Genomic DNA, 115343 nt, shown 5'->3' with positions numbered 1-115343 from the left:
TCCTCTTCCAGTGATTTTAGTGCATAATTGAGGATATCAATCAATTTTTCGTTCTTTTTTGCCACAGCAAGCTGCATTCCTTGCCCTAATAACTGTGGTGCCATATATACTCCTCCAACAAAATGGCAGCAATCAACAGATTTTTGACTTTTGACCCATAACGATAAAGCAAATCCATCATCAAAAATAAGGTCAATTTTATGCTCCTGTAAGGCTTTATAGAGCTCTTCTCTCTCTTTAAATCCTTTCCATTGGGCTTTAGGAAAATAATCATGAAAAAGCTGTTCGTGAACACTTTTAGACAAAACACCACTGGTTAAATGGACTAATTGATTGCTTATCGGTTCATCGAGATTTAACTTTCGAGAAGCAAAAAATCGCGCTGGAAAGCGCAAATATGGCTTTGTAAAGACAAGATCTCGCTGGGTTTGACTTGTTTCCTTTAAACCCGCAATAATGACTTCTGCACCACCATTTTTGACATGCTCCACAAGCTCTTTCCAAGGAACCACCTCTACTTCACAAAATTTTTCTAATTTTAATTTTGAACAAATAGCGCGCAATAAATCAATATGATAACCTGCAATATGCCCCGTTTGATCAAGAAAATTAAAGGGGGGAAAATCAAAAGTTGTTACAAAACGCAAACGAATAATATCCGTTGTATCAGGTTGGACCCAATGTTCATGCGAATCAAAAAAAGAAGGCAACCTTTCAGCTATTTCAGCTTCTGCGTAAGAGAAAAATAGAAATCCCCCTGCTATAAATAAAATACGAATAAAAATAGTGTATAAGTTATGGAGTAAAAGATACCGTAAACACCATTGAAGATATTTTACATGTATAAGTTTTCCTATTTTCAAAATCTCTCCCCCATTTTTCAAAGCTAAGACAAAACTCTACTTAGCTATTATCTAACGCACTTCACAAAAATATCTTCCGCTTAATCAATAAAATTCTTGCACTTTTCTAAACTGTTAAAAATTTTAACAATTTTCATATATTTTTTTAAAATACATTGAAAATGCTTCAACTTTTTATCTCAAATGACCTCAATTTTTCTCAAACAAGTATATAAAAAGCAATTTGAGCGAAATGAACCTTATAGCATTCACAAGGTATTTGATGTTATACTCTTCAAATATCGTCGTAACATAAATCTGGAAACATTGAGAGATGCTTCTTAAAAGAAGTGTGTGAATAAGCAACACAATGGCGTTTTATTTTGAATGAGAGATGTAATCGCCATGATGGGAATCACACAAACAAATACACACAATATTCTCACCTCAATTTAACATACAAAAAGTTGAGAAACTTAGAGAACACGTAGTATTAACTTCATTAGAAGTGAAAATTGATTTATCGGTAAGAATGTAAAATCCTCATTAGCGTAGCATAAAGATGCACAACTCATCTTGAAATATTAAGCATATGCAAAAATAAACAACAATATTACTCTTCACATAGATTTTAAAATTTACGTAAAGCTTAATTGATTTTTTCCCCAAATCTTAAAGGAAAAGGATTCATATCAACGTTGGATTATAAACAGTCGGTTTGTCTCGATAAATTACGCTTTTAATTTCTTTTGTCTTCCCATTTATGTGATTCACTTAACTAAAAGCTATATGGATATAAGCACTGCTTTAAATATTCACCACGCATTGTAAAAATACTTTAAATATATCAAAGAGGTACTTACTTGTCTTATATTATCGCCCTAAATGACGGTGTTTTACTGTATAATAGTGTCATATCATTTCATCATTCTCTCCATTATATAGTGACAGATATTGAATCTAGAGCTGATATACGGTAAATGTTTAATGTGGTTATTCCATAAATAACTGATCAGAACATTGAGCTTTAAAAAAGCAGATAGAATATTGTAAATTGAATACAGGAATGGACCAACTTATGAGTGATGAAATAACCTCACCTACACAAAGTACCTCACCGACAAAAGGCGATGACTATGGCGCCGCTTCTATTAAAGTTCTCAAAGGTCTTGATGCTGTACGCAAGCGTCCTGGTATGTATATCGGTGATACGGATGATGGATCAGGGTTACATCATATGGTCTATGAAGTTGTAGACAATGCTATCGATGAAGCTCTAGCTGGTCATGCAACTCTTGTAAACGTCACACTCCATGCTGATGGTTCTTGTTCCGTTCGTGATAATGGACGTGGAATTCCAACAGATATCCACCCAACAGAAGGTATTTCTGCCGCTGAAGTTATCATGACGCAGCTTCATGCCGGTGGAAAATTTGATCAAAACTCTTATAAAGTTTCGGGTGGATTGCACGGTGTTGGTGTCTCTGTTGTGAATGCACTTTCTGTTTGGCTTAAATTACAAATCAGACGAAATGGTAAAATTCATGAAATATCATTTACCCATGGGGTGGCTGATGCTCCATTAAAAGTTGTTGGCGATTGTAATCAAGAAAGTGGAACAGAAATTAGATTTTTACCAAGCTCTGAAACTTTTACTATGGTTGAGTTTGATTTTGAAACTTTAGAGCGCCGTTTACGGGAATTGGCCTTTTTAAATTCTGGGGTTCATATTCTTCTTGTTGACGAGCGTCATGCTGACATTAAAACCGTTGAGTTGCATTATGAAGGCGGATTGATAGAATTTGTCAAATATATTGATCAATCAAAAAAAGCGCTCTTAGATACGCCTATTTACATTGCAAGTGAAAAAGATGGTATGAGCGTTGATGTTGCTCTATGGTGGAATGATTCTTACCATGAAAAAGTGTTATGTTTTACCAATAATATTCCTCAGCGTGATGGTGGAACGCATTTAATCGGTTTTAGAAGTGCTCTTACACGCCAAATTAATGGTTATGCCGAATCTTCAGGGATTGCCAAAAAAGAAAAAGTAAATTTAACCGGTGATGATTGCCGCGAAGGATTAACAGCTATTCTTTCTGTCAAAGTTCCTGATCCTAAATTTTCTTCACAAACAAAAGATAAATTGGTTTCTTCTGAAGTGCGCCCTATTGTTGAAAATTTAGTCAATGAAGGGCTTTCGACATGGCTGGAAGAACATCCTAATGAAGCAAAGCTTCTCATTAGTAAAGTGGTGGAAGCTGCAACAGCACGTGAAGCCGCACGCAAAGCACGTGAACTCACAAGGCGCAAAGGAGCGCTTGATATCACTTCTCTGCCAGGAAAACTTGCCGATTGCCAAGAGCGTGATCCTGCAAAATCAGAAATTTTTATTGTTGAGGGAGATTCGGCAGGTGGTTCAGCAAAAAGTGGGCGCTCACGTCAAAATCAAGCAATTTTACCGCTTCGCGGTAAAATCCTCAATGTTGAACGAGCACGCTTCGACCGTATGCTCTCATCTGATATGATCGGAACACTGATTACAGCTCTTGGAACGTCTATTGGTAAAGATGAATTTTCACCCGATAAATTACGATATCATAAGATTATTATCATGACAGATGCGGATGTTGATGGAGCCCATATCCGCACTCTGCTGCTCACTTTCTTTTTTAGACAAATGCCCGAATTGATTGAACGTGGACATCTTTATATTGCGCAACCACCACTTTATAAAGTATCGCGTGGAAAATCTTCTCAATATATTAAAAATGAAGCAGCCTTTGAAGAATTCTTAATCGATACGGGGCTAGAAGAAACAACCCTCGAGCTTTCAACGGGAGAAGTTCGTGCAGGAGCTGATTTATATCAACTCGCTAAAGATGCTCGTGTATTCCGTCAACTTTTAAATGGTCTTCATACCCGTTATGACCGTAATGTTGTTGAGCAAGCAGCCATTGTTGGCGCTTTTAACCCTGAAGCCTTTGCAACTCAAGAAAAAGCGCAAAAAATAGCAGAGGCTGTCGCACACCGCCTTAATCTGATTGCTGATGATATGGAACAGGGTTGGAGTGGACAATATATAGAAGATGGTAGTTTATGTTTTGAGCGTATTTTGCGTGGTGTTAAAGATGTTATCACACTTGATGCAGGACTTATAAACTCAGCAGACGCACGTCAGATTGATCGCATTTCCCAAAATTTTAGCGACCTGTATCATCCTCCTCTTCTTTTACGCCGTAAAGATAAAACAGAGCGTATTTTTGGACCTATGAGCCTCTTAGAGAGCATTTTTACAAACGGTAAAAAGGGTATTACTCTTCAACGTTATAAAGGTCTTGGAGAAATGAATGCTGAACAACTTTGGGAAACAACACTTGATCCCAATGCGCGTTCTCTTTTACAAGTAAAAATTAATGATGCAACTGATGCAGATTCACTCTTTTCTCGTCTTATGGGTGATGAAGTTGAACCTAGACGTATTTTTATTCAAGACAATGCTTTAAGCGTTGCCAATCTTGATATCTAAAGGTACTCTTCTGTTTTTGGCTGTATAAACGTCGCAGTTTTATGCGTTGTTTTTTCGTATTTGAACATTACCTCTCTATTTCATTTACGATAAGAGAAAATAAGGAAGAAGGTCATATACATGGCAACTGAAACAGAACGTGTAGGAGCCAAAGGGGGTATGGAGCACTCCTTTGGTTTTACAAGAGTTGATGAAACACAAAAACAATCCATGGTGGATGGTGTATTTCATTCTGTTGCTGAAAATTATGACAAGATGAATGATATCTTATCCTTAGGGCTACACCGTGTGTGGAAAAATTCTATGGTTGCATGGCTTTCTCCACCAGCGCTTTCTCATTGGAAAGTTCTTGATGTTGCCGGTGGTACCGGTGATATTGCTTTTCGCATCCTTAAAGCTTCACGTCAAAAAGCCCATGCTACGGTGCTTGATATTAATGGCTCTATGCTCAGCGTTGGCAAACAACGCGCACAAAAAAATGGTCTTGCCCCTCTGGTTGATTTTGTTGAAGCCAATGCAGAACATTTGCCCTTTGAAGACCAAAGCTTTGATGCTTACACCATTGCTTTTGGAATTCGCAATGTTCCTCATATTGATCAAGCCCTTAGAGAAGCTTTTCGTGTTTTAAAGCCTGGTGGGCGTTTCTTATGTTTAGAATTTTCAAATGTCGAGATGCCTTGGCTCGATAAAATTTATGATCTTTGGTCTTTCCATGCTATCCCTAAGCTGGGTCAATTTATTGCAAATGATGGCGATGCTTATCGTTATTTGGTTGAATCTATTCGCAAATTTCCTAAACAAGATGATTTTGCCCATATGATCAAGCAAGCAGGATTTTCACGCGTATCATACCGCAATCTCACCGGTGCGATTGCAGCACTGCATTCAGGTTGGAAAATTTAAAAATGGTGCAAATTTCTCCTTACTTTCAATTGATGCGTGCAGGATGGATTTTAACACGTGAAGGTGTTTTAAGTGCTCTGCCTCACGATGATCTTCAAGGATTTCCAGCATTATGTTATCGTATAGCGCGTGCATTAGCACGACGCAAAACGAAAAAGAAACAGCGATCTGAAAATATTTCGTATGCCATCAATAAGCTTGGACCCTCTTACATAAAACTTGGTCAATTTCTTGCCACAAGACCTGATATTGTCGGACGGAATGTTGCAGACGATTTGTCACAACTACAAGATCGTGTCCAAACATTTTCTTGCACCGCCGCTATTGCTCAAATTGAAAATTCTCTTGGTCGCTCTATTGATGATTTATTCGTTAACTTTTATCCCCCCATTGCCGCTGCTTCTATTGCTCAGGTTCATCCTGCTGAATATATTGATGAAACTGGTCATAAGAAAAAATGTGCCGTAAAAGTCATTCGCCCTAATATCAGGGCACGTTTTTCTAAAGATCTTAGAGGTTTCTATCTCATTGCGCGTTTACAAGAACGTTATATCCCTGCCTCTCGAAGGCTACGTCCTGTTCGTGTGGTCGATACTTTAGCACAAACAACACGCCTTGAAATGGATTTACGCTTAGAAGCAGCAGCTATATCTGAAATGGCTGAAAATATTCAACAGGATACAGGTTTTCGGGTTCCTCGTATTGATTGGGAACGGACAGGGCGGAATGTGCTCACCATGGAATGGATTGATGGTATAAGAATATCTGAAGTTTCCAAACTTAAAGAAGCTGGTTTTGATCTACAGGCACTTGCTATCACGCTTATTCAATCTTTTCTACGCCACACATTGCGTGACGGTTTTTTTCATGCCGATATGCATCCTGGTAATTTATTTGTAGACTCAAATGGATGTATTGTTGCTGTTGATCTAGGCATTACAGGAAGGCTTGGCAAAAAAGAAAAGCATTTCCTGGCTGAAATTCTTTATGGCTTTATTACGCGCGATTACCATCGGGTAGCCCGTGCCCACTTTGAAGCAGGCTATGTCCCTTCACACCATAATATTGAAAGCTTTGCACAAGCTAATCGTGCGATTGGAGAACCCATTCACGGACAATCAGCACAAAGCATTTCTATGGCTAAGTTGCTCACATTATTGTTTGAAGTCACTGAATTGTTTGACATGCAAACGCGACCCGAACTTCTCTTACTGCAAAAAACAATGGTTGTCGTAGAAGGTGTTGCTCGCACATTAGACCCTGGTTTTAACATGTGGAAAGCTTCTGAACCCGTTGTCAGAGAATGGATTAGTAAAAATTTAGGACCCGTAGGCGTTGCAAAAGATTTTAGTGAAGGAGCGCAAGCTCTCCTTTCGCTGGCACGCAAAACACCACAATTGCTACAAAATTTCCAACGTATAGAAGAAGATTTCAATCAAATAAGGACAACAGGTTTTAATCTTTCTCCTGCTACCCTAAAACAACTTGCCACTGAACAAAGTCGTAAAAACCGTTATGGTCGTTATAGCCTGTTTATCATTGCACTTTGTTGCGTTTTTTTCACTTTTTACTTTTTTCATCTTTTCTAATCTCCTTAATATGCTAAAAATACCAATAATGAAATCATTGCAATCATTTTGTTTGTTGGAGGTATTTTATGGCCAGTATTACTATTCGTAATCTCTCTCCTGAAATTAAAGAAGCCTTGCGCGTACGTGCCGCGCAAAATAGCATTTCTATGGAAGAAGAAGTGCGCCGTCTTTTAAGTAATCCCACCACTTTCACCACACACCCCTCTCATGTAAGCGCCGTTGAAGTGCAATCATTGAAATCAAAATCACTCCTTCTTATTATTGGTGGAAGTATTGCGGCCTATAAAGCGCTTGATCTCATTCGTCGTTTAAAAGAACGTGGAGCACACTTAAACATCATTATGACAAAAGCAGCGCAAAAATTTATTACGCCTTTAGCCGCTGAAGCTCTCAACGGTCGTACTGTATATACTGATTTATTTTCACGCGAAGAAGAACATGATATCGGACATATCCGACTAGCACGGGAAGCTGACCTCATTATTTTAGCCCCTGCTACAGCCAATCGCATAGCAAAAATAGCCCATGGCATAGGAGATGATCTAGCCGATTGCGTCCTTTTAGCAGCACGCTGTCCACTTTTAATTGCGCCTGCTATGAATCCAGCTATGTGGGCGCATCCCGCCACTGTTCGTAATGTTGCACAATTGCGCGCAGATGGCGTTCATATTATCGGGCCAGAAATCGGAAATATGGCTGAACGTGACGAAACAGGCTATGGGCGCATGAGTGAACCCTTAACCATTGTCGCTGCCATAGAAGCTCTTTTGGATGTGCGTGAAAAACCTCTCTCTGGCCGCCATTTCATCGTTACCTCTGGCCCTACCCATGAACCAATTGATCCGGTGCGTTATCTTGCTAATCGGTCTTCAGGTAAACAAGGCCACGCCATTGCAACTGCTCTTGCGCATTTGGGAGCAAAAGTAACACTTATTTGTGGACCTGTTAATCTTGCAGACCCACAAGAAGTAAAAACTATTCATGTTGAAACAGCACAACAGATGTTACAAGCCGTTCAAGAATCATTGCCTGCTGATGGTGCCATCTTTGTTGCCGCAGTTTGTGACTGGCGCAGTCAAACGCAATCTTTACACAAAATTAAAAAGAATGCTCACAAAACACCACCATCCCTCCATATGGTCGAAAATCCTGACATTTTAGCAACAATTGGACATGCTTCAAACCGCCCCTCCTTGGTCATTGGTTTTGCTGCTGAAACTTGTGATATCATTGCCAATGCGCAAAAAAAATGCATCGAAAAAGGGGCTGATTTCATTCTTGCTAATGATGTTTCTTTTCACTCTGATGGCACAAGTGTCATGGGAGCTGATACAAATCAAGTTTATCTTGTGAGTAAAGAAAAAGTTGAACAATGGCCCCCTATGCGTAAACAACACGTAGCGCAAAAATTAGCAAACATCATCGTATCATTTTTTACCCCCCAAACACCTAAGCCTCATAAGGAAAAAACACACCATTTCAAAGAATAACTCTTCAAATACCTTATTAAAACATCTCATAAAATAAGAACTGAACTTTTGAATCCATGAAGATGTCTATCTATCTCGACTAGATTATATAACATACTAATTTATAATGATAATTTAGCGTTATTAAACTTGAATGAGAAACCCGAATATCGTAAGATTTTCTCATTTCAAATCCATGTATATTGAATCAATCACAGCCTTTTTTGCACGTTAGCAAAGATAGCCGCACGAATATAAAGTGTTTAAGAAAGGACTAAAAAACCTATAATGAACTGTTTCAAAAGCCAAGACTTGTCGCAATATTGAGGGTAAGTTGTATGATAGTGCTAGCATGCTCTTTTGTTAAGTATAAAGAGAGTGGTTCCCTCATAAGTTTTATAGTCTTCTTGGGAGCCTTATCCTTATATAATTCACAGGCGCTGTTGCGAAATGGGTGTGACGAGGGTTGAGAGATATTTCTTTAAAAAATCCTTTCTTACCCTAGCCTTCATAAAGAATAGAATCTTTGCACCACTGTTTTTCAAGCCTATAAAAAAACAAGCTGAAACCATTATTTGCCACTCTTCAATTTTACAAAAGCTCTTGCATTGGGGAAAATTTATCAAAAAACATTTTCTTTCTTAAATGTTGTTATCCCTACATTAGTCCTATTCATGATGTGCAAATAAATGATTTTTTTGATGAAGACTTGAGAAAATATCTCTATGTTTGGGCTTCTCATTCAAATTGAAGATGATAAATTCTCTTCATAAATGAATGGTATTATTATCTAAAAATTATTTTCTCCAGTAGCACCATTTGTATGAAAAATGCTTCAATGAACACTTACTTTATTGCGCTTATAGCTCTTAAAATTCAAAATATCATCATTTTTAATCATGTGTGACATCTCCCTTTCTTTGTTTTTTCTCAAAAAACTGCCTATTATGAAATATGTAGTGTTAATCGTTTAAAGTTCCTTTCTTTTCCTATTGCGATATCACATGAGTCACGCTGTTGCCTAAAATCAGAATATTTCTATAACTAATACATAAATTTTGCCCTTATTCTATTAACCTCGATATTGTTTTGACTAGAAGCGTAAGTCGAGGAGTACCAAGCCAAGTGATCGAAAAGTAATATTAGGGATCGTACAAAACAAATAAGGCTATAAATTAAATTAGGCTGCTATATTGGATGAATGGAAGTAAAAAACTCCTCCTCAATATCTCTTACCACCTTAATTTTTTTAGATATATCATGTAAACGCAATCAGCTAAACTTTGTACAAAAATATTTAAAAGTTCTTCTAAAACAGCTGCTTCTTAAATTCTTCTCGTTTTTTTTAAAAGCAAAATTTCTATTGATTCAAATTTTATTTTAAACAAAGAAGCCTTCGTTATTTTTTATCTTATCCATTCTATAAGAAGAATTTATCCTGATTTGAATAATATATAAAGGTGAAAAATCCTCTTTTTACAAAACAATATTGATGTATTTCCTTAGTGTTATTGAAAATAGATCTTGTAATTCAAGAAATAAAAAATTACACAATATCTTCAATATATTTCTTGTTTTTTTTGCTTCTTTCCTTAATTTATTAGTCTATGATTTTTACTGCTGCCTATCGTGCTTTACAACGTCTTCTGACCTCACAATATAGCATTATGATACTAAAAGCATTGGGAGTTACTTTTTGTGTGCTCGTCATTTTATGGTTATGTGTGCACCAACTTTTTGTGTCTTACTTTTGGCCTTGGGCTTCTCAGTTTCTTCCTGGTCTCCCGAGTTGGGCAGGGTGGTTGGGATTTAGCATGCTTATCATCTTCAATCTTGGTTTGGCTCTTTTGTTGGCTTTTTTTATTGCTCCCATCACAGCTATGATAGGTGGTTTTTTCATTGACTCTGCTGCTGAAATCATTGAAAAGGAAGATTATCCAAATGAGCCTATTGGACAAGCTATGCCATTTGGACGTTCTCTTATCCTCTCCTTTAAATTTGTTATTTTAAGCCTTATTGGTAATGGAATTGCTTTTATTTTATTCTTCATACCAGGTGTTAATTTGATTGCTTTTTATGTTATTAATGGTTATTTGCTCGGTCATGAATATTTCTTGTTTGCGGCTTACCGTTTTCGAACAGAGAAAGATGCGCGCGCTTTTTTACATACTCATTATACAACAGTTTTTGGCGCTGGATTATTGATTGCGGTTTTTGTTTCAATTCCCATTCTTAATTTAGCTACACCACTTTTTGCGGCCGCTTTTATGACACATTTACACAAAATGCTTTCCCAAAAAACCATGGCACGCATCACACAAAAATAATATTCCTTGAACTTTAAACTTAACAAAACTTGCGAGCCAAAGAAAGCATACTATAAAATTTTATGCTTTACCTTTTTTTAATCAGTATATTGATTTATAATGATAATTTATCATTTTATGACATGAGTAAAAAAACCTCAATATCATAAACGGGGGCGGTATCATAAACGGGGGCGGTCGTGTGGATAAAAGAACTTTTAATGCCTCTCATGCCCCCTTTCAATGCAAGAATTATTGTTACATTGGAACTAGCAAAGGGTATGATGATATTACCTTCTATTTCAGTAAAATAAGGGAACATATGAATTTTATGCTTTTCATGGAAGAAATATACTCTTCATCGGCACTATCATGAGATGAATTTTTGGAATATGTGAGACTGTTAAATATAGCAACGCATGAATACACAATAAAAAAATGATATTTTTTGAGCGCTTTATTTTATGTGAAACGCGCGTGCTTTAAAAAGACTCTTGGAAAAAAATCTTGCTCTGCCGCTAGCGTTTCGCTAACATAACACTATCATATCCATTCTCTTTAATGGATGCGTATCGCCTTGTAGGTTTTATATTATAAGGTTTCTTTGCTTTAAAACTGTTGATATTAATGAGTAATTGGAGATTCATTTTTATTAAAAGAAAATAAGCCGTTTATTAACCAGCGCAAGAGATGAGTTTTAATACCAAAATCGAAGAATAAAAATATGTAAGTTCTTAAAACTTCTGAGAAATTTGTTATAGGGAATACTCTTTGTGCATATGATTGTTATGACATTGGAAATATTAAAAATAAAAAAACAATGGAGTTAGAGCTATACGTGCGCGGATAAAAACATTAACTAGACTTGTTTGTTCAGCTGGAAAAGCAAATGTAACCGTTTAAGTTCTATATTCTTTCAAATCATGCAAAAGATGTGTAATATTTAAAGGAAGGTTATAAAGATGAACTGGATTACAAATTATGTTCGTCCTAAAATTAACTCTATATTGGGACGCCGTGAAATTCCAGAAAATCTATGGATTAAAGATCCTACCAGTGGTGAAATGATCTTCCATAAAGATCTGGAAGCCAATCAATTTGTGGCTCCCAATTCTGGCTATCATATGCGTATCAGTGCCAAGAATCGTCTCATGCATTTTTTTGATGATGGTGTCTATACAGCTCTTGAAAATCCAAAAGTTGTAACAGATCCTTTAAAGTTTCGCGATGAAAAACGTTATATTGACCGGTTAAAAGATTATCGTTCTAAACTTGGTGTTGATGACAATATTTTAAGTGCACGCGGTACGATTGAAGGCTTACCGATCATTGCAACGGTTCAAGATTTCGCCTTTATGGGTGGATCTCTCGGTATGGCTTCAGGAGAAGCTATTATCACAGCTTTTGAGACGGCTATTACTGAAAGGCGTCCGTTGGTTCTTTTTGCTGCTTCTGGTGGTGCACGCATGCAAGAAGGAACACTCTCATTAATGCAAATGCCCCGTACAACGGTAGCAATTGAAATGCTGAAAGAAGCAAAACTTCCCTATATTGTTGTTCTGACCAATCCAACCACTGGTGGTGTTACGGCTTCTTACGCCATGCTTGGTGATATTCACATTGCTGAACCCGGCGCTATGATTGGTTTTGCTGGCCCACGTGTGATTCAACAAACTATACGCGAAACTCTACCAGAAGGTTTTCAAAGTAGTGAATATCTGCTCGAACATGGTATGATCGATATGGTTGTATCGCGTTTAGAAATGAAAACAACCATTGCACGTCTTTTACGCTTAATGATGAAACATCCTGCTGTTGTTAACCCTTCCAACCCATCCCCTACAAATCCTGACATGTCGCTTTCTACAACAAAAGCAGCTTAAATTTATGCAAAAAAGTCAAGTACAAAGGGTGGTGGATGATTTACTCCAGAATTATCCGAAAAAATTTGATCTTTCTTTAGGGCGTATTGTTCGCCTTTTAGAGCAGCTTGGTAATCCACATTTAAAACTTGGCCCTGTTATTCACATTGCTGGAACAAATGGCAAAGGATCTGCCTCAGCAATTTGCCGTGCTCTTTTAGAAAGTGCAGGCTACTGCGTTCATATGTACAGCTCACCTCATCTCGTCAACTGGAATGAACGCTGCCGATTAGGACAAAAAGGAGGTGGTCAATTTGTTACAGAGACCCTATTGGCTGAAACAATCCGTGAAATTATAAAAGTCAATCGTCAAGAACCAATCACTATTTTTGAAATTTTTACAGCCGCCGCCTTTATGCTGTTTCGTATACATCCAGCTGATGTTGTCATTTTAGAAGTTGGGTTGGGAGGACGTTTTGATGCTACCAATGTCATTAACAAACCAGCCGTATCGCTTATTATGCCCATTGATTATGATCATGAGAACTTTCTTGGAAACACAATTGCTCAAATCGCTTTCCAAAAAGGGGGGATTATCAAACCAAATGTTCCTGTAGTAATCGGTAAGCAAAATTATGAAGAAACTCTCGCTACTTTAATATCCCTTGCCGATAAAAATAAAGCACCTTATTATCTATTTGATCAAGATTATCAAAGCTATAAAGAACATGGACGTATGGTTTTTCAAAACAATCAGGGTCTCATGGATCTTCCCCTTCCAAACCTTGTTGGAGACTATCAAGTTGCCAATGCTGGTGCTTCTCTTGAAGCAGTCTGTCAAGCAGGTTTTCAACTTTCAGAACAATCCATAAATGACGCTTTGAAAAATATTTATTGGCCCGCACGGATGCAACATCTCACCCAGGGACATTTGGTTGATCAACTATCTCCTAAGTTTGATTTATGGTTAGACGGTGGTCACAATCCTGCTGCTGGAAAAGTTATTGCGGCTGAACTTACACAATGGAGAAAAAAAACAGATCGTCCCATTATTATGATTGCTGGCATGATCAATACCAAAGATGCTGTCGGTTATTTTCGTCCTTTAGCGAACCTTGTCGATAAAGTATATACGATACCGCTTATTAATAATAACGCCAGTATCTGTCCAATAAATTTAGCTGAATCAGCCCAAAAAGCTGGAATCTTTGCGTCCGCCCAAGCGCACCTACAAAATGCTTTGCATAAAATTAAGGAAGAATATCAAGAGGCTATTGTCCTTATTGGAGGTTCCCTTTATCTTGCTGGCGATATTTTGCGTGACAATAAAACACCACCGTGTTAGAGATTGGCTATTTTTAAAGCTTTGAAAGATAGACTTTTTAATCATGCAACTTGATTGTGCACTTTATCAACATCCTAAACTTATTACTGTTTTTGGCGGGTCTGGTTTTGTAGGACGTCATGTCGTCGAAACTTTGACGAAACGAGGATATCGCGTTCGTATCGCTGTTCGTTGTCCACAAAAGGCTTATTACATGCTGCAAATAGGAGAAGTAGGACAGACCCAAATGCTTAAAACGGATATCAAGCATCGTGCCTCTGTTGCACGCGCATTACTTGGAGCTGATGCTGCAGTGTTTTTGCCTGGTAGTTTAAAACAAGCCAATCAATCCAATTTTAAAAGTACACAAATTGATGGTACTTACAATGTTGCTGAACTAACAGCAGAAGCTGGTATTCCACTCATCTATATGTCAACACTTGTAGCCAAAGAGAATGCTTCATGTCTTTATGCGCGTGTTAAATTTATGGGTGAGCAAATCATTCATAACAAGCATTCTCAAGCAATTATTATCCGTTCATCTGTTATCTTTGGACCAGAGGATTGTTTCTTTAATACCTTAGCAGATTTATCATGTTTTTTACCCATTATGCCTCTTTTTGGAGGAGGACAAAGTAAATTGCAACCCGTGTATGTTGGTGATGTTGCCGAATTTATCGCACGCGCTTTAGATGAACAGGTTTCTTGGGGGAAAAATTATGATCTTGGTGGTCCCCAGATTATCACCTTCCAAAATACTGTTGAAAATGTACTCAAAATTATTCACCGTAAAAAAACAATCCTATCCATGCCTCTTTCTGCCGGTCTATTGATTGGAGGAATTTTGGGAACAATTGGTAAACTGCCTTTTGTACCAACACTTGTAACAGCTAATCAGATACGCTTTTTGCAAATGGATAACATTGTTTCTCAAGAAGCTATTGAAAATGGACATACTTTAGAAGGTGTGGGAATTACTCCTAGAGCAATGGCTGCATTTTTGCCAAGTTATCTCTGGAGGTTTCGTCCACATGGTCAATTTTCCCAAAACTTAACCGTCTAAAATAGATTCTCCAAAAACTGAGTTAATTATTTGATTTATAATTCATAGCTTGTTGTTCGCTCTTTTAAAATCAGACTTTTCAATGGATGAAAGTTTTTGCTTTTTAAATGCTCCATTCAGTACGACGAAAAATATTTTCTCTCACATTTAGAGTCTTTTGATAAAAATCGTTGAAAACAGAAAAAACACTTCTTATAAATTGTCTTTATGCAGAGCAGAGGTATCATAGGAATCCAAAAGCGCTGAATCTGGATTGTCTATTCATAAATATAAAGACAACAACGTATAGCTTTGCATTATATTATTTTGCTCAAAAACTTAATCATGAAATGAAACGAGGTAATGTACCTTTTCTAAACAACCGCACGAGCGAGGAGAATAAGAGTATACTCTCTCTTTGATTATCCCGTAAAAAGTCGATATAAAAACTGTGAAGCAATGCATCATTTTATTCTTTAAAAGGTATCCCTCTGAAGATTTTTAAAAATTTTAACGTGACGTAAATCAGAGCCATAAATGCATGTTTGTTGCACAAATTTATAGAGATTTTAAAAGAGCTTTTTCACATAAAGAAGTCTTCTTCTTGTCTTGCATTTTTTTTTAATTTCTCCTACCGTCTTTTAAAAAACTGATTTTAAAGGAATGAAGAATGACAGCTCAAGATTTTGTTGTCAAAGATATTGCCCTTGCTGATTATGGTCGTAAAGAACTTGATATTGCTGAAACTGAAATGCCTGGCTTAATGGCTTGTCGCAAGGAATTTTTCTCCAGTCAACCTTTGCAGGGTGCGCGCATTTCTGGCTCATTGCACATGACAATTCAGACAGCTGTTTTAATTGAAACATTAAAAGCAATTGGTGCCGATATACGGTGGAGCTCTAGCAATATTTTTTCTACGCAAGATCATGCAGCAGCAGCTATCGCCGCAACAGGTATTCCTGTATTCGCTGTTAAGGGTGAAACATTGGAAGAATATTGGACTTATATAGATGCCATTTTCCAATGGCCTGATGGTCATCCTTCCAATATGATTTTAGATGATGGCGCAGATGCTACAAACTATATTTTAATGGGAAGTCGTGCAGAACAAAATAAAGATATCCTCTCGCATCCCAAAACAGAAGAAGAAGAAATTTTTTTCAAACAAATCCAAAAGCGTATGGATACAACGCCAGGATTTTTTACACGACAACGCGCAGCAATTAAAGGTGTAAGCGAAGAAACTACAACAGGTGTTAATCGTCTTTATCAATTACAAAAAGAAGGGCTTCTGCCTTTTCCTGCTATTAATGTCAATGATAGCGTCACAAAATCAAAGTTTGATAATAAATATGGATGTAAAGAATCATTGGTTGATGGTATTCGGCGTGGAACGGACGTGATGATCGCGGGGAAAACTGCTATTGTCTGTGGTTATGGTGATGTAGGAAAAGGTTCAGCAGCTTCTCTTTCAGGTGCTGGGGCTCGTGTTAAAATAACAGAAATTGATCCTATTTGCGCGCTTCAAGCGGCCATGGATGGCTATGAAGTTGTTAATTTGGATGATGCTGCCTCCAGCGCTGATATTATCATCACAACAACAGGCAATAAAGATGTTGTCCGTTTAGATCATATACGACAAGTCAAGGATATGTGTATTCTTGGAAATATTGGTCATTTTGATAACGAAATCCAAGTCGCAGCCCTTAGAAATTTGCCATGGACAAATATTAAACCTCAAGTTGATATGATCACCTTTCCCGATGGAAAACGCATTATTTTGCTCTCTGAAGGGCGGTTGTTAAACCTCGGTAATGCCACAGGGCATCCCTCTTTTGTCATGTCAGCCTCGTTTACCAATCAAGTTTTAGCGCAAATTGAACTTTTTACCCGTGCAGAACACTATAAAAATGAAGTTACTGTTTTACCTAAACATCTTGATGAAAAAGTTGCACGTCTCCATCTTGATCGATTAGGAATAAAATTAACTGTTTTATCAGAAGAACAAGCTGCTTATATTGGAGTCACACTGCAAGGACCTTATAAACCAAACCATTACCGTTACTAAATTGCTTCCTTGGGTTAAAAAAAGGGAAAGATATCGTGCTCAGCTTTGGTGACCATACCCCCAAAGAAAAAGCTCAAAAAATGATCCGAATCTATACGTCTATATTTTGCCTTTTTTTCTTTTTTTCTCCAACATGCACTGTTGCTCAATCGTTGGAAGATTATTTACCATTTTCCTTCACTTTGCCAAATGGTCCATGGCTGCTTTTAGTGCTATGTGGAGGAATTTCTTGTGCTTCAATTCTCTCGTGCGTCGTTGTTATTATGCATGCAAAAAAAGCTGTACAGAAGCCTCTGAAGATAATTCAGACAGATTTTTCTGAAAAACTTAAATATTATGAATGGCTTCTGGAAGAAACCGAGCAATCTCTTCTTATTTGGGAAAATCCAACATCCTTGCCTCGTGTCTTTGGTGGCCTTTCCACGTTGCAAAAAATAGGCATTGATCAGCAAGATTTTCAGCGCTTTGAACTCTGGGTTGAAGAAAACTCTCTGCGAGAACTTGATTATGCGTTGACTCAACTGCGTTGTAAATGTCACCCTTTTGAACTTTCTATCACCACCACAAATCATGTGCTGCTACAAGTTACAGGGGTTATTGCAGGGACAGTCGCTATCGCTCGTTTTCAAGATATCTCAAAACAGCAGAGCGAAAATGCTCGTTTACAAAAAGATATTGCTCGCCTTCTTACTGAACTTAGAATGCAGCGTAATCTCCTTGATCTTATTCAAGAGCCTGTATGGATAAAAGATTGTGAAGGAAAAGTTTGTTTTATCAATCGCGCCTTTAGAGAAATGACAGATTTTCGTGAAGGCAGTGATGAAGTTGGTGATCTTTTCAATGAAAACACACAACGCAAAACAAATGAAACAGAAACAATTTTTCAAGAACATGTTCACACCGTCATTGATGGAGAACGGTGCTATTTTCATCTCACTCGTCTCACAACAACCGAAGGGATGGCTGCTTTTGCACGAGATGACAGCGCCTATGAAAATCTTGCTCATGAATTAAGATATGTGCTTCAAAGCCATTGTGAAACCCTTGACCAAATCTCAACAGCTGTCGCCATTTTTGATACAAACCAAAAATTAAAATTCTGCAATCATGCTTTTAAAGTTTTATGGCCGTTAGAAAGTTCCTTTTTAGAAAGTGAACCAAGCCATACATTATTTCTTGAACGTTTACGTGAAAAAGGGCTCATTGCTGAACATCCTGATTGGCGTGCGTGGAAAGAAGAACTTTTTAAAGCCTATCGGCAAACAGAATCAAACCAACAAATTTGGAATCTTCCAGATGGTCGTACGGTGCGTGTTGTTTCGAATCCTCATCCACAAGGAGGGGTTACATGGCTTTATGAAAACCTTACAGAAAAAATTGATCTTGAACGCCGTTATAATACACTTATTAAAATACAAGGTGAAACACTTGATAAACTTTCTGAAGGTGTGGTCGTTTTTGGTGCTGATGGACGCCTTCGTTTATCGAATCCTGCCTTGTCCAAATTGTGGTCGCTTCCTTATAATTTACTGGTAGAAGGAACCCACATTACACAGTTAAAAAATCATTGTTCAGCCTTAACAGTGCGACAAGAATGGGATCAATTTACTAAATTCATTACCGGTTTTGCTGAAAAACGTGAAACATATTCGGGTCGTATAGATCTTAAAAATGATATGATTATTGACTATACTTTAGTCCCTCTTCCCGATGGACAAACGATGCTTACTTTTGTAAATGTTACAGATACTGTCCATGTTGCACGTGCTCTTCAAGAAAAAAATGAAGCCTTAGAAAGTGCAGATCGTTTGCGGAATGAATTTGTCCAACATGTTTCCTATGAATTGCGTACACCTCTTACTAATATTATTGGTTTTTCCGATATTTTACGGGATCAAATTTTTGGTTCTATCAATGAACGTCAACAAGAATATCTTGGGCACATTCATTCAGAATCAGGAACCCTTCTCAATATTGTTAATGATATTCTTGATCTTGCCACTCTTGATGCAGGCATTATGGAGTTAGACATAAAACCAGTGAACATTGCCGATGCGATGATACAAGCAGTAGCCCGTGTAGAAGATCGCCTTAATGGACGCCACATTACGCTTTTACAACAAATTTCTCCTTCCTTAAACACTATTTCTGCTGACGAAAAACGCTTACATCAAATTTTTGTGAATGTTTTGAGTAATGCACTTAATTTTGCAACGGAAGCGAGCACAATTGAATTTTGTGTCGATGAACAAGATGATAACATTGTCTTTAGTGTTCACAATGAGGGCTCTGACATCCCTGAAGACATTCTTGATCGTATTTTTAAACGTTTTTCTTCCCATTCACACCATGGTGGGCGTGCAGGAGCGGGGCTTGGTCTTTCGCTTGTGAAAAGTTTCGTTGAACTACACGGTGGACATGTTGAAATTCTTACCGGTTCTGGAAAAGGAACAACAGTTAAGTGTTTTTTCCCCCTCCCAAAAGGAGATGAGATTTTTTAATGAAAGTCTTAATGAATTTTGATTTTTTCCTTGAAAATGAAGAAGCAACAAAGCTTTTTGCAAAAGATTTAGCCCTTTCTTTAAAGCCAGGGGATCTTGTAGCACTGCAAGGAGATCTTGGAACTGGAAAATCAACCATTGCACGCACAATCATCCAAACGCTTGCAAACGATAAAACTATGGATGTTCCAAGCCCTACTTTTACTCTTGTGCAAAGCTATCAACTTCCACAGTTTGAAATTATTCATGCTGATCTTTATCGCCTTTCTATGGCAGAAGAAATTGATGAATTAGGACTTCATGAAGCACGTGAGAAAAACATTTTACTCGTTGAATGGCCAGAAAGAAGTACAGATCTTTTAGAGATTGCCAGTTTTGCACTCACCTTGCAATACAAAGCACAGGGACGTCATGTGATACTGAGATCTGCACAACATTCCATTGACCGTTTGCAACAGTCTTTTGCAATTCGCACATAAAAAATATCGATATAGTCATCATCATTTTTTAGTTTGTTATGCCTTAGGACATGCCTAGAAAATTTGAGATGATGAATAGCAATAAAGAAGTTCTGATGGATGCACCAACCATGAAGATGAAACAAAACACAGACTCTGTTATAAAAATAGCACAACTTGCAAAGGACATTCATTAATTGGTAGGAATTAATTCGTTTCTTTTAGAGAATGTTTTTTGTCTCTCATATTTTTTAAAAAATTTTCAAAAAACTCTTTTGATTCTAGAGAAATGTGTAAGGGAATTTATATCAAGGTGATAATTTTTTCAGAAGAGCATTAACTTACCCCCTATAGTGAATTGCTTTCTTCTTTCTCCTTAAAAAGTGTAAATTTCAAAAAAGCAACTTGTAAAATTTTTGCTTAAAATCTCCTTCTGTTATTGCCAAGCACTCCAAGCAGAGGCCCCTTATTGCTAAAGTGATATTTGCTCTTTTTATGTGTTGGATTCCCTATCTTGATCGCCTTGTCTAAGAAGAAAATATCATTCACTTAAATATTCGTTGGCGTACATATAAAGAAAGTATTGTCTACATTGTTTATACAGGACAATTTTTTAATAAAAAATGATCTCTTGAATCATGCATAACAGTGTAGATTCTTAAAAGCATTAAAATAAATGGCATTTAACTTTTTGATTTAATTAAACAGAAAAGAATATTTAAAAAAAATCAAAAGGAGAGACAAAAATTTCTCTCCTTTATCGTTATCTATGTATGGCATTAACGAAGCCCATCTTTTATCCACTCAGAAAGGCGTCCTTTAGAGGTAGCGCCAACCATATTTGATGAGACACTTCCATTTTTAAACATTAGTAATGTAGGGATAGAGCGTACTCCATATTGGGTAGCTAATTCCGGATTTTCGTCAATATTTACTTTGACAATTTTAACTTGGTTTTGCATTTCTGTTGAAACTTCATCCAAAATTGGCGCTATCATTTTGCAAGGACCACACCATTCTGCCCAAAAATCAACCACAACAGGGGTGGAAGAGGTTAGAACTTCACTTTCGAAACTGTCCTTATCAACTTTTACACACGTCATTGATTTATCCTTTATATTCACTTTTTATAGATTGGTATGATAACAATTCATATCAAGTTATTGCAAAGATAAATTATTAAGAAGCTTTTTTGCACCAAAAATTGTGGCGTGTGTTTATTTGAGCAATTTTAGGAAAGTAAAAAAGCGTAAAGATACTTTGAAGGGAAGCAATAACTTATAGGGCAATTTCATCAAGACATGCCTCGAGTTTTTCTGGGGGAAGTTTAAAAATTTTGGCTTCTTTACTGTAGATAAGCAGAGCTTGGATATCTTTATCAGGATGAATCGCTTGCAACAATTTTCGATAAAGCGCCATTTGCAACCAATGATGAGAAGCAATAGTGGCTTCATTTTCAGGTGGAATCCCTGTTTTAAAATCAGCAAAGATAATGCTGTTTTTCGTGATGTAGAGACGATCAATTTGACCAGAAATTGCTTGTTCTTTTCCACGAATTTTTACAATCCCCATTAAGGGAACTTCAGCACGTGACTGCTCAGAGAAAAGGGGTTTGAGGTAAACATGATCTAAAATTTTCCAAACATGGCGAAGAGCATGTTCTCTTTGGCTTTTATCCCAATGAGAAGCTTTGATATTGAGATAGTTGCGAGCATAATCTTGACGTTTTTGTGGGGGGCAGTCGGGGAGATATTGTAATAATCGGTGAATGAGATGACCATATTCAATGAAAAAAGCTCTGTTGGTGTTTATTTCTCCTAAAATAGGTGAAGTAAAAAACTGTTTTGGGCTTGACGAAAGTTCTGTATCAGCTTCAATGGCAAGGCTCGCAACTGAAGGTTTTAGCGGTTTTGGGAGAATTGGTTCTGCTAGTACTTTATGAGAGAAAAAAGCAGGCAAAGCTGGTAAGGCTTGACTCTCAGCGCAAGAAACTTCTTGGTTTATAGAGGCAGAAGAAGATGTAATGCAATAACGCCAAGCTGCAATATCTTCTGCAGGACCTTTTATAACAACCGCATGAGGTTCAAGGGCTTTCTTTACCAGTTGTAGCCATGTATGAGGGGGTGTTTTTTTACCTCTATATCCACAAACAAATAAACGATCTTCAGCGCGTGTCATTCCTACATAAAGAAGGCGCCTATACTCTTCTTCGGCACGCTCTTTTAAATGTGAGATTGCTTGCTTAGAGAGTTTTGTATCAAACTTTTCATTGGGGCGCCAAATAAAAGCTTGTTGTCCATTCCCTTGTGCATTGTTTAAAGGAACTTTAAGCAAATGAGGTGCATGCTGAGGATGCCAAATCGCACTACCAGGATCAACCAAAAACACAATAGCAGCCTCTAGTCCTTTTGCGGCATGAACCGTCATGATGCGAATTTCTTCATTGTTTTGTTCAAATTCACGTTTAATTTCTGGCTCGCTTGCAGTTAATGTTTCTAAAAAAGCTTGTAATCCTGGTAATCCTGTTTTTTGAATAGCGAGCGTATAATCCATAAAAGCATCGAGTACATCATTTGCTTCAGATCCTAAACGAGACAGAATTTTTTGTCTTCCCTTATCATTATTCAGAATATGGCTATAAAACTCGAAAACCGGTATTTTATCCACTAAAGTGCGATAATGGTTCAGTCTTTCAAAAGCATCTTTAAAAGATACCTGCGATGATGCGTGTGTACATAAGCTTTGCCAAAGAGAGCCGGTTCGGTGCGCGGAAAGTTGATAAAGTTCCTCTTCACTAAAAGCAAAAAGGGGACTTTTTAAAACGCAAGCAAGAGAAAGATCATCTTGTGGCTGCAAAACAAAACGTCCAAGCGCCATTAAGTCACGGATACTAATATGCTTGGTGAGTTGTAAACGATCAGCCCCTGCTACAGGAATATTAAGGTGTTTAAGAGCACGGGAAAGAGCTGAAACAAATTTATCACGTTTACGAACCAAGATCATAATATCACTTGCCCGTATTAAGCGTCCCTTTGCTGGAAGCATTTCGCCTTTTTGTAACCAATCGGCAATCGTTTCAGCTATTTTTTCGGCTAAACGAACTTCAGGTGTATCTAAATGATCAACACTCAAATGCCAATCATGAGGAAATTCGCTCGTTTCTTTGGAAATGGCATCCCATATAATAACTTCACCTGGGCTATGAACGCGAATAGCTTCATGCACCGTCTTTGTATTTTCTGCCGAAAGTCCTTTATAGTTTTCTGGTGTTTCGAAAACAAGATCAACGCTTTTAAGAACATCTGCTGTAGAGCGAAAAGAGTAATGCAGTTGTATTTTTTCAAATTGTTGATTTGTTTGCTGCGCTTTTTTTTGAATGATTCGTCCATTTGCAGCAAAGTTTTCTGGAGCCGCACCTTGAAAAGAATAAATAGATTGCTTTTCATCTCCAACAGCAAAAAGAGTCCGTATATTCGTTCGTTGGCTATACCCTGAGAAAAATTCTTGTGCCAACAGTTGAATAATTTGCCATTGCTCAGGGTTGGTATCTTGTGCTTCATCAAGAAGAATATGATCAAGCCCCTGATCAAGTTTATAGTGCACCCATTGGCTTGCACCTTTGCGCTGTAACAAATGGAGCGTGCGCTCGATAATGTCATCAAAATCTAAGAAGCCATTGGCTTTTTTTAGATTGGTATAGATTTCGAGATAAATGGCACAGATCTGAAAAGCAGCCATATTGAGGGTGGCAACTTTTGCGCATTGATATTTTTCTAAAAGAACAAAAATTTTGCTTTGTTTATCTTCAAGCATTTGTTGAATAAAAGGCCAAATTTCATCTGATTTTTTACGAGATAAATGTGGAAAATTACGTGGTTTACCCTCTGTGGTCAAATAAATATCAGAGACAATATTGAGAATATTGGTCTCATTACGCGCTTCTTCTAATTGGGAAAACTTTTCTACCATCTCTTTCAAACGTTGACTGCCATTGGTTTCACAATGCTTAAGAGCATAAAGAGGAAGACGCGCGGTTTGTTGAATTTTTTCTAATAGGGATTGGTTTGTTTCATCAGGCGCTAAGTTAAAAAGCGCACGAAATTTTTCTTCTCCATTTTCAGATAAAAGAGAAGAGAAAAAATCAGAGAGTTTATGTTGCTTTTCAACAGCTTCATAGAGAAGTTTGTTAAAAGTATGTTCGCTAATAACTTGAAGTAACTGTTGTAAAGCAGGCTGTATATCACGACGTACTAAAAGTTGGCGACGGGATTCTTGTCGTAATTTTTTGCGACTGACATCATCGGGAATTTCAAAATGCCGTGTAATATTGGCTTCTAACATAAATTGATACAAGAGAGCTTCGCAAAAAGCATGAATCGTTTGAATTTTCAAGCCACCAGGTGTTTCAAGCGCACGCGCGAAGAGTTGTCGTGCATACGTTAATTTTTGCGCATTGACGGGCTTATTTTCAAACCGTGTCAAGGTTTCTTGCAGCTGTGCATCATCCAGTTCATTCCAACTGGACAACGTGCGAAAAATTCGTGATTGCATAACAGCAGCAGCAGCTCTTGTATAAGTAAGGCATAAAATACGTGCTGGAGGCGTACCGTTTAAAAGCAAACGAATAACACGTTCACTTAAAACGTGCGTTTTTCCAGATCCTGCATTCGCAGAAACCCACACGTTTTTCTGGGGATGTGTTGCCGTTGCTTGTGCATCAAGAGCAGCTTCAGGAATAGAAAAAAACGTCATGATTACTCTTCTTCATGAAAACCAATTGACCATTCCCACAACCGTGCTAAATGGTCGTAGTCACCTTCATACCGTTTTTCAATGGGGACAGCATGTGAGAGATAGCCTTGTTGTGGATTTTGATAATACGTTATAAGGGCAATAAGATTTTTCCATGCGATTTCACCAAGATTAACGGCACTAAGATAAGTTTTTTTATCTTTTGCCGTTAAAAGAATGGATTGAGATTTAATTTCACCTTTTCCGTTCAGAGGAACATAAAACAAACTTGAGGGAGTAAGATCTTGAAAATCTGGAAATGCCCCTTCCATCAGCAAAGCTGTCTCTAAAGCCAATTGTGGAAATAATAATTCACGCACTTGTTTTGATGAAGGAGGGGTTCCAGTTTTGAAATCTAGAATTTCAACCGTTTTGTCTGGCAAAACATCAAGGCGATCAGCCCGTCCTGAAAGGGTTACCCCTGTTGTCCCTATAGAGATTTTTTCTGAGACCACTTCAGCATATCGCTCTCGCGGTCCTAAACTTTGTTCCCATTGAATAAGGTGTGGAGCAAGATTTTCAAAACTGTTCCACCAAATGACTTCAATATCGGGTGGAAAATTGAATTTATCAAATTCTTTACGTCCAATAGTAAGTAGAACATTGAGTACATTTGCAGCATTTGGATTTTTTATCTGTGTGCAAAAAGCGGCAAGAATAGCGTGATAAAGTATTCCGCGCTCAAGAACGCTAGGATCATGAATAAGTGGTTTAAGTGGTCTCAGTCGTAAGATTTTTTTGGCATAGATAGCATAAGGATCATAGCGCAATGTTTCTATTTCAGTGACTGAAAAATGACGCGGACGTCCATCAAGGGGTGGTACAGGGCAAGGACGTTCTACATCAGAAATCATGTTGGTATGATCAAGCATCTTTGTCCAATGGCGTAATATTTCACCGCGTGCACGAATTTGTTTCCAAGCCTGTTTTCCTACCACTGTTTCTATGCGTTGTAGCCAACGTGAAGGAATAGAAGGGGTATGATTAACACGCAATGCGCGACTCATCACCACTTTATCCATTCCCATAGCCCATTGAAAATCATGCGCAGAAACACCTATACGCTGCTCTGGCGGTTCCAGAGTTAACATCATTTTCATCGATCGCGATAAAAAAGCATCATTTCGGGTTGATATCGGCCATGAACCTTCATTAAGACCGCCGATGACCACTGTATCAACCGTTTGCAAACGCGATTCCAAAGTTCCCCAGATGAATAAACGTGGATGTCCTCCAGGTGAAGGTGTGACGGAACGCGTTGCGATCAATGCAGAAAACATAGCAGGCCATTCGCTCAGATGAAATGTTAATCCTGATTGATCACTGACCAATTCCCGTAAAAAATTTGAGAGGGCTTGTCCTGCTTCGTGTTGATAAAGATGAGCAAGAGAATTACCCTCATTGCGCCCAAAATTTTCAAAAACCTCAACAGTTGCTATCACAGCTTCATTGACGGTGCATTCTTTCTCTTGTTTCATGAGAGAGATTAAAGGTTCAACAGCTTTCTTCAAAAGATGACACAGAAAACGTGCTTCTTCAAACTTCTGCTGATCAAGGGCATTCACTTCAGAACGATCATGGGAATATGTTTCAATCCATTTTTCAAGGAATTGATCACATTCAAAAAGATTGATGCGCCCTGTATTCCCTCGAAGTACAAAAAGTTCAAAATTTTCTGCCAGTTCGCGTAAGCGATGACGGTTTTGATGGAGTGTTGTCAGTGGATGTTTCAGAAGAGAAAGAAAAGCAATGGGATCATCAGGTTGCAAAATATTTTCTAAGATCAGTCGCAAAAGCGTTACAGGCAATGTTTGTGCAAGTGGTATTCCTCCTGAATCATTTGCTTCAATGCCAAACCGCTGTAATTCCGCAGCAACACGGCGGGCTAAATTACGGTCATTGGTAATAAGGGCTGCGGTTTTTTGGGGTTCTTCAATAGCTTTGCGTAAAGCAACAGCGATAGCGAGAGCCTCTTCACGTTCGTTGATAGCTTCAATAAATGACCAATCTGCACAAATCTCCTCATAATCATCACGAACAATTTGTATCCATTTGTCTGTCGTAGAAGCTGGTCGGAGTGCTTCTGATAAAAGCACCATTCGCCTTTTCTTTGTTGTGCTCTGTAGGCCAATTTCGCAAACATGATCACGTTGACACTCCATGAGAGAAAGAAGTTTTTTTAAATGATATTGAGGATGGCTAAAAATATTTTCTGCATAATCAAAAGAAGCACACGCTGTTTTTTCTTTATTGCTTGTGCCAAGTGCATTCCATTGTTCTTCATCCATATGAAAATCAAGACCTGGAAGAACAACAGCTCCTTTTGGCAGAGAGGCTATAACCTTTAAAAGATGAGAAACCGCGGGCATAGAACCTGATACACCAGCCGCAATGATAGGTTTATCAGATTGTGCGCGTCGTAAAGTCTCTGCGTGCATTGTAAGTGCTTGATTACGCCATTCAGCGGGATTACTTCGCTGCCTTTCTGTCAAGATTTGTGGCCAATTTTGTGTCACAATCGTTAAAAAATCGAGCGTTATTTGCCACCATTCAGCAACCATATCAGGGGCAATATCTTTAAGTTTTGACCAGTCTGCTGCTTCTGTTTCAATTTCATCCATCAAATGTGCTAAATCTTGAGCAAGCCAAAGTGCATCGGCACTATGAGCCGGAATAAGCACATCTTCTGTACCAAACATGGCACGCAGATGTGCAGGCAAATTTTCACGCCATGGACGAATAAGACGCGCTAAAAGCAACAAGCGTTCGCTTTCGCCAATGGGTGGATTGAGAGCGCTGGTATGATTTTCAACAAAAAGGAAACTATCTTCATCGACATCCCCTAGAGCACGAATGGTTGGCAAGAAAGTTGATCGTGTATCGCTTCTTTCAACAAAGGCTAAACGCAAAGCGCGAGCCGCACGACGTGTCGGAACATAAATAAGGCTATCGGCAAGAGCCGTTTGAATATCTCCATTGAGAGCAAAATTATCAATAAGGGCACCAGAGAGCAGCGCATCAACAAAGTGAGGCAAAAAAGCTGTTCCAGAAGAAATAGAAAAGACACGTGGTTTATAGGTCATATGATATTGTATTTGAGATAACAAATTCCATCTTATTGATTATTTGTATTATTTTGACTGTATACAATTTTCATACAATTAAAAGCTATATTTATACAGGAGATTCTTAATTTAGATTTTAAAAAGATTGAAAGATATTCCATGTCTTAAGCTATCGTGAGAAAACATATCAAAATTTTTTGATATTTTTCAATGAAGAATGGGCGATAGCTTGTTTTCTAACTCACATAAGTACTCTAAAAACAAATATTAAATTTTTAAAAGGCGCCAAAAGTACAAATATATTGTAACTTATTGAATATAAAAATTAAATTTACGGCATTCTTTCTATCGTGCACTCTGAAAATGTTCTTTACATACTCCTTACCTTTTCAGAAAAAAACACTCCAATTCAACGTGAAAAATCATTATATACTAAATTGTTGTGTAAAATATTTTTCTTTAAGTTAAGAGCGTACTTGATAATCTTTAAAAGCAGAAAATTTTATTTTGGGAGCTCTTTCTGCCTCATAATTTAATGAAAAATGGTTCTCTGCTAAAAATACTGGATCACCCTCTAAATCATACGCAATAGCAGAACGGTGATTGCTGAGAAACTTTTGCAACTCATTCTTGCTTTGCGCTGAAACCCAACGGCATAAATTAAAACGTGCAGACTCAAAATTCACCGGTAAAGAATATTCTATTTTCAATCGCTCTTTTAAAACATCAATTTGCAAAGCACCAATAACACCAATGAGAGAAGGTGACCCATCATCTGGAATAAATAATTGCACAACCCCTTCTTCCGCCATCTGTTGCAAAGCTTCCTTAAGCTTTTTTGCTTTCATTGGATCACCCAAACAAACACGACGCAAAATTTCTGGTGCAAAATTGGGTACCCCCTTAAAGAGGATATCTTCTCCTTCAGTCAAAGTATCGCCAATACGCAATGTACCATGATTAGGGATTCCTACGATATCACCAGCATAGGCTTGATCAGCAATTTGGCGTGAACGCGCAAAGAAAAATTGTGGTGCTGAAAGTGTCATTGGTTTTCCTGTTCGCACCAACTTTGTCTTCATACCGCGTTCAAGTGTTCCAGAACAAACCCGAAAGAAAGCAATACGATCACGGTGATTAGGGTCCATATTCGCTTGAATTTTAAAAACAAACCCTGTCATTTTAGATTCAGTTGCAACAATGCTGCGACGATCTGCATCCTGATCACGAGGACTTTGACCAAAATCAATGAGTGCATTGATCAAATCACGAACACCAAAATTGCGTAAAGCCGAACCAAAATAAACCGGTGTCATATGCCCTTCACGGAAAGCTTGAAGATCAAAATTTTTGCAAGCATTTCGAGCAAGTTCCACCCCTTCAATAAAAGTTGAACGTTGATACTCAGGAAGCAAATTTGCAACTTCATGGGAGCCAGAAACTATCTGTTGTGTTATCTCATCGTCTTTTTGACGAAAACGATTATGATGAAGATCAAAGGTCCCAACAAAATCTTTACCTGTTCCAATGGGCCATGTTATGGGTGCGGTATCAAGCGCCAGCTTTTCCTCAATTTCATCTAAAAGTTCTAGAGGATCACGCGCCTCACGATCCATTTTATTGATAAAAGTAACAATAGGAATATCCCGCATCCGGCACACTTCAAATAATTTCAGTGTTCTAGGCTCAATCCCGCGGGCGCCATCCAAGACCATGATAGCGCTATCAACAGCTGTAAGCGTACGATAGGTATCGTCCGCAAAATCTTCATGACCAGGGGTATCTAGGAGATTAAAAATATGATTTTCATATTCAAACGTCATCACCGAAGTCACAACAGAAATACCACGATCACGCTCAATATTCATCCAATCAGAACGGGTTTGAATACGATCTTTTTTGGCTTTTACTTCTCCTGCAAGTTGAATAGCACCACCAAACAATAAAAGCTTTTCTGTCAATGTCGTTTTCCCAGCATCTGGGTGAGCAATAATTGCAAATGTACGGCGTCGCTTTACTTCTTGCACTCTTCTCTCCATTATTCCTCCACAGATCGTGCAAGTGCTTCAGCAATTAGTGCACGCATTTCATTAATCCCATAAAGCGCTATAAATGATCCCCATCGCGGACCTCGCTCTTGTCCTAAAAGGACCTCATAGAGCATTTGAAAAAAGACATTGGAAACACCCGGTCCCCCTTCAGGACTTTTTTTGTTATGATCTTGATAGCGTTCTATTAAACGTGCAACATCAAGAAGTGCATTTTGAATCATATTGCTATCAGCGGTTTCAGGCAAACTGGCTAATTTTTCATCAATTTGTGCTAATGTTGCCCGTTCACTATCATCTGCTGCTCGAAATTTTTTGTTAGGTTTTACAAAAACATCAAAATATTTAAGAGCAAATTGCACTAACTGATCAAGTTCTGGATAAGTTTGTGCATTGGCTCCTTGAGCATAGCGAGAAATAAACCCCCAGAGAACCTCTTTATTCTCTGCATTTGAAGCACTTACCAAATTCAACAGAAGAGCAAAGGGTACCGGTAAATCAACCTGTGGAGGACAACCATTATGGATATGCCATACTGGATTATTAAGCCGTTCTTGCCAACTTTGACGACCATAGGCTGAAAGATGTGCATAATATTCATCCACAGCTTTGGGAATAACATCAAAATAAAGCCTTTTAGCTGTTTTGGGCTTTGAAAACATATAAAGCCCTAAACTCTCCGTTGGAGCGTAAGTAAGCCATTCATCAATGGTTAAACCATTTCCCTTGGATTTGGAAATTTTCTGACCCTTTTCATCCAAAAAGAGCTCATAGTTAAATCCTTCTGGAGGTTTCCCACCCAAGACTTTACAAATTTTAGAAGAAAGATTTGTGGAATCGATAAGATCTTTTCCTGCCATTTCATAATCAATGCCAAGCGCTGTCCAACGCATCGCCCAATCAACCTTCCACTGACACTTGACCTTGCCCCCTGTAATCTCCGTTTCTATAGTTTCTCCTGTTTCAGGCTCGATATAAGTAACCGTTCCTTTTTCAACATTCCGCGCAATCATCGGTACCTGTAATACTTTTCCAGAAAAGGGAGAAATCGGTAAAAAGAGAGAATAAGTCGCCTGGCGTTCTTCACCCAATGTTGGTAAAATAATTGCCATCACCTTGTCATAACAGGTAAGGATTTTTAAAAGTGTTTCATCAAAACGACCGGAACTGTAATAATCCGTCGCACTTGCAAATTCATAATCAAAACCAAAACGATCAAGAAAAGCCCGTAAACGTGCGTTATTCGCCGCTCCAAAAGAAGGATAATCATCTCCAAAAGGATCAGGAACGCGGCTCAACGGTTGACCAAGATAATGTTCCATCCTCTCGCGATCAGGAACATTCTCAGGAACCTTGCGCAAACCATCCATATCATCAGAAAAACAAAGCAGCTTTGTTTTTACTTTATTCTCTGTAAGAACATGAAATGCATGACGAACCATGGTTGTACGTGCCACTTCACCAAAAGTTCCAATATGCGGCAAACCAGAAGGTCCATAACCTGTTTCAAATATTACACTGTCTGGATAACCCGTCTTTTCGTACCGTTTGATAATCTTACGTGCTTCTTCAAATGGCCAAGTTCTCGATTGAGCAGCCGCATCCTTTAATTCAGATGTAAGGCTAAGGGCGTCACACTGATTACGCATCGTTATTTATCCTAAAAAATTATACTCTTTCAAAATAGGGTGTATGGTTCTTGAATTTATTCGTCAATAATAGCAAGCAAAAAGATGTAAATTTCTTTATATTCTTGGTCAAAATACAAAAACCACACTCGCTGTAAACATATTTCGTTCTGAGTGAAATAAAAAACATTGAAGGCTATAAAACAAAATTGTCTTTTTTTGAGTATCAGAGCCTTCATTATTATTTTCGTGGATCTTGCTTATTATGGTTATTCGCAAAAAAGCGAAGACTCTAACATTGAACGAAAGAACTATAAAAACCAACAGATAAAAATTCTTAAGTTAAGCGTTTCATACAAAAGCACTGACCCACATGATACTTATCAAAGTAATTTTTATTTCTTTTCTTGATTCCCTTGACAACGCCTTGCTAATGTACGCAAACGTAGAGCATTTAATTTAATAAAACCAGTTGCATCTCTTTGATCATAAGCACCTTGATCATCCTCGATAAGTTACCAATTCACTCGAATAAAGTGATGTTTTTGCTTTGGCGCCCTTTAACAATCACGTTCCCCTTATAAAGCTTTAACGTGACTTCACCTTCAATATGTTCTTGAGATAAATCAATCGCTGCCTGCAATATCTTATGTTCAGGAGAAAACCAAAAGCCATAATAAATGAGTTCTGCATAACGTGTCATCAATTCATCTTTCAAATGCGCTGCACCACGATCCAGCGTTAAAGATTCTATAGCTCTGTGCACTGCTAAAAGAATGGTTCCACCTGGTGTTTCATAAATACCCCGCGATTTCATACCTACAAAACAATTTTCTACAAAATCTAACCAACCAATAGCAATTATTGTGCTCGTAATGATTAATTCTGCAAATCAAGTTGCAGGCAATAAATTTTTTCCATTGATTAAAATAGCATCGCCTTTTTTAAAACCAAGAATGATTCTGGTTGCTTTATCGTGTGCATCTTTCAGCGAAAAAATACACAAGTGGACATCTTCAGGAGCGAGAGAAGTGCTGGATTTTCTAAAATCTTTCCTCTTGATGAAGAAGGACATAAATTTGCCCCCACTTAAAAAGGTGCTTCGCCTTACTTATCCTTTTCTACAGGTATTTGATGTATGCGAGCAAATTCAAACAGATTTTTCCGACTTCTTAAAATCCCAATCACACCTTGGGGCAATACCCTTTATATCAGAACTTAAAAGCATAAGCGAAAAGCGTACCTGATCATTGCCTTTACCCGTTGCCCCATGAGCAATTCATCTACCCCTGTTTCCCTTAGCAATTTCAATAAGGCGTTTTGAAATAAGTGGGCGTGCAATTGACGTTCCTAAAAGATAAATTCCTTCATCAACGGTATTCACTCGAAACAATCGGAAAGACAAAATCAAGCATAAATTCTTCGTGCAAATCTTCATTATAGATTTTTTTAACACCCTAGCATTTCAGCTTTAAAACAAGAAAGTTCTAGCTCTTCCCCCTGCCCCAAATCCGCCGTAAAATTTACAACTTCAACGCCTAGCGTACTTTGCAGCTATTTAAGAATAATTGACGTATCCACCCACTCCCTTGAATAAGCCAAAACAATATTTCTAATATTTTGTTACTTTTTCACTCTAAAGTTCTATACGCGTTACTCTTTTTTTCCCAGAAATCATAACAGCGCAAGAAATGTGAAAATAAATTCTCTTTAAACAACATTAAAAAGACTCAAAAAGCGTAGATAAACGCGAATCAGATTGTAAATAGTAAACGCGGCTTAAAAATAAGAGGAGATTTACGTGTCATTTCTACCGGAGTGGTCTATCATTGTACAATTTGCTTTAGCATCTTTGATTTTGGCACTCATTCCAGGACCGGATATGATGCTTTCTGTGGGGCGGACCATTACACAAAGCAAAAAAGCTGGAATTATGTGCGCCTTGGGAAGCGCAACAGGATTTGCCATTCAAGTTACCGCTGTAGCTCTTGGCTTATCAGCGCTTATTTTTGCTGCGCCACACACTTTTGTTCTTCTGAAAATTATTGGTGCTTTTTATCTTTTATGGTTTTCCTTCCAAGCTTTACGGAGAAAACCGACATTTTCTTTTGAACAAACATCTTCTAAATCTCAAAGCTCCAAACGTAACTATCTTGCTGGTATTGGAATTAATCTTCTCAATCCTAAAGTCATACTCTTTAACGCAACATTCTTACCACAATTTATCAATGAGAACGATCCTATGGCAACACAAAAGTTACTTTTTTTAGGACTCTCTTACATTCCTATTTCTTTCCCTATTACAATTTCTGTTGTTTTTACAGCGCATAAACTGACCAAAACTCTTAAACAAAACCCTCTTTATATTCGCTTTCTCGACTGGCTTATTGCAGGGACCTTTACCAGCTTTGCTCTCCATCTTCTTATCGTTACAAAAAATTGATTTATAAGGTGTAATCTATCGTTTTTAATTTAAATTGGAACTCTAGATATTGTGAAGCGCTTTCTTTTTAAATGTTATGTTTATATTCAATTAAACAAGAGCTCTTCCTTATACAGCACAAGAAAAGTGAGTGTTGTCGTGTAAATAATAACGACTTCAGAAAAGAATATTTCTTATGAATCACCTTAAACTCTGAAAGCTTCTACAACATTGAAACCTAAAAGTATGAATAGTATCATATATTTCATAGAGGCTTTTATATTATGCTTTTCACAGGCATAGTCGTGAGGTGGGAAGTGCATTAAGAAATGTTTTTTTTAAACATGTTAATGGATAATAACAATGGTCTTTATATTTTAGACATGCCGTTTTGTGTGAAGCGTAATCTTTCTAAAGAACGCAATAAAAAAAGCATCAAGAAATGTATATCTCCACTCTTTAAAAGTTATTATCTAGAGATGTTTTTAAAAGTCATAGAACCTAAGTAAAGAGTGTGAGATGGAAACGTATGTCCCTTGAAACTTTCCTCTCAATGAGGTTACTTCCTTATTTCAGAGATTACACAAACAGACTTTATGTAATCTCTTTCCTCCTATTAAACCTATAAAAGTAAGAACTGTTCGTCTCGCACGGATCCATTTTAATCTCCTGTCTTACACATACTACTCCATGAGGCTTATAAGGTTTATACGCGTCGATTTACGGAAAAAATACAGGCTTTATAGACTTAAAATTGTGTTAACTAATGACCAATGGCATTTTCAAGTTTCAAACGTTCAGATTTTCGTAAGCGCTCTGAGGCCGATTTAAGCTGTCCACACGCCGCTAAAATATCGCGTCCACGCGGTATCCGAATAGGAGAAGCATAGCCTGCTTGATTAACAACATCAGCAAAACGCTCAATTTGCTCCCAATCAGAACATTGATAATTACTCCCTGGCCACGGATTAAAAGGGATTAAATTGATCTTCGCTGGAATCCCTTTCAATAACTGAATTAATCGCTTAGCATCATCTATACTATCATTGATATCTTTCAGCATAACATATTCAAATGTGATTCGTTTTGCATTAGACAGACCAGGATAATTACGGCAAGCTTCCATAAGCAAAGCAAGCGGATACTTTTTATTGATGGGAACAAGCATATCCCTTAGCGTATCATGTACAGCGTGGAGTGAAATTGCTAACATAACACCAATTTCTTCTCCAGTTCGGATAATTCCAGGAACAACTCCACTGGTTGAAAGCGTAATCCGGCGTTTTGATAAAGAGAGCCCATCGCCATCAGAAGCAATTAATAAAGCTTTTTTTACAGCTTCAAAATTATAAAGAGGTTCTCCCATTCCCATCATAACAATATTGGTAATTTTGCGCCCTTCAACAGGAACAATGGCCCCATCAGGCGTATTCTTATCAGGAAAATCACCCAAACAATCACGTGCAACCAACAATTGAACCAAAATTTCTTCTGCCGTCAGATTGCGAACGAGCATCTGCGTTCCTGTATGACAAAAAGAGCAGGTTAATGTACACCCTACTTGCGATGAAAGACATAAGGTCCCACGTCCTTCTTCAGGGATATAAACCGTTTCAATTTCAACAGGCCTTCCAGCCCCACGTGCTGGAAAACGTAAGAGCCATTTACGTGTACCATCCTTTGATATTTGTTCTCCAACAATTTCCGGACGTGCAATGGAAAAATGACGTTTGAGAGTTTCCTGCATTGCTTTAGAAATGTTCAGCATTTCATCAAAATTTGAAACGCCACGGACATAAAGCCAATGCCAAAGTTGACGTGCACGCATACGCGTTTGACGCTCTGGTACACCAAGTGTCTTTAAAGCTTGCACTATTTCATCTTGCGATAATCCAATTAAAGAGAGCTTAGAACTCTCCTTCACCACCACATTATCTGTTTTTTGTGCTAAACATGAACCAAAAGGTCTAAGGTCATAGGAAATAGCCATTGCTTTCCAATTTACATTACTATTTTAGAAGTTATCAAAACCTTAATGGCACTTTTGAGCCGCATTTAATGCAGCAGTGACCCCTTTTAAGGAATAAGTATAGGTGGTGTGCGTTCCCCGTTTTGATATTGCTTTCACGGTCATATTGTTTCCAGCACGCATAGCAGAAACAAGCTGCTTTTCTAGCTCTGATGACGCCAACCAAGCTGAAGAATCCTTCGTGAAGAAATCAAAATCCTTATCTCCAATGGTCACTGTCACTCTCGACCCTTCTTGAAGCGTATAACCAGCCATAAACTGCGGTTCAAACGAAACAGGCGATTGAGAACGCTTGGTAACTAAGAAAAAATTATCACCATGATTAACCGTCGTTGGAAGAGCCTTTAAAGGAATAGATAACACATAGCAAATCGTATTTTGGGACGATTTATAAGAATAGACTCCCCACGCTTCAAATTGATTTAAACGGCTTGGCGTTTGTGCACATGCTGCCCCAGCTGTAATAAAAACCATTACAGATGCAGCAATAACAGTCTTTTCAAACATCTTCATTTAGCTCACTTCTTTAATCTTTAACAAGATTCTCTTCATTGGAAAAGTTCAAACAAAAACTCCTCGACACTCATGTATAATTATCTTAATTCCTTTAATAAGCGAAATATTCCCACAATAATCAGAACATATTTTTACGCTCCATTGTGACCTTTTAGTCGTTACCAAAATATGAACTTTTTATTCAATAATCACATTAAAAAACAATATTTTTAATTTCACACCACCCTTTTCGTTTTTTATGAAAAAACGATACCTTTAAGCAATATGACTTTAAAACAAGATGAAAATATATCACCACTCTGCTAAGAAATAAACCACACTCTTTATATCACAAGCAATCTGCTGAAAAACTCTGAAAATAAACCCTACACTCCCCAAAAAACTTCATAGAACCTCGTACCTTGTGAATACCGCTTCTCAATTTTACACATTCAATACATGTATGTCTTTAAGATACTCCACCTTTCAATTATTATAGTGTATTCATACTTCGTATTCAATATCGTCCTGATATCGTCTTTTCATAATCTTAATATTATCAATATATTAAATCATAAAACGTAGAAACCTTAGATTCTATCTCAATGGCGAATCGCATAACGTTATCTTTCACCATCAGCCCTTTAAGATACAAATTATATCATTTTTAAACTCTATGGTGTATACATCAAAATTTATACACTTATAATCTTTTTTAAGCCGCATTTGATTCTGAAGTTTGAATCAATAAAGCATAAAGCGCATTAGCATTATGCGTATTGCGTAATTTTTGCACAACATCAGCATGACGCAAAACACGTGCAATCTGTGATAAAGCTTTTAAGTGATCTGCGCCAGCATTTTCAGGTGCTAAAAGAAGAAAAACAAGGTCTATAGGCTCATCATCGAGAGCTTCAAAATCAATAGGACTTTCAAGACGTGCAAATATACCAATAATCCGATTAATATCAGGTAATTTTCCATGCGGAATCGCAATACCACCACCCAGCCCCGTCGAACCAAGTTTCTCACGTTGCAAAACAATATCAAAAATTACATGTTCACTAAGACCTGTCAGCTGGGACGCTTTTTCGGCTAAAATTTGCAGAACTTGTTTTTTCGAATTCGCCTTAAGAGCCGGAATAATTGCTTCCGGTGCTATTAACTCACTCAAATTCATCCTTTAATTTTCCTCTTACACGCTCAAATGCTCATCAATAAACCTATAAACGGTATCGATATTTAAAGTTCTTTCACTTTTCGCAACATCGCAATGTGTTTTTATTTTTTAATTGATAACAGGTGAAGGCTTAGTACGTCTCATATCACTTTTAACAGAACAATAAATAGTGTTTAGCTCCTCATTAACAGCATGAGAAAAGAAAAAAAGAAATGAAATTGTTCATAAAATTAATTTCCTTAAGACACTAGAAAAGGGCATTATTCGTAAATTTATTAAACTTGTCACAAGAGTTAACGTATAATCCCCATTAGATTTTTTCTTTCTTTAAAAATGAGCTCTTAAATAGAATGAGAAGCACATTGAGCAAAATAGACCTTTAGTTTTAAAATCACTGTATAGCTTAAACAAAGCCTTATAACAAGAACCTAAAGCTTTTCTCCTATTTAAATACGCCATACAAACTAATAAAATAGGACAATCCTATTAAATAAACGCAATATATAACGGATGGATTCTCCAATCAAAATATCCAAAACAGCATCATCGATATGTTCTTTGATGGGATAGAGAAAGTATGATGAATATCTCTCACCTTTTCTATGATACAATCATGAATAAGCTCAACCAATAAAATAATAAACTCATCTTAAGTGAGGAAGCCTCTTTCACCACTCAATGAAAATTTATTAAATTATACTCATAAAAGAAGTTTGGCATAAATAAGGAGATTTTCAATAATATCAGAGAAAAACTTATTGCACAGCTCAATTAAAAAACTTTATCCTAAAGTCACATTCTTTTATTGATTTACAGCTTTTAATAACATTATCATTGTTTCTACAATAAAGAAAATTTTTCCTTTGTTTCTGTAATAGAAATATATCGATGACATGCTTTATTAATAATCACAATGAAGCCTTATCTACCTCCTTTGAAACGTGTTTGATTACTTAGAATAGTGTTTGTGGCGACCATGTTGTTTTTGTTAAACTTAAATGAAAACATATGAAAGCTGTAAAATCATAGAGAAAACTGATTGCCCAAATAAATTCTGCGGACATCAACATTGTTGATAATATCGTGAGGACGACCGTGAACCAACACTTTGCCGGTATGAATAATATAAGCGCGGTCGACAAGCCCTAATGTTTCGCGTACATTATGATCTGTTATTAAAACACCAATGCCACGCTTCGTTAAATGACGAATAAGCTGTTGAATATCAAAAATAGCGATAGGATCAATTCCTGCAAATGGTTCATCAAGTAACATAAAATGAGGTCGAGAAGCTAAAGCGCGCGCAATTTCAAGTCGTCGACGTTCACCCCCAGATAACGAAAGAGCAGGCATTTTACGTAAATGATCAATTTTAAACTCATGTAAAAGACTATCGAGCTCTTCACGTTGTTTAAGGCGATCTTGTTCAACGACTTCTAAAACAGCTTTGATGTTATTTTCTACGGAAAGTCCACGAAAAATAGAAGCTTCTTGGGGAAGATACCCGATACCTAAACGCGCCCGTCGATACATCGGAAGATGCGTTATATCAAATCCATCAATTTTAATGGATCCTCCATCAGATTTTATGAGCCCCGTAACCATATAAAAACAAGTTGTTTTACCTGCCCCATTGGGCCCTAAAATGCCAACGGCTTCTCCCGTACGAATGCCAAAAGAAACACCATTAACCGTTGGTCTTCCTCGATAAACTTTAATCAAATGGCTGGCAATCAAGGTTCCTTTTAAGCGCTTTTTTGAAGCTTCACTTGTAAAATCATACTGATCAGTCTGTTTTTTTCTTTTGATTCCAAACATGAAATCTTAATGGCCATTTTGTTGATTTTGTTTAAAAATAATAGAAACGCGACCTTTTTTCTTAGTTGTCTCACAACCCTCTAAAAAAGCTTTTCCGCTTTCCATATTCGCCGTTAGTTTGCATCCCGTTGCTACATTGTCACCATCTGTTAACACAACATGATTCCCTGTCAAGCTCATCATTTTTGATTTTCCATCAAAAACACCTTTATCCCCCGTTGCAATTTGCGTCGCTATTTTTATATAGACTTTTCCTAAGACTTCCATTTTTTGTATGCCCGATGAACCAAACAAAGAAACAGATGATGCCGTCGTATTTTCCTTGTTTCTATCCGCTCCTTTATGAGTTTTATCGTAATAAACAATTAATTTTTCCGCCCGTAAAAGACGTTCACCTTGCACCACTGAAACATCACCCTTAAAAAGCGCTATCCCTTCTTTATCACGTATTTCTAAAGAATCTGCATGAAGTTCTACTGGTTCTTTGTCATTTGATAGACTTATTCCAAAATGGGTCCCTTCAGCATATCCTGAAACCGTTCCTCCTCCTAACATTCCCACGCTAAAAGCCAACGTCATACCTATCCATCTTTTGTATGATTTCATTCTTCCAATTCTTCTGTTTGTATATACACATGAATTCTCTTTTAAATATTCCTTAAAGATTCGTCTTGATATTGCGTCATTGCTTTTCAAGCACTAAATGCACACCACCATGGAAATACATATTTTTTCCTTTTTCTCGAATTTTTAAGGCATTAGCGACAAGATGAAAACCGGCTCGCTGAATATTAACACGTTGATTTGTTTTTAACTGTCTTTCAGATAAATTAATATTAGCTGACATAAATTGTGCCATCACTCCATCATTCGTTGTAATGGTGAATGGTTTATCCAACTGTAAAAAACCATGAATATTATCGTAAATACCCCCTTGTGCTGAAAGAAAAACCTGTCTTTGTTGACCCATAGATGCTTTCGCTGTAATGTTTTGTAATCCAATTATTCCAGAGCGCGTATGATCTTGAAATGCCTTTTCTGCTTTAAGCCAATAAGGTTCATGAGCGCGCGTATACCCTTCTAATTTTGGATTGAGCATCGTCAAGTTTGTCACTCCATTCTCTTCATTATTCAAAGGCATAGGATCAGACGTAACGGGAACCAAGAAAAACGTAAACCAGCAGAAAACTACCCCTGAAACTAGTGCTAAGAGGGGTAAAAAAATTTTTAATAGGCTAATGCGACGCGAATGCCGAGATGCTTTTTTAAAAACATCTCCAACAGATGATTGCATTGAAAAGACTTCATTACGATTGTGTACGGACATACTCTCCTAATCTCTTAAATATTCCGCATTTTTAATCTGTATAACCTTTATAAGAGGTATTTTCAAATTTTGTTTCTTGAAATTTGTTTTTTCTTGGTTTTATTTTGCTTTTATCCGTTTATATGTTGTAATATGCATGAAATGCACAATTATAAGAAAGTTTTTTTGTGTGAAAGTGAGGCTATTGTGGTTAAATCAGAGCTTGTGCAAATTATTGCTCGTCATAACCCGCATCTTTTTCAACGGGATGTGGAGAATATTGTAAACGCTATTTTTGAAGAAATTTCAACAGCACTTGCCAATGGCGATCGTGTTGAACTTCGTGGATTTGGAGCTTTTTCTGTCAAAAGCCGTTCAGCCCGTAATGGACGTAACCCACGAACTGGAGAAGCCGTTGCTGTTGAAGAAAAATGGATTCCTTTTTTTAAAACAGGCAAGGATTTACGCGACCGTCTTAATCAGTGAGAAACTTATGATTATTAAACGTATTCTTCTAACAAGTATCGGTGTGATTCTCACAGCATTTTTGATTGTTTTTATCGTAGCTAATCGTCAAATTGTTCCGCTAACCCTTGATCCTTTTCGAGAAAATTCTGAAAGTTTTACTTATCATGCTCCCCTCTTTATATGGCTCTTTATTTTCTTTGGTTTTGGTACTTTATTAGGAAATCTGATCCGTTGGTTTTCCCATCACAAATGCAAAAAAGCTCTCAAAAAAAGTAAAGCCGAGATCGAGAAATTGAAAACGTCTATCACAAATCTAGTATAATGGTCTTTTAATGAAGTCTTTTTCTCTTTAGTATTTTATATTTAATACAGAATTTGTTTCTATACCTGTTTTAATTGATTTTAGTTCTTTTGCACTTTTACGAAACATTTAAGAGTTTTATAACGTAATTTTTTATACTTCATATAACATGATACAAAATATGCCTGCACAATGCTTTCAATCCTCCCACAAGAATAGATATCCGCAGGAAAAGTTGCCTCTTATTTTAGAAACAGGTATGAGTGAAAATTATGCTCTCATTGATTCTGGCAATGGACAAAAATTAGAGCGTTATGGAAACTATCGAATTATTCGACCAGAAGGTCAAGCACTATGGAAACCTGCTTTATCACAAAAACAATGGGCTGATGTTGATGCTATTTTCACAGGAAACCGTGATGAAGAAGGTGTTGGTCGTTGGCATTTTCCTAAAAAGCCACTTGATGAAACATGGCCTCTTTCTTGGAATGGGCTGTCTTTTCTAGGTCGCTTTACTTCTTTTCGTCATGTAGGCGTTTTTCCTGAACAAGATGCCCATTGGCGCTTTATGGAAGAACAAATTGTTAAAGCCGCACGTCCTATAAAACTATTGAATCTTTTTGGCTATACAGGTGTTGCCTCTTTGATTGGAGCACGAGCGGGTGCAAACGTTACCCATGTTGATGCTTCTAAAAAAGCCATTGCGTGGGCAAAAGCTAATCAGGAAAGAGCAGGATTACCAGATCATTCTATTCGCTGGATTTGCGATGATGCTGTAAAATTTGTCGAGCGAGAACTGCGACGCAAAAAAAACTATGATATGATCCTTCTTGATCCCCCTGCTTATGGACGTGGACCTCATGGCGAAGTTTGGCAACTGTTTGATCATTTACCAGTCATGATCACAAATTGTCGTAACCTTCTCTCTGATAAACCGCTCTCTGTTGTCCTTACAGCTTATTCTATTCGTGCTTCCTTCTTTGCACTTCATGCTTTAATGCGCGATACATTTGTAAATCTTGGTGGTACGGTCGAATCAGGAGAACTCATTTTACGCGAAGAAATTGCAGGGCGCGCCCTTTCTACTTCTCTTTTTAGCCGTTGGATTGCTTGAATATGTGTGGACCCAAAACTGGTAGAGTGAAAGAAATTACCTCTCTTAGCAACCCCATCATAAAAGATCTTAAGGCACTGAGCCAAAAGAAAAACCGTAATCGAGAGGGTCTTTTCATGGCAGAGGGATTGAAATTGGTCATTGATGCTCTCAATCTCGGCTGGACAATACAAACACTTATTTTTTCCAAAAGCGAAATGGGCAATGCTACGATCGAAAATACTGCTGCACGTGCTGTAGCCAATGGTGGTTTTGTTATCAAAGCCTCACAAAAGGTTATGGAATCACTGACTCGACGCGATAATCCACAAACAGTTATTGGTATTTTCAAACAAAAATGGCAACCCCTTGAAATGGTAAAAGGACAGGCGAAAGATGTTTACATCGCACTCGATCGTGTGCGTGATCCTGGAAATCTTGGAACCATTATTCGCACGGCTGATGCTGTAGGTGCTAAAGGTGTTCTTTTAATTGGCGAAACAACAGACCCTTTCTCACCTGAAACAGTTCGTGCAACCATGGGGTCTATTTTCTCCATACCCCTTTATCGTTTTGATGAAAGCGCCTTTTTAAACTGGTCTTCTTGCTTTAAAGGCATGATCGTTGGCACGCATCTCAAAGGATCTTTAGATTATCGTAAACTTGATTTGAAAAATGGTCCTATCATCCTTTTAATGGGAAATGAAAAACAGGGGTTATCAGATATTCTGACAAATCGATGTGATAAACTTGCACGTATTCCACAAAGTGGACGCGCCGACTCGCTTAATCTGGCTATAGCAACAGCTGTTATGCTTTATGAAATCCGTCGCCCTTATTTAACATTGGAACCATGTGAGGAAAAAATATGATCCGTAAATCACTCCTTTTTCTTCTCCTTGGCTTGACCCTTACAGCAGGACTTGACCAAGCTGTTAAGTATTGGGTTATGCAAAATATGCCTCTCGGGACAGAAATCCCCCTTATTCCTTTCCTTTCCCTTTATCATGTGCGTAATTCTGGTATTGCATTTTCGTTTTTTTCTTCCTTTTCTCACTGGGGAATCATTGCCATCACAATCATTGTAATTATCTTTCTTTTATGGTTATGGAAGAATACTGAAGATAATAAATTTTTAATGCGCTTCGGTCTTGTCCTTATTATTGGGGGAGCAATCGGTAACCTTATTGATCGTATTCGCTTTCATCATGTCACTGATTATATACTTTTTCACATTGATGATATTTTTTATTTTGCTATTTTTAATCTTGCAGATAGTTTTATCACTTTGGGTGTTATTGCCATCCTTATTGAGGAACTGCGTACTTGGATGAAAGCAAGACGTCATTCAAACCATACATCTTCTCATTGATGTTCTCATTGCCTTAAAAACAGAGATTTTTAAACACCATAAGCTTGATTACAAATCCTCTTGGATAATTCTTGCAGCTAATCATTTCACGTATTTTTTTATGAGATTTTATTTTCTCTTCAACTTTATATTTCCATCCTTCAGCAATACAAAAGAACTGACTTAAAATGGAAATCAATATCTTTTTATCTATATGTCTCTATCACACCCTAAGAAAAAATATTTTACAGCTTTTTATTAGCACGCAAATCCTGCTCGTGTGTCGTGCAAGAAAATGATCTTGATGGATTGAATATAAACAGATTTGTCATCAGACAATCTTACGATATTTTTGTGAGAAATATTTAGAGTGAAAAATAGCGCGATGTTATGCGCTACTCTCCTCATTACTATAAAGATAGATATTTTGTAGGTGGAAATTATAGGGTCCCTGAGAATAATAAAAATATCTCAGTATCGTCTTTTTATCTTGCAAAAATATGGCGAAAAACGGAAATATTTTTCATGAAAATGGTCCTTTTCCTTACCAATTTGTAAGGTTCCTTGCTTCGATAAATCTCTTGTAATTTTTAAATAAATCTCCATAATAAAGGGGAATATGCTGGAATTCCGCCAGTGATTCTGGAGGTTTTTTGTATTCGCCAAATCAAGGCTTATACGAAACTTGTCTCTGCGATGAATAGAGACACTTTAAAAAAACCGATACCTGACGGAACATATGCTAAAGGATTTTATATTATGGCTAATTTCAAAAATTTACGTTCAGCGCCTGCTTCTCACGCTGATGCATCAATTGATCAGGGATTGCGCGACTATATGTTGGGTGTCTACAATACAATGGCCATTGGTTTGCTTATTACAGCTGCTGCCGCTTATGCGATTGTATCATTAGCAACGACAACAGATATGAGCCAAGCAGCAGCTCAGATCAATAGCAGTGTTTATTTAACATCATTTGGAGTAACATTTTATACATCGCCATTCGCTTATATTGTTATGTTTGCACCCCTCGTTGCAGTTTTATTCCTCAGTTTTAAAATTAATACATTGAGTACAAATGCTGCTCGTAGTCTCTTTTTTGGCTATGCTGCTCTGATTGGGCTTTCATTGTCTTCAATCGTTTTGCGTTATACGACAGAAAGTATTGTACAAACCTTTGTCATCTCTGCTGCAACTTTTGGAGCTCTTTCACTTTATGGATACACAACAAAGCGTGATCTTACAGCAATTGGTTCATTCTTATTTATCGGATTGATTGGTTTATTGCTTTCTATGGTTGTGAACGTTTTTCTTGGATCAAGTGCTTTGCAATTTGCTATCTCCGTTATTGGTATTTTTATCTTTGCTGGTTTAACAGCTTACGATACTCAGAACATTAAGTTGATGTATTATGAAGGAGATCAAGGCGATACCAGAGGTCGTAAAGTTATTATGGGTGCGTTGAGTCTTTATCTTGATTTCATCAATATGTTTGTCTTCTTGCTACAGTTTCTTGGTTCAAATCGTGATTGATTTAAAAAAATCATTGCTTAATGAAAGAACCTTGTTTCTAAAAGAGACAAGGTTCTTTTGTTTTTAGTGTAAGTCTTTACCCTTTGCCTCCTAAGGACTATTCTTTTCGCAAAATGTCAAAAATACCTTACAAGCAAAAATTCCCTAGGTTTAGCGATTTTATCCAACAAAAGCTCCATGACTCCCTTTTAAAGGCAATCTATAGCCGCTCTCATCATCAATCCAATATCCTCAATCCAAATAATCATTATGATCTAACCGTTGCTTCCTATAATGTGCATAAATGTGTAGGTGTTGATAAAATTTTTAATCCTACACGGATTGTTCGTGTTATTACTGAATTACAAGTTGATATCCTTGCTCTTCAAGAAGCAGATAAACGTTTTGGGGAACGCATTGGTTTGATTAATCTTCAGCTGTTAAAAGCTGAGACCGGCTTGATCCCTGTGCCTCTCAATACTATGTCGCCTCATGGTCACGGTTGGCATGGGAATGCTCTTTTTTTGCGAAAGGGATATGTACGTGACATCTTGCAAGTCACTCTTCCTAGTATTGAACCACGTGGGGCCATCATTGTAGAGTTGGAAATGGAAGCAGGCCCTATTCGTATTATTGCAGCTCATTTTGGTTTACTGCGTTATTCTCGTAAACAACAAACAAAAATGCTCCTTGCAATTTTGCAAAAACGCTCCCTTATGCCTACACTCCTCATTGGAGATTTTAATGAATGGAGAATGGGAAAAGGCTCATCTTTAAACCATTTTTATCCCTATTTTGATAGCACACTTAAAGTTGTACCAAGCTTTCCCTCTCGCTTTCCTTTTTTAGCCCTTGATCGCGTTTTTGCCTTTCCTCATCAATTGGTAATAAGTCTTGAAAACCACTATTCACCACTTGCGCGCATTGCCTCAGATCATTTGCCGATCAAAGCCTATCTTAATCTTGCCAATGCGATGAATATCCTTAAAAATAAATGAAAAAAGTTAATGTGCCTCATCCCAATTTTGAGCCGTCATGACTTTCACTTCAAGGGGTACAGACAAAGATAAAACCGGCATTGTAGCATTTTCCATGACATCTTTAACAACAGCCATGGTTTTTTTACTCTCTTCTTCTGGTACTTCAAAAATCAATTCATCATGTACTTGCAGCAACATTTTTGCTGATAGATTTTCTTCTTTTAAAGCATCTTCCATCTGTATCATAGCACGGCGAATAATATCGGCGGCAGAACCTTGTATTGGCGCATTGATCGCTGCTCGCTCATTAAGAGAACGAATTTTTACATTCTTTGCTTTTATTTCTGGATAATGGATACGACGTCCAAAAATTGTTTCTACATAACCATTCTCACGTGCAAAGCTTTTAGTCTTTTCCATATAATCCTTAATTCCTGGAAATCTTTCAAAATAAAGTTGAATATAACGACCTGCTTCTTGGCGTGAAATCCCTAATTGATTGGCTAATCCAAAAGCTGAAATACCATAAATGATACCAAAATTAATCGCTTTTGCACGCCGTCGTATATCTGAATGCATTCCCTCTATCGCAACGCCAAACATTTGTGACGCCGTTATAGCGTGAATATCATGACCCTTAGCAAAAGCTTCTTTTAATGCTTTTATATCCGCAATATGTGCAAGAATGCGTAATTCAATCTGACTATAATCAGCAGAAAGCAAAACATGGCCTTTGGGAGCAATAAAAGCTGTTCGAATTTTACGTCCTTCAGCAGTTCGTACTGGAATATTTTGCAAATTTGGCTCTGATGATGATAATCGCCCTGTTGATGTTATTGCTAAAGAATAATTCGTATGAACACGCCCTGTTTTTGGTAAAATATAAGAAGGTAAAGCATCGGCATAGGTCGATTTTAGCTTTGCAAGTTGGCGCCACTCAATAATTTTACGTGGTAAAGTATGACCTTCAGCCGACAACTCTTCTAAGGTCTGTGCAGAAGTTGACCATTGTCCGCCTTTGGTTTTAGCACCTCCAGGCAATCCCATTTTGTCAAAAAGGATATCCCCTAATTGCTTTGGCGAAGCAAGATTAAATTTTGCATCAGCTTGTTTGTAAATTTCCTCTTCCAAAATCAAAGCAGCTTGCGCCAATTCTCCTGAAAGACGCAATAAAATCTGCCGATCAACAAGAATCCCACGTTCTTCCATTCTTGCAAGAACTTCTACAAGAGGCCGATCAAGGCGTTCATAAATTTTTGTCATCCCTCGAGCGATAAGTTGCGGTTTTAAAACTTGCCAAAGACGTAGCGTTATATCGGCATCTTCCGCCGCATAAAGAGTTGCTTGTTTTAAATCTACTTGTGCAAAAGAAGTAATTTTTTTTCCGTTATGTGTTAAATCCTTATAGGCAATTGGTTTATGTTCAAGCCAACGTTCCGATAAATCATCCATATTATGGGTTAAAATTCCAGCATCCAAAGCATAGGACAAAAGCATGGTGTCATCAAAAGAACGTATCACAATGTCGTATTGCTTCATCACCAACCAATCATATTTTATATTCTGACCAATTTTTAATACTGCAGAATCTTCTAATATCGGCTTTAAAAGTGCTAAAGCTTTTTGGGTCTCAATCTGCGAGACAATGCGCCCACCTCTCAAAAGGTCCTCCTCTCCTTCATCAAAATGCTCAAGAGGTATATAGGCTGCTTTTCCTGGCCGTAATGCGAGTGAAAAACCAACAAGCTTTGCTTGCATTGGATCAAGAGATGTTGTTTCAGTATCAAAAGCGAAAAAACCCTGTTCTTGTGCTTGTGATAACCACTCTTTTAAAATTTCCTCATCAAGAATTGTTGTATAAGTATCTCTTGTAATTTTTTGAGTTAGTGCTTGATCTTTACGTTTTTGTGCAAAAACTTGTGGAGAATTTTCAGAAAAATTATGAAGTGATGTTTTCTCAATATTTTTGATATCAGTATCATGCCCATAGCTTAATTTTTCCCATTCAACATCTACATCAAGTGCATCAATAACAGCTGCATCGCATGTTGTCGCTTCTGCCACGCGGCGCGTTAATGTTGAAAATTCCATCGCTTTCAAAAAAGCAATTAAGCGTGGTCCATCTTGTGGCTCCAAAATAAAATCATCTAAATCACTGTCTATAGGAACATCTGTTTTAAGTCTAACAAGTTCACGAGAAATTTTAACCTGTTCACTATAAGCTTGTATGTTTTCACGTCGTTTTGTTTGTTTAATTTCAGTCACATGTTGCAACAAAAGATCAAGAGAACCAAACTGATTTAACAACTGAGCAGCAGTTTTTGGTCCAATACCTGGAATACCCGGTACGTTATCCGACGAATCTCCAATTAATGCTTGTAAATCGATCATCTTTTCAGGGGCAACACCCCATTTTTCTATAACTTCTGAGATACCTATATGCTTATCTTTCATTCCATCATATAAGGATACATGCTTATTGACGAGTTGCATAAGATCCTTATCAGAAGAGATAATGGTTGTTTTTGCACCAACCTTTGTTGCCAATTGTGCATAGGTCGCTATCAAATCATCCGCTTCAAAGCCTTCCTTTTCAATACAAGGCAAATTAAAAGCCTTTGTTGCTTGGCGTATCAACGCAAATTGAGGAATTAAATCTTCGGGAGGATCAACACGATTCGCTTTATATTGAGGATAAATTTGTTTCCGAAAAGTATCCGATGAATAATCAAAAATAACAGCAAAATGTGTTGGAACAATACCTGTCGCTGTGTTACGAGCATCACAAAGTAATTTCCATAACATATTACAAAAACCAGCTACTGCTCCTACTGGAAGCCCATCCTTTTTACGTTTTAAAGGCGGTAAAGCATAGTAAGCACGAAAAACATAGCCTGATCCATCAACCAACAAAAGATGATCTGTTGCCTTCATGACAATTTTATTTCTCCTTTTCAGCTAAAAAAATACATTACTCTTATATGTTTTTTTCACTTTTATTTTAATTTTTTTCATTTTGCCTCTAAAAAGCCATTTTTTTTTTTCATAAGACATGAAGTCGTTACACTTTATATTATGTACCTAGAGCTTTTCTTTGCTGTTACAGGATTAATAGCTTTCATTTTGCTCCTCCTATGATAGCTGAGGTACGATGTAGCGACAGGGTCGTTGTGGTGTTCCCCTCCCCACAACGACCGTTTTTTTGGCATCCGTATTTTTCGTTCTTAACTTAAATAACTTTTTTAGAGATAAGGTAGGGATGTTATTCATAAATTTTGAAGTTATTCCACAGAGCTTTTTCACCCATTTTTCTGATAAAATCAGCGTGCAACCCTTTTTCCTGTGCAGTCAATCTTGAAGGTAGAGCCTGTGGACGAGATTTAACCGCATAAGATGTGCCTTTATCATTTTGGATATGTTCATCAAGATTCCTTTTGTTATCAAACCCCAATACGCCCTGCTTTCCACCAATCAGTTCAATATAAACGTCGGCTAAAATTTCTGCATCAAGGAGAGCTCCATGAAGAACACGATGGCTATTATCAATTCCAAAACGTTTGCATAAAATATCAAGAGAATTAGGGCCCATGGGAAATTTACGCCGTGCCATAGCCAATGTATCAAGAATATTATCAACACTGATAAGCGGCTTATTGACGCGTTTTAATTCTGCATTAATAAAACCTATATCAAAACTCGCATTGTGTGCAATCATAGTCGCACCATTGATAAATTCTAAAAATTCATCAACAATATCACTAAAACTTTTTTCGTTTTTTAAACGTTCATTGGTTAATCCGTGAATTGCTACCACTTCATCAGGAATAATAACACCTTCAGGGTTTAAATAAACATGAAACTGACGTCCCGTAAGATAACGATCAACCATTTCTACACAACCAATTTCGATTATGCGATCTTTCTCTTTATCTAAACCTGTTGTTTCTGTATCAAAAATAATTTCCCGCATAACTTCAATTCTTTAGCAATTTTTTTATCACATCAAAAACCTGTTGACGTGTATTCTCTAAATCTTTCCCTGTATCAATAATAAAATCAGCACGTTCTCGTTTTTTTTCATCTGGCATTTGCCTCGCATTGATAAAGGCAAATTTTTTCTCATTCATCCCTTGACGAATCATCACACGCTCTTTTTGTATTTCTGGTGGAGCAGAAACAACAATAACGCTATCTACACGACTTTCACCATTTTTTTCAAACAGAAGTGGAATATCAAGAATAACTAATTTTTCCCCATGGTGGCGCGCTGTATCAATAAATTCTTTTTCTTTTTTTTGCACCAAAGGATGAATTATTTTTTCTAATGTTTGTAATTTTTCCTTATCATCAATCAAAATTTCAGAAAGTTTCAAACGATTAACTTCACCATTTTCAACAACACCAGGAAAAATACGCTCTATGCGCGACACAGCTGGCTCACTTTTATAAAGCTTTTGTACCGCCTCATCAGCACTAAAAACAGAAATACCCGCTTGCTTGAAAAAATCAGCAACTGTCGATTTTCCCATAGCAATTGATCCCGTCAAACCTATGATCTTCATTCTCTCTCTTCACTCATATCCTCTAAAATAGCTGCCCGTAAGGCTTTTGTTACCTGTGGTCTTATTCCAAACCACCGTTCAAAACCTATAACAGCCTGATGGAGAAGCATCCCAAACCCATCAACAGTCTTTAGACCACAAACTTCTGCCTGTTGTAAAAAAGGAGTTATCAAAGGTGTATAAACAATATCTGTTACTAATGCTGTCTTTTTTGCTTTATGAAAATCACAAAAAAAAGAATCATTTTTTTCTTCTGGATTTTTTATGCCTATGGACGTCGTATTAACAATCAAATCAGCTTTATAAAGTATTTCATGAATTTTATGCCAATCGTAGACTTTAATGGGTTTTCCAAAATGTTGGGCTAAATTATCAGCGCGTTGTTTTGTACGGTTAACTAAATAAATCTGTTCAAATCCGCGTTCTTTTAAAGCATAGAGGATAGCGCGTGCAGCGCCACCTGCCCCAAAAACAAGAGCTGTTTCCCCTCCCCAATCAGATGCAAAATCATCAAGATTAGCGCTAAAACCATAGGCATCACTATTTGTGGCACAAAGTTTATCTCCTTCATACCAAAGTGTATTAGCCGCACCAATTATTGTTGCTCTCTCATCTTTATAATCTGCTAAACGAAAGGCTTCCTGTTTATGAGGTAGAGTAACATTTCCTCCACAAAAGCCTATTTTTTGTAAAGAAATAATAAAATGGTTGAATTCTTCAGAAGTCACTTCCTGTGCAAGATATTCACCTTGTAAACCATATTGCTTAAGCCAAAAATTATGAATTCTTGGCGATTTTGAATGATGAATAGGAAAACCAACAACAAAAGCGCGGGGGTATTTCGTTTTTTCTATTGTTAAATCAACCATCAATAACCCCTAAATGACGTAATTTTACGAGTAGAGGGAGCAAAGGTAAACCAACAATAGTAAAAAAATCTCCATCAATTTTTTCAAAGAGGTGGATCCCTTCCCCTTCAATTTGATAGACTCCCACACTGTTTAAAACATCTTTTCCTACACGTGCTAAATAACATTCAATAAATTTTGATGAGAGTAAACGTACGGACATATGTGCGCTAAAAGCCTCAACCCAAATTTTTTGACCATTTTTAAATAAAGCTACCGCACTATGAAGAGAATGTGTTTTTCCTGATAATTTGCATAAACGTTGGTGTGCTTCCTTAATATTTGTTGCTTTATGAAAAACTTGACCTTCTAAATCAAGCACTTGATCGCAACCAATAACGAAAGCATCAGGAAAACGATCTGAAACATTTTTTGCTTTTGCACTGGCAAGAAAACAGCTGAGTTCTTTAGGTGTTTTTTCTTTTGCCGTTTTTTCTATTTCTCTTTCATCAAAAGAAGCTCCTTCAATCAAAAAATTTAAACCTGCTTTTTTTAATAATTGTGCGCGATAAAAACTAAGAGATGCTAATATTAATATCTCTGTGTTCATGAGAATTCTCTCTCATTTTCCTTCACGAAATCGTGATAAAAGTTCAAATATTGCCGCTGCAGTTTCTTCAATAGAGCGCCTTGTGACATCAATAATAGGCCAACCAAAACGTTCGCAAATGCGTTTTGCATAGATTAATTCTTCAGCTATGTTAATACGATTTGTATAACTATCAAGAACAAGACCTTCCCCCAAATCACGATTTTGGCGAATATGTGAGATTCTTTCAGCTGAAGCGATTAAACCAACGATTAAAGAATTTTTTGCCTCTAAAAGGGATTCTGGTAAATCAATATTAGGAATAAGAGGAACATTGGCCGTTTTGATCCCCCGATTTGCTAAATAGATACTTGTTGGCGTTTTAGAGGTCCTTGAAATTCCTACAAGAATTACATCCGCTTCAGATAAGCTACTGGAAGACTGCCCGTCATCATGCTCTATCGTAAAATCCAATGCTTCAATACGACGAAAATAATCAGCATTAAGATCATGTTGTGCGCTCGCACGTAAATGAGTTGGCATTCCAAGATAAGACTGAAAAGCATTTAAAACAGGATGTAATATATCAATATAGGGAACTTTTATTTTTTCGCATCTTTTTTGAAGAAGAAGTTTAAGTTCTTCATCAATTATCGTGTAAAGAACAATACCTGGCTCTTGTTGTATTTCATCAAGAGCTTTTTGTAACTGTAATTTGTTACGAATCATAGGATAGATATGTTCTGTTGCCTGACTCATTGTATACTGCGATGCTACAGCTCTTCCAACAGAGATTAGCGTTTCTCCTGTTGCATCAGAAAGCATGTGTAAATGAAAGGATTTTTTTTCTTTTGTCACAAAAATTTTAACTCCTTGTTAAGACATGTGTATATATCTTTAGGCTTTTTTATAAAACTAAAATTTAGGAAAAATCTTCCATTATTATGCACAAATAAATCCCTTGTGATAATTGAACGCTGCTTATGAGAAAAAAGTGGGGATAATATCTTTAAGATAATGTTAATTTTATTCTTTTTATTCTCTCTTTTGTGGATAAAATTGAGAATAAATGAAGTGTAAATAATAATTCACACTAAACACAGTTTTAAATAAGAAGAATCCTTTCTTTAATATAAATTTATTAATAAAAAGCTTTGGAAAAAATACTCTTGAATGGAATTTCATTAATGCTCTAGGTTAAATTCATATTTTTTTTATAAAATAATTAAATACTATTCGGATTTTATATTTTTTATATAATATTCTTAATATTATACGAATAAATTTCATATAAATGGTACTTGCAGATTGAAAAAATTGAGTGTAAAATGCTTTCTTCTTGAGGATATTTAGTTCTATAAAATCTCCATAAATTGTTCAAGGTAATTCTCTCCTTAATTAAAAGAGCATCTTTCATGCAAAAAATGAAACTACAAGAACTTAAAAGCAAAAATCCCGTTGAACTTGTTTCTTTTGCTGAAACATTAGAAGTTGAAAATGCCTCCCTTATGCGCAAACAAGAATTAATGTTTGCAATTTTGAAAAAACTTGCTCTACAAGATGTAGAAATTATAGGAGAAGGTGTTGTTGAAGTTTTACAAGATGGATTTGGATTTTTGCGATCTGCTGATGCTAATTATCTTCCTGGACCTGATGATATCTATCTTTCACCTTCACAAATTCAGTCATTTTCTCTAAAAACAGGCGATACCATTGAAGGTCCTATACGAAGCCCAAAAGAAGGGGAACGTTATTTTGCTCTTCTTAAAATTAATACAATTAATTTCGAAAAACCTGAAAAAATTCGTTATAAAATTCACTTTGATAATCTCACACCTCTTTATTCAAATGAACGCTTCCAAATGGAAATACAAGATCCTACAGAGAAGGATATGTCATCGCGTGTGATTGATCTGATATCTCCCTTGGGAAAAGGACAAAGAGGATTAATTGTCGCACCACCTCGGACAGGAAAGACAGTTCTCCTACAAAATATTGCTCATTCTATTACCACTAATCATCCTGAATGTTATCTTATTGTTCTTTTGATTGATGAACGACCAGAAGAAGTTACAGATATGCAACGTTCAGTAAAAGGAGAGGTCGTTTCTTCTACTTTTGATGAACCTGCAATACGTCACGTACAGGTGGCAGAAATGGTCATTGAAAAAGCTAAACGCCTCGTTGAATATGGACGCGATGTTGTTATTCTTCTTGATTCGATTACACGTCTTGGGCGTGCGTATAATACCGTTGTTCCTTCTTCAGGTAAAGTTTTGACAGGGGGTGTTGATGCAAATGCTTTGCAGCGTCCAAAGCGTTTTTTTGGTGCTGCACGTAATATTGAGGAAGGTGGCTCTTTAACTATTATTGCAACGGCTTTGATTGATACAGGTAGCCGTATGGATGAGGTTATTTTTGAAGAATTTAAAGGAACAGGTAATTCTGAGATCGTTCTTGATCGAAAAGTTGCTGATAAGCGTATTTTCCCTGCTATGGATATTTTAAAGTCAGGAACGCGTAAGGAAGAGCTTTTGGTCGCACGACAAGATTTACACAAAATTTTTGTTCTTCGTCGTATTTTAGCACCTATGAATGTAACAGATGCAATTGAGTTTTTGATTGATAAATTAAAGCAAACAAAAAACAATAGCGAATTTTTTGATTCAATGAATACTTAGAGTCATTAAAGTTTTTATTAGGATAAAACCTGTGGATACAATCTTTGCTGTTTCGAGTGGATTGTTACCTTCAGGGGTTGCAGTCATTCGGCTTTCTGGCCCTCATGTTGTGCATATCGTTAAAACACTGTGCGGTTGTTTACCTAAAGCACGCTTTATGCATTATGGAAATCTCATTGCTCGTGATGGCAGCTTTTTAGATTCTGCTTTAACTGTTTTTTTTCCTGCTCCTCATAGTTTTACGGGAGAAGATTGTGCAGAATTCCATTTACATGGCGGAAAAGCAGTTGTTAATCGTTTTCTCGATGAATTATCGACGTTTTCTGGATGCCGTATTGCAGAAGCGGGTGAATTTTCACGTCGTGCATTTATGGAGGGAAAATTAGACCTTGTTCAAGCGGAAGGTCTTGCTGATTTAATAGAAGCAGAAACAGAAAGTCAACGGCGTTTAGCAGTTATGGGGACAAGTGGACATTTAACAACACTTTATCGTGATTGGCGTCATAAGCTTATGAAGGTGCGTGCTTTTATTGAAGCAGAACTTGATTTTGCTGATGAAGAAGATATTCCTGATGCAATATCTGATAAAATTTGGAAAGATGTGGAAGATCTTTGTACTTCTCTTCGAGAACATATTCGTGAAGGAGAACGTGCGAGTATTTTACGTGATGGATTAAAAATTGTTATTGCGGGGGCTCCTAATTCTGGGAAATCAAGCATTATGAATCGTCTTGCAGGAAGATCTGTTGCTATCGTGACGGAAGAAGCTGGAACGACTCGTGATGCTTTAGAAATGAGACTTGTTCTTGGTGGTTTACCTATTTTTTTAACGGATACTGCTGGTTTTAGAAAAACAGAAAATAAAATAGAACAATTGGGAATAGAAGTTGCTAAACAGCATGTGAGAGAAGCTGATTTGGTTATTTTAGTTTATGATATTGTAAATCCTAAGCAAGTTGATTTACCAGAAACATCGGCTGAAATATGGTGTGTTGGTAATAAGCTTGATCTTTATGAGAAAAATGATCCGTGCTGGTCTATACAATTTTCTGCATTAACTGGTTTAAATTTTGATTGTTTTATCAAAGAACTTGAATCATTTTGTCATCATCGTGCTTCTGAAGTTGGGAATCTTGTTCCAGCTCGTAAAAGACAACTTCAATTATTAAAGGAAGCTGTTAAGGAGATTGAAAATTCTCTTAATTATCATTCTCTTGATCTCAGTTTACGTGCAGAACATCTCCGTCGTGCAAGTGATTTTCTTGGAAAAATTATGGGAGATATTGATGTTGAAGATTTGCTTGATATTATTTTTTCAGAGTTTTGTGTTGGTAAATAATGATTCACGTGAAACATTGATTATTTCATAGACAGATTTAAAAGATTATGTAATTTATATCTTGTTTCACGTGAAACCTTAGAACTATTCTCTATGGAATGAATTAAATGCAATCATATGATGTTATCATTGTTGGTGGTGGTCATGCGGGCTGTGAAGCAGCTTCAGCTTCAGCACGTGTAGGTGCACAAACAGCACTTGTGACACATAAAATATCAGCACTGGGAACAATGTCCTGTAATCCTGCTATTGGGGGTCTTGGAAAAGGGCATTTAGTACGTGAAATAGATGCGTTAGATGGTCTCATGGGAAGAGCAGCAGATGCTGCTGGAATTCAGTTTAGACTCCTTAATCGACGTAAGGGACCAGCAGTGAGAGGACCACGGACACAAGCAGATAGACAACTCTATAAAGAAGCAATTCAAAAATTTTTAAAAGAACAAGAAAATCTGACACTCGTTGAAGATGAAGTTATTGATCTGATTGTTAAAGATCATTGTGTATCAGGTGTTATTTTAAAAAAACAAGGAACAATTTTTTCTGGTGCTGTTGTTTTAACAACAGGGACATTTTTAAATGGTTTTATTCATATAGGTGATAAAACATGGGCTGCTGGCCGTATGGGAGATCCAGCAAGTGTGCAACTTGCTGAACGTTTAAAAAATTATAATATAAAACTTGGTCGATTAAAAACTGGAACCCCTGCTCGTTTGAGTAAAAAAACAATAGATTGGGATCGTCTTTCAAAACAACAAGCAGATGAAAATCCCGTTCCTTTTTCTTTTTTAACAGAGAAAATTGAACAGCCACAAATTGAATGTGCAATAACACGTACGAATGCGCAAACACACCAAATTATTCGTGATAATATCCATCGTTCTGCTTTATATTCTGGAAATATTGAAGGATTAGGACCTCGTTATTGTCCTTCAGTTGAAGATAAAATTGTTAAATTTGGGGAACGTGATGGACATCAGATTTTCCTGGAACCAGAAGGATTAAATGATGATACGGTTTATCCAAATGGTCTTTCTACTTCTCTTCCTGAAGATGTACAAATTTCCTTCTTGAAAACCATTGAAGGATTGGAAAATGCTACAGTTTTACAGCCCGGTTATGCTATTGAGTATGATTTTGTTAATCCACAACAATTAACAAAAAGCTTAGAATTACGCTCTTTACCAGGATTGTTTTTAGCGGGACAAATTAATGGTACAACAGGGTATGAGGAAGCTGCAGCACAAGGACTTTTAGCGGGATTGAATGCGGCACGTAAAGTAGGTAAATTAGATGAAATATTTATAAGTCGTTCTACCGCTTATATTGGTGTTATGGTTGATGATTTGGTTTCACGTGGGGTTTGTGAACCTTATAGGATGTTTACATCACGTTCTGAATTTCGTTTGTCTTTACGATCTGATAATGCTGATACGCGTTTAACACCTTTGGCACAAGAATGGGGGATTGTCAGTAAAGTACGTTGGGATTGTTATCAGAAAAAACAACAACGGCTTGATCAAGCACGATCAATATGCAAAAATCTCTTTTTAACACCTAATGAAGCTTCTGCTCATGGATTACACGTGAATCATGATGGAATTCGGCGTTCGGCTTATGATTTTCTCGCTTATCCTCATATGACTTTAGAGCGTCTTTCACATTTTTGGCCACAATTACAAGCCATTGATTCTAAAACGGTAGAATCTTTAGAAATTGAAGCACAATATGCGGTTTATTTAGATAAACAAGCACAAGATATTGCCTCTCTTCAAAGAGATGAGCGTTTGGAAATTCCTTCATCTCTTGATATTCAGGCAATTTCAGGTCTTTCAAACGAACTTAAATCAAAAATTCAAGAAGTGTCTCCGCGTTCAATTGCTGATGCACAAAAAATTGATGGTATGACACCCGCCGCGTTATCACTTATTATTACATATATTCAACGTCAACGACGTGAAAAGGCTAAAACAGCTTAATGGATTCTTCTATAGAACAAAAATATAAGCAACTATTAGATATTGTTCCTTCTGTTTCACGTGAAACGATGGAAAATTTAATTCAGTTTGAGTCTTTAATACTTCAATGGAATGCGCACATTAATTTGATATCTGCTGCAACAATACCAGATCTATGGACACGGCATATTTTAGATTCAGCACAAATTTTTCCTTTGTATCCTCATTCTTTACAGTGGTGTGATCTAGGATCAGGAGGAGGTTTTCCCGCAATTGTGATTGCTATCTTTCTGAAAGAAAAAGGAACAGGGCACATTAATCTTGTTGAAAGTAATGGAAAAAAAGTTGCTTTTTTGCGAACAGTTATTGCTCAACTTAATCTTCCTGCAACCGTTTATCATGCTAGAATTGAAGATATCTATCAAAAAATTCCCATATCTGATATTATAACGGCACGGGGATTAGCGCCGCTCAATGAGCTTTTACAGCTTATTTTTCCTTTATTAACAGAAAAAACAATCGCTCTTTTGCAAAAAGGTCGGGATTACGCTACAGAAGTAAAAAATGCCTCTGCCAATTGGCACTTTGATCTGTTAAAACATACAAGTAAAATTGATGAAAATTCTGTTATTTTGGAAATTTCTCATATTCGATCATATTAGAGGGTAAAGCAAAATGAGCGAAACACGAATTATCGCTATTGCAAACCAAAAGGGTGGAGTGGGAAAAACAACCACAGCAATTAATCTTGCAACAGCTTTAGCAGCCATTGGTGAAAATGTCCTTATTATGGATGTTGATCCACAAGGTAATGCAAGTACAGGCTTAGGAATTGATCGTAATAGCCGACCTTTATCGTCTTATGATGTTTTGGTTTCAGGCGTTTCGATTACACAAGCAGCTTTAAAAACAGCCGTACCTAATCTTCATATTGTTCCTTCTACACTTGATCTTTTAGGAGTGGAGATGGAAATTTCCTCATCACAAGATCGTATCCAACGCTTACGTAAAGCTCTCTATGATGATCCGGAAATGGAAAAAAAGTTCAATTATATTTTAATTGATTGTCCACCATCACTTAATCTTCTTACATTGAATGCCATGGGGGCTGCAGATTCTGTTTTGGTACCTATGCAATGCGAATTTTTAGCGCTTGAAGGTTTAAGTCAATTGCTTGAAACAGTAAAACAAGTACGGTCCGTTCTTAATCCATCTTTAGAAATCCAAGGTATCGTTCTAACAATGTATGATGGACGGAATAATCTTTCAAATCAAGTTGTTGAAGATGTACGTTCTTTTATGGGAGATAAAGTTTATCGTACTGTTATTCCACGAAATGTAAGAGTATCAGAAGCACCCTCTTTTGGTAAGCCTGTGTTGCTTTATGATCTCAAATGTGCTGGGAGCCAAGCTTATTTGCGTCTAGCATCAGAAATGATTCAACGTGAAAAACAAGCACGCGCTGCTGCTTAGAAATATAAAAAATATTTAAAAGTTCAAAGAGAAAAATTATGAATGATGATCTCTCAAAAAAAAGACTAGGACGTGGATTAGCAGCATTGATTGGAGATATCAATTTAAACAATAATCTTGCACGTTCATCAAGTTTTGATAAATTGACGGAATCCGGTAGCATTTCCGAACGATTTGTTTCTCTTGAAGCTATTTCATGTAATCCTCATAATCCGCGGCGTCATTTTACTGAAATAGAGCTTGATAATTTGGCACAATCAATTCGTCAGCACGGTGTGGTTCAGCCTGTTGTTGTAAGACCTTTAAAAGATCATCCTCATCGGTTCGAATTGATCGCAGGTGAACGGCGCTGGCGTGCAGCAAAACGTGCAAATTTAAGTCAATTACCCGTTATTATTCGTGATGTGGATGATAAAACCGCTTTGGAATTGGCTATTATTGAAAATGTTCAGCGGGCTGATCTGAATCCTATCGAAGAAGCAAAGGGATATGAGATGCTGTTGAATGAACATGATTATACACAAGTAGATTTAGCCCAAGTTATTGGAAAAAGTCGTAGCCATGTTGCAAATACACTTCGTTTGTTAAAACTTCCAGAAAAAGTTCAACAATTCTTAATGGATGGACAACTTTCTGCAGGTCATGCTCGTTGTCTTATAACCGTTGATAATCCACAAGATTTAGCTGAAAAAATTATCCGTGAAGGGCTTTCGGTACGTCAAACGGAAATACTTGCATATGAACAGGCTAATCCTAAAACTAAAAAACGTACGACTGTGGAAAAAAATGCAGAAACAAAATCTTTAGAAAAATTACTTGCAGATGTTATTGGAATGAAAGTTATTATTCGTCACGGTAAAAAAGGTGGTGATTTAAAAATACACTATTCTTCATTAGAACAATTAGATGAAATTTGCCGTCGTTTACAAAGTTAATCAATTATTTTTAAAAGATTTTTTTAACAATTTCCTTTTAAAATTTTGATTATTCTATACATATTCTCTTTAGCAAATTCTATATTACTGGAAAGTATAAAATTTTGTTCATAAGTAGAAATTTCTTCATCTGTAATCATATTCAATGTTTCTTGAAGTGTTAGGTGAGCGATGACAAATTCTTTTGGTGTAAAGTTATTTTCTCTTAAAATATTCATGAGTCCTCGTTTACTAGAAATATAAGCGATATATCCTTCAATGTGATCATCATCAGTAATAAGATCACTTTTTGTATTTTCTTTTTGCGGTTCTGGAGGTAGATTTTTACATTCCTTTTCAATTTTCTCCAGCTTTAAAAGAATATCTTCTGTTAAGGGGTAACTTTCAAAAGGAGATGATATAAGAGAAGGATTGTTCGTTTCTTGCTTTTTGTCTTGAGCATGTAATGCAAAAGGAAAAAGGAAAAGAAAGCACAATGCAAATTTAAACATGACTAAAAACTATCCTTTCTTTTGCGAATTTTAATAAGAAACTTTCTGTTTGTTGCTCTTTGTTTTTATAAAAATCATTTGTAAATATAATAGGAATATAAGGTAATTGTTCGGAATGGTGAAAATATGATGACTTTTTGATAGAGACATATCTCTAACGAAGAGTAGAACGCCATTGGATCACTAATTCATGCACTTGTTTTTAAAAGGGCATCTTACGCTTTCAAGTCCAGTTTTGGACGGTGTCCGTGAAATAGTATAAGTAGAGCTCTCTATCTTTATGAATTATGAAAAAGCAAGCCGCATCATCACACATTCTGCCAGTTCTCACTGTACTACAAAGTCCTTGGTACTTAAGACTATTTATCAAAGGTATTTTTATTGTAGAGTTCCACTCCACACGATCCCCTTCACTTGTAACATGTAAGCGGATGTTTTTTATCGATTCAATATATAAAATAGTGAATTATCATTATAAATCAATACATGACTTATTATAGAAATGGATTGTTATTTTTAGATATCTCATAACTTATTAGTTGCTCAAAATGAGTTTTTGACAGTTTCCTAAAAGAGTCGTTATTTTGTAAAAATGTTTTTTAACAAATTCAAGATTTTTTAAAAATACAATATTTTTCTCAGATGAATATTCTTTTTCAGATGCAAATACAAGAAGCATTAACATAACTTCAAGCGTTAAGGTTCCAGAAGAAAAATCTTTTGGTGTGAGGTTATTCTCTTTTAAAATATTCAAGAACTTTGGTTTACTAGAAATATAGGTGGTGTAATTTTCAATACTAGAGAAGATATTAGATTCGTAAGTGTAAGAATTATTTTCTGTTTCTGAAAGAAATTTTTTAAATTCTTTTTCAATTTTTTCTAACTTTACAAGAAGATCTTCTGTTAAGAGATAATTTTTAGTAATGGGTGATATAAGAGGAGGTTTATCCGTTTCTTGTTTTTTTTTTCTTGGGCATATGATAGAAAGGGAAAAAGAAAGAGAAGGAGCAATGCAAGTTTCAACATAATTAAAAATTATCCTTCCTTTTTCGAATTTCAGAAAAAACTTCTTCATCTGTGGCATCATTCATTGAAAGATTTTTTCTGATTGCTGGATCATTCCAGCGAAGAAAGGGGTTTGTTGCTTTTTCTTGCCCTAAAGTGACAGGGAGAGTCATGGCATTTTTTGCGCGTAATGAAAAAACTTCTTCTGCTCTTTGTTGAAGTTTTTGATTATGCGGATCAAGTGTCAATGCGAAAAGAGCATTATTTTTTGTGTACTCGTGTCCACAATAGAGAAGCGTTTCATCAGGAAGCTGACGAAGTTTTTTTAAAGAATTTAGCATTTGTGCAGCTGTTCCTTCAAAGAGACGTCCACAACCAAGTGAAAAAAGCGTATCTCCAGCAAAGAGTAATTTTTTTTCAGGAAAATAGTAGGATAGAGCTCCTAACGTATGGCCAGGTGTTGAGAGAGCTAAGAGCGATTGAAAACCAAAGAGAAGCTTCTCATCAGATTGAAGTGTTTTATCAAGATGGTAAATCTTGTTTTTTTCTGCTGCTGGCCCAACAACTATAGCGTTGTACACTTGTTTTAATTCTGCAAGAGCTTCTACATGATCATGATGATGATGAGTCACAAAAATAGTATGAAGTGTCCAATCACGACGCTTTAAAGCGTTGCGAATTGCTTTGCTTTCAGGAGCATCTATTGCGGCTGTCATACCACTTTTTTCGTCATGAATAAGCACACCAAAATTGTCTTTTCGACAGATAAATTGTTCAATCAGCATGTCTTTTTTCCATGAACAGCATGCAACGATGAAACTGAAAGATAATTTATGATTATGGGTACATTTTGTTTAAGAATCAGAATTCTCCTCTTCTGTAAAAAGTCCTTTTGAATGTTTCATAATGATAGGCATTTGAGTAAGCATGAAAAGGACTGTTATAGGCATAACGCCAAATACTTTGAAATTTGTCCAAAAATTATCGCTAAAATTTCGCCAAATGATTTCATTTAAAAGGGCAAGAAAAACGAAAAAAAATGCCCAACGATAGGTGAGTTTTTGCCAGCCTAAATCATCAAGTTTTAAGGTAGAATCAAGAGCATAACGTAAAAGTGGTTTTTTAAAAAACATTCCACCAAACAGTATACAAGCAAATAAGCTGTTAATGATTGTTGGTTTCATTTTTATGAAAGTTTCATTATGAAGCCAGAGTGTTAGAAAGCCAAAAACAAGAACAAATATTCCTGAAATAAGAGGCATAATAGGAACTTGTCTTGCAAGGACCCATGAGAAGCTTAGAGAAATAATAATTGCTACCATAAAAATAGCTGTTGCAGGGAAAATAGGCTTACTAAAACTTTGAAAAATTTCAATGTTTTTTATCAACCATTCTCCCTTATAATTGGCAAAAAAGAAGGCAACCAATGGTCCCATTTCTAAGAGAAACTTAAGTGTTGGTGAGAGGGGCATTTTTTTATTGTTGTTCATATTTTTCTCAGAATTATTATGTGAATTAGGGTTAGATAAAGGTTGTTTCATGCATGTTTTCCTGCGATAGTTTCGGCAAAGTTAGAAGCAGAAAAGGGTTGAAGATCTTCAATACTTTCTCCTACACCGATAAAATAAACGGGTAATTTATATTTTGCTGCGATAGCAATAAGAATTCCTCCTCGTGCAGTCCCATCAAGTTTTGTCATGACTAAACCATTAACTCCAGCAATATCACGGAAAATATCCACTTGGCTGAGTGCATTTTGTCCGGTGGTGGCATCAAGTGTTTGAAGGATTGTATGGGGCGCTTGGGGAGAGTGCTTTCTTAAAACACGAATAATTTTTGCCAACTCATCCATCAATTCAGATTTATTTTGTAAACGCCCTGCTGTATCAATAATTAATACATCACTGTTTGCTTTTTTTGCCTTCTCGAAAGCATCAAAAGCTAAGCTTGCGGCATCTGCACCCAATTTAGTTGAAATAACAGGAGAATCGGTACGTTTACCCCAAATATGCAATTGTTCAATCGCTGCGGCTCGGAAAGTGTCACCTGCAGCAAGCATAACTTTTAATCCCCCTTCTGTTAATTTGGCGGCAAGTTTTCCAATCGTTGTTGTTTTTCCCGTACCATTTACACCGACCAGTAAAATAACATGAGGCTTATGACTGAGATCAAGCTCTAATGGTATTGCTACAGGCTCTAAAACTTTTTTGATTTCATCAGCAACAATCATATGAATATCATCTGGGGAGAGATCTTTTTCATAACGACTGGAAGCTAAAGTATTTGTGATGCGTGTTGCCGTTTCTACACCAAGGTCAGCTTGAATAAGAATATCTTCGAGCTCTTGCAATGTCTCTTCATCAAGTTTTCTCTTAACAAAGAGGTCGCTAATTGATCCGCTTAGACGTTGTGAAGAAAGGGCTAAACCTTTTTTAAGGCGTCCAAACCACGCTGTCTTTTTTTGTTCAACAGAGGGTTCGGATAAAGTTTCTTCACTCTTTTTTTCATGAATGGTGTTTGTGACAATAATTTTGCTATAAGGAGAAACGTCACCAGAATGGGGGGCTTTATCAGAATGGAATCCTAAAGATGAGGGGAGGTCATCGTGTTTTATAGGTGTTGATTTTTTCCTTTTTGTTTTTTCCTCTTTTTCTACCTCTATAGAGGCTTGGCTGTTTTTTATCCCTTCATTTTCTTCTATTATATCGCTTTTATCAGGAGCGGAAATTTGTTCACTTTCCTGCTCTTTGGATTTGGAATAAGAAAATATTTTTTTAATAAAAGATTTCGTCATAAGAGTTTTCCTGCTCAAGCAGCGTTTAATTTTGGAAGGACAGCAATTAATTTATCGCCATCATGGTCAATGATAAGAGCTTGAACAATTGTTCCTGCTTTTGCACCTTTAATTTGTACAAGAGTATAATCTTCTGTTCGTCCAATTTCGTCTTTTTCAACGAGAATTGTTTGTTGACTGTTTTGTAAATGAGCAAGATGTTTTTGGTAAGCTTCCTCACCTGCTTTACGCAATCTTTCAGCACGCATCTTAACTATTTTACGGTTGACTTGTGGCATCCGTGCGGCAGGTGTACCTTCTCTTGGACTAAAGGGGAAAACATGAAGGTGGGTTAAATGACAATCTTTGATTAAAGCAAGACTGTTTTGAAACATCTCTTCTGTTTCCGTAGGAAAACCAGCAATCAAGTCGGCACCATAAACCATTGTGGGACGTTTGGCACGCAATTCTTGGCAAAATTGAATAGCATGTTCACGCAAATGACGGCGTTTCATCCGTTTTAAAATCATATTATCGCCTGCTTGCAAAGATAAATGCAAATGAGGCATGATCCTTTTTTCATAGGCTAAAAGATTGATGAGTTCTTCGTCTGCTTCAATAGAATCAATAGAAGAGAGGCGTAATCGGGCCAAATCGGGGACATGATGTAAAATGGCCGATGTTAATTTTCCTAGAGTCGCCTTTCCAGGAAGATCGTGACCATAACTTGTAAGGTCAACACCTGTAAGGACAACTTCTTGAATCCCCTCGCCTGTAAGTTTTTTAATTTGCTCTATGACAGCACCCATGGGAACTGAACGAGATGGTCCACGTCCATAAGGAATAATGCAAAATGTACAGCGATGATCGCATCCATTTTGTACCTGTACAAAAGCGCGGGTGCGCTCTTGCATTGCACTGATCATATGGGGAGCAATTTTTTGCACTTCCATGATATTATTAATACGCACCTTTTCGGAATGATTAATACCAAAATCAGGAAGTTGACGATAAGAATGGGCGTGAAGTTTATCTTCGTTCCCTAAAACGAGATCAACTTCTGTCATTGAGGCAAAATTTTGTGCTTCTGTTTGGGCAGCACATCCTGTTACAATAATACGTGCATGAGGATTTTTACGCCGCGCTTTGCGGATAGCTTGTTTTGCTTGTCGTACGGCTTCGGCAGTGACAGCGCAGGTATTAAAAATAATAGCATCATCCTTGAGCTGATCTAACCCTGAAGCAGTGCTTTCTTTGCGAATGATTTCCGATTCGTAGCTATTGAGTCGACAACCGAAAGTTACAATTTCTACTGCCATCAAGAGTGATCCTTTTTATAACACCCTGTTAAAGGATTTAAAAAACCACTAAATTGATATTTTATGGGTCCTGTCATAATAATGTGATTATCTTCTCGGTAAAAAATATTAAGTGTTCCCCCTGGTAAATTTACATCGATATGGCGCTGTGTCAAACCACGTCGATAAGCGGCCACGGCACTGGCACACGCAGCACTCCCACATGCTTGTGTTAATCCTGCTCCTCGCTCCCATGTACGTAAATTTAGACTTTTCTTTGACGTTATGCAAGCAATGGAAATATTGCACCGTTCTGGAAAAAGGGAATCATGTTCAAGTATTGGTCCGTATTTTTCTAATGGAATATGTTGAAGATCATTTTCAACAAAAAAGATAGCGTGGAGATTGCCAATAGAGACAAGACAAGCATCTTTTAGGGGACCAGCTGTAATTTTTACGTGATTGGTATCAACTATTTCACGTGAAACAGGCATCTCTTTTGCATTGAAATTTGGGCATCCCATATCAACAGAAATGAGATTGTCGGCTTGGTATTTTCCTTCGATCACTCCAGCGGGGGTTTCTAAACGAAAACTTTCACCAAAATTGTGGTCTGTGAGCCATGCAATGACACAGCGGGTACCATTACCACAAGCTTTAGCCTTTGAACCATCAGAATTCCATATTTCGATTCGGAAGTCGGCTTTGTTCTGAGTTGGAGTGTGGATAGCCATGATTTGATCAAAATGCATTTCAGGATCTGCCGATAAAGCAAGGATTGCTTGTGGTGTAAGAGCCTGTGTGCTTTCTCGCATATCAGCAACAATAATCTGATTTCCAAGACCATCCATTTTGCTAAATGGCATTTTCATGAAATTTCTCTATTCTAAAGATTACTTATCAAGGGATATATGACTAAAAATCTTATGGATTTCTAGTGTTTAATAAATATAAACTTAAGTACATAAATTATTTTGTTTTAAATAAAGAATTTTAATCCTGTTTTTTTAATTTGTTAATTTATCTTTGTAATTATAAAAAATATTCACTTAATTTTTTGTGAGTTTATTTATTGTCATGGGAGAGAGTACAAAAATGTCGTTTTCAAAAAATTCATTTTTCGTTGCAATGTCAACTGTAATGCTTTTAGGGGGATGTTCAATAACGCGGTTTGACAGTAATGATAATAGTAACGCATTAGAAGTTTTTTATCCATCTCAACAAATGACAACCCTAGAAGTATCTGATTTATCGTCTGCTTCTTCGTCGGTATCTGAAGCTGCAAACGCTTCGATGTATGAGAAAGGAGATTCTCAGAGCGATGGACGAATGGCTAGTCTCGAATTACCAAGTAATGCCACTGATTTGTTTCCTGCAAGTATTGCTGGGGTATGGAATCTTTCTATGGGGGGTAAAGTTTGTCGGATTGCAACGCCACAAACAAAGTTTGGACAAGGGTACCGAGCTGGTCCTTTACACTGTCCAGGAATTGTTTCCCAAGTAAGATCGTGGGCTGTTAAAGGAAAAAGATTATATTTTTATAATAATTATGGACGTGTTATCGTTGCTCTTTATTCTTCAAATGTTGATCGTTTTGAGGGTCGTACACTTGATGATCATCCCGTTGTTTTAAGACGTTAAATCATTTTTGACCGTTTATGAAAAAATAAGCTATAGAAGCAGATTCGTGAAAAGAATTTGTATTTTTCATTGAAAACGGTTGGAAAAAGGTTGTTTGGATGATTCTCGTTTCAACGCGCTATAAGGAGCTGGTCTCTAAAGGGGAGGTCCGTTTTGATCCAGCTCAATTAGCTGTAACAGAGCACTTTGATCATTTATTAAAAAAAATTTCGGAACGAAGTGCTTCTCGTCCTTGGTCTTGGATATTTTGGTCTTTTTTTAAAAGAATATTTAAAAGGGAAAGACAAAATTTTGATCATATTGTAAAACAAGGGGATGAAAATGGTTCTTTTCAGGGATTATATATTTATGGTGAAGTAGGACGAGGCAAAACCATGCTCATGGATTTGTTCTTTTCTTGTTTGCCTAAGAATAATAAAAAACGCGCTCATTTTAATGATTTTATGGCCGATGTGCATGAGCGTATTAATTTTTATCGTCAAGAATCTGGGCGTGCAAAATCTAAACAAGATAATCCTATTTTAGCTGTTGCTGAAGATCTTGCACGAGAAGCAAAGGTACTTTGTTTTGATGAGTTTAGTGTAACAGATATTGCTGATGCTATGGTGTTGGGTCGGCTTATTTCTGCTTTGTTTGATAAGCGAATTTTCTTTATTGCAACTTCAAATGTGGCGCCGAATAACCTTTATTATAACGGTTTAAATCGTGAACTCTTTTTGCCTTTTATTGAAGTTTTGAAAGCATATGTTCGTGTTGTTAATCTTGATGCAAAAACAGATTATCGTCTTGAAAAATCAAATCTACAGCCTGTGTATGTAACGCCATTAGGGAAAAAAGCAGATGAATGTATGGATCAAGCATGGGCACGTGTGTTGCAAGGACATAAAGAAAGATCTGATGAGCTTTCTATCAGAGGGCGCTTTATTCCTATTCCACGTTTTGCTGCTGGTTGTGTGCGCTTTGATTATCAAGACTTGTGTGCAAAACCTTTGGCTGCAGCTGAGTATTTGGTATTAGGGGAGCGCTATCATACGATTTTTATCGATAATGTACCGATCATGGATGACACATGTCGCAATGAAACAAAACGATTTATTTTGCTTATTGATATTCTTTATGAGCGCCACATCCGATTATTTATGTCGGCAGCAGCAGGAGTGGAGGATTTGTATAAGGGGCATGCTCAGACTGCAGAAACATTTGAATTTCAAAGAACACAGTCACGTCTTTTTGAAATGCAAAGCTACGATTATTTGAAGCTTTGGGAAGAACATTTTCTTTTGAAGAAGAAGCTTTGATTATACTTTTACCTTTACGTAAACTGTAAAAACAATAACTCTTTGAAATTAAAGAAATGTAATAATTCTGTTGTATTTTTTAAAAATTCACTTTATCGATACATCATGATAATTTTCTAATAGTTGTTTCTGCGGAGGGTTGTTGTTTCTGTAAGGAGAAAAATTTGTAAATTTCATTTCTTTACTGCTTTTTATGATATTGTTTAAATGTGGTTTAAGTCAAAAATTTTCAGTATATGGGCGCTGATGAGTGTGCGCTGAATGATCTAAAAGTTAGGAAAAAATAAAATGGCACGAAAAAAGATAGCTCTCATTGGTTCAGGTATGATTGGGGGTACTTTAGCACATATTATTGGGTTAAAAGAGCTTGGTGATGTTGTCTTATTTGATATTGCAGAAGGTATGCCACAGGGTAAATCTCTTGATATTGCTGAGTCTTCTCCCGTTGATGGTTTTGATATTAATTTAAAAGGTGCAAATGCTTATGAAGCAATTGAAGGGTCTGATGTTGTTATTGTAACAGCAGGCGTTGCACGTAAACCTGGTATGAGCCGTGACGATCTTTTGGGTATTAATTTGAAAGTCATGGAACAAGTTGGTGCTGGGATTAAAAGATATGCACCTTCAGCTTTTGTTATTTGTATTACAAATCCCCTTGATGCAATGGTATGGGCATTGCAGAAATTTTCAGGTCTTCCCGTCCATAAAGTGGTTGGTATGGCTGGCATTCTGGATTCAGCGCGGTTTCGTTATTTTTTATCTGAAGAATTTAAAGTCTCTGTTAAAGATGTGACAGCGTTTGTTTTAGGTGGGCATGGTGATTCAATGGTGCCTTTGGTGCGTTATTCAACAGTTGGTGGTATTTCTTTGCCTGATCTTGTTAAAATGGGTTGGACAACACAGGAAAGGATTGATCAAATTATTCAACGGACCCGTGATGGTGGTGCAGAAGTTGTTAGTTTGTTAAAAACAGGTTCTGCTTATTATGCACCAGCTGCTTCTGCTGTTTCCATGGCTGAAGCTTATTTAAAAGACACTAAGCGTGTTGTGCCCGTTGCAGCCTATCTTTCAGGGGAATATGGGGTTAATGATACCTATGTTGGTGTTCCCGTTGTACTTGGTGCAGGTGGTGTTGAAAGGGTCATTGAAATTGAGCTTGATAAAGAGGAAAGAGAGGCTTTTGATTATTCCGTAAATGCGGTTAAAAAGCTTTGTGAAGCTTGTATTGCTCTTGTGCCTAGTCTCAAGTAAATAAAATAAGATTTCGTTCATTAAAATAAAGTATTTTAGAATATTAGAACTTTAGGATTAATAATAATTCATAAAAGAAAAGGACAAATGCATGAATATCCATGAGTATCAGGCCAAACGTCTGCTTCATGAATATGGAGCTCCCATTGCAAATGGTGTTGCTGTTTATTCTATCGAGCAAGCTGAAAAATGGGCAAAAAAATTGCCCGGACCTCTCTATGTGGTTAAAAGTCAGATACACGCTGGTGGTCGTGGTAAGGGGAAGTTTAAAGAACTTGGTCTTGATGCAAAGGGTGGTGTTCGGCTTGCACATTCTGTTGAAGAAGTTGTTGCAAATGTTCAAGAAATGCTTGGGAAAACTTTGGTAACCAAGCAAACTGGTCCAGAAGGTAAACAGGTCAATCGTCTTTACATTGAAGATGGTGCTGATATTGAACGCGAGCTTTATCTTTCGCTTTTGGTTGATCGGAATGTTGGTCGGATTGCTTTTGTTGTTTCAACAGAAGGTGGAATGGATATTGAAACAGTTGCTGAAGAAACACCAGAAAAAATCTTCACTCTGCCCATTGATGTGACAGAGGGTGTTACCTCTGCTGATTGTGCAAGACTGTGTGATGCATTGGGATTGCGCGATAGTGCACGGGAAGATGGTGAAAAGCTTTTTCCAATTCTCTATAAAGCATTTTGTGAAAAAGATATGAGCCTTTTAGAAATCAATCCGCTTATTGTGATGAAAGATGGTCATTTGCGCGTTTTGGATGCAAAAGTTTCTTTTGATAATAATGCTTTGTTTCGTCATCCAGATATTTTAGAATTGCGCGATCTTTCAGAAGAAGATCCAAAAGAAATTGAAGCTTCAAAGCATGATCTGGCTTATGTTGCTCTTGAGGGTACAATTGGTTGCATGGTCAATGGTGCGGGTCTTGCTATGGCAACCATGGATATCATCAAGCTTTATGGCGCTGAACCGGCAAATTTTTTAGATGTGGGAGGTGGCGCATCAAAAGAAAAGGTGACTGCTGCTTTTAAGATTATTACAGCTGATCCAAATGTTAAGGGCATTTTGGTTAACATTTTTGGTGGAATTATGCGTTGTGATGTCATTGCTGAAGGTGTGGTCGCTGCTGTTCGTGAAGTTGGTTTAAAGGTTCCCTTAGTTGTTCGTCTTGAAGGTACGAATGTTGAGCAAGGTAAAGCAATTATCAAGGACAGTGGTTTGAATGTTATTCCCGCTGATGATTTAGATGATGCTGCTCAAAAAATTGTTGCAGCCGTGAAGGGAGCTTAAGCGATGTCAATTCTTGTGAATAAGGATACAAAAGTTCTGATTCAGGGGCTTACAGGAAAAACAGGAACATTTCATACAGAACAGGCGCTTGCTTATCATGGCACGCAAATGGTTGGTGGTGTTAATCCTAAAAAGGGTGGAGAAATATGGGAGGGTTCAAAAGGTGAGACTCTTCCTATCTTTGCTAGTGTTGCAGAAGCAAAAGAAAAAACAGGCGCGGATGCTTCCGTTATTTATGTTCCTCCTGCAGGAGCAGCGGCAGCTATTATAGAAGCGATTGAAGCTGAAGTTCGTTTAATTATCTGTATTACGGAAGGTATTCCTGTTATGGATATGGTTAAAGTAAAGGCACGATTAGAAAACTCAAAATCTCGTCTTATTGGTCCTAATTGTCCTGGTATTCTCACGCCAAACGAATGTAAAATTGGTATTATGCCTGGTTCTATCTTTAGAAAAGGTTCTGTGGGGGTTGTTTCACGGTCGGGAACTTTAACTTATGAAGCTGTTTTTCAAACGAGTCAGGAAGGTCTTGGACAAACAACCGCTATAGGAATTGGGGGGGATCCTGTTAAGGGGACTGAATTTATTGATGTGTTGGAAATGTTTTTAGCGGATGATGAAACCCAGTCTATTGTGATGATTGGTGAAATTGGGGGATCTGCTGAAGAAGAAGCAGCACAATTTTTACAAGATGAAGCAAGAAAAGGTCGTAAAAAGCCCGTTGTTGGCTTTATTGCTGGTCGTACTGCTCCTCCAGGACGTACAATGGGGCATGCTGGTGCTGTTATTTCTGGTGGTAAAGGTGGAGCAGAAGATAAAATTGCGGCAATGGAATCAGCAGGGATTCGTGTATCTCCTTCGCCATCACAAATAGGTAAGACTTTGATGTCAGTTTTGAAAGGCTAAAAGAAAATTTCACCTGAATTAAGAAAATATTCTTAATTCAGGTGAAAAAAAACTTGAGTATAAAAAGGTAAAACTTTTCTGAATGTTCGACCCTTCATCTGCTTTGTAAGCATTGAAAGGTTGAAAAGAGATATAAGGAGACGGAATAGATGTTCCGGAGAGGTATATGGCAAGGCAGGACGAGATAAATAGTCTTTTTGCACAGACGTCATTTCTTTATGGTGGGAATGCGGATTATATAGATCAACTTTATGCTCAGTATGAAAAAGATCCTACCAGTGTTGATTCACAGTGGCGTGCTTTTTTTGAAGGCCTTCATGATAACAAAGAAGATGTTCTCAAAAATGCTGAAGGAGCAACATGGCAGCGTGATCATTGGCCATTAAAGCCAGATGGTGAGTTGGTTTCTGCTCTTGATGGTGATTGGTCTTCTCTTGAAAAATATCTTGGTGATAAATTAAAAGAAAAAGCAGCAACAGGGATTGCTCAAAAGGGAAAAACTTCCGGTGAACAAGATATTATCCGCGCAACGCGTGATTCTGTTCATGCCATTATGATGATTCGTGCATTTCGAGCACGGGGGCATCTTCGTGCAAAGCTTGACCCTCTTCAATTGGCGGAAAAGTTGGATGATTATAAAGAGCTTTCTCCAGAAGCTTACGGTTTTACTCCTGCTGATTATGAGCGTCCTATTTTTATTGATAATGTTTTAGGATTGGAATATGCAACTATTCCGCAAATGCTTGAAATTCTCAATCGTACCTATTGTTCAACAATTGGTGTGGAATATATGCATGTTTCTGATCCAATCCAGAAAGCATGGCTCCAAGAGCGTATTGAAGGGCGAGATAAAAAAATTGCTTTCACTCAGCAAGACAAGAAAGCTATCCTAAATAAGCTTATTCAGGCAGAGGGATTCGAACAGTTTTTAGACACTAAATATAAAGGCACAAAGCGTTTTGGACTCGATGGTGGTGAAGCGCTGATTCCTGCTCTTGAACAAATTATTAAATGTGGTAGTGCTTTAGGGGTTAGGGAAGTTATTTTAGGAATGGCCCATCGTGGTCGTTTAAATGTTCTTTCACAAGTTCTCGCCAAGCCGCATAGAGCTATTTTTCATGAATTCAAAGGGGGATCTTATAAGCCAGATGATGTAGAGGGGTCAGGTGATGTTAAATATCATTTAGGAACGACGGCTGATTTAGACTTTGATGGAAATAAAGTTCATTTATCGCTTGTAGCTAATCCTTCTCATCTTGAGATTGTTGATCCGGTTGTTATGGGAAAAGCACGTGCTAAACAAGATCAACTTGTCGGACCTATACACACTGATTCACTCCCATTAAGTGAGCGCTCAAAAGTGTTGCCATTGCTTATTCATGGTGATGCTGCTTTTGCAGGACAAGGCGTTATTCAAGAAACTTTTGGTCTTTCAGGCCTTAAAGGTTATCGTGTTGCAGGCTCACTTCATGTGATTATCAATAATCAGATTGGTTTTACAACGGCACCACGTTTTTCACGTTCTTCACCTTATCCATCTGATGTTGCAAAAATGATTGATGCTCCCATTTTTCATGTGAATGGTGATGATCCTGAAGCTGTTGTTTTTGTTGCTAAAATAGCAATGGAGTTCCGTCAAATTTTCCATAAACCGGTGGTCATCGACATGTTTTGTTATCGCCGTTATGGACATAATGAAGGCGATGAACCTTCCTTTACGCAGCCACTTATGTATAAAGCAATTCGTAATCATAAAACAACTCTTCAGCTTTATAGTGATCAATTGATCGCAGAAGGAATAGTTTCTTTAGAAGAGATTGAGCAACAAAAAAAATTATGGCGTGATAAACTTGAGGGTGAGTTTGAAGCAAGTGCTTCTTATAAGCCTAATAAGGCTGATTGGCTTGATGGAAGCTGGACGGGACTTAAAGCCTTTAGTCATGCTGATGAGCAACATTCTAGAACAACGGGTGTTGAATTAAAGACTTTAAAGGAAATTGGTCAGAAACTTGTCGAAGTTCCAGAAAATTTTCATGTTCATAAAACGATACAGCGTTTTTTAAATAATCGTGCTAAAATTTTCGAAACTGGTGAGGGCGTTGACTGGGCAACCGCTGAGGCTCTCGCTTTTGGCTCACTTTGTTTAGAAGGAGCGCCGATACGTCTCTCCGGTGAAGATGTTGAACGGGGAACTTTTTCACAACGTCATTCAGTTCTTTATGACCAAGAAAATGAAGCGCGTTATATTCCTTTGAATCATTTACAAAAGGGGCAAGCACTTTATGAAGTTGTTAATTCTATGCTTTCTGAAGAAGCTGTTCTTGGTTTTGAATATGGATATTCTCTTGCTGAACCACGAGGATTAATACTTTGGGAAGCACAATTTGGTGACTTCTCTAATGGTGCACAGGTCATTTTTGATCAATTTATTTCATCTGCAGAGCGTAAATGGCTTCGTATGTCTGGTCTTGTGTGCTTATTGCCTCATGGTTTTGAAGGGCAAGGTCCGGAGCATTCTTCTGCACGTTTAGAGCGGTTTCTTCAGCTTTGTGCGGAAGATAATATGCAGGTTGCTAATTGTACAACCCCTGCAAATTATTTTCATATTTTGCGTCGACAAATTAAGCGTGATTTTCGTAAGCCATTAATTCTAATGACACCTAAATCGCTTTTGCGCCATAAGCGGGCCGTTTCTCTTCTCAATGAAATGGGACCAGAAACAAGTTTCTCTCGTGTATTGCTTGATGATGCAGAATATCTCAAGGATTCTGTCGTAAAGTTACAGAAAGATAATAAAATTCGCCGTGTCGTTCTTTGTACGGGAAAGGTTTATTACGACCTTTATGAAGAACGTGAAAAAAAGGGTATCGATGATGTTTATCTCCTTCGTGTTGAACAGTTGTATCCTTTCCCTGCAAAAGTTTTGGTGAATGTGTTATCGCGCTTTTTGCAGGCAGAAGTTTTTTGGTGCCAAGAAGAGCCAAAAAACATGGGGGCTTGGTCATTTATTGAGCCTTATTTGGAATGGGTTTTGACGCATATTAATGCGCAATATTCACGTGCTCGTTATGCGGGACGTCCGGCGAGTGCGTCACCGGCCTCTGGGTTAATGGTGAAACACCTTGAACAACTGGCTGCGTTTCTTAAAGACGCGTTAGGTTCTTAATTTGTTACTACTCTGATGTATGGAAAAATATTATGACTACTGAAATCCGTGTTCCTACTTTGGGCGAATCGGTTACCGAAGCAACGGTTGGCAAATGGTTTAAAAAACTTGGCGAAGCTGTCGCTATGGATGAGCCTTTGGTTGAATTAGAAACTGATAAGGTAACTGTTGAAGTTCCTTCTCCTGTTGTAGGAAAATTATCTGAAATCATTGCAAAAGAAGGCGATACGGTCGAAGTGAATGCTCTTTTAGGAGTGGTGGAAGCTGGCGAAGCCGGTGTTACCCAATCATTTTCACCTTCTGCGACATCTGTTCCAGCGGCTTCATCTGAATCGGAGAAGCTTGCTTCGAGCAGTACTATGCTTCCTTCACCTTCAGCAGCAAAATTGATGGCTGAAAATAATATAGCGAAAAGTGATATTGCAGGTTCTGGAAAACGTGGACAAATTCTTAAAGGAGATGTTCTTGGTGGACTAGAACAAAGGACAAAAACACCTACACCTTCTTCTCCTGCAACAGGTTCTTCAGTAGTTTCTGTTCCAGAAACACGTGAAGAGCGGGTTCGTATGACGAAATTGCGTCAAACAATTGCGCGCCGTCTTAAAGATGCGCAAAATGTAGCAGCAATGTTAACCACATTTAATGAGGTTGATATGTCGGCGGTAATGGATTTGCGCAAGCGTTATAAAGATCTTTTTGAAAAGAAACATGGTGTTAAACTTGGTTTTATGGGATTTTTTACCAAAGCTGTTTGTCATGCATTAAAAGAACTTCCTGCTGTTAATGCCGAAATTGATGGAACAGATATTGTTTACAAAAACTATGTCAATGTTGGAATTGCTGTTGGAACGGATAAAGGACTTGTCGTTCCAGTGGTGCGTGATGCAGATCAAATGTCATTGGCAGAAATTGAAAAGGAGATTGGCCGTTTGGGACGTCTTGCGCGTGATGGAAAATTAGCCGTTTCTGATATGCAAGGCGGAACTTTTACTATTACCAATGGTGGTGTGTATGGGTCGTTGATGTCAACACCGATTTTGAATGCACCACAATCTGGTATTTTGGGAATGCATGCGATTAAAGAACGTGCAATGGTTGTTGAGGGCCAAGTTGTGATCCGCCCCATGATGTATTTAGCGCTTTCTTATGATCACCGTATTGTGGATGGGCAAGAAGCTGTAACTTTCCTTGTGCGTGTTAAGGAAAGCTTAGAAGATCCGGAACGCCTTGTTCTTGACTTGTAAAATACAGTTTTCAGGATGAAAGGAGAAACGGATGTCTTATGATATGGCTGTGATCGGAGCGGGTCCAGGTGGTTATGTAGCAGCAATAAAGGCGGCACAACTAGGGCTTAAAGTAGCGATTATTGAAAAGCGTACAACATTAGGGGGAACATGTCTCAATGTTGGTTGTATACCTTCTAAAGCGTTGTTACACGCTTCAGAAGTGTTTGCTGAAACCCAGCATGGTTTTGAAACGCTTGGGATTTCTATTGGCAAATCTAAACTTAATCTTGAACAAATGATGGTTCATAAGAAAGCCGTGGTGACAGCTAATACAAGCGGTGTTTCTTTTTTGATGAAAAAAAATAAAGTTGATACTTTTTTTGGAACAGCCAAAATTGTAAACGCGGGTCATGTGGAAGTTGTTGCTAGAGATGGTAACAAGCAAACAATTGAAACAAAAAATATTATTATTGCTACGGGTTCAGAAAGTTCAGGCATTCCAGGGGTGAATGTTGAAATTGATGAAAAGATAATTGTTTCTTCTACGGGAGCTCTTTCTCTTGAAAAAGTACCATCCCGTATGATTGTCGTGGGCGCTGGTGTTATTGGTTCGGAACTTGGGTCGGTTTGGAGCCGCTTAGGGGCTAAAGTGACTATTATTGAGTATCTTAATAAAGTTTTGGGCTCAATGGATGGTGAAGTTTCACGTCAATTTCAAAAGTTAATGGAAAAACAGGGGATTGAATATAAAATGGGTGCAAAGGTGACAGCCATTACACAATCTGGCTCAACGGCTCAGGTGAGCTTTGAATCTGTTAAAGGTGGTGAATCTGAAACCTTAGAGGCTGATGTTGTGCTTATTGCGACTGGGCGTTCTCCTTATACGGAGGGGCTTGGTTTGAGTGAGGCTGGTATTCAGTTAGATGAACGGGGATTTATTGCAATTGATGCCCATTGGCAGACGAATGTTCCAGGAATTTATGCGATTGGTGATGTCGTAAAAGGACCAATGTTAGCGCATAAAGCAGAGGAAGAAGGCGTTGCGGTGGCAGAAATTTTGGCAGGTCAAAAAGGGCATGTTAACTTTGATGTTATTCCTAGTGTTGTTTATACACAGCCGGAGATTGCGAGTGTAGGAAAAACAGAAGAAGAACTGAAAGAAGCCGGTATTGAATATAATGTTGGCAAATTTCCTTTTATGGCTAATGGTCGTGCACGCGCGATGCAAAAAAGTGATGGATTTGTTAAAATTCTTGCTGATAAAAAAACAGATCGAGTTTTGGGCGGGCATATTCTTGGATTTGGTGCTGGTGAAATGATTCATGAAATTGCAGTCCTAATGGAATTTGGTGGTTCATCAGAGGATCTAGGGCGCTGTTGTCATGCACACCCTACCTTATCAGAAGCAGTTCGTGAGGCAGCTTTGGCAACATTTGCTAAACCGCTTCATATTTAAAAAGCTTTTAAAAAGGACATTTTAAAAAGCCAAAGAGACAGTAAATATTTGTGAAGCATGCAACAAATTTTGAGAGAGAATAAAAACAATCGTATGAGGTATTCCACTTAATTTTTTGTGTGCTTTTCAATAATTGTTGTTTTAAATCTCTGTTGTGCTGTTTTGATTAATTACCCTGTTGTGTACACGCGTTTAAAGCGGTGGTATTTAGTCTATGTCAAGTTTTACATGTGTGGTGTTTCATCCTGTTATAAATTTCGGGATGGGATTCTCAGCCTATTTACGTGCTGTGTTTTAAGGAAACATCTCTCAAAGCTATCAAATCTATTTCGCGATAGTATGCTCGTAATGGTATAACGATAAAGCTCTTCGTGAAGTATATAAAACTCATTATCCACCATCATCTTTATGCTTCATAAAAGGTATAAGTTGACGCCAAAAGTTATATTTATGAGCCTTCAATGTTATACAATTTTCGGCTATTTGAAAGCGTTTATAAAAAGTATTTTTTTCTTGCCCTTTTATTCACACAGATCTCTTCCGCTTGTGACATGTAGAAAAAGTGGTTTTGATTAATTCAATATAAATAGATTTGTCATGAGAAAATCCTATGAGTATGGAGCTCTCATTCAATGTCCACAGCAATAAATTATGCTTACAATTTATATTCAGAGCAAAGTTTTCTTATAGAGCTGTATGAAGTGGAAAGCCAAGAGGAATTTTTTTAAAGAAAGCAGGTTGTTTAATGATTGGTGCGGATTGAGGATCTTTGTCCTTAAAAATGAAGAAGCGATCAAATATTTTAAAAATACCACTCTTTTAAAAAAAGAGCGGTATTTTTATATCTTTTGTTTAGACACTCTCTTTTGGATGACAATAGTAGGTCATGCGATGTGATTAAGTTATGTCTCTCTGTTCTTTTTTATCATTGTTTTCTGTATCTTAAAGATGATCTGGATCTTCTTTAAAGTTTTTAAGAAATCCCAATGTTGCCAAAATATAACCAATAGCTAAAAAACATAATTTCATAAGAATATTAAGTTTTTTTTATGAGGCAGTTTTGTAATAACTTAAAAAATCAGATCTATGTTTTCTATAGGGATAAATTTAAAATTGTAATTTTTTATCCTCTTCTTGTTCTCTTATAAAGGTAGGGAGCCCCATATGATCAAGATATTTGAGGAAAGGGTGGGGTGGTAATTCTTCTACGTTGACCATCGTTTTAACATCCCATTCGCCTGTGGCAATAAGGAGAGCTGCGGCGGCTGCTGGTACACCAGCTGTATAGGAAATGCCTTGTGCACCGGTTTCATGAAAAGCTTGTTTGTGATCGGCTATGTTATAGATAAAAATTTCTTTTGGTTTTCCATCTTTTTCGCCTTTGATAAGATCTCCAATACAGGTTTTTCCTGTGTATTCAGGCGCAAGAGAAGAAGGATCAGGTAAGACAGCTTTGACAACCTTTAAAGGGACAATTTCTTGTCCTTCTGCAGTTTTAATGGGCTGTTCGGATAAGAGACCAAGATTTTTCAAAACGGTAAAAACAGTGATATAACGATCACTAAACCCCATCCAGAAGCGGACATTTTGGACATCAAGATTTTTGGAAAGTGAATGAATTTCATCGTGTCCTGTCATATAGGCTTTTTGTTTTCCAACAACGGGAAGATCCCATTCATGGCTGACTTCAAACATTTTGTTAGAAGTCCATTTTTTGTTTTGCCATGACCATACTTGTCCTGTAAATTCTCGGAAGTTAATTTCTGGATCAAAATTTGTAGCAAACCAACGCCCATGATTTCCAGCATTAATATCAATAATATCAATATCTGTGATTTTATCAAAATAACATTTATGCGCTAACGCTGCATACGCATTGACCACACCTGGATCAAAGCCCGCACCTAAAATAGCCGTGATACCAGCTTGTTCACATTCTTGACGCCGTGGCCATTCATAATTGCCGTACCAGGGTGGGGTTTCACAAATTTTAAGAGGGTCTTCATGAATGGCAGTATCGATATAAGCACATTTGGTTTCGATACAGGCTGAAAGAACAGACATATTAAGAAAGGCTGAACCAACATTAATGACAATTTCACACTTGGTCTTTTGGATGAGCTTTACGGTTTCTTCTACATTCATGGCATTGAGCGAATGGCTTTTGAGAACACCTTGTTCTTTCATAGTGTTTTTTTCTTTAATAGAAGCAATAATAGCTTCACACTTTTTGAGTGTTCGTGAAGCAATATGAATTTCACCAAGAATATTGTTGTTTTGAGCACATTTGTGGGCAACAACTTGTGCAACACCTCCAGCACCAATAATGAGAACATTTTTTTTCATTGTAGGTTCATCTCCTTTTTAATACTGTTGTATGACGTTTTTTGTGGTTATCTTTATGAAAGGCTTGTCCGATAGTCATTGTAGCTGAATTGGCGTTGCAGCGTTAATGTACCATCGCACTCTTTTAGAACAATAGCAGGCATTGTCACACCATTAAACCAGTTTTTCTTGACCATTGTATAACCTGCTGCATCTTGAAAAGACAGTCTATCCCCTACTTGAAGAGGTTTTTGAAACTGAAACGTTCCAAAAATGTCTCCAGCAAGACAAGATTTTCCGCAGATCATAATTTCGTGTTCTCCTTGATTGGGTTCTAATTTGGCATTTTCACGATAAATGAGAAGATCAAGCATATGTGCTTCGATTGAGCTATCAACGATGGCAAGATTCTTTTCGTTGTACAATGTATCAAGAACGCTAACTTCTAAGGTAGTGCTTTTGGTGATAGCAGCTTCTCCTGGTTCCAGAAAAAGAGTGACATCATGGGTCTGTGAAAAGTTTTTTAAGCGTTCTGCGAAAGCTTCTAGCGGATAATTTTCAGCTGTAAAATGAATTCCACCACCAAGGCTTATCCAATCTACGGCAGAAAAAAGTTCTGAAAACTTTTCTTCCATAACCCCGAGCATTTGATTAAAAAGACTAAAATCAGCATTTTCGCAATTGTTATGGATCATTAAGCCGTTGATGAGAGGTAGAACTTCTTTAATAGCATTTTGGTTCATTTCTCCTAAGCGACTAAAAAGGCGCGATGGATTGGCAAGATCAAAATTGGATGCACTTATTCCTGGATTTAATCTTAGACCTCGTTGAATGGTTTTGGTTGCATCAGAAAAGCGTTGAAGTTGCTGGATTGAGTTAAAGATAATTTTATCTGCATAACCACAGGCTTCATCAATTTCGTGATCAGCCCACGCAACCGAATAGGCATGGGTTTCTTTGCCAAATTTTTCTCTTCCTAAGCGCAGTTCATAAAGGGATGATGAGGTGGTTCCATCCATGAACTCAGACATTAAATCAAAAACACTCCATGTGGCAAAACATTTCAAAGCAAGCAAAACTTTTGCTCCTGATATTTCTCGTAAACGAGAAATTGTTTGCATATTTTTGATAAGTTTCGATTTGTCTATAAGGTAGTAGGGGGTTTTTATCATCATTTATTCATTCTTTTTTAAAGGATCTTATTCTTGAGATCAGCGTTTAGTACAAAGAGTAACAGAATGTCTCAAGAAAAAAGAATCTTAAGAAAAGAATCTGTTTCTGTCTAGCAAGAGAAAGGCTTTCTGTAACGACTGTTGTTTATTAGTTTGAGTTTTGCGTTATGCGTATGAAAAAAAAATTATATTATGCTTTAGCTTTTATATTTATGAGCAGTCTTTTCATGATAACAACTGCTCTTGTTCATTTGGGGCAAAATAGAGGTAATGCTAAAGCCAAACTGGTCTCTCAAACCGCTGTCCAAGAGAGTTCGGTGCCTTTGATTTTTACGGGACGTAGAGAACTGAATGGTTTTAAGGGTTATCATCATTATCGGCGTGGTTATGTTAGGTATAAAGATAATTGGTGGTATCCTGAAGCGGCTTTTGTTACATCACCACACTTAAGCACAAAAGGCGCATCATTAAAAGTTGTATCAGATGCTAAAAGAGTTTTTTTAACGGCTTCTTCTGAAAGTTCAGAAAAAAAAGAGCCATGGATGCTTAAACAGCATATTGAATCTTGTCGTGCGCGTTATCGCTCCTATAACCAAAATGATAATAGTTTTCAGCCTTTTCATGGGCCTCGTAGACAGTGTTTATCGCGCTTTTTTAAAGGATAGAAAGATTAAATAAAATTTTAATTGCTTCTTGTCGTGAGCGTTATTGTTCTTACAATAAAAGAGAGCTTGTGTGGTGCGCAGCATTTCTATGCAGGCATTGTTTTTTGAAAAATTTAAAGCTTTTAAGTTTTATTAAATCTTATTATCATTAAGTGTGCAATGGGGGGTGAGAATATAAATTTTTGTTTTGTCAATGACAAAATATTAAGGACAGGATGGAGCTGAAAGAATGGCAACACGGGAAGCAATGCTAATATTGCTCATTTTGCTTCCCTTTTGTGGAAGTGCTGTTATTGGCTTTTTTCGTTCGACAGCAAAAAATAATGAAGCATGGTTTGCTGGGGGAATTGCTTTCTTTAGTCTTCTTTTTACAATCATGCTTTATCCGGCAATTCGTGGCAATCATATTATCCGTTTGAATATTTCTTGGCTCCCAGAATGGGGAGGTGATTTGATTCTCCGGATGGATGGTCTGTCTTGGCTTTTTTGCTTACTCATTACAGGAATTGGTCTGCTTGTCGTTGTTTATGCCCGTTATTATATGGATCCCGCGGATTCTGTACCACGATTTTTTTCTTTTTTTCTAGCCTTTATGGGCTCAATGACAGGGATTGTTTTATCAGGTAATCTCGTGTTTTTGGTTGTTTTCTGGGAACTCACCAGTATTTTTTCTTTTTTGTTGATTGGTTACTGGTATCATAATGCGAGCGCGCGTGAAGGGGCGCGTATGGCTTTAACGATTACAGGTTTTGGTGGTTTTGCCCTTTTTATTGGGGTTTTATTGATTGGGTATATCGTTGGTAGTTTTGATCTGGATAAAATTTTACAGTCTGGAGATGTGATCCGATCAAGTTCGCTTTATATCCCCGCCCTTATTTGTATTTTATTGGGTGGATTAACAAAAAGCGCACAGTTTCCTTTTCATTTTTGGTTACCTAATGCGATGGCAGCGCCAACACCTGTGTCGGCTTATTTGCATTCGGCAACGATGGTAAAAGCTGGGTTATTTTTGCTGGTTCGTTTATGGCCCGTGCTCTCTGGGACAGACTCTTGGTTTTGGATGGTTGGCTTTTCAGGACTCTCAACACTTCTTCTTGGTGCTTATTTTTCCATGTTTCAGCAAGATTTAAAGGGCTTGCTTGCTTACTCAACGATTAGTCATCTTGGATTGATTACAACGCTTTTAAGCCTTGGGAGTCCCCTTGCATGTGTGGCTGCGATTTTTCATATGGCCAATCATGCTACTTTTAAAGCATCTTTATTTATGGCTGCTGGCATTATTGATCACGAAACGGGAACACGTGATATGCGTAAGCTAACAGGTCTTTATCGCTCTATGCCGATTACAGCAACTCTTGCTTTGGTTGCAAGTGCGGCAATGGCTGGTGTTCCTTTGCTCAATGGTTTTTTATCAAAAGAAATGTTTTTTGCTGAAGCTGTTGAAACGCATATGGAATCATGGCTTGATTGGATTGCTCCTTATGTTGCAACACTTGCTAGCTTGTTTAGCGTGACCTATTCTATCCGTTTTATTCATGGTGTCTTTTGGGGACCAAAATCGGATAAATTACCCAAAACTCCCCATGAGCCACCGCATTTTATGCGTTTACCTATGGAACTTTTGGTGTTTATTTGTTTGGCCGTTGGTATTTTTCCTAATTTTACAATCGGGCCTATTTTAGATAATGCTGTTGTCTCTGTTTTAGGGCCGATGACGATCTCTTATAGCTTGGCTGTTTGGCATGGGATTAATACACCATTAATGATGAGCTTGGTGGCTTTATTTGGGGGTGGCTTGCTCTATGTTGTTGGGCGGCGTTATTTTTTATCTTGTGATGATGGGGCTCCCTTTTTTCGTCATTTGAAAGGACCGCGTATTTTTGAACGCATTCTTGTTATTATTTCTTGGAAATGGGCCCGTGCGGTGGAAGCTCTTTTGTCAACACGTCGTTTGCAAATCCAGTTGCATTGGATTTTTGCTGTGTGTTTTGTTTTTGTTGGTCTTTTGATTTGGCGTGATGGTTTCATTGCACTAGGAGGGTTGCCGCTTTTTCCACTTGATATTCCTTTTCTCGCGCTTTGGCTTGTCGGTGGATTGTGCGCGCTTTTAGTCGCTTGGCAAGCAAAGTTTCATCGTCTTGCATCACTCATGCTTTTGGGGGGAGCAGGGTTAATGACATGTGCAACCTTTTTATGGCTTTCTGCGCCCGATTTGGCTATAACGCAATTGGTTGTTGAAGTGGTGACAGCTGTTTTATTATTGCTGGGTTTGCGTTGGTTGCCTAAGCGTGTGCATAATCCTTCTCCAAAGTCTATTCGTTTCGGGGTACGTTTACGTCGTGCTCGTGATTTCATTATAGCAATTATGGGAGGTGCTGGTGTTGCATGGCTCTCTTTTGCGATGATGACACGTCCTCAAGGAACAACAGTTTCTCATTTTTTTCTGAAAAATGCTTATTGGAGTGCTGGTGGTCGCAATGTTGTGAATGTATTGTTGGTTGATTTCCGTGGTTTTGATACCATGGGTGAAGTTGTGGTTTTGGGGGTTGTTTCTTTGACTGTCTTTGCTCTGTTACGTCGATTTCGCCCTGCTCCTGAAAGTATTGAGCCGCCGTTTCAACAACGTGTTCAGGAAGCTTTTGATAAGGCACAACCAAATCGAAATGTGGGGGATACAGTCTTAAACTATCTCGCTATTCCTTCTGTTATTATGGGGTGGCTCTTTTCCATTATTATTGCTTTTTCTTTTTATTTATTTGTGCGAGGACATAATCTTCCAGGTGGTGGATTTGTTGGTGGTGTGACTTTAGCGATAGGCTTCATTTTGCAGTATCTTGCCCGGGATATTCGTTGGGTGGAAAATCATTTAAGAGTTTTGCCTTTACGTTGGATGGGCTTTGGCTTATTGCTATCGGTTGTCACGGGAGCAGGGGCTTTGTTTGTTGGGTACCCTTTTTTAACATCATTTTTCCAATATATTTATGTGCCATTGATTGGAAAGGTTCCTATAGCTTCTGCTTTTTTGTTTGATTTTGGTGTGTTTTCTCTTGTGTTGGGAGCAACGATTCTCATTTTAATCGCACTTGCACATCAATCAATACGGAGTTACCGAATCGGTAAAAAACCTGCTTTAAAAGGGAAGGAAAATTAATGGAAATTATTCTTTCTTTGGCTATTGGTGTTCTTGTGGGATCGGGAATTTGGCTCATTTTGCGTCCTCGAACTTTTCAAGTCATTCTTGGTTTGTCTTTGATATCCTATGGCGTTAATCTTTTTATATTTGCAATGAGTAGGCCACGCAGTAATGCAGCACCAATCGTTGATCCTACGATGGCTATCAATCCAGCGAATTATGTTGATCCTCTTCCACAGGCGTTGGTTTTAACTTCGATTGTGATTGGTTTTGCAACAACAGCTTTATTTTTGGTTATTTTGTTGGTTTCACGCGGGTTAACAGGTTCAGATCACGTTGATGGACGTGAGGTAAAGTGATGGGAGCTTGTGTGCATTATCTTCTTATCTTGCCGATTCTTTTGCCGTTAAGTACTGGAGCCCTTCTTCTTTTCTATGATGAACGCCGTTCAAAATTAAAATCACTCATAAGTATTTTTTCTGCCGCATTGTTAGTTGTCGTGGCTGTTTTACTGGTAAAGCGTACTCTTGACGTTGCACCAGCTGTGGATGTTTATCGGCTTGGTAATTGGCCTTCTCCTTTTGGTATTGTTTTGGTGCTTGATCGCTTAAGTGCTATGATGCTTTTGCTTTCTAGCTTGTTGATCAGCGCGGCGTTGGTTTTTGCACGGGCGCATTGGTATAAAGTGGGTCCTCATTTTCAGTCATTGATGCAGTTTTTCATGGTTGGAATAAACGGTGCTTTTTTAACAGGTGATTTATTTAATTTATTTGTATTTTTCGAAGTGATGTTGACAGCTTCTTATGGCCTTGCGTTGCATGGTTCTGGTCCTTTACGTGTGCGCGCGGGGTTGCATTATGTCGTGATTAATCTGGTTGCTTCGTTGTTTTTTCTCGTTGGTGCGGCACTTATTTACGGAATCGTAGGCACCCTCAATATGGCTGATTTGGCTGTAAAAATGCAATATATCACTTCTAGCGATATGACTTTATTCGAAATAGGGGCTGCACTTTTGGGAATTGCTTTCTTAATTAAAGCAGGGGTGTGGCCATTGAATTTTTGGTTGATGCCAACTTATAGTGCAGCAGCAGCCCCTGTGGGAGCTGCTTTTGCACTTTTAAGCAAAGTCGGTATTTATATTATTTTACGTTTAACATTGTTATGGTTTGGTCCAGAAAGTGGACATTTTAGCCATTTTGGTCAAACGGTTTTGTTTTACGGTGGGCTTGCAACTATGGCTTTTGGTTTTGTTGGGGTGTTGGCAAGTCAAGTCTTGGTACGTTTGGCTGCTTATAGTGTTTTGGTTTCTTCTGGGACATTGTTAACAGCAATTGGGATCGGCAATACAGCTCTGATTGCAGGCGCACTCTTTTATATTGTTTCCTCAACTTTGGCTCTGGGGGCTTTTTTTCTTTTGGTGGAATTGGTTGAACGCTGTCAAGATGTAGCTGCCAATGTTTTGACGGTGACAATGGAAGTCTATGGGGACGATGAAGAGGAGGAGGAAGATGAGGTAGGGACTTATTTACCGGTAACTTTGGCAATTCTTGGAGCTTGTTTTGGTCTTTGTGCACTTTTGATTATTGGTCTACCTCCTTTTTCTGGTTTTGTTGCTAAATTTATGATGTTTGTGGCACTCTTAAACCATAGTAAAGAAAATATTTCTCCCTCTCTCCCTGTTTATCACGATTGGCTTTTTATGATTTTTGTCACTCTCTCTGGTTTTGCGGCTTTTATTGCGATGACACGAACGGGCATTCGAACTTTTTGGATTTCTCTTGAAGGGAGGATTCCACGGGTACAGGTGATTGAATTTGCCCCCATTGCCGTTCTGCTTGCTTTGTGTTTTCTTATTACAATTGTCGCTGGTCCTGTTAGTCGTTATATGTTTGAAACAGCTAAAACTTTGTATGAACCTCAAAATTATATTGGTAGCGTTTTAGATGATTTTTCTCTTGAAAATAGGGGGATTCATTAGTGAAACATTGTTATTTTTTCCCTTTTTCTAGCGTAGCAATTATTTTTATGTGGCTGATTTTAAATGGTTTTAGTTTTGGTCAACTACTTTTAGGAATTATCATTGCGTTATTTGGGGGCTGGATGATGCGGCTTCTTGAGCCGGAAAAAATAACGATTAAAAGTTGGCGTGCCGTTTTTCAGCTGTTTTTTCGTGTGTTTATTGATTCTATTATTTCAAATATTGCTGTGGCTTGCTTCGTTTTAACCAAAAAAACTCGGAAACAGCAGTCTGGTTTTATTGTGGTGCCCATTTCGCTTGAAAGTCGCACCGCTTTAGCTGTTTTGGCCTGTATTCTTTCAGCAACTCCAGGGACTGTTTGGATTGCCTATAATAGAAAGAATAGTGAACTTTTGCTTCATGTCTTAAATTTTGAAAATGGATATGATTACCAAAAATTGATCAAAAAACGCTATGAGCAATTACTTTTGGAGATTTTTTAATGAGTATGGTGATCCTTTATTGGGGGCTTTATCTTTCACAGTTTTTTTTAAGTTTGGCAATGATTCTCGCCTTATTTCGGTTGATTCGTGGGCCACGGGCGCAAGATCGGATTGTAGGGTTGGATGCTCTTTATATAATCACTATTCTTTTATTTCTGACCTTTGATATCCGTTCAGGAACAACCATTTATTTTGTGGCAGCGCTTATTGTTGGCTTATTGGGTCCTATATCAAGTATTGCTTTGGCAAAATTTCTCATGCGGGGGGAGATTATTGAATGAAGGATGATGCATCGCTTGTTGTTGCACTTGCTGTCACTGTTTTTTTGATTTTAGGATCTGGTCTCACACTGGTTGGAACGATAGGATTGGTGCGTCTTCCCACTTTTTATAAGCGTTTACATATGCTTTCGTTGAGTACAAGTTGGGGCGCTGGTAGTATTCTTGTTGCGTCGTTTCTTTATTCAATTTTTGTCGATCATCATTTTGTTTTTCATGAATTTTTGTTGGTGATTTTTTTACTTGTAACAATACCCGTCGCTTCTATGTTGGTATCACAAGCAGCAACTTATCGACACTATTCAGAAAATAAATTAGAAAAACCGCTGGCCCTTTTATCACGTCACATGGAAAAACAAACACCTGCTTCCGAAGAAATGTCATGTGATACGAGCCAGAGCGATTTTTAAGATACCATAAGCTTTTTTATTCTGTTTTTTGTTCTTCTATACAGTGAATAAGATTTTTTTCTTCTGGGTCATTGATGAGATCAGAAAGCATGGCTTCGTTCCCTTTTGTCCACCATATATAGGGTCCTCCCATATATTTTGTTCCAGAAGCACTGATACTACGGGAAGCGATGATGCGTTTTCCTTGCCATTTGAAATCAACAAGTGAAATGTTCCCAGCATTGAGATAGGTTACTTCAATAGACTCTTTACTTGTCCCTGTTTCGCATTGATAGGTAGTAACTTCTGTTGTGGGCTCTGGATCATCTGGGACTTCAATAACTAAAGAGCCAGCAAAAGCATTAAGTGAACCGAAGAGCGGTAGGCTTAAAGCAGTAAAAAATCCTACAATAAAAGCAATTTTTTTCATGATATTTCCTCAGTTATTTAAAATAATAACAGTGATTCATCCTTACAGAGGATGGGTTTTTTTTCTTCTGGATCTTGGATAAGATCATAAAGTGTTACTTCTTTATTTTTCTCCCACCAGATATATTGCTCCCCTACATATTTTGCTCCAGAAGCAGCAATTACATTCGCAGCGATAATACGATCGTCTTTCCATTTAAAATCAACCAATGAAATATCGTCAGCGTTGTGATAGGTTGCTTTAACGCGTTCTTTATTTTCTCCCATATCACATTGATAGGTTATGGTTTGTGTTTCTGGATTACCTGACACTTCAATGACTAAAGCAGCAGCTAAGCTATTAGTGACATTGAAAAATAATAAAAAGGAAAAAAATCCTAAAATTTGTAGAGTTTTTTTCATAATGCTTCCCTATATGAAAAGTAATTTGTCTTTAATCTGATGGTGTCTACGGCAGGATTCGAACCTGCGACCCCAGGATTCATACCACTTCGGTTTTCACCGCCAACCTTATTGGTTGTTTGTGGTCTGGACTGTCTCTTCACCTTGAAGCTTCCGCCTTTTAGGTGCTGCCCGTTCAGTCTCTACACCTTCCTCTCATGTGAAGAGAGGCTTGGCTCGGGATTGGCATATCGTTTTGCCCATGAAGCTTTCCCCGAATTTGAGCAGATCCACTTTAAGGATTTCTCCTAAAAGCGCCCAATTTCTTTAGGAATCCTGTGCTCTATCCTACTGAGCTACGCAGACATCATCATAGCTATTCCTTTAATAGAAGTATAAAAACGAATCAATTATATTCAATATCAATTAACGAATTTCTGATAATTTTTGTTCCAAAAAGGATAAAACTGCATCTGGTGGAACATTTTTTGCAATAAATGATTGGCCAAGTCCGCGTGTCAAAATAAAGGTTAAATTATTTTGTGAAACTTTTTTATCTTGAGCAATGAAAGTCATTAATGTTTCAGCATTTGGTAGCCTTCCGGGGATATCCTTTAACTGTGTGGGCAAACCCACAGCTTTAAGGTGTGTTTCGATACGATGTGTGAGTGTGGGGTCACATAGATTCAGTTGTGCGGAGAATTGATGGGCAAGAATCATTCCAATTGCTACAGCTTCACCGTGAATTAAACGCTTGGAATCATAAGCAGTTGCTGTTTCGAGCATGTGCCCAAAGGTATGACCGAGATTTAAGAGGGCACGCTCTCCTGTTTCATATTCATCACGTGCGACTATGGCAGCTTTAAATTGGCATGAGCGAACAATGGCTTCTATTCTTATCGCGCCATTAGAAAAAATTTCTTGTCCGTTTTTTTCAAGCCATTCAAAGAAATCAGGTTGGTTAATAAGTCCATATTTGACCATTTCCGCATAACCTGCGCGAAATTCACGTGGTGGGAGCGTATCAAGAACAGATGTATCAGCAATAACGCATTGTGGTTGATAAAAAGCACCAATAAGATTTTTACCATATCGGCTGTTGATGCCTGTTTTTCCACCAACAGAGGAATCAATTTGTGCAAGAAGCGTTGTGGGCATCTGAATGAAGTTCATTCCGCGGCGGATCATACTTGCTGCAAATCCTGCTAGATCTCCGATGACACCGCCACCAAAAGCAATCACACAGTCACCTCTTTCTAAGCGTGCGGAAAGAATTTGGTCGATGACAGTTTGCAAGGTTGAAAATGATTTTGATTGTTCTCCTGCTTCTACAATAATAGGGACAGTATGGATTTTATTTTTTGTTAACTCTGCTTGTAATGGATCCAAATGGAGAGGTGCAACATTTGTATCTGTAACAATTGCTAAACGCGTTTGATGAAAAATTTTTTTCTGAAGTGAATCCTTAATTTGTAAAGCAACTCGCGTAATAAGATCTGGACCAATGATGATATCGTAACAGTGCTTGTCTAATTTAATGGTGACAGTTTTGACTTGCATGCTTATTCTTTCTATCGTTATTTTTTTGTATAGAGGTAGTGCTGTAGAGATCGTATGACATTTTTTGCTACACTGTGGGGGCTTTCTTTATGACTGTTAATTGTTACGTTCGCTTTTGCATAGAGAGGATAACGCTGTTCCATGAGTTTTTGCATCGTTTCTTTAGGATTGGCTGTTTGAAGAAGCGGTCGTGTTGGACGCTTGGAAACACGTTGCATAAGGATATCAAGATCTGCTTTGAGCCAGATCGGTATTCCATTTTGATGAATCGTTTTTCGTATCTCTTGATTGATATAAGCACCGCCACCCGTTGCTAAGACAAGAGGGCGCTTTTTGATGAGGTTGAAAATAATACGCTGTTCAAGGGAACGAAATTCCGCTTCACCATAGATTTTAAAAATTTCTGTGATAGACATTTGCGCTGCTTTTTCAATTTCTTGATCAGAATCATAAAAGGGTAAATCAAGTATGGTGGCAACACGTCTTCCGATGACTGATTTTCCTGCCCCCATAAGACCAACAAACACAAGAGCTTGATTATCGAGAGATGATAAGATTTGTCTTTTTATTTGTGACAGGGGCGGATGTTGGGGTCGATTACTTTTCATAGCTTATTTCGGCATTTATCTGCTTTAAAGTCAATTCCTGTTAATCTTTATAAGATAAAATAAGAGATAGAGTATTTTGGAAAGTTTATTATTTTATGCCAACATTAACCAGACTTTTGATGATTCTTTTCATTTTGCTTGCTATTCTTTTTAGTATAATGATCATTCTTGTCGTTTTTGTTGAACCTGCAACTGTGGATATATCTGTTGATGTCCCTTTGGATTCGCTGACTCTTTCTTTGAGAATGAATCAATGAAAAGTAACATTGTGATAGAGCGTTTTCTTGAAATGATGAGTGCTGAGAGAGGCGCTTCTGCTCATACTCTTGCGGCTTATCAGTATGATTTACAGTGGGCACAAGAGGAATTGTCGTCGCATTCGGTTTCACTCCTTTCAGCACAAAAGGAGGATCTCATTGGTCTTTTATCGCTCATGTATACATTGGGTTTTGCTGCAACGTCACAAGCGCGTCGTTTATCAACATTGCGTCAATTCTATCAGTTTCTTTATGCAGAAGGATTAAGAGCCGATGATCCTTCCAATGATATTGATGCCCCTCGCCAAGGGCGTCCTTTGCCCAAAATTATCAGTGAAGATGCGGTGACAAAATTTCTTGATTTGGCGCAGTTGGAGGTTAATCAAGCAGATTATGGATCTAAGGACTATTTGCGCGCATTGCGTCTTCAGCTGCTCAGCGAAATGCTTTATGCAACAGGTTTACGCATTAGTGAGTTGGTCAGTCTGCCTGTGCAGGCTGTTCGGGGGAAAGAATACAATATTTTGGTTCGCGGTAAGGGAAAAAAAGAACGAATGGTGCTGTTATCAAAAAAAGCCCATCAAATTCTTTTGCAGTGGTTGGATTTGCGTGATCAAGGGAAAGATGCGAAAAGTCTTTATCTTTTTCCGGCGCATTCAGAAACAGGCTATATTGCGCGTCAAGTTGTGGCACGGGAATTGAAAAATCTGGCTAAAAGGGCTGGAATAAAAAGTGAAAGCTTTTCTCCCCATGTGTTGCGCCATGCTTTTGCCAGCCATCTTTTGCAAAATGGTGCTGATTTGCGTGCCGTTCAACATTTGTTAGGTCATTCTGATATTTCTACCACTCAGATCTATACCCATGTGTTGGAAGAGGGACTTTATCGTCTCGTTAATGAGCATCATCCACTTGCCGATGCGTAAAAGGCGCGTTAAAGAAAAGCTGATGTTTTTGAAAAAAACTTTATAAAGCAAATTATAAGTGTATAAGTGACACTGAATGAGTTGGTACAAATGTATAATTATCTTGATTTTGAAAAACCAGTTGCTGATCTTGATGGGAAAATTCTTGAATTAAAAAAAATTTCTCAAGAAAAAGACGGTCTTGATATGAGTGACGAGATTGCGCGTCTTGAAGCACGTTCAAAAACGGCATTGCGCGATCTTTATAAAAAATTGTCGCCGTGGCAAAAAACACAAGTTGCTCGTCATCCTGATCGTCCGCATTTTATGGACTATTCTAAGCGCCTATTGAGTGATGTGACACCTTTGGCAGGAGATCGAAAGTTTGCTGAAGATGAGGCTATTCAAGCTGGATTCGCACGCTTTAAGGGAGAAGCAGTTGCTTACATCGGTCAAGAGAAAGGTCACGATACACAAACACGTTTACGCTATAATTTTGGTTCTGCACGTCCGGAAGGATATCGTAAAGCTGTCCGTATTATGGAAATGGCTGACCGCTTTGGTTTGCCACTTCTTACTTTTGTCGATACGGCAGGTGCTTATCCTGGTGTAAGCGCTGAAGAACGTGGGCAAGCAGAAGCAATTGCTCAATCAACAGCGGCCACTTTGCGCCTAAAGGTTCCTGTTGTATCCGTTGTGATTGGAGAAGGTGGTTCTGGGGGGGCGATAGCCATTGCCGCTGCCAATAAAGTTTATATGTTGGAACATGCGATTTACTCGGTTATTTCTCCAGAAGGAGCAGCGTCTATTTTATGGCGTGATCCAGCGCGTGCAAAAGATGCTGCAATGAATATGCGTATTACCGCTCAAGATTTGCTTCGCTTAAAGATTATTGATGGCATTATCTCAGAGCCTGTAGGGGGAGCGCATCGTGATAAAGAGATTGCTATTGATGCAACGGGTGAGATTATTTCAGAGGCTTTAAAAGCTATGGCTGGAAAAGATGGTGAAGTTCTTAAACAAGAGCGAAGGGAAAAATATCTTCAAATTGGTCGGTCATTAGCATAAGTCGTTTTTATGAGGGATGTTGGATTGGAGTTTTTTTCGATGACGTTTAACAGATTCCTGGCTGTGTGTGTGTTGTTTGTCATGGGAATATTGTCGGCCTGTGAAGGAAGATTACCAGCTTCTATTCGTGCTAAAGTTGAGCAGCCTCTTCCGCAAGAAATCCAGAATAGAATGGCTTTGTACGATATTGATCCCTATGCACCAATTGTGATGCGCTTTTTCAAGGAAGAAAATCTTGCTGAAGTTTGGAAGCAATCTCGTTCAGGTCCTTTTATTTTGGTTGCTCGTTATGGCATTTGCAAATGGTCTGGTAAGCTTGGACCTAAATATAAAGAAGGGGATCTTCAGACACCGGAAGGTTTTTATACGATTACTGCAAACCAAATGAATCCTTATTCAAAATATTATCTTTCTTTTAATATAGGATATCCTAACCTTTATGATCAGGAAAATGGTCGTACAGGAAGCAATCTTATGGTGCATGGTTCTTGCTTTTCCGCTGGTTGTTATTCTATGAGTGATAAAAATATGGCTCAAATTTATGCGTTTGCACGGGATGCTTTTAAAGGAGGACAAAGAGCATTTCAATTGCAGGCTTTTCCTTTCCGCATGACCGAGGATAATATGTTACGTCATGGCAATGATCCCCATTATCCATTTTGGGTTATGCTTAAGAAAGGATATGATTTTTTTGAAGAAAATCGTCAACCACCAATCGTTGAAGTTTATGGAAAACGTTACGTTTTTAATCGCGATGTTGATAAAACTTCAGTTTCCCTCATGAAGTGAACGTTATTTTATTCCGCTATACTGTAAAATACCATCGCTTACGATGGCGATACAAGACATACAAAACTTTATGCATGAGGTGTTTAAGGGAGTTATCTATTTTAAACGCTGAGTGTTTATAAAGTTTTATGTCAGTAAATCGAAGTAGGAGGGCCAAGAGCAACTTGCCCAGAGAATTTGGGTTGTTTGCAGACCAGTATGGATGGCAATTTTGGTTTTCTCGTGGAGAGTGAATTAACATAAAATGTTTCTCTCTTTTTACTTTCAAAGGGTTTTATTCTTTTATCCTGTAAAGTATTATCTTATCGTGCTGGTCTATAAGATACATATATACATCTAAAAATACGTTATCAGCTCTGTTGATTTTAGTTTTTTTGTTTAAACTTAAGAGGGTTTTGTTTCAATCAGCTGAAGAAATATAGAGTTAAGTAGAGTATTTAAAACCAAGAACGTATCCAATGGAGTTTTTGAAATGAATCACATGAAGTGATTTGCAGATGAAGTGTACGTCGAGAGAAAACAACTTGATTACAGAGTGGTAAATATTAAAAAATTTTACAATAACAATTTGATTTATAATTTTCTGTTTTAATAAGAGCTTGAATATCATGAGATTTTTTTATCTAAAAATCTGTTTATGATAAATCAATCAAAATTATTCGCTTGCATATTCTAAGCGCAAAGTGCTGCATGGATAAAATTGTACAATAAAAATGCCTCTCATGAATCGTCTCATGTGCCGAGAGCTACCAAAAATTGGGGGCTGGCAAAATCTATGGTGGAGCTGTTTTGTTTTTTTTTAAGCGTAAAGAAGTTATGGCTCAATGGATTTTAACATTATGGGTGAATTAAAACTTTATTCCTGGAATGATGAGAGGGTTTTCCAAGAGAGCTGTTTTGTCTTCAGTATCTATGGCTGGTTTATTAAAAAAAGCATTGAGAAGTTTTTGTATTGCTTCTTTTTCAATATCATCGGCAATAATGACAAAACGTGTTTGTTTTATTCCTTTTGGCCATGCTGACAGTCTTATGGGGGGGTGAAAAAATGTTTGTACGCCATGTAATACAAGGGGGCGATAAGGATCATCACGCAATGCGATTATTGCTTTAATACGGAGTAATTTTGTACCATAACGGTCTTGTAGGAGATCTAAAAAAGCTTCAATTGTAGCGTAATCAACGAGTTCTTCACAATCTAATGAAAAGGTACGAATGGTTTTATGGGGGGCATGATCGTGTGGAGCGGTGGTAAGATTTTGCTTAAGGTGTGTATTGTCTCCTGTTTCATTCCATAATGTGTGATTTATTAATAGATTTGAACAGAAATCTTCAGAATGGGCATCAATGATTTGTGCTGTGGGATTCATTCTTTTGAGTGTGTTAAGGAGCGTATTTGAAAGAGATTGTGGGGCTGTGAGATCTGTTTTGGTGAGAATAATTTTATCAGCAAGGATTAATTGTTTATATATTTCAGGATAGCGCTCGCATATGGAAAGTGTGCTTAATGTATCAAATGTTGCAAGAACAGCATTTATAGACAGTGTTTGAATAAACAGTGGGTGGCTTAAAAGTATTTGTAAAATAGGGGCGGGATCAGCCATCCCTGTTGTTTCAATAATAATGTGTTTGAGTTGTTTAATCTGTCCTGTTTCGACGCGATTGATTAAATCCATCAATGTATCAATGAGATCACTGCGTAAATTGCAGCATAAGCAACCATTGGTAAGCTCAATAATTCCTTCTGTCGTCTTTTCAACAAGAAGATGGTCAATACTGATTTCACCGAATTCGTTGATGATAACAGCACATTCGGTTAAGAGAGGGTCTTGTAGCATACGGTTGAGCAAAGTTGTTTTGCCAGAGCCTAAAAAACCAGTAATCAGCGTGAGAGGAATGCGCTTCATTTTCATTTTAATCATCAACCGTGGTTCTGTTTTAAAGAAACATATCTTATGACGTCAACCCCATTTATAATGGGGTGTGAGGGATATGTGATGGATAATTGCCTACGAAATCCATTTTATCACTCCTTCTAAGTTTATAAAGGTAAGTGCGGGTGCAATCATGCTACTTTTCAGTGCTCATGTTTATGATAATTCTTCGCACTTAAAAGGTCTTATAGGAAGAGTTTTAATTCCTTACTTTGATTATTTTATCTATTATGCTCATCACATCTTGTGATGTGAAAGAGACAGATTTAATTGATTCAACAGCTGTAGATTTAAAAGTGTCTTACGGCTTTTTTATAGAATAGTTTGCGCGTCTTTTATAGGGACTATGGGGTTTTCTTAGGGGTTTTACTGTTATTTTAGGCATTTGTGGACTACGAATAAGATGTACTACTAAAGGATGATAAAAAGAAGATGGTGCAGTGATAAAAGGTGAGGTGAGAATAATATTTCCTTGATCGTCATATGAATTGGCATGCATTTTTATGGCTTCAGGCGTGCATGTTTGTTGGCTCATATTGTTGGCTTGTGTTATGTTATTCCCATAAGGTTTTAATGTTGTGAGTGTTAATTGGGGGCTTCCTTGATGTAAAAATCCTATTTCAAGAAGTTGTGCTGCTTTTTCTTCTCTTTCACTTACGTTGTTCGCGCCTAAAATGACGGCAATAATTGTACGTTTATTGCGAGTAGCTGAGGCAACAAGATTAAAACCAGAGGCGCAAATAAAGCCTGTTTTCATACCGTCTATTCCATAAAAACGACCAATGAGGTTGTTTGAGTTATGCTGGATTTTTCGGTTATTACCAAAATCAATGGCTGGAATAGAAAAATAATGAGCATATTGTGGAAACTCCCGACGTATTTGGACAGCTAAAAGAGCAATATCGCGTGCGGTGGAATAGTTTTGAGGATCTGGTAAACCACTTGCGTTTGCAAAATGAGTGCCAAACATGCCTAAACGTTTAGCTTCTCTATTCATTTTGTGTACAAAAGCTTTCTGTGAACCAGCAACGGCTTCACTCATGGCAATGGCCAAATCATTGGTCGATTTAACCATGGTGATACTTAAGGCTGTATCAAGTGTGAGAGCAGAACCAGCTTTATAGCCTGAACGATACGCGGGAGCTTTTGCAGCATATTCGCTGATGGTGATCGGTTTGTTGGGTGAAATTTCCCCTCGGCTCATAGCGCGAAAAATAACATAAGCGGTCATTAATTTTGTTAAGGAAGCTGGATACCAACGCTCAAAAGCCTGATTATGTTTTAAGATATGTCCCGTTGTAACATCAACAGAAATAAAAGGTTGTGCTAAAGAAAAAGTGCTCGACAAACTCAAGATGAAAGAAAAAAATAAATTATAAAAGAGACGTTGCATGAGTTTAAATTCAGTTCCTTCTTATTCATTATTTAGAATTGTTTTAATGTAGAATACAAAGCTTTTAAGTCTAGAATAGAGAGGACAGATGGTTAATTATTGTATTGCGTTATGTATCTGGAATAAAAACCAACACTCATCTTCAGTTTCCCCTCGAATTTGGTTTGATGGCTTAAGTATTTCAAAAAATACTTTTTAAATAATAAAGATTATACAAGATTTAATTTTTTGAAGATATTGTTATTTTTCAGAAAGAAAAAAGCCCGTTTCATCATACATTTTTTCTGTTATTCTATTACTTAATATATTTTGTTTATAATGATAGTTTATAGTTTTACGTGTTTAATAAGACCCTTGAATATCGTCAGCTTCTTTCATTCTAAAGCTATTTCATGTTGAATCAATCAAAACAACCCGCTTGTACGTTACAAACGAGGAAGTCTACGTGAATAAAAACTGTACAATAAAACCTGTTATGAATCGTCTTAAATACCAAGGGCTATCGCATTTGAGGATTGATAAAGGGGGGGGATGGCGCAGCTTGCAGCTTCACAAGCGTAAAAATGGGGATGCTCAACAGATTTACCATTATACCATTCATAGTCAATGGTGTAAAATGGGGTGGGGTGCTATAAAAGATGCCTTTTTAAAATAATCCTTATATTGAGAGGGGCTATGAAAGGTGTTTATATATTTTGCTTTAATAATTTTTGCCTACACATTAATTTCATTTGCAACGGCAGATAATTGATTTAATATAAGAAAAGAGTAATTTTACGATATTGGATGTTATAGTTCAACACGAAACATTGTTATAAATCAATGTATTATATATGAAAAACAGCACGCCATTATATTGTTGATTGGTGTCTTTTTTTAAGAGATTGTTTGTTTTTCTCTTCATTTCACCCTGTCGGGAGCATTTTTAACACTGTTTTTGAATAAATATAAAGTTCTGCAGCTCATTTATGAACTTTCTTTAATGGGGGTGCACGTTTCTTATGCAAGATAGAATTCTCAAAATAAAATACTGTTGCGTTGCTTATTCACGCGCTTGTTTTAAAGAAATATCTAGCAGTTTTTTCATATCTCTTTTAAAATATCGCTCGTAAGAGCTATAATCTTTATAAAAGATGTTGGCGCTTATCATTCATTATTCACTATCAATGTTGTATTTGTGAAGGAGTAAGCCAGTATCACACACTTTTCTAGCCTCCAATGGTGCTGACTAGCCTTTAGCACTTGAGACGGTTGATAAGAGGCGTGTCTTTCTTTTATGGGTTTTATCTCTACAGCTCTTTTCGCTTGTAACGTGTAAGAAAAAGGTTTTTATTGATTCAACATGGAACAAATTTACAGTATTCAGGTTTTTCATTTACGTTGAATAACACTGAAATATCTTTATAAATCAACATACTGTGTGTTATTTAAACGATTTTAAGGAGAGGAAAAATGCTTTCTCAAAAAATTCATACATTGATCATTTTTGATGATGTGTGTTTTATAATCTTGGATGAAAAAGTTTGAAATATCTCCCTTATATTTTTGTTTCATATGCTGCATTTAACACACAAAGTGATGTTTTTTATCAATCAAGATTGTGTTTCATGATATTTTAGTTTTTGAAGCTTCTGAACAGCAGATGGTGGCATAGGAGGAGGGGTAGGATCTTGAGCGGCTAACAGAAGCAGTTCATCACATGCTTCTTCAGTTTTTTGGATCAGTTGATTTAGAAAATCACGTTTGCTTAAACCAGCTTCTATCGGGGGAAGAATACGAACACGAATTGTTCCGGGATAGCGGCGGAAATTACCTCGTGGCCAATATAAACCCGCATTGTGCGCAATAGGGACAACTTGAAGTTCTAATTCATTATAGAGTGCGACAATTCCTGACTTATAATCTGGTTCTTGACCAGGTTGTCGGCGTGTCCCTTCAGGAAAAATGAGGATTTGGCGTCCTTGTTTTACTTTCTCTTTTGCTTTTTGTATAACGGTTTTTAAGGCTTTGATAGGCGTTGTGCGGTTAATGGGGATAATTTGTGTTTTTGCCATATACCAGCCAAACAAGGGAATCCACATCAATTCACGTTTTAAAATGAGAGTAGGATCATCAAAATAGGGAACAAGGCTAAAAGTTTCCCATGCAGATTGATGTTTTGGAGCAATGATATAGGCCCCTTGGGGGAGATTTTCTAATCCTTCAATTTCATAACGTGTGCCTGCGATGTATTTTTGCAAAAAGAGTGTTACGCGCGCCCATGTTTTAGGAACAATCCATGCCTTTTTGCGGGGCATGAGAAAATAAACGGGAGCGTAAAGAATCATTTGTATGAAAGTTGTGGTATAAAAAGCGAATGTAAAAAGAATAGAACGAAGGATAAGCACTATATTTTCCATTTTATATCTATAAGAAGACTTCGTATATAATATAATTCACACGAGAAAACATTTTCTTTATGTTTTTTCAAGCATCTATTTTTTCGGTAATTTATTTTCTTATATTTAAAAACAGAAGGAAAGAGGTTGATGGAATTACAAAAAGATAAACTTTTTATTCCACGGATTTTATCTATTGCGGGAACAGATCCTTCTGGTGGTGCTGGAATGCAGGCGGATTTGAAGGTTTTTTCAGCTATGAAAACTTATGGTATGAGTGTGGTTACAGCTGTTGTTGCACAAAATACTCAGGGTGTGCATTCTTTTCAGGCATTAGATGCTTCTTTTGTTGCTGATCAAATTGATTCTGTTTTTGAGGATATCCACGTTGATGCCGTTAAAATTGGTATGGTCGCAAATGCTCAAATTGCACAGGCTATTGCAGAACGTCTTGCTTATCATAAAGTGCGTTTCATTGTTTTTGATCCGGTTATGGTGGCAAAAAGTGGTGATATTCTTTTAAAGCCTGATGCCATTGAAATTATGCGTGATGTTCTTATGCCGATGTCAACTTTGATCACGCCAAATTTACCTGAAGCTGCACTGTTATTGGGATGTGATGTGCAATGGTCTTTAGAGGCTATGTATCAATATGCTCCACGACTCTTGACGCTAGGGTGTCATGCGGTTTTATTAAAAGGCGGACATTTGAATACGCTTACCAGAAGTAGTACAGAAAATTACGATTGTTCTAGTCCAGATCTTTATTGTGATCGTGAAAGTCTGGTTATGCTTGAAGCTTCTCGTCTTTCAACCACACATGATCATGGGACAGGGTGTACAATTTCTGCTGCCATTGCAGCTTTATTGCCTACACAACCTTTGGATTGCGCCGTTAAACAAGCAAAAGATTATTTACATGGAGCGTTATCTGCCTCAAATGCTTTGCAAGTCGGGAAAGGAAGAGGTCCACTTCACCATTTTTATGCATTGTGGAAAAATTGATACAACAATTTATGGTGAAAAATCTCCACTCTATGAATTTGTTTCGTTATTATATGCCATTTGGAATTGATCACGGATAAATGTTAACACATTATAGCTTAACAGTTGTTTTGTATTTAAAGAGAATTCAGAGAGAAAAAAGTTATAATTTATTGCTTTTATATATGTTTTTTACGATTAATATATCGCCTTGTAAAAAGCAATTTTAAATGTAAAAAAAGAAAGCGAGAGACTCCTATAACTCAAGAGTTGATGGCAAAAAAGGTAGAGGGAAAGACTTTTTACAAGACGATATTAAAGATCGTTGATCCTATCATATTCACTGCTGTATTGATTGGTTGGCTATATTTGCGTTCTGCTGAGAATAATAAATTCTCTTCATTGATGAGCAAAAAAGAGTCCGTTGCTAAATGATCATGTGTTTATTGGAATAAACTTTAAATTCACCAAAGTTTATAAAACCCAATTTTTTATAAATGCCAATTCCCTCGTGTGATGCTTACATCCCAATAACATGACAATTCTTTCTTTTTAAATACTGAATGGCAATTTTTGTCATGAATGTCCCAATACCTTTTTTCTGAAAATCTGGATTGGTGACAATATCATACACGCCACCAATTTCATCCGCTTTCATACAAAAACATATCGCTACAGGATTTTTATTTATATAACCAACGAACATAGTTACATCAGGGTCTTCTTTATAACAGCTTCCTATTGTTTTATAAAATATGACCGCTTCTTCATCAAAAGGCTCGAATACTGATGCCATAACATTTCCGTAATCTCTAAAATCTTGAAGTGATTCCACTTCCTTTATTTTGAAGTTATCCGGTGTAGAAGTAATATGTGAATCTATATCTTGCGCTAAAGCCGCCATTCCGCCCTCTGTTTCAACATGCTCTAAACCAATGATTAAGAGAACTTCATCAACGTTATAATGAGACGAATGAGGTCCAACCCACCAAGCTAAAGATCGTTTCTGTGCATTAAAGGAATCAATTATGGACTTTGCTTGGTCTACAGATATCGTTTCTTGTAAATTTTTAGCAGAGATAACGTTGAATTAACAGAAGATACTCCATTTGAAAAATCAATAACCTGCATTTGAGAGCACATTTTTGGCAAAAAACGTACCTTTGAACAAAAATTATTCTCTAATGATAAGTTAATTTTTGATTTGTTAAGAATTTGTTTTCCTTATCATTTTTCATTGATCTTTTAATGTTGAAGGTTGTAAAAAATTCCTTAGCTCAAAGGTAACCTTAAATTCTTTTGCATAAGCTTTTATAATCTAAACGGTCGCAAAAAATCCGCTGCCAATATTAAAAAAAATTACCCTTGCAATGGCAAGAGACAGTGAAAAATATTGTTAGAAAAAATGCCTTTGGAAAAAATACTTCTGGAAAAGCCAAAGTTATTGTTGCCAAACAGCGTCATAAATCAATGGGAATTGTCTCAAGTTTATTTTACACGAGCGACCTAGAAAATTACAATGATTTCCTAAAGAAATGCCGCTTAAATCACTTTCATATAAGTAATGGCTATTTTTTCTGAGCTAAAAATGATTATTCGATGATCGAGGAGCAAAAACCCATAGATTCTCACAAAAAATGACGAATCTTAAAACACCCTTTGAAAGGTCTTTGAAGACCCTTTGAGAACCCCTTAAAAATCATGTGAAACAAAATAAATTGGTACAAAACCTGCTGTCAAAATACACAAAACCCGCTGGCAAGCTACAAACGCAAGATACATCCACACAAGAACGAATCAATCCAAATTCAATGGAGCGGGCGATGGGATTCGAACCCACGACCCCAACCTTGGCAAGGTTGTGCTCTACCCCTGAGCTACACCCGCTCACCGATTCGATATATATCTTGTCTGTATGGCGTAGGCTTTTATGAATTGCAACAAAAAAATATCATTTCAGTTTGATTTATTTTGTCTATATTTCGATAAAATGAAATAGAGATTGATTTTAGAAGATTCTTCAGTAATAAACTATTCCTTTTTTAATTTTTTCATGCAGAGGGGTGGAGTATCATGTTGAAGAGAATAAATATATTAGGGATTGTCATTGCAGCTGTTTTTATGATGAACACTGTTGCAAAAGCGGATGATGATCAAGTTAAGCACGTTAAGGTTGCAATAACGCAAATTATGGTCCATCCTGCTGCGGATGCTGTTCGTAAAGGTGTGGAAGATGTTCTTGCAGAAAATGGTTATAAGCAAGGTGAAAATTTTCAACTGACCTTTTTATCAGCACAGGGTAATATTTCAACGGCAACGCAAATTGCACGTAAATTTGTTGGTGATAAACCTGATGTTATTGTGGCGATTACCACACCATCAGCACAAACAATGCTTGCGGCAACAAAAACAATTCCTATCGTCTTTGCAGCGATTTCTGATCCTATCGGAGCTAAAATCGTTTCTTCTCTGACGAAACCTGGCGGTAATATGACGGGGAGTTCTGATCGTATAGATGTTGCAGAAAGTGTTAGACTTTTGCAAGAAGTAAAACCAGATCTGAAAAAAATTGGTTATCTTTATAATGCTTCTGAAGCAAATTCTGTTTCAACACTTAAAGTATTAAAGGATGTGGCAAAAAAAGCTGGAATTGAAATTATTCCTTCATCGGCTCCCAAACCTTCTGATGTTCAGGCAGCAACACGCGCTTTAATCGGTAAAGTCGATATCATTTTTGTTCCTGCTGATAATACGATTTTATCTGTTTTGGAAGGTGCCATAAAGGTCTCAGAGGAAGCCAATATGCCTGTATTTACTGTTGATGCTAATACTATTGGTCGTGGGCCTTTTATGACGCAAGGTGTGAATTTCTATGATGTAGGGGTTGATGCTGGAAAATTGGTCGTGCGTATTCTAAAGGGTGAAAAACCTGGTGATATTGATGTTGTGCAGGCGGCTAATAATGACATTCGAATTGATATGAAAGCAGCCAAAAAAGCAGGAATTGTTATCCCACAGGCCGTTATTGACCGCGCAACAAAAGTGATTCAATAACTTTTGTTGATAGGGTGTTGATACAATAAAAACCGTTAAGTTTTCATGGAGATTGTCTTTACATGAATATATTTGCCTTTTCTGGCGCTGTGGAATTAGGCCTTATTTACGCATTTGTTGCTATAGGGGTTTATCTCTCATTTCGCGTTTTGGATTTTCCTGATTTAACGGTTGATGGCTCGTTTCTTCTTGGGTCCTGTGTCTGTGGCGTCTTGATTCTTTTAGGTTTTAACCCATGGACAGCTATGGCATGCGCTTTTTGTGCTGGTATGGCTGCTGGTTTATTAACAGCTCTATTGAATTTGCGTTTTGGTATTTTGAATCTTTTGGCTTCCATTTTAACAATGTCAGCACTTTATACGGTTAACCTTCGTATTATGGGAATTATGGGAGGGTCCAATGTTAATTTGGCGCTTGCCGATACGGCTTTAACACCCTTTTATAATTTGTTTGGGTTGTCTGATATCTTTGTGCGTCCTCTTTTCGTTGGGATTGTATTGCTGGTTGTGGCGTTTTTGATTTGGCGCTTTTTAGAAAGTGAAATAGGTCTTGCTATGCGCGCAATGGGCGCTAATCCACGCATGGCGACCGCTCAAGGTGTTCATACATCTGCATTGATTTATTTTGGTATGGGGCTTTCCAATGCCTGTGTTGCACTTGGTGGTTCTCTTTATATTCAAACTGCAATTGCAACAGATATTACCGGTGGAATTGGTACAATTGTTTTTGGGTTGGCCGCCGTGATTATTGGCGAAACGCTCTTTCGTACACGTAATATTTTTTGGATTATAATCAGTTGTATTGTGGGGTCTGTACTTTATCGTGTGGCGGTGCAATTTGCATTTGAAGCCAATGGAATTGGTATTGATACGTCGACAGATCTGCAGTTGATTACTTCACTGTTGGTTGTGTTAACTCTTATTGTGCCACGCTATTGGAGGAGGCGTAAACGTGATTGAGCTTTTTCATGTTGGGGTTACATTTAAACCGCAAACGCCTTTGGAAAAACAGGCTTTAATTGATATTAACCTCAAAATTGATCAGGGTAGCTTTGTTACGGTTATCGGTTCAAATGGTGCGGGTAAATCAACGTTGCTGAGTGTTTTGGCGGGAGCAACGCTTCCCTCGACGGGGAAAGTGGTTATCAATGGGCAAAATGTTTCCAGGCAATCCGTTAGCGAACGTGCTGGAAGGGTTGCTTGTGTTTTTCAAGACTCGTTAAAGGGAAGTTGTGGTTCTTTAACAATCGAAGAAAATTTGGCTCTTGCTGCTCTTCGGGGAAATCGTCGTAGTGTGCGTTCAGCTTTAAACCATGAAAAAAGGCAATTTTTTCGAGAGAAAATTGCTCAATTAGGCATTGGTCTTGAAGCGTATATTCATAATCCTATGAACAGTTTATCCGGTGGACAACGCCAAGCCGTTTGTCTTGTGATGGCAACATTAGCTCATGCGGATGTTTTATTGCTTGATGAACATACCTCAGCACTTGATCCTAGAATGGCTGATTTTGTAATGCGGTTGACTGAAAAAATCGTTGAAGAGAAAAAATTAACGACTATTATGGTAACCCATTCTATGCGTCAGGCTCTTGATTATGGAGATCGCACACTGATGTTGCATGGTGGAAAAGTGATTTTGGATGTCTGTCATGAAGAGCGTAAGGGCTTGGATGTTAATGATTTAATTGGTATGTTTCAGAAAGTGCGCGGGGAAGTTCTTGATGATGATGAACTGTTAATGGATTAATAGTGTGGCTCAGAAAAAAGCACATGAGGTTGACCAGTTTCTAACGCGTTTCTCACGTGCTTTTCCTATTGTTCTCATTTATGGGCCAGATCGTGGTCTTATTTGTGAACGTGCCCAACGTTTTGCGAAGCTCACAAAAGTCGCAATAGAAGACCCATTTTCGACAATTCGTTTGGATGCTGCTGACATTGATAAAGATCCCGCATGTTTGGAAAATGAAGCGCGTACTTTTTCGCTCTTTGGGGGAGATCGTTTGATATGGATTTCTCATGCTGCTAACCAAAAAGGTTTTCTTGCAGCCTTGAAGCTTTTAATTGAGAAACCACCAGAAAAAAGTTTTATTCTCATTGAGGCAGGGGATTTAAAAAAAGGAACAGGGTTGCGCAATGTTATTGAAACGGCAGCAAATGCAATGGCTCTGCCCTGTTTTGCCGATGATATGCGTTCTCTTGACGGTTTGATTGATGAGGTTTTAGGGCAGTTTAAGAAGACTCTTTCTTTGGATGCACGTAGATGGTTGCATGAAAGTTTAGGGGGAGATCGTCTTGTATCACGCGGTGAATTAGAGAAGCTTTGCCTTTATGCTTCAAATGTTCATATTACTCTTGAAGATGTGAAAGCTATTGTAAGTGATGTCAGTGCTCTTTCTCAAGATGAAATTATTGATGCTCTTTTATTGGGCGATATATCAGGCTTTGAAGCGCATTTTAACCGACATGCAGCATTGCAGGGGGCGCTTTTTTTTATTTTAAGTACAGCACAAAGGCATTTTCAGCAGTTACAGCTTTTGCGTTATCAGGTAGAGGTTGAAGGAAAAACACCTGTTACGGTGGTTTCTCAAGCGCGTCCTCCCATTTTTTTTCAACGGAAAAAAACCGTTGAACAAGCTGTAAAATATTGGAAGTTAGAACAGATTTCTTACGCAATGGAAAGAATTCAGAGTGCTGTTTTAGACAGCCGTAAAAATCCGCTTTTGGGTGAAGCTATCATTCGTCAAGCTTTGTTAGGACTCACAATTATTGCACGACGCCAAATGGCAGCTTAACATATTTAAAAATATAATGATTTGTTATTTAAGTACGGCACAAAGGTATTTTCAGCAGTTACAGCTTTTGCGTTATCAGGTAGAAGTTGAAGGGAAATCGCCTTTTACAGTGATTTCTCAAGTGCATACTCATATTTAGAGCAAGTCTTGTTCATAGAACCTTTATTGAAGTAAATCACATGAATGGTTAGTGATATAAGGGGTCAAATAAAATTTTACGCATTCGGTATTTTTTATGAGAATATGTGATGAATATGAGGCTTTCTCGTAGAATTCTAGGGGGGTATTTTTTATGCAAAGCATAATGTTACAAGATACATTTGTTTTAAAAATTCATGCGCTTTCTTAAAAACATTTTTCAATGCGGTTATACCTATTTCGTGACGGTTCTTATGAATGGTACAACGGTAAAGCTTTTCGTAAATACAATTCATTGAACATTCCCGCTTCTACGCTTAACAAAAGTGTAAATCGGTATTCATTACATCCTTTTCTAGCCTCTAATGTTACGATAATCTTTGGCATTAAGAGAGCATGAGGCTTTTTATTTCTTCTTTTAAGTGTTTTTATCTATATGCTATCCCTTTTGTGAGGTGCAAAAGACATAACAACATAAGAAGGCTTAAAATGAAATAATTCTTCAGTATTTAAGGGATCTCTTTCAATATAAAATATTGTAATTATCTTTATAGATCAATGTGTTGTATGCGATTAAGCAATGAAGTGAGAATTTAGAAGCTTGGTGTTACATTTTTTGTCATGTATTTTTTGCATTTTCTAGGTAAAAATGATCTGTGGTTTGTTTGTGCAGGTGAGATTGATAAACTGCGTTATTCTTTATTCTCTAGTTGTCGTTTTTTAATATTTTGCGCATAACTCATTAAGATGAACAAACAGGAAAATTATGATTTTTAAAATTGTTTTTGTTGCCATTTGCAAAAAATCTTTAAAGGTAAGATATGTCTCATATTCAGTTTGAAAGAATAGCGCTCATAGGGATTGGTCTGATTGGATCTTCTTTAGCAAGAGTGATAAAGAAGAAAAATCTTTCCGCTCAGATTTCTATTGCAACGCGTCGTCAAGAAACTTTGGAAAGAGCGCGTGAATTGGAACTTGGAGATTTTTATACAACGGATAATGCAGAGGCTGTTGAAGGTGCTGATCTCGTTATTATCTCTGTTCCTGTTGGAGCGAGTGCAGAGGTGGCGAAAAACATTCATGATCATTTAAAGCCAGGGGCGATTGTGAGTGATGTTGGTTCTACAAAGGAATTGGTTATTGCAGAAATGGCACCTTTATTGCCAAAAACGGTTCATTTTATTCCGGGGCATCCTATTGCTGGAACGGAATATTCAGGTCCGGATGCTGGTTTTGCTGATTTGTTTATCAATCGCTGGTGTATTTTAACGCCTTTTGCGGAGAGTGATGCGACGGCTGTAGCACGATTGACAGCATTTTGGGAAGCTTGTGGGGCACGTGTCGAAAAAATGGAGCCTAAGCATCATGATCTTGTTTTGGCAATTGTTTCGCATTTGCCGCATTTGATTGCCTATAATACTGTTGGGACAGCGAGTGATTTAGAAAAAGTAACAAATTCAGAAGTGATTGCTTATTCCGCTTCTGGTTTTCGTGATTTTACACGTTTGGCATCTTCTGATCCTGTTATGTGGCGCGATATTTGTTTGCATAATAAAGAGGCTATTTTAGAAATGTTGGGTCGTTTTAGTGAAGGGCTTGCTTTTTTAGAACAGGCAATTCGTTTGGGTGATGGTGAAACACTGTTTAATTTTTTTACGCGTACGCGTGCTGTGCGCCGTAATATCATTGCGGCGGGACAGGAAATTGATGCTCCTGATTTTGGACGTCATAGTGTTTCTAAAGAGGGCGTGTAAAATAAGCGATTTTTGAATTTTGTGCTGTTGTTTTGCTTATTCTTATCATGTTTCTTAGGATATCTGTTCTGTTAAATTGTTCGTTGTAATGAAGATACAGCGCTGTACTTAGTCCTTTGGACAACAATGAGAGGGGTACCCGCCTGTAATGAAGGGTGACTCTTGTGTAAAATAAAACGCTTCCAACAGAAGACATTGAATTGGTAAAATTTGTTGGCTTTTCAGTTTTTGGATAGGAGGAGGCTTGACCACATGAATTGCTGCCCTTTATACTGAAAAGGGTTTGTTTTTAAAGTCTCGATGGTTTTTATAAAGCGTGAGATAACTGAAAAAAGGATATTACCAGAAAGTATTGAGGTTTGTTAAGAAATATCTTTTGGTATAGCTATCGTGTTTTTGGTGACGCAATAAGTCATTATTGGCGTGATAATGGAAGTGCTTTTGCAAGCCATGTTGCGCTGTCAGGTCTTTTAGCATTTTTCCCTTTTTTTATTTTTGGAACATCTTTTGCTCGTTTTCTTGGGGCTTTTACTTATACACCGCAAAAAATTAAAGCGCTGGTGCAGTTATTGCCTGATGTCATTGCAGAACCTTTATCTCAGGAAATTGTCAATGTTTTAACTCTTCATCAAGGAGGTGTGTTGACGCTTTCTATCATTGGAACGGCTTATTTTGCTTCTAATGGAATAGAAGCTTTGCGTACGGCTTTGAATAAAGCTTACCGTGTGACTGATCGACGGAGTTGGTTTTTTTGTCGTTTTCAAAGTTTGTTTTTTGTGATCCTTGGCGCTTTTGGTCTTGTTGTGATGAGCTTTTTATTGATTTTAGCGCCTTTGTTGATCAAAATTATGCAAAATCATTCTTTTTTTATGACTGAATATATTGGGATCATTCGTTTATGGCGTTATACAATTGCTGTTGTTATTTTGTTTATGAGTCTTTTGATTGTCCATAAATGGCTTCCAGCAGGGCAGCGGAAATTCATAGATATTTTACCAGGAATCGTGGTGACAATGTTTGTATGGTTTATGGCTTCTCTTGCTTTTGCGCAATATTTAACGATGTTTGATTATATCTCAACCTATGCGGGGTTAGCATCTATTATGGTTGCCATTATCTTTCTTTATATATTAAGTGCAATTTTTATTTTGGGGGGTGAAATAAACGCTGCAATCATGTTTTATCGCAATTATTGGCAATCGCCTCGATGAATGAAAAAATTGTAGATCCTATGAAAGTCAAAAGATGGGGCAAGAAATAAGACCAGCCATCACTTTATTGGTTGATGCGGATGCTTGTCCTGTAAAAGCTGAAATTTATCGTGTTATGAATCGTTATCAGCTTAAAACATTTATTGACGCAAACCGTTTTCTTTCTCTTCCCCAAGAAGAATTCATTGAAAGAATCATTGTTTCTGATGGGCTTGATAGGGCTGATGATTGGATTGTCGACCATGTGCATGAGGCGAGTATCGTTATTACCAGTGATATCCTTTTAGCAGCACGGGTTGTGCGGTCTGGGGGGCTTTGTCTTTCGCCAACGGGGCGTATTTTTGATGCCAATTCAATCGGTCAAGCTTTAGTCATGCGCAATTTGATGGAAAATTTGCGAGAGCAGGGGCATGTCACAGGAGGACCACGTCCTTTTTGTGGTAAAGATCGTTCTGCTTTTTTGTCAGCATTGGATTTGACAATCCAACGTTTAAAAAGACGCGGTTATTAGATTATTGTGCTTCTTTTATGAAAGCTTTGATAAGTGCTTTGGCTTCATCATTGGCCCATGGCGCTGCCCCATTATAGGAAGCAATGAGATAGCCCTTTTTATCAATGACAAATGTGATGGGGAGTCCTAAAGCAAGACCTTGTTTTCTCATGTCATTGAAGATACTCATGGTTTCATCGCGATAGTAGGCTAAATTATCAGCATGAATATTTTGCAAAAATTGTTGAATTTTTTCAGGAGAGGCGGCTTTATCGATATTAATCGCTATGACATCGAAGTTTTTTCCACCTAATTCGCGTTTTAATTGCGCAAGTTCCGGCATTTCTGTGCGACAGGGTACGCACCAGATAGCCCATAGATTGAGTAGTATCGACTTTCCGTTAAATTCCGCGAGTGTATGGTCTTTTCCTTGAATATCCTTAAAAGAGAGAGAGTTCATATCTAAGGGTGTATCAATAAATCGCATGTGAGCAAAAAAGCCTGTTGCGGCTTTTTGGAGTGTCATCATTTTTTTGTCTTGTATTTTTTCGGTATTTTCTTTTGAAATAAAATTAGTAGAAAAAGAGGCACTCTTGTCATGATGATTTTTTATTGCGTGTAAACTGATACCAACTAAGATAATGGCAACAAAAAAGGATGTTATGAAAATCTTCCACTTTTTGTTTTTTTTCTTTGAGTTATTAAAACTTTGAGGAATCATGGCTTTTATCCTTTTTATCGGTGCTTTTAAACTATGACAGATGAGACGTTAAAGAACCAAATGTGGGGTGGGCGGTTTATCGCAGGACCTGCTGCAGTTATGGAAGAAATTAACGCCTCAATTGATGTTGATCAAAAACTCTATCGGCAAGATATTGAAGGTCCGCTCTCTCATGCTGCGATGTTAGCGCAAACAAAGATTATTTTACAGTCTGATTATGAAAAAATTTCTCATGATTTTAAAATTATTTTACAAGAAATTGAAGAGGGAGACTTTGTTTTTTCACGAAATCTTGAAGATATTCATATGAATATTGAAGCGCGATTGAGTGCGTTGATTGGTCCTGTTGCTGGGCGTTTGCATACGGCGCGTTCACGCAATGATCAAGTGGCTGTTGATTTTCGGTTGTGGGTGCGTGAGACATTGCAGAAAATAGCACAAGCTTTAAAACAATTGATAAAGCAACTGCTTATTCTTGCAGAACAACATGTCAAGACCTATATGCCAGGTTTTACACATTTACAATTAGCGCAACCCGTAACATTGGGCCATTATATGATGGCTTATGTTGAAATGTTTGGTCGAGATTTATCGCGGATGCGTGATGCTAGTGAGCGAATGAATGAATCGCCTTTAGGTGCTGCGGCTTTGGCAGGAACAAGTTTTCCGATTGATCGCTTTATGACAGCACAAGCGCTAGGTTTTCGGGAACCTACGCGCAATTCAATTGATAGTGTTTCTGATCGTGATTTTGCATTGGAGTTTTTAAGCGCTGGTGCTCTTTGTGCCATGCATCTTTCGCGTTTAGCAGAAGAAATCATTCTTTGGTCAAGTGAGCAGTTTCGTTTTATTTATTTATCCGATGCTTTTTCAACAGGTTCATCTATTATGCCCCAAAAGAGAAATCCTGATGCGGCAGAGTTAGTACAAGCGAAAGCAGGTCGATTGAATGGGGCACTTATGGGATTGTTAACGGTGATGAAAGGATTACCGCTTGCTTATTCAAAGGATATGCAAGAAGATAAAGAATATGTGTTTGATGGGGCTTTGAGTTTGGAATTATCATTAGCAGCAATGACAGGGATAATTGCTGATTTGGAAGTGAATAAAAAAGCCATGAAACAAGCAGCGGATTTAGGGTATGCAACAGCGACGGATTTTGCCGATTGGCTTGTTCGCGAACTAGGAATTCCTTTTCGTGAAGCGCATCATATGACAGGGCAAGCTGTGGCATTGGCAGAAAAAAAACAGTGTCGCCTTCAGGATTTATCATTAGATGAACTTCAAGCAATTTGTCCTGATATCAATGCGACACTTTTTGATGTTTTGACCGTTGAAAAATCTGTTGAAAGTCGTAAAAGCTTTGGGGGAACAGCCTCTTCAGAAGTTCTTCGGCAAATCGCATATTGGAAAAAGCGTCTTGTGAGCGCTTGAGTGATTGTATTTTAAAGGTAAAAAGGAAATCAAGATGAAGAAAGAGGACAGATGAAAATTATAATAAAAGGGTTGATGATTGTCCTTTTGGGGGGGGTAGGTGTCGTTGGCTGCGGGCGTAAAGGGTCATTGGAGGCACCTCCTCTTACAAGTGTGGAAAAGTCTATACAGGGAACATCTGCTGCTAAAAGTGAAGATGATCAACCTTTTATTCTTGATCGTTTGATAAAGTAGGAGGAAAGTGTGGATTTTTTTCCCTACCATCAAGGTATGCTTCATGCTGAAGGGTGTTCACTTGCTATTCTTGCACAGGAAGTGGAGACGCCTTTTTATTGTTATTCGGCTAATGCATTGATCACACGTTTTAAGGACTATCAAAAGGCATTTCAAGGGATGCCCAGTTTGATTGCTTATGCGGTTAAAGCCAATTCTAATCAAGCAATTTTACGGCTTTTAGCGGCAAATGGGGCGGGCGCTGATGTGGTATCAGAAGGTGAATTACGGCGCGCCCTTGCTGTTGGTATTCCGGCACATCGTATTGTTTATTCTGGTGTTGGTAAAACCGTGAGAGAAATAGATTTTGCTCTTTCTCAGAATATTTATTGTTTTAATGTTGAATCAGAACCGGAGCTTGAACAGTTGTCGCAACGTGCTGTTGCGTTATCAAAAACAGCACGTGTTTCATTGCGCATTAATCCAGATGTTGATGCAAAGACTCATAAGAAAATTACAACAGGAAAATCTGAAAATAAGTTTGGTATTCCATTGTTATTGGCAAGAGAAGCTTACAAAAAGGCTGTCTCTTTACCTGGATTGCAGGTTTGCGGTATCGATATGCATATTGGCAGTCAAATTTGTGATTTAAAGCCGTTTGAAGAGGCTTTTCTTCTTATTGCAGATTGTGTGCGTCAATTGTGGAGCGATGGTTGTGCAATAACGCATATAGATATTGGCGGCGGGCTTGGTATTGCCTATGGTTGTGAACAACATACTTTACCTTCCCCTTTTGATTATGCCGTGCTGGTAAAGAAACATATTGCTCCTTTAGGGATTGATATTGTTGTGGAGCCGGGACGGAGCATCGTGGGGCAAGCTGGTGTGTTGGTAACCTCTGTTCTCTATTTAAAAAAGGGACAAGGGCGGAATTTTGTTATTGTAGATGCGGCGATGAATGATCTGATTCGTCCAACACTTTATGATGCTTGGCAGAATGTTGTCCTTGTGAAAAAAGTAGCAAAAGACGCCCCCCTTATTCGTGCTGATATTGTGGGTTCCGTTTGTGAGACTGGTGATTATTTAGCATTAGATCGTTGTTTACCGATTTTGGCACCTGGTGATCTTTTGGCAATTACGCAAGCTGGGGCTTATGGTGCTGTGATGGCAAGTACTTATAATAGTCGACTTTTGATCCCTGAAGTTCTCGTCCAAGATACGCGTTATGCGGTTATTCGTCCGCGTCTTGATTATGCGCAATTGATGGAATGTGATCATATTCCTGATTGGGTTGAACATTCTTAAATGTTTCTGGTCTTATTTTTACTAAACTTTGATGAAACAATTTATTTTCTGGAAATTGTCTTGTATGGGTTTTATGATCTTAATACATCACGGTAAAAGGGGAAAAATGCTTGTTTATGAAAAATAAAAACATCAAGAGCTTTGAAATAAAGCTTTTGTGTGTACGCATTTTGATGTGGGGGATCCTTTCATTTGAACGGGTATGGATACGGTTGTTGCCATTTCTCCTTGTTCTTAGTCTCTTTTGTTCGCTTAGCTGGTTGGGGATTTTTGGCGTTTTAGGCTATTGGTCCCATTGGCTCTTACTTGGGGTGTTGCTTGTTTGTGCTGGAGCGAGTTTATTTTTTCTTATTGGTTTTCGGTTTCCTACAATGCGGGACGTGGATCATCGTCTTGAAAGGGTTAATGATCTTAAACACCAGCCTTTGAATATTCAGACAGATCATGTATGTTTTGAAAATGAGAAAGATTTTAGTGCTGTTATTTGGCGTGAACATCAACGCCGAATGGCGAAGCAATTAGTTCATTTAAAAACTGGATTTATCGCGCTGAATAGTGCGGCTTAT

At 37.6% G+C, this 115343-nt stretch carries 93 protein-coding genes, 1 tRNA gene and 2 pseudogenes (2 of these 96 cut by a window edge); 57 read left to right on the top strand and 39 right to left on the bottom strand.

From position 1 onward, the window contains the following. On the bottom strand, window positions 1–863 hold the 5' portion of the coding sequence (locus D1093_RS01545; RefSeq protein ID WP_120102276.1) for an ABC transporter substrate-binding protein. It extends 52 nt beyond the left edge of the window; only the first 863 of its 915 coding nucleotides appear in the window; the start codon lies at window positions 861–863; the stop codon falls past the left edge of the window. A gap of 1057 nt (window positions 864–1920) precedes the next feature. Here D1093_RS01545 and gyrB point away from each other — a divergent pair. From gyrB to tsaE, 11 genes are all read left to right on the top strand, one after another. Further along, window positions 1921–4371, top strand: a complete 2451-nt coding sequence (gene gyrB, locus D1093_RS01540; RefSeq protein WP_120100212.1) for a DNA topoisomerase (ATP-hydrolyzing) subunit B — start codon at window positions 1921–1923, stop codon at window positions 4369–4371. A 120-nt stretch (window positions 4372–4491) separates the two neighbouring features. Continuing rightward, a complete protein-coding gene (ubiE, locus tag D1093_RS01535; protein ID WP_120100211.1) occupies window positions 4492–5274 on the top strand; it encodes a bifunctional demethylmenaquinone methyltransferase/2-methoxy-6-polyprenyl-1,4-benzoquinol methylase UbiE in 783 nt (260 codons plus the stop codon). 2 nt (window positions 5275–5276) lie between these two features. Beyond that, window positions 5277–6863, top strand: coding sequence for a 2-polyprenylphenol 6-hydroxylase (ubiB, locus tag D1093_RS01530; protein ID WP_120100209.1), 1587 nt, complete (start codon window positions 5277–5279; stop codon window positions 6861–6863). A gap of 68 nt (window positions 6864–6931) precedes the next feature. Then, the gene (gene coaBC / locus D1093_RS01525) at window positions 6932–8356 is read left to right on the top strand and encodes a bifunctional phosphopantothenoylcysteine decarboxylase/phosphopantothenate--cysteine ligase CoaBC (protein WP_120100207.1); all 1425 of its coding nucleotides are present in this window, start codon (window positions 6932–6934) and stop codon (window positions 8354–8356) included. 1586 nt (window positions 8357–9942) lie between these two features. After that, a complete protein-coding gene (locus tag D1093_RS01520; RefSeq protein ID WP_120100203.1) occupies window positions 9943–10662 on the top strand; it encodes a sulfate transporter family protein in 720 nt (239 codons plus the stop codon). A 941-nt stretch (window positions 10663–11603) separates the two neighbouring features. Beyond that, a complete protein-coding gene (gene accD / locus D1093_RS01515; protein ID WP_120100199.1) occupies window positions 11604–12524 on the top strand; it encodes an acetyl-CoA carboxylase, carboxyltransferase subunit beta in 921 nt (306 codons plus the stop codon). A gap of 4 nt (window positions 12525–12528) precedes the next feature. Beyond that, window positions 12529–13848 (top strand): bifunctional folylpolyglutamate synthase/dihydrofolate synthase, encoded by a 1320-nt coding sequence (locus tag D1093_RS01510; protein WP_120100198.1) that lies wholly within the window; start codon window positions 12529–12531, stop codon window positions 13846–13848. A 43-nt stretch (window positions 13849–13891) separates the two neighbouring features. Next, entirely contained in the window at window positions 13892–14890 is a 999-nt protein-coding gene (locus tag D1093_RS01505; protein ID WP_120100196.1) for a complex I NDUFA9 subunit family protein, read from the top strand. A gap of 649 nt (window positions 14891–15539) precedes the next feature. Continuing rightward, the gene (gene ahcY / locus D1093_RS01500; RefSeq protein WP_120100194.1) at window positions 15540–16937 is read left to right on the top strand and encodes an adenosylhomocysteinase; all 1398 of its coding nucleotides are present in this window, start codon (window positions 15540–15542) and stop codon (window positions 16935–16937) included. A 35-nt stretch (window positions 16938–16972) separates the two neighbouring features. Beyond that, a complete protein-coding gene (locus tag D1093_RS01495) occupies window positions 16973–19438 on the top strand; it encodes a sensor histidine kinase (protein ID WP_120100192.1) in 2466 nt (821 codons plus the stop codon). Next, the gene (gene tsaE, locus D1093_RS01490) at window positions 19438–19917 is read left to right on the top strand and encodes a tRNA (adenosine(37)-N6)-threonylcarbamoyltransferase complex ATPase subunit type 1 TsaE (RefSeq protein ID WP_244614013.1); all 480 of its coding nucleotides are present in this window, start codon (window positions 19438–19440) and stop codon (window positions 19915–19917) included. Before D1093_RS01495 ends, tsaE begins: the two co-directional genes overlap by 1 nt. Window positions 19918–20675: 758 nt before the next feature. On the opposite strand, the gene trxA is transcribed toward tsaE, so the two are convergent. The 6 genes from trxA to D1093_RS10575 all read right to left on the bottom strand — a co-directional run bounded on the left by trxA (window position 20676) and on the right by D1093_RS10575 (window position 32245). After that, a complete protein-coding gene (gene trxA / locus D1093_RS01485; protein WP_120100190.1) occupies window positions 20676–20999 on the bottom strand; it encodes a thioredoxin in 324 nt (107 codons plus the stop codon). 175 nt (window positions 21000–21174) lie between these two features. Beyond that, window positions 21175–24648 carry a double-strand break repair helicase AddA gene (gene addA / locus D1093_RS01480; protein ID WP_120100188.1) on the bottom strand — a complete coding sequence of 1158 codons (3474 nt, stop codon included), beginning with the start codon at window positions 24646–24648 and terminating at the stop codon, window positions 21175–21177. 2 nt (window positions 24649–24650) lie between these two features. Further along, window positions 24651–27770: a double-strand break repair protein AddB gene (gene addB, locus D1093_RS01475; protein WP_120100186.1), complete on the bottom strand. Its 3120-nt coding sequence runs from the start codon at window positions 27768–27770 to the stop codon at window positions 24651–24653. 446 nt (window positions 27771–28216) lie between these two features. Beyond that, a complete protein-coding gene (locus D1093_RS01470) occupies window positions 28217–29791 on the bottom strand; it encodes a peptide chain release factor 3 (RefSeq protein ID WP_120100184.1) in 1575 nt (524 codons plus the stop codon). Beyond that, the gene (locus D1093_RS01465) at window positions 29791–31449 is read right to left on the bottom strand and encodes a lysine--tRNA ligase (protein WP_120100182.1); all 1659 of its coding nucleotides are present in this window, start codon (window positions 31447–31449) and stop codon (window positions 29791–29793) included. Before D1093_RS01465 ends, D1093_RS01470 begins: the two co-directional genes overlap by 1 nt. Before the next feature lie 502 nt (window positions 31450–31951). After that, window positions 31952–32245, bottom strand: coding sequence for an adenine nucleotide alpha hydrolase family protein (locus D1093_RS10575; protein WP_425290653.1), 294 nt, complete (start codon window positions 32243–32245; stop codon window positions 31952–31954). A gap of 58 nt (window positions 32246–32303) precedes the next feature. On the opposite strand from D1093_RS10575, the gene D1093_RS10570 reads away from it, so the two are divergent. Beyond that, complete coding sequence (locus D1093_RS10570) at window positions 32304–32675, top strand: hypothetical protein (protein ID WP_425290660.1); 372 nt, start codon at window positions 32304–32306, stop codon at window positions 32673–32675. Here D1093_RS10570 and D1093_RS10565 read toward each other — a convergent pair. Beyond that, window positions 32579–32866, bottom strand: a pseudogene (locus D1093_RS10565) (argininosuccinate synthase domain-containing protein). The gene D1093_RS10570 and the pseudogene D1093_RS10565 overlap by 97 nt on opposite strands. 363 nt (window positions 32867–33229) lie before the next feature. Here D1093_RS10565 and D1093_RS01455 point away from each other — a divergent pair. Continuing rightward, on the top strand, window positions 33230–33871 hold the full coding sequence (locus tag D1093_RS01455) for a LysE family translocator (protein ID WP_120100180.1): 642 nt from the start codon (window positions 33230–33232) through the stop codon (window positions 33869–33871). 742 nt (window positions 33872–34613) lie between these two features. On the opposite strand, the gene rlmN is transcribed toward D1093_RS01455, so the two are convergent. From rlmN to lptC, 6 genes are all read right to left on the bottom strand, one after another. After that, entirely contained in the window at window positions 34614–35840 is a 1227-nt protein-coding gene (gene rlmN, locus D1093_RS01450) for a dual-specificity RNA methyltransferase RlmN (RefSeq protein WP_120100178.1), read from the bottom strand. A gap of 42 nt (window positions 35841–35882) precedes the next feature. Then, a complete protein-coding gene (locus D1093_RS01445; protein ID WP_120102272.1) occupies window positions 35883–36386 on the bottom strand; it encodes an invasion associated locus B family protein in 504 nt (167 codons plus the stop codon). Window positions 36387–37089: 703 nt separating this feature from the next. Continuing rightward, window positions 37090–37554, bottom strand: coding sequence for a PTS IIA-like nitrogen regulatory protein PtsN (gene ptsN, locus D1093_RS01440; protein WP_120100176.1), 465 nt, complete (start codon window positions 37552–37554; stop codon window positions 37090–37092). Window positions 37555–38577: 1023 nt separating this feature from the next. Then, window positions 38578–39372: an LPS export ABC transporter ATP-binding protein gene (gene lptB, locus D1093_RS01435; protein ID WP_120100174.1), complete on the bottom strand. Its 795-nt coding sequence runs from the start codon at window positions 39370–39372 to the stop codon at window positions 38578–38580. Window positions 39373–39378: 6 nt separating this feature from the next. Next, window positions 39379–39978: an LptA/OstA family protein gene (locus tag D1093_RS01430; RefSeq protein ID WP_120100172.1), complete on the bottom strand. Its 600-nt coding sequence runs from the start codon at window positions 39976–39978 to the stop codon at window positions 39379–39381. 76 nt (window positions 39979–40054) lie between these two features. Continuing rightward, complete coding sequence (lptC, locus tag D1093_RS01425) at window positions 40055–40699, bottom strand: LPS export ABC transporter periplasmic protein LptC (protein WP_120100171.1); 645 nt, start codon at window positions 40697–40699, stop codon at window positions 40055–40057. A gap of 186 nt (window positions 40700–40885) precedes the next feature. Here lptC and ihfB point away from each other — a divergent pair, with 186 nt between their 5' ends. The 7 genes from ihfB to D1093_RS01390 all read left to right on the top strand — a co-directional run bounded on the left by ihfB (window position 40886) and on the right by D1093_RS01390 (window position 46401). Then, window positions 40886–41164, top strand: coding sequence for an integration host factor subunit beta (gene ihfB, locus D1093_RS01420; protein WP_026500856.1), 279 nt, complete (start codon window positions 40886–40888; stop codon window positions 41162–41164). 7 nt (window positions 41165–41171) lie between these two features. Beyond that, window positions 41172–41468, top strand: coding sequence for a lipopolysaccharide assembly protein LapA domain-containing protein (locus D1093_RS01415; protein ID WP_120100169.1), 297 nt, complete (start codon window positions 41172–41174; stop codon window positions 41466–41468). Window positions 41469–41628: 160 nt separating this feature from the next. Next, window positions 41629–42561, top strand: a complete 933-nt coding sequence (locus D1093_RS01410) for a class I SAM-dependent methyltransferase (protein ID WP_120102271.1) — start codon at window positions 41629–41631, stop codon at window positions 42559–42561. A 2-nt stretch (window positions 42562–42563) separates the two neighbouring features. After that, entirely contained in the window at window positions 42564–43412 is an 849-nt protein-coding gene (locus D1093_RS01405) for a TrmH family RNA methyltransferase (RefSeq protein ID WP_120100167.1), read from the top strand. After that, window positions 43409–43912, top strand: a complete 504-nt coding sequence (gene lspA / locus D1093_RS01400; RefSeq protein WP_120100165.1) for a signal peptidase II — start codon at window positions 43409–43411, stop codon at window positions 43910–43912. The genes D1093_RS01405 and lspA overlap by 4 nt, the downstream gene beginning before the upstream one ends. Window positions 43913–44650: 738 nt before the next feature. Further along, the gene (locus D1093_RS01395) at window positions 44651–45424 is read left to right on the top strand and encodes a Bax inhibitor-1/YccA family protein (RefSeq protein WP_120102269.1); all 774 of its coding nucleotides are present in this window, start codon (window positions 44651–44653) and stop codon (window positions 45422–45424) included. Window positions 45425–45537: 113 nt separating this feature from the next. Then, window positions 45538–46401, top strand: a complete 864-nt coding sequence (locus tag D1093_RS01390; protein ID WP_120100163.1) for an endonuclease/exonuclease/phosphatase family protein — start codon at window positions 45538–45540, stop codon at window positions 46399–46401. A 6-nt stretch (window positions 46402–46407) separates the two neighbouring features. On the opposite strand, the gene polA is transcribed toward D1093_RS01390, so the two are convergent. The 6 genes from polA to D1093_RS01360 all read right to left on the bottom strand — a co-directional run bounded on the left by polA (window position 46408) and on the right by D1093_RS01360 (window position 53240). Next, entirely contained in the window at window positions 46408–49317 is a 2910-nt protein-coding gene (gene polA / locus D1093_RS01385; RefSeq protein ID WP_120100161.1) for a DNA polymerase I, read from the bottom strand. A gap of 328 nt (window positions 49318–49645) precedes the next feature. Next, on the bottom strand, window positions 49646–50353 hold the full coding sequence (gene dnaQ / locus D1093_RS01380; protein ID WP_005774329.1) for a DNA polymerase III subunit epsilon: 708 nt from the start codon (window positions 50351–50353) through the stop codon (window positions 49646–49648). A 4-nt stretch (window positions 50354–50357) separates the two neighbouring features. Beyond that, window positions 50358–50945 carry a dephospho-CoA kinase gene (coaE, locus tag D1093_RS01375; protein WP_120100159.1) on the bottom strand — a complete coding sequence of 196 codons (588 nt, stop codon included), beginning with the start codon at window positions 50943–50945 and terminating at the stop codon, window positions 50358–50360. Continuing rightward, window positions 50942–51814, bottom strand: a complete 873-nt coding sequence (locus D1093_RS01370) for a shikimate dehydrogenase (RefSeq protein ID WP_120100158.1) — start codon at window positions 51812–51814, stop codon at window positions 50942–50944. The genes coaE and D1093_RS01370 overlap by 4 nt, the downstream gene beginning before the upstream one ends. Further along, window positions 51807–52403, bottom strand: a complete 597-nt coding sequence (locus tag D1093_RS01365) for a Maf family nucleotide pyrophosphatase (protein ID WP_120100156.1) — start codon at window positions 52401–52403, stop codon at window positions 51807–51809. Before D1093_RS01365 ends, D1093_RS01370 begins: the two co-directional genes overlap by 8 nt. A gap of 12 nt (window positions 52404–52415) precedes the next feature. Beyond that, window positions 52416–53240, bottom strand: a complete 825-nt coding sequence (locus D1093_RS01360; RefSeq protein ID WP_120100154.1) for a pyruvate, water dikinase regulatory protein — start codon at window positions 53238–53240, stop codon at window positions 52416–52418. A gap of 557 nt (window positions 53241–53797) precedes the next feature. Here D1093_RS01360 and rho point away from each other — a divergent pair. The 6 genes from rho to D1093_RS01330 all read left to right on the top strand — a co-directional run bounded on the left by rho (window position 53798) and on the right by D1093_RS01330 (window position 60765). Further along, on the top strand, window positions 53798–55063 hold the full coding sequence (gene rho, locus D1093_RS01355) for a transcription termination factor Rho (RefSeq protein ID WP_005774324.1): 1266 nt from the start codon (window positions 53798–53800) through the stop codon (window positions 55061–55063). A 31-nt stretch (window positions 55064–55094) separates the two neighbouring features. Continuing rightward, complete coding sequence (mnmE, locus tag D1093_RS01350; protein ID WP_120100152.1) at window positions 55095–56402, top strand: tRNA uridine-5-carboxymethylaminomethyl(34) synthesis GTPase MnmE; 1308 nt, start codon at window positions 55095–55097, stop codon at window positions 56400–56402. Between the two features lie 107 nt (window positions 56403–56509). After that, window positions 56510–58378 (top strand): tRNA uridine-5-carboxymethylaminomethyl(34) synthesis enzyme MnmG, encoded by a 1869-nt coding sequence (gene mnmG / locus D1093_RS01345; protein WP_120100151.1) that lies wholly within the window; start codon window positions 56510–56512, stop codon window positions 58376–58378. Then, complete coding sequence (gene rsmG, locus D1093_RS01340) at window positions 58378–59019, top strand: 16S rRNA (guanine(527)-N(7))-methyltransferase RsmG (protein ID WP_120100149.1); 642 nt, start codon at window positions 58378–58380, stop codon at window positions 59017–59019. Before mnmG ends, rsmG begins: the two co-directional genes overlap by 1 nt. Before the next feature lie 13 nt (window positions 59020–59032). Continuing rightward, window positions 59033–59830: a ParA family protein gene (locus D1093_RS01335; RefSeq protein WP_012232630.1), complete on the top strand. Its 798-nt coding sequence runs from the start codon at window positions 59033–59035 to the stop codon at window positions 59828–59830. A 38-nt stretch (window positions 59831–59868) separates the two neighbouring features. Next, the gene (locus D1093_RS01330) at window positions 59869–60765 is read left to right on the top strand and encodes a ParB/RepB/Spo0J family partition protein (protein WP_120100147.1); all 897 of its coding nucleotides are present in this window, start codon (window positions 59869–59871) and stop codon (window positions 60763–60765) included. Window positions 60766–60788: 23 nt separating this feature from the next. Here D1093_RS01330 and D1093_RS01325 read toward each other — a convergent pair whose 3' ends face one another. The 7 genes from D1093_RS01325 to dapF all read right to left on the bottom strand — a co-directional run bounded on the left by D1093_RS01325 (window position 60789) and on the right by dapF (window position 67204). Next, complete coding sequence (locus D1093_RS01325; protein WP_120100145.1) at window positions 60789–61256, bottom strand: hypothetical protein; 468 nt, start codon at window positions 61254–61256, stop codon at window positions 60789–60791. Between the two features lie 535 nt (window positions 61257–61791). After that, on the bottom strand, window positions 61792–62331 hold the full coding sequence (locus D1093_RS01320) for a hypothetical protein (RefSeq protein ID WP_244614012.1): 540 nt from the start codon (window positions 62329–62331) through the stop codon (window positions 61792–61794). Next, complete coding sequence (gloB, locus tag D1093_RS01315; RefSeq protein ID WP_120100143.1) at window positions 62285–63046, bottom strand: hydroxyacylglutathione hydrolase; 762 nt, start codon at window positions 63044–63046, stop codon at window positions 62285–62287. Before gloB ends, D1093_RS01320 begins: the two co-directional genes overlap by 47 nt. A gap of 69 nt (window positions 63047–63115) precedes the next feature. Then, entirely contained in the window at window positions 63116–63802 is a 687-nt protein-coding gene (locus D1093_RS01310; protein WP_120100141.1) for a septation protein A, read from the bottom strand. Then, entirely contained in the window at window positions 63799–65055 is a 1257-nt protein-coding gene (gene ftsY / locus D1093_RS01305; RefSeq protein ID WP_120100139.1) for a signal recognition particle-docking protein FtsY, read from the bottom strand. Before ftsY ends, D1093_RS01310 begins: the two co-directional genes overlap by 4 nt. Before the next feature lie 14 nt (window positions 65056–65069). Beyond that, on the bottom strand, window positions 65070–66353 hold the full coding sequence (gene mtaB / locus D1093_RS01300; RefSeq protein ID WP_120100137.1) for a tRNA (N(6)-L-threonylcarbamoyladenosine(37)-C(2))-methylthiotransferase MtaB: 1284 nt from the start codon (window positions 66351–66353) through the stop codon (window positions 65070–65072). Then, window positions 66353–67204 carry a diaminopimelate epimerase gene (gene dapF / locus D1093_RS01295; protein ID WP_120100135.1) on the bottom strand — a complete coding sequence of 284 codons (852 nt, stop codon included), beginning with the start codon at window positions 67202–67204 and terminating at the stop codon, window positions 66353–66355. Before dapF ends, mtaB begins: the two co-directional genes overlap by 1 nt. Before the next feature lie 223 nt (window positions 67205–67427). Here dapF and D1093_RS01290 point away from each other — a divergent pair, with 223 nt between their 5' ends. From D1093_RS01290 to lpdA, 8 genes are all read left to right on the top strand, one after another. Beyond that, window positions 67428–67973, top strand: coding sequence for an AprI/Inh family metalloprotease inhibitor (locus tag D1093_RS01290; RefSeq protein ID WP_120100133.1), 546 nt, complete (start codon window positions 67428–67430; stop codon window positions 67971–67973). A 98-nt stretch (window positions 67974–68071) separates the two neighbouring features. Further along, window positions 68072–69271, top strand: coding sequence for a cell division protein ZapE (gene zapE / locus D1093_RS01285; protein ID WP_120100131.1), 1200 nt, complete (start codon window positions 68072–68074; stop codon window positions 69269–69271). A gap of 288 nt (window positions 69272–69559) precedes the next feature. Beyond that, entirely contained in the window at window positions 69560–70522 is a 963-nt protein-coding gene (mdh, locus tag D1093_RS01280; protein ID WP_120100129.1) for a malate dehydrogenase, read from the top strand. A gap of 91 nt (window positions 70523–70613) precedes the next feature. Beyond that, window positions 70614–71810 carry an ADP-forming succinate--CoA ligase subunit beta gene (sucC, locus tag D1093_RS01275; RefSeq protein ID WP_120100127.1) on the top strand — a complete coding sequence of 399 codons (1197 nt, stop codon included), beginning with the start codon at window positions 70614–70616 and terminating at the stop codon, window positions 71808–71810. A gap of 3 nt (window positions 71811–71813) precedes the next feature. Continuing rightward, window positions 71814–72716 (top strand): succinate--CoA ligase subunit alpha, encoded by a 903-nt coding sequence (gene sucD / locus D1093_RS01270; protein WP_120100125.1) that lies wholly within the window; start codon window positions 71814–71816, stop codon window positions 72714–72716. Between the two features lie 166 nt (window positions 72717–72882). Beyond that, complete coding sequence (locus D1093_RS01265) at window positions 72883–75882, top strand: 2-oxoglutarate dehydrogenase E1 component (RefSeq protein WP_120100123.1); 3000 nt, start codon at window positions 72883–72885, stop codon at window positions 75880–75882. A 32-nt stretch (window positions 75883–75914) separates the two neighbouring features. Continuing rightward, window positions 75915–77126, top strand: a complete 1212-nt coding sequence (odhB, locus tag D1093_RS01260; RefSeq protein ID WP_120100121.1) for a 2-oxoglutarate dehydrogenase complex dihydrolipoyllysine-residue succinyltransferase — start codon at window positions 75915–75917, stop codon at window positions 77124–77126. Window positions 77127–77157: 31 nt separating this feature from the next. Next, complete coding sequence (lpdA, locus tag D1093_RS01255; protein WP_120100119.1) at window positions 77158–78564, top strand: dihydrolipoyl dehydrogenase; 1407 nt, start codon at window positions 77158–77160, stop codon at window positions 78562–78564. A 1107-nt stretch (window positions 78565–79671) separates the two neighbouring features. On the opposite strand, the gene D1093_RS01250 is transcribed toward lpdA, so the two are convergent. Together D1093_RS01250 and D1093_RS01245 are read right to left on the bottom strand one after the other, a co-directional pair. Beyond that, window positions 79672–80910, bottom strand: a complete 1239-nt coding sequence (locus D1093_RS01250) for a saccharopine dehydrogenase family protein (protein WP_120100116.1) — start codon at window positions 80908–80910, stop codon at window positions 79672–79674. Between the two features lie 53 nt (window positions 80911–80963). Next, window positions 80964–82061: a carboxynorspermidine decarboxylase gene (locus tag D1093_RS01245; RefSeq protein WP_120102267.1), complete on the bottom strand. Its 1098-nt coding sequence runs from the start codon at window positions 82059–82061 to the stop codon at window positions 80964–80966. Window positions 82062–82228: 167 nt separating this feature from the next. Here D1093_RS01245 and D1093_RS01240 point away from each other — a divergent pair, with 167 nt between their 5' ends. From D1093_RS01240 to mnhG, 7 genes are all read left to right on the top strand, one after another. Further along, window positions 82229–82726 carry a BA14K family protein gene (locus D1093_RS01240; protein ID WP_005774299.1) on the top strand — a complete coding sequence of 166 codons (498 nt, stop codon included), beginning with the start codon at window positions 82229–82231 and terminating at the stop codon, window positions 82724–82726. A gap of 229 nt (window positions 82727–82955) precedes the next feature. Beyond that, window positions 82956–85877 (top strand): monovalent cation/H+ antiporter subunit A, encoded by a 2922-nt coding sequence (locus D1093_RS01235; protein ID WP_120100114.1) that lies wholly within the window; start codon window positions 82956–82958, stop codon window positions 85875–85877. Beyond that, window positions 85877–86218 (top strand): Na+/H+ antiporter subunit C, encoded by a 342-nt coding sequence (locus D1093_RS01230; RefSeq protein WP_120100113.1) that lies wholly within the window; start codon window positions 85877–85879, stop codon window positions 86216–86218. Before D1093_RS01235 ends, D1093_RS01230 begins: the two co-directional genes overlap by 1 nt. Beyond that, a complete protein-coding gene (locus D1093_RS01225) occupies window positions 86218–87837 on the top strand; it encodes a monovalent cation/H+ antiporter subunit D (protein ID WP_120100111.1) in 1620 nt (539 codons plus the stop codon). Before D1093_RS01230 ends, D1093_RS01225 begins: the two co-directional genes overlap by 1 nt. Window positions 87838–87884: 47 nt before the next feature. Next, window positions 87885–88319, top strand: a complete 435-nt coding sequence (locus D1093_RS01220; protein WP_425290658.1) for a Na+/H+ antiporter subunit E — start codon at window positions 87885–87887, stop codon at window positions 88317–88319. After that, window positions 88319–88600 carry a K+/H+ antiporter subunit F gene (locus tag D1093_RS01215; protein WP_120100108.1) on the top strand — a complete coding sequence of 94 codons (282 nt, stop codon included), beginning with the start codon at window positions 88319–88321 and terminating at the stop codon, window positions 88598–88600. Before D1093_RS01220 ends, D1093_RS01215 begins: the two co-directional genes overlap by 1 nt. Next, window positions 88597–89007 carry a monovalent cation/H(+) antiporter subunit G gene (gene mnhG, locus D1093_RS01210; RefSeq protein WP_120100106.1) on the top strand — a complete coding sequence of 137 codons (411 nt, stop codon included), beginning with the start codon at window positions 88597–88599 and terminating at the stop codon, window positions 89005–89007. The genes D1093_RS01215 and mnhG overlap by 4 nt, the downstream gene beginning before the upstream one ends. Window positions 89008–89023: 16 nt before the next feature. Here the strand turns inward: mnhG and D1093_RS01205 are convergent, their stop codons facing one another. From D1093_RS01205 to D1093_RS01190, 4 genes and pseudogenes are all read right to left on the bottom strand, one after another. Beyond that, window positions 89024–89416, bottom strand: a complete 393-nt coding sequence (locus D1093_RS01205; RefSeq protein ID WP_120100104.1) for an MliC family protein — start codon at window positions 89414–89416, stop codon at window positions 89024–89026. Window positions 89417–89433: 17 nt separating this feature from the next. Then, window positions 89434–89817 carry an MliC family protein gene (locus tag D1093_RS01200; protein ID WP_005774290.1) on the bottom strand — a complete coding sequence of 128 codons (384 nt, stop codon included), beginning with the start codon at window positions 89815–89817 and terminating at the stop codon, window positions 89434–89436. Between the two features lie 405 nt (window positions 89818–90222). Beyond that, window positions 90223–91356, bottom strand: coding sequence for a 3-dehydroquinate synthase (gene aroB, locus D1093_RS01195; protein ID WP_120100103.1), 1134 nt, complete (start codon window positions 91354–91356; stop codon window positions 90223–90225). Continuing rightward, window positions 91331–91964, bottom strand: a pseudogene (locus D1093_RS01190) (shikimate kinase). Before D1093_RS01190 ends, aroB begins: the two are co-directional and overlap by 26 nt. 253 nt (window positions 91965–92217) lie before the next feature. Between D1093_RS01190 and D1093_RS01185 the strand changes: the two are divergent. The 3 genes from D1093_RS01185 to D1093_RS01175 all read left to right on the top strand — a co-directional run bounded on the left by D1093_RS01185 (window position 92218) and on the right by D1093_RS01175 (window position 94980). Beyond that, window positions 92218–93144: a site-specific tyrosine recombinase XerD gene (locus D1093_RS01185; protein WP_120100099.1), complete on the top strand. Its 927-nt coding sequence runs from the start codon at window positions 92218–92220 to the stop codon at window positions 93142–93144. A 90-nt stretch (window positions 93145–93234) separates the two neighbouring features. Continuing rightward, window positions 93235–94191, top strand: a complete 957-nt coding sequence (locus D1093_RS01180) for an acetyl-CoA carboxylase carboxyltransferase subunit alpha (protein WP_120100098.1) — start codon at window positions 93235–93237, stop codon at window positions 94189–94191. Between the two features lie 39 nt (window positions 94192–94230). Further along, a complete protein-coding gene (locus D1093_RS01175; RefSeq protein WP_120100096.1) occupies window positions 94231–94980 on the top strand; it encodes a L,D-transpeptidase family protein in 750 nt (249 codons plus the stop codon). A gap of 848 nt (window positions 94981–95828) precedes the next feature. Here the strand turns inward: D1093_RS01175 and D1093_RS01170 are convergent. Then, window positions 95829–96890: a CobW family GTP-binding protein gene (locus tag D1093_RS01170; RefSeq protein WP_174767414.1), complete on the bottom strand. Its 1062-nt coding sequence runs from the start codon at window positions 96888–96890 to the stop codon at window positions 95829–95831. Window positions 96891–97212: 322 nt separating this feature from the next. Beyond that, window positions 97213–98304 (bottom strand): D-alanyl-D-alanine carboxypeptidase family protein, encoded by a 1092-nt coding sequence (locus tag D1093_RS01165; RefSeq protein WP_120100093.1) that lies wholly within the window; start codon window positions 98302–98304, stop codon window positions 97213–97215. 445 nt (window positions 98305–98749) lie between these two features. Between D1093_RS01165 and D1093_RS01160 the strand changes: the two genes are divergently transcribed. Further along, on the top strand, window positions 98750–98959 hold the full coding sequence (locus tag D1093_RS01160; RefSeq protein WP_120100091.1) for a DUF4102 domain-containing protein: 210 nt from the start codon (window positions 98750–98752) through the stop codon (window positions 98957–98959). 937 nt (window positions 98960–99896) lie between these two features. Here the strand turns inward: D1093_RS01160 and D1093_RS01155 are convergent. Continuing rightward, window positions 99897–100703 carry a lysophospholipid acyltransferase family protein gene (locus D1093_RS01155; RefSeq protein WP_120100089.1) on the bottom strand — a complete coding sequence of 269 codons (807 nt, stop codon included), beginning with the start codon at window positions 100701–100703 and terminating at the stop codon, window positions 99897–99899. A 129-nt stretch (window positions 100704–100832) separates the two neighbouring features. Here D1093_RS01155 and thiD point away from each other — a divergent pair, with 129 nt between their 5' ends. Then, on the top strand, window positions 100833–101687 hold the full coding sequence (gene thiD / locus D1093_RS01150; RefSeq protein WP_120100088.1) for a bifunctional hydroxymethylpyrimidine kinase/phosphomethylpyrimidine kinase: 855 nt from the start codon (window positions 100833–100835) through the stop codon (window positions 101685–101687). A gap of 499 nt (window positions 101688–102186) precedes the next feature. On the opposite strand, the gene D1093_RS10100 is transcribed toward thiD, so the two are convergent. Further along, the gene (locus D1093_RS10100) at window positions 102187–102570 is read right to left on the bottom strand and encodes a GNAT family N-acetyltransferase (protein ID WP_244614011.1); all 384 of its coding nucleotides are present in this window, start codon (window positions 102568–102570) and stop codon (window positions 102187–102189) included. Between the two features lie 908 nt (window positions 102571–103478). Then, window positions 103479–103553: transfer RNA gene (locus tag D1093_RS01135), tRNA-Gly, on the bottom strand. Window positions 103554–103739: 186 nt separating this feature from the next. Between D1093_RS01135 and D1093_RS01130 the strand changes: the two genes are divergently transcribed. The 7 genes from D1093_RS01130 to D1093_RS01100 all read left to right on the top strand — a co-directional run bounded on the left by D1093_RS01130 (window position 103740) and on the right by D1093_RS01100 (window position 111125). Then, window positions 103740–104720, top strand: a complete 981-nt coding sequence (locus tag D1093_RS01130; protein WP_120100084.1) for an ABC transporter substrate-binding protein — start codon at window positions 103740–103742, stop codon at window positions 104718–104720. 62 nt (window positions 104721–104782) lie between these two features. Next, window positions 104783–105679, top strand: a complete 897-nt coding sequence (locus D1093_RS01125; RefSeq protein ID WP_120100083.1) for an ABC transporter permease — start codon at window positions 104783–104785, stop codon at window positions 105677–105679. After that, the gene (locus D1093_RS01120) at window positions 105672–106466 is read left to right on the top strand and encodes an ABC transporter ATP-binding protein (protein WP_120100082.1); all 795 of its coding nucleotides are present in this window, start codon (window positions 105672–105674) and stop codon (window positions 106464–106466) included. The genes D1093_RS01125 and D1093_RS01120 overlap by 8 nt, the downstream gene beginning before the upstream one ends. A gap of 4 nt (window positions 106467–106470) precedes the next feature. Beyond that, window positions 106471–107511 (top strand): DNA polymerase III subunit delta, encoded by a 1041-nt coding sequence (holA, locus tag D1093_RS01115; protein ID WP_120100080.1) that lies wholly within the window; start codon window positions 106471–106473, stop codon window positions 107509–107511. Between the two features lie 959 nt (window positions 107512–108470). After that, window positions 108471–109403, top strand: a complete 933-nt coding sequence (locus D1093_RS01110) for a prephenate/arogenate dehydrogenase family protein (protein WP_120100079.1) — start codon at window positions 108471–108473, stop codon at window positions 109401–109403. Between the two features lie 359 nt (window positions 109404–109762). Then, the gene (locus tag D1093_RS01105; RefSeq protein WP_120100077.1) at window positions 109763–110614 is read left to right on the top strand and encodes a YihY/virulence factor BrkB family protein; all 852 of its coding nucleotides are present in this window, start codon (window positions 109763–109765) and stop codon (window positions 110612–110614) included. Window positions 110615–110648: 34 nt separating this feature from the next. Further along, on the top strand, window positions 110649–111125 hold the full coding sequence (locus tag D1093_RS01100; RefSeq protein WP_120100075.1) for a YaiI/YqxD family protein: 477 nt from the start codon (window positions 110649–110651) through the stop codon (window positions 111123–111125). A 1-nt stretch (window position 111126) separates the two neighbouring features. Here the strand turns inward: D1093_RS01100 and D1093_RS01095 are convergent, their stop codons facing one another. Then, on the bottom strand, window positions 111127–111825 hold the full coding sequence (locus D1093_RS01095) for a TlpA family protein disulfide reductase (RefSeq protein ID WP_120100073.1): 699 nt from the start codon (window positions 111823–111825) through the stop codon (window positions 111127–111129). Between the two features lie 33 nt (window positions 111826–111858). On the opposite strand from D1093_RS01095, the gene argH reads away from it, so the two are divergent. The 4 genes from argH to D1093_RS01075 form a co-directional block, all read left to right on the top strand. After that, on the top strand, window positions 111859–113259 hold the full coding sequence (gene argH, locus D1093_RS01090) for an argininosuccinate lyase (protein WP_120100072.1): 1401 nt from the start codon (window positions 111859–111861) through the stop codon (window positions 113257–113259). Window positions 113260–113310: 51 nt separating this feature from the next. Continuing rightward, window positions 113311–113493: a hypothetical protein gene (locus tag D1093_RS01085; RefSeq protein ID WP_120100070.1), complete on the top strand. Its 183-nt coding sequence runs from the start codon at window positions 113311–113313 to the stop codon at window positions 113491–113493. A gap of 9 nt (window positions 113494–113502) precedes the next feature. Next, window positions 113503–114777, top strand: coding sequence for a diaminopimelate decarboxylase (gene lysA / locus D1093_RS01080; RefSeq protein ID WP_120100068.1), 1275 nt, complete (start codon window positions 113503–113505; stop codon window positions 114775–114777). 116 nt (window positions 114778–114893) lie between these two features. Continuing rightward, a protein-coding gene (locus D1093_RS01075; protein ID WP_120100067.1) for a TIGR02302 family protein crosses the window boundary here: on the top strand, window positions 114894–115343 show its start. The gene runs 1977 nt beyond the window's last position; the window shows 450 of its 2427 coding nt (coding positions 1–450); it begins with the start codon at window positions 114894–114896; its stop codon lies beyond the right edge, outside the window.

The sequence above is a fragment of the Bartonella kosoyi genome (assembly GCF_003606325.2).
In the GTDB taxonomy this organism is placed as follows: domain Bacteria; phylum Pseudomonadota; class Alphaproteobacteria; order Rhizobiales; family Rhizobiaceae; genus Bartonella; species Bartonella kosoyi.
Note: the sequence above shows the minus strand (reverse complement) of the source record. Positions and strands in the feature narration are given on the sequence as shown.

Coding starts and splice junctions, on each gene's coding strand:
- gyrB (WP_120100212.1), top strand. CDS start 1,921: ATGAGTGATGAAATAACCTCACCTACACAAAGTACCTCACCGACAAAA.
- ubiE (WP_120100211.1), top strand. CDS start 4,492: ATGGCAACTGAAACAGAACGTGTAGGAGCCAAAGGGGGTATGGAGCAC.
- ubiB (WP_120100209.1), top strand. CDS start 5,277: ATGGTGCAAATTTCTCCTTACTTTCAATTGATGCGTGCAGGATGGATT.
- coaBC (WP_120100207.1), top strand. CDS start 6,932: ATGGCCAGTATTACTATTCGTAATCTCTCTCCTGAAATTAAAGAAGCC.
- D1093_RS01520 (WP_120100203.1), top strand. CDS start 9,943: ATGATTTTTACTGCTGCCTATCGTGCTTTACAACGTCTTCTGACCTCA.
- accD (WP_120100199.1), top strand. CDS start 11,604: ATGAACTGGATTACAAATTATGTTCGTCCTAAAATTAACTCTATATTG.
- D1093_RS01510 (WP_120100198.1), top strand. CDS start 12,529: ATGCAAAAAAGTCAAGTACAAAGGGTGGTGGATGATTTACTCCAGAAT.
- D1093_RS01505 (WP_120100196.1), top strand. CDS start 13,892: ATGCAACTTGATTGTGCACTTTATCAACATCCTAAACTTATTACTGTT.
- ahcY (WP_120100194.1), top strand. CDS start 15,540: ATGACAGCTCAAGATTTTGTTGTCAAAGATATTGCCCTTGCTGATTAT.
- tsaE (WP_244614013.1), top strand. CDS start 19,438: ATGAAAGTCTTAATGAATTTTGATTTTTTCCTTGAAAATGAAGAAGCA.
- trxA (WP_120100190.1), bottom strand. CDS start 20,999: ATGACGTGTGTAAAAGTTGATAAGGACAGTTTCGAAAGTGAAGTTCTA.
- addA (WP_120100188.1), bottom strand. CDS start 24,648: ATGACGTTTTTTTCTATTCCTGAAGCTGCTCTTGATGCACAAGCAACG.
- addB (WP_120100186.1), bottom strand. CDS start 27,770: ATGACCTATAAACCACGTGTCTTTTCTATTTCTTCTGGAACAGCTTTT.
- D1093_RS01470 (WP_120100184.1), bottom strand. CDS start 29,791: ATGGAGAGAAGAGTGCAAGAAGTAAAGCGACGCCGTACATTTGCAATT.
- D1093_RS01465 (WP_120100182.1), bottom strand. CDS start 31,449: ATGCGTAATCAGTGTGACGCCCTTAGCCTTACATCTGAATTAAAGGAT.
- D1093_RS10575 (WP_425290653.1), bottom strand. CDS start 32,245: ATGAAATCGCGGGGTATTTATGAAACACCAGGTGGAACCATTCTTTTA.
- D1093_RS10570 (WP_425290660.1), top strand. CDS start 32,304: ATGATTAATTCTGCAAATCAAGTTGCAGGCAATAAATTTTTTCCATTG.
- rlmN (WP_120100178.1), bottom strand. CDS start 35,840: ATGGCTATTTCCTATGACCTTAGACCTTTTGGTTCATGTTTAGCACAA.
- D1093_RS01445 (WP_120102272.1), bottom strand. CDS start 36,386: ATGTTTGAAAAGACTGTTATTGCTGCATCTGTAATGGTTTTTATTACA.
- ptsN (WP_120100176.1), bottom strand. CDS start 37,554: ATGAATTTGAGTGAGTTAATAGCACCGGAAGCAATTATTCCGGCTCTT.
- lptB (WP_120100174.1), bottom strand. CDS start 39,372: ATGTTTGGAATCAAAAGAAAAAAACAGACTGATCAGTATGATTTTACA.
- D1093_RS01430 (WP_120100172.1), bottom strand. CDS start 39,978: ATGAAATCATACAAAAGATGGATAGGTATGACGTTGGCTTTTAGCGTG.
- lptC (WP_120100171.1), bottom strand. CDS start 40,699: ATGTCCGTACACAATCGTAATGAAGTCTTTTCAATGCAATCATCTGTT.
- D1093_RS01415 (WP_120100169.1), top strand. CDS start 41,172: ATGATTATTAAACGTATTCTTCTAACAAGTATCGGTGTGATTCTCACA.
- D1093_RS01410 (WP_120102271.1), top strand. CDS start 41,629: ATGCCTGCACAATGCTTTCAATCCTCCCACAAGAATAGATATCCGCAG.
- D1093_RS01405 (WP_120100167.1), top strand. CDS start 42,564: ATGTGTGGACCCAAAACTGGTAGAGTGAAAGAAATTACCTCTCTTAGC.
- lspA (WP_120100165.1), top strand. CDS start 43,409: ATGATCCGTAAATCACTCCTTTTTCTTCTCCTTGGCTTGACCCTTACA.
- D1093_RS01395 (WP_120102269.1), top strand. CDS start 44,651: ATGGCTAATTTCAAAAATTTACGTTCAGCGCCTGCTTCTCACGCTGAT.
- D1093_RS01390 (WP_120100163.1), top strand. CDS start 45,538: ATGTCAAAAATACCTTACAAGCAAAAATTCCCTAGGTTTAGCGATTTT.
- polA (WP_120100161.1), bottom strand. CDS start 49,317: ATGAAGGCAACAGATCATCTTTTGTTGGTTGATGGATCAGGCTATGTT.
- dnaQ (WP_005774329.1), bottom strand. CDS start 50,353: ATGCGGGAAATTATTTTTGATACAGAAACAACAGGTTTAGATAAAGAG.
- coaE (WP_120100159.1), bottom strand. CDS start 50,945: ATGAAGATCATAGGTTTGACGGGATCAATTGCTATGGGAAAATCGACA.
- D1093_RS01370 (WP_120100158.1), bottom strand. CDS start 51,814: ATGGTTGATTTAACAATAGAAAAAACGAAATACCCCCGCGCTTTTGTT.
- D1093_RS01365 (WP_120100156.1), bottom strand. CDS start 52,403: ATGAACACAGAGATATTAATATTAGCATCTCTTAGTTTTTATCGCGCA.
- rho (WP_005774324.1), top strand. CDS start 53,798: ATGCAAAAAATGAAACTACAAGAACTTAAAAGCAAAAATCCCGTTGAA.
- mnmG (WP_120100151.1), top strand. CDS start 56,510: ATGCAATCATATGATGTTATCATTGTTGGTGGTGGTCATGCGGGCTGT.
- rsmG (WP_120100149.1), top strand. CDS start 58,378: ATGGATTCTTCTATAGAACAAAAATATAAGCAACTATTAGATATTGTT.
- D1093_RS01335 (WP_012232630.1), top strand. CDS start 59,033: ATGAGCGAAACACGAATTATCGCTATTGCAAACCAAAAGGGTGGAGTG.
- D1093_RS01330 (WP_120100147.1), top strand. CDS start 59,869: ATGAATGATGATCTCTCAAAAAAAAGACTAGGACGTGGATTAGCAGCA.
- D1093_RS01325 (WP_120100145.1), bottom strand. CDS start 61,256: ATGTTTAAATTTGCATTGTGCTTTCTTTTCCTTTTTCCTTTTGCATTA.
- D1093_RS01320 (WP_244614012.1), bottom strand. CDS start 62,331: ATGAAGAAGTTTTTTCTGAAATTCGAAAAAGGAAGGATAATTTTTAAT.
- gloB (WP_120100143.1), bottom strand. CDS start 63,046: ATGCTGATTGAACAATTTATCTGTCGAAAAGACAATTTTGGTGTGCTT.
- D1093_RS01310 (WP_120100141.1), bottom strand. CDS start 63,802: ATGAAACAACCTTTATCTAACCCTAATTCACATAATAATTCTGAGAAA.
- ftsY (WP_120100139.1), bottom strand. CDS start 65,055: ATGACGAAATCTTTTATTAAAAAAATATTTTCTTATTCCAAATCCAAA.
- mtaB (WP_120100137.1), bottom strand. CDS start 66,353: ATGGCAGTAGAAATTGTAACTTTCGGTTGTCGACTCAATAGCTACGAA.
- dapF (WP_120100135.1), bottom strand. CDS start 67,204: ATGAAAATGCCATTTAGCAAAATGGATGGTCTTGGAAATCAGATTATT.
- D1093_RS01290 (WP_120100133.1), top strand. CDS start 67,428: ATGTCGTTTTCAAAAAATTCATTTTTCGTTGCAATGTCAACTGTAATG.
- zapE (WP_120100131.1), top strand. CDS start 68,072: ATGATTCTCGTTTCAACGCGCTATAAGGAGCTGGTCTCTAAAGGGGAG.
- mdh (WP_120100129.1), top strand. CDS start 69,560: ATGGCACGAAAAAAGATAGCTCTCATTGGTTCAGGTATGATTGGGGGT.
- sucC (WP_120100127.1), top strand. CDS start 70,614: ATGAATATCCATGAGTATCAGGCCAAACGTCTGCTTCATGAATATGGA.
- sucD (WP_120100125.1), top strand. CDS start 71,814: ATGTCAATTCTTGTGAATAAGGATACAAAAGTTCTGATTCAGGGGCTT.
- D1093_RS01265 (WP_120100123.1), top strand. CDS start 72,883: ATGGCAAGGCAGGACGAGATAAATAGTCTTTTTGCACAGACGTCATTT.
- odhB (WP_120100121.1), top strand. CDS start 75,915: ATGACTACTGAAATCCGTGTTCCTACTTTGGGCGAATCGGTTACCGAA.
- lpdA (WP_120100119.1), top strand. CDS start 77,158: ATGTCTTATGATATGGCTGTGATCGGAGCGGGTCCAGGTGGTTATGTA.
- D1093_RS01250 (WP_120100116.1), bottom strand. CDS start 80,910: ATGAAAAAAAATGTTCTCATTATTGGTGCTGGAGGTGTTGCACAAGTT.
- D1093_RS01245 (WP_120102267.1), bottom strand. CDS start 82,061: ATGATAAAAACCCCCTACTACCTTATAGACAAATCGAAACTTATCAAA.
- D1093_RS01240 (WP_005774299.1), top strand. CDS start 82,229: ATGCGTATGAAAAAAAAATTATATTATGCTTTAGCTTTTATATTTATG.
- D1093_RS01235 (WP_120100114.1), top strand. CDS start 82,956: ATGGCAACACGGGAAGCAATGCTAATATTGCTCATTTTGCTTCCCTTT.
- D1093_RS01230 (WP_120100113.1), top strand. CDS start 85,877: ATGGAAATTATTCTTTCTTTGGCTATTGGTGTTCTTGTGGGATCGGGA.
- D1093_RS01225 (WP_120100111.1), top strand. CDS start 86,218: ATGGGAGCTTGTGTGCATTATCTTCTTATCTTGCCGATTCTTTTGCCG.
- D1093_RS01220 (WP_425290658.1), top strand. CDS start 87,885: ATGTGGCTGATTTTAAATGGTTTTAGTTTTGGTCAACTACTTTTAGGA.
- D1093_RS01215 (WP_120100108.1), top strand. CDS start 88,319: ATGAGTATGGTGATCCTTTATTGGGGGCTTTATCTTTCACAGTTTTTT.
- mnhG (WP_120100106.1), top strand. CDS start 88,597: ATGAAGGATGATGCATCGCTTGTTGTTGCACTTGCTGTCACTGTTTTT.
- D1093_RS01205 (WP_120100104.1), bottom strand. CDS start 89,416: ATGAAAAAAATTGCTTTTATTGTAGGATTTTTTACTGCTTTAAGCCTA.
- D1093_RS01200 (WP_005774290.1), bottom strand. CDS start 89,817: ATGAAAAAAACTCTACAAATTTTAGGATTTTTTTCCTTTTTATTATTT.
- aroB (WP_120100103.1), bottom strand. CDS start 91,356: ATGCAAGTCAAAACTGTCACCATTAAATTAGACAAGCACTGTTACGAT.
- D1093_RS01185 (WP_120100099.1), top strand. CDS start 92,218: ATGAAAAGTAACATTGTGATAGAGCGTTTTCTTGAAATGATGAGTGCT.
- D1093_RS01180 (WP_120100098.1), top strand. CDS start 93,235: ATGTATAATTATCTTGATTTTGAAAAACCAGTTGCTGATCTTGATGGG.
- D1093_RS01175 (WP_120100096.1), top strand. CDS start 94,231: ATGACGTTTAACAGATTCCTGGCTGTGTGTGTGTTGTTTGTCATGGGA.
- D1093_RS01170 (WP_174767414.1), bottom strand. CDS start 96,890: ATGAAAATGAAGCGCATTCCTCTCACGCTGATTACTGGTTTTTTAGGC.
- D1093_RS01165 (WP_120100093.1), bottom strand. CDS start 98,304: ATGCAACGTCTCTTTTATAATTTATTTTTTTCTTTCATCTTGAGTTTG.
- D1093_RS01155 (WP_120100089.1), bottom strand. CDS start 100,703: ATGGAAAATATAGTGCTTATCCTTCGTTCTATTCTTTTTACATTCGCT.
- thiD (WP_120100088.1), top strand. CDS start 100,833: ATGGAATTACAAAAAGATAAACTTTTTATTCCACGGATTTTATCTATT.
- D1093_RS10100 (WP_244614011.1), bottom strand. CDS start 102,570: ATGGCGGCTTTAGCGCAAGATATAGATTCACATATTACTTCTACACCG.
- D1093_RS01130 (WP_120100084.1), top strand. CDS start 103,740: ATGTTGAAGAGAATAAATATATTAGGGATTGTCATTGCAGCTGTTTTT.
- D1093_RS01125 (WP_120100083.1), top strand. CDS start 104,783: ATGAATATATTTGCCTTTTCTGGCGCTGTGGAATTAGGCCTTATTTAC.
- D1093_RS01110 (WP_120100079.1), top strand. CDS start 108,471: ATGTCTCATATTCAGTTTGAAAGAATAGCGCTCATAGGGATTGGTCTG.
- D1093_RS01100 (WP_120100075.1), top strand. CDS start 110,649: ATGGGGCAAGAAATAAGACCAGCCATCACTTTATTGGTTGATGCGGAT.
- D1093_RS01095 (WP_120100073.1), bottom strand. CDS start 111,825: ATGATTCCTCAAAGTTTTAATAACTCAAAGAAAAAAAACAAAAAGTGG.
- argH (WP_120100072.1), top strand. CDS start 111,859: ATGACAGATGAGACGTTAAAGAACCAAATGTGGGGTGGGCGGTTTATC.
- D1093_RS01085 (WP_120100070.1), top strand. CDS start 113,311: ATGAAAATTATAATAAAAGGGTTGATGATTGTCCTTTTGGGGGGGGTA.